We start from the raw sequence: 115,343 nt of genomic DNA, 5'->3' as shown, positions 1-115,343 counted from the left end.
ACGGTTAACCACAGGCAGCGCGCCAGGTAGGCCGAGGCTGCAGGGATCGACGTTGCTATTCGGCTCGGCACCAAAGTGCGCCGAGGAGGAGGAGAACATCTTGGTATTCGTCGAGAGCTCGACGTGAACCTCCATGCCCATTACCGGGTCAAAACGTTCGAGGACCTCATCAAAGTCCATCAAGTCATCAGCGTATGCAGCGGTCATGTTTGTAGAGTCTACTAGCGATGGCCCCGCACGCGTGCCCTAGGGTATAAGTCGTGCCCGGAGTTAACGAACACCCACCGATTCCACCGACGTCAGCACGCGATACGCCAACGTTTCGCGACGCCGCTGACCGCCACCGCGCAGGCGCTACTTTCGACAACGACCTGCAGGAAAGCGCCGACGGAGCCACGGGCTACCACCGCGTGCGCCCCGGATATCCTCCAACCGTCATCGAAGCGCTTACCCGTCTCGCACCGCACCCACAGGTAGTCGCCGATATCGGCGCCGGCACTGGGAAGCTCACCGCCTCGCTTGCCGACGTCTACCGCGATGCCACCCTGCTGGCACTCGATCCCTCCACCGCGATGCGGCAAGCACTGATGCACAATGTGCCAGCGGCGGAATGCCTGGAAGGCACTGCGGAGCGCACGGGACTGGAGCCCAACAGCGTCGATGTAGCAACATGTGCGCAGACATGGCACTGGGTGGACCCGACAGCTGCAGGTAAAGAACTCACTCGGGTGCTACGCGCGGATGGCGTGGCTATGTTGGTGTGGAACACCTTGGATGTTTCCGTACCGTGGGTGCATCGGCTCAGCCGCATAATGCACGCCGGCGACGTGTTGCGTCCCGGCTTCTACCCCGAGGTTGACCCGGAGCTGGAGCTAGTCGATGAGGTGCGTCTGGCCTGGGAGCAGACACTGACCATCGAGGACATCGTGCTGCTGGCACGAACCCGTTCCTATTGGCTTCGTTCCAAGCCCGCCACTCGCGCCAAGGTGGAGGCGAACTTGCATTGGTATCTCCACGAACACTTGGGGCACACATACGAAGAAGGCATCGCCCTTCCCTACCGGTGCGATGCCTTCTATTTTCAAGCTGCCTAAATATTCGAGCTGCCTAGTCGCGCTAGTTACTTTTCTTTCTTCGGCTTAGGGTGAGCCACGCGCTTGAATGCATTCTTAGTCTGTCCGGCAAGCTTCTTCGGCGCAGTGGCTGTGGCCTCGCCTGGGAAGGAGTCCCTCGCGGTCTCGCGAGGATTGTCATCATCGGAGGCTTCCTCGATTTCGGAAAGTTTCTCCAGGCGCTCATTATCCTTTTCTACGATGCGCTCGGCGTCATCCTCGGTGAATTCAACATTATCGTCGCTGACCAGTTCCTCGACGATGTCGTCGCGGACGCTCTCCTGAAGATCGACGTTGGAAATGTTGGAGTTGGCCAAAGCGCGGTCGAGCTTCTTCTGATCGGCGGTGGTGAACTTCTTGTTCGGATGCATCTTCCGGCGTGCGAGCTTCCGGATACGACCGCGGCGCTTCGACTCCTCCATCAGCTTGTTGCGTCCTGCCAGGTACGCACCGCACAGAATCACGATTAGGGCGATACCGACATAGCCTAGTGCCGGGTAAATGGAGCCAACCAGAGCCTTGAACCCAAAGAAACTTAGGCCAAAGCCAATCAGCACGGTCACGATGAATACCAGGCGGAAACGGTGCGGGGTATTGCGTGTTAGGCGGCGGCCCAGCGCGTAGAACATGCCAATGGCCGTGTTAAAAATCATGGCGTAGATGATGATTGCCATCACGGTACCCAGGACCGGGTGGATGTCATTGACGATTGCCAGGGTCGGCATATCTTCGTGGCCAACATCCTTGACCTTGAAGAAGAGGGCAAAGGTCACCAGCGTCAGCAGACCTGCATAGATGCTCCCGCCCATGAGACCACCGATGCCAGCTTCACGCGGATTCAGGTAGCTACCGCCGATGACAATCGACATCGATACGGCCACCATCACACAGAAACCGACATAGTTCAGGGCAGAAATAGACCAGTGTGGCAGCGATGTCGACAGTTCATTGGTGTACTGCGCGGCCTCCGACATCGACGTGTCGGTGGTGAACAAAGTGTAGATACCGGCTCCAAGCAGGAACACGATAATGAATGGAGTGATCATGCCAATCACGCGGCTGACCTTGTCGGCATCCAGCATGCCTACACCCAAAGTCAGGGCAACCATGATGACGGCGCCGATCCACACCTCAAGTCCGAACTGCTGGTTCAAGTTCGCACCGGCACCGGCGAACATGACGAAGCCGGTACAGAACAGCGTGATCATCACGGCGATATCCAAAATCTTCGAAACCCAACTGCGGGTGATTACGTCGAAGACCTCGGAGTGCTCATCAGCCTGCAAGTAGCTGGCAATTGACAGCACTGCCAGGCCACTGGCAATCATCACGACGGAGGCAAGTACCACGCCCCACAAGCCGTTAGTGCCAAATGCCACGAAGTACTGCATCATTTCCTGGCCGGATGCGAATCCGGCACCGACAGTTAGGCCGACAAAGGCCATCGCGATTGTTGTGGCTCTTTTCCACATAACGAGAAAATCCTAAATATAAGTCTATTTTTCAAAAACCGGAACCTTACAAAGCATACTGCCCGAGCTGGTGATTGATACACCAGCTCGGGCAGTATGCCTATTTTGTTACGAAGATGTGCCTAAATGTTTAGCAACGCGTGCTTAACCGACGCGTTTAACCAAACAGCGCAGCAGCTGCGCGGTAACGGCCATCCGGCACAACCTTCAACTCAGCAACCGCATCGTCGATGTCGATACGCTCGATGTTCTCACCGTGCAGAGCGACGATCTTGCCGAAGTCCCCCTCGTGTACTGCTCGGGTGGCGTGGACACCGTAGCGGGTAGCAAGCACGCGGTCGTACGCAGTCGGCGTACCGCCACGCTGAATGTGCCCCAGCACCGTGGTGCGAACGTCGTACCCGGTGCGCTTCTTAATCTCCGCACCAATAACCTGACCAATGCCGTTGAAGGTTTGGTGGCCGAACTGGTCGACACCGCCCTCTTCGTACTCCATGGTGCCCGGCTTCGGGGTGGCGCCCTCAGCGACGACGATAATGCCGTACTTCTCACCCATCTGGAAACGGCGCTCCATCGACTTCACAATCTCGTTGATGTCGAATGGCTTTTCCGGAATGACAATGTGGTGAGCACCGCCGGCCATACCCGCATGCAAAGCGATCCAGCCCACGTGTCGACCCATGACCTCAACAATCATGACGCGCTGGTGGGATTCCGCAGTGGTGTGCAGACGGTCAACCGCGTCGGTGGCAACAGCCACAGCCGTGTCGAAACCGAAGGTGTAGTCCGTACCGTTGACGTCATTATCAATAGTCTTCGGAACACCGACGACCGGCACCCCATTGTCCGAAAGCCACTTGCCGGCCTTCAGCGTACCTTCGCCACCGATTGGGATCAGGGCATCGATGCCCGCATCAGAGAGATTTTCCTTGATGCGGTCGAGGTTAGACATGAGAATGTCCGGATGCACGCGGCCGGTGCCCAGCATCGTGCCGCCACGCAGCAGCATACGGTCAATCCGCTCATCGTCGTAAAGCTGGACCCTACGGTCTTCCATAAGACCAATCCAACCGTCCTCAAAACCGACGACGGTTGAGCCGTACTCGCTCGAGCTGGTACGGACAATTGCACGGATAACGGCATTCAGACCGGGACAATCTCCACCGGAGGTAAGGGTCGCAATTCGCATGATGCCCACCTTAGTCGCGTTAGTCAGTTCGTGCTTGACGGCCTTGGTCGAAACTACTTCTGCAGGTACTCCTGCCCTGGTAGCTCAGACGGTAGCTCCATCTTCGTCGTCACCTCCGACGCCGGCACAAGACCATATTCCTCGAGCGCCTTGCGCACGTACTCTGCGGCATCGACGTTCAGCGGAGACTCCGTCCACAATGCAATCGGCAGGTTAATAAAGCGGTTCTCCTTGACCGCCTCGAGATCCTTCGTTGCCGGATTCGTGCGCAAAACCTTGATTTTCTCTTCGAAGGTCTGACCTGGGTAGTCCACAAGCGCGATGAAGTCAGGATTCATCTCCGCGACATGCTCCCAGGAGGTCGTAGTCCAAGTGTCCTTAATCGACTCGGTCGCATTGATTGCACCGGCCTTTTCCAGGATGCCCTGCGGTGCGCCAAAGGAACCCGAGGTAAATAGTGCTTCACCGACAGAATCAAAGAGGAAGCCCACTGGCTTCTTATCTCCCTTTGGCGCGGCATCCAGGGCTTGCAGTCGGTTATCAATATCTGCAATAACCTTGTCGCCCTCACCGTCGTGTCCGGTCAAGGTAGCGATATTCTTCAAATCAATTTTGACAGCTTCCCACGGATCCACCAGACCACGAGTATGCCCCGGGTCGCCACTGCCTTCCTTGCCCGCCGAGGCTGCGTCACCAGTACGGCAAGATTCCGTCAGGGTGTAGGCACCGATACCGTGCTCGGAAAGCGATTCCGGGGTAATGCCCTTGTCTTCACTAAAGCCATAGCCCCAGCCCGCCAGCATCACATCCGGTTCGGCCGCAATGACCTGCTCCAGATTCGGGTATTCCTTCGCAACTTCTGGCTTCTGCGCAATTGCATCGCCATAAGCTGCGGTCAACACCGGCAGATGCGAGGCCATAGAGCTCACCGCTGTGATCTCATCCGCAGCACCGACAGCCAGCGCCAGCGAAGCAATATTGCCGTCATTAATCAGCAGCTTTTTAGCTACACCCGGGTAGCTGACTTCTTCACCGCAGTTGGTGAGGGTAAGGCCTGACGACGAGGCCTGCGTTCCCTCATCAGAGCCACAGGCGGCGGCTCCGAATGCCAGAGCAGCCACAGCGATACCAGCTGCTGAGGCACGAAGGGGACGTCGGAAAGCATGTGCGTTATTCAAGGGAGTACTCCTAGTTGATGGTGGCAGCATCCAGCTCGCTATCGATTGCGAGGTGGCGGCGGCCAGCGGGGGAATTGAGCTGACAGGATTCAACCTGAAAGATTTGGGCGACAAAGTCGCGGGTAAGCACTTCTGCGGGAATGCCGTCGGCCGCGATACCGCCGTCCGCGACCACGATGACGCGGTCGAAGTGGTTCATCACCAGATCCAAGTCGTGGATCGCGGCAATGACACACGCTCCGCTGGAGCGGGCCAGGCGGAGGACGGATTGTTGATGGCGCACGTCGAGGTGGTTAGTGGGCTCGTCGAGAAGCATGATTGGCGAGTCCTGGGCGATGGCACGCGCCAGACACACGCGACGACGTTGCCCACCCGAGAGTTGCCCACACAGGCGTTGCGCGACCGTTTCCAGACCTACGAGCTCCAGCGCACGGTCGACGTGGGAATTGTCCTCGGCAGTGTTGCCACCAAAAAGGCGCTGGTAGGGCAAGCGCCCCAGGGAGACAAAGTCGCGCACGCGCATTTCGGCGGGTGGAACCTCGTTTTGCGCGACGAAAGCCAAATCGCGGGCGCGGTGCTTCGAGCTGATTGAGCTCATCGATTTGCCGTTAATCTCGACCTCGCCCGTGGCCGGTTTCGTGATTCCACCGAGCGCACGCAGCAACGTGGATTTACCCGCGCCGTTAACACCAATGATGGCGGTCATGGGTTCTGCACCGAAGTTGAGGTTGACTCCGCTGACAATCGTGCGCCCAGCGATATCACAGCGCACATCTTTAGCGGCGAGTACAGATTTTTGTAGAGCGCTCATTTACTCAGCACCTCCGTAGCTGTAGTGCGAGCGGCTCATGAGGTAGAGGAAAAGTGGTGCGCCAACCAATCCCGTGACTACTCCCAGCGGCATTTCCTGGCTTCCGCCCACTACGCGCGCGATGATGTCCACCCAGATGAGAAACAGTCCACCCATGAGGGCAGCAACCGGTAGGACAACGCGGTGCGTGGCCCCTACCAAGATGCGGGTCAAGTGTGGAATCACCAGGCCGACAAACCCGATGCCGCCAGAGACCGCAACGAGCGTGCCAACGAGGACAGCCTGGAGCACAAATACCTGTGTGCGTAGCCGAGAAACATCAATACCTACGGCCGCTGCGGTGCTCTCACCAGTTGCCAGCGCATCCAGATGACGGGCTTTGACCAGGAAAAACAACAGTACTGCGATGAGGACAATGAGCGGGAAGAGCGTCTTCAGCCATGTCGCACCGGCAACAGAGCCCAGCATCCAAAACATCACGGACTGCGCGGCCCTCGGGTCTGGCCCAGCGAAGACCATGAAGCTACTCAGCGCGGAAAACGCAGCGGAGAGCACAACGCCGGAGAGCACCAAACGCAGCGGAGTCAGCCCACCGCCTGCAGTGGCGAAAGCACCGACCGCGAGGGTGGCCATGACTGCACCGAGGAGTGCACCGAATGTCAGCGGCGCGATGGGGCTACCGGAGAAAGCACCAAAGATAATCACCGCGGTCGCACCGGCACCGGCGCCGGCGGAAATACCTAGCAGATATGGGTCTGCCAACGGGTTACGGACCAATGTCTGCATAGCCACACCGGAGACAGCTAGCCCCGCCCCTACAATCGCTGCGAGAATACCCCGGGGAGCGCGGAGCTTCCAGACGATGGTGTCCGAACTGGCGGGCACAGATTCATCGAGCTCAGTGCCGAAGATGTGATGCGAAATGACCTGTGTCGTGGTGGACCAGGTGATATCCGCCGAGCCGAAGACCACCGCAGCGACCAGACTGACGGCAATGGCTATGACAATGACCAGCCCATAGATCCAAGGCATAAATCGTGGTGGGTTTTTAATTCTGACTCTCTCCATGTTTGCGTTCCTGCGCATGCATGAAACTTCCCGTGACACGACAACAACCGCCGCTCTCCCACTTCAGTGAGAAAACGACGGTTGCAGAAAACCGACTAACGCTTATTGAGCGCTTTTATGCAATCGAGCCGCGAACCTTTTCGTAGGCAGCGCCGACCTTGTACAGACGATCGTCACCGTGGCGCGGAGCCATAATCTGCAGGCCTACCGGCAGACCCGTGTCTTCAGCCAGGCCCGACGGCACGGACATGCCACACATGCCGGCCAGGTTGAGCGGCAGAGTACACAGGTCGAACATGTACATGCTCAGCGGGTCGTCAACCTTCTCGCCCAACTTAAACGCAGTGGTCGGAGTGGTCGGCGAGATCAGGACATCTACCTGTTCGAAGGCCCGCTCGAAGTCCTGCTGAATCAGGGTACGGACGCGCTGTGCCTGGATGTAGTAGGCGTCGTAGTAACCGACCGATAGCGCGTAGGTACCAATGATGATGCGTCGCTTAACCTCATCGCCGAAACCAGCGGCACGGGTCATAGCCATGACCTCATCGGCCGAGTGCGAACCGTCATCACCAACACGCTGGCCGTAACGCATGCCGTCGAAACGAGCCAGGTTGGAGCTGACCTCACACGGCAGAATCAGGTAGTACGCGCTCAGTGCGTGGTCGAAGTTCGGGCAATCGACCTCGACCACCTCTGCGCCAGCTTCCTTAAGCTTGTCGACGGCCTCGTGGAAGCTGTCCAGTACGCCGGCCTGGTAACCCTCGGTGCGGTCGAACTGCTTGACGATGCCGACCTTAACCCCCGTGAGGTCACCGGTAGCACCTTCCTTGGCAGCAGCAACCACATCGGCAATCGGCTGCTCCGTGGAAGTCGAGTCATTCTCGTCGTGACCAGCAATGATTTCGTGCAGCAGCGCGGTGTCCAGAACGGTTCGCGCGGTCGGCCCACCCTGATCCAACGAGGAGGCACAAGCGACCAGGCCATAGCGGGATACCGTGCCATAGGTCGGCTTCACACCGACCGTTGCGGTCAGAGCTGCTGGCTGACGAATCGAGCCACCGGTGTCAGTACCGATAGCCAGCGGAGCCATACCGGAGGCCAGCGCCGCGGAAGAGCCACCGCCGGAACCGCCTGCGGTGCGCTCAACATCCCACGGGTTGTGAGTCGGGCCGTAAGCGGAGTTTTCAGTCGACGAGCCCATGGCGAACTCATCCATGTTGGTCTTACCCAGGATTGGGATGCCAGCTGCACGCAGCTTGGCAGTAACCGTTGCGTCGTAAGGGCTCATGTAGCCCTCGAGCATCTTGGAAGCGCAGGTGGTCGGCGCATCGGTGGTAGTGAAGACATCCTTCAGCGCCAGCGGAACACCGGCCAGCGCGGAGGCCGGCTCCTCGCCAGCATCCAGCGACTCATCGACCTTGCGAGCTGCAGCCAGGGCCTCTTCGGCACCGACGTGCAGGAATGCGTGAATGTCCTCATCAATTGCCGCGATACGGTCGAGGAACGCCTGGGTGACCTCTACCGAGGTCAGCTCACGAGCGTGAATCTTCTGTGCGAGCTCGAAAGCGCTCAGCCCCAGAATCGGGTCCTCAGCAACAGCGGCATGCAGATTCGGGTTAGCTGCAGTCATTTCTTCCACGTACTCCTACTCGCCAAGAATCTGGGGAACTTCAAAGCGCTGGCGGTCCTGCGACGGCGCCTGGTCCAGCGCCTGCTCCGCAGTCAGCGTCGGCTTGACGACGTCCTCGCGCATCACACCGGACAGCGAAGAGGGGTGACTCATCGGTTCAACGTCATCCGCAGCCACCTTTTGAACGGCCTGGACGTGGTTAATAATGCCGTCGATCTGACCGGCGAACTCGTCGAGTTCCGCGTCAGTCAGAGCCAGACGGGACAATCGCGCTAGGTGGGCGACCTCATCGCGTGAGATAGCTGGCACGCTAGTACCCCTTTCATTTCTTCGTACGAAGCTAGTGCACAGAAGTTTAGTTGAAACTGATTTTGAACCGCGCGAGCGGGCTGTACTTGCCAACAGTAGTCGTTATCGTTGAGTCGTTGTCCGCAGGGTCTTACATTTCAGGGGTTTACCCTGTAACCTAAATCACTACTTCTATAGTTACACCGCAAGAATCACTCTCAATTATTCGAAAGGTTGTACACACAGCCATGAGTTACCTCCTTCGCATCCAGCTTCCCGACGAACCAGGCGCACTTGGCTACGTCGCGGCTGCCCTGGGCGAAGTAGAAGGTGATATTCGCAGTGTCGACGTCGTAGATTACGGCGCTAATGGCGTTGTTGTCGACGACATCGTGGTTGACCTGCCTATGGGCCTGCTCCCAGACACACTGATTACAGCGGCTCAGTCCATTAGCGGAGTGGAAGTCGATTCAATTAGGCCTTTCTCCGGCTCGGTTGACCGCCGCGGACAGATTGCGCTGCTGGCCAAGTTCTCACAGCACACGAAGAACTTGGATCGTGCCCTCGGAGATGTCGTCGACGGCCTGCCTCAGACTATGACTGCAGGCTGGGCTATCGTCCTCGGCGAACAGAGCGATGGCCGGTGGGTACGTCGCGCTTCCTCTACCGCTGCTCCAGGGGATAACGGCCGGACTCTGCCGGAAGCCCCGATTGACTCGCCACGAAACCTGGATCCGGACGAAGAAACGTGGCTCCCGGAGGACTGGACGGTTATGGACTCCTCCATTGCCGCTACCCCAATGGGCAAGGGTCTGGTTCTCGTTATTGGCCGGCCCGGAGGGCCAGACTTCCTGCCAAGTGAGGTTGAGCACTTGGGACGTATTGGCACGATTGTCGGCGCGATTATCGACTAGCAGCGACTAGTGGGCTGCTCCCTTCTGTGGGCTACTCCCTTCTGCTCGAAGCTCTTACCCTATGGCTCCTCCCCTATGGAGCGCAGTGATTCACGCTTAGCGGTAAAGTCTGGAAATGATACCAGTCAATAAGGAGCTTCTTTGATGTCGAACTTGAGTGACCTCGTCGGATCCCACGTTCGTGCCGAATCCGGCCGTGTCCCCCAGTCGTCCACTGAGATGGAATTCTGGTCCGGTCTGTCACGGGTTGTTGTCGATGACTTAGCGGACAACTGGCAGCGCACCACGGAGGCATACGCTGCTACCCGCCAGCAGCACTACTTCTCCGCCGAGTTCCTCATGGGTCGCGCCCTGCTAAACAACCTGCTCAATGCAGGCCTGGTGGACGAGGCCTCCGCTGCGGTGGAAAAGTACGGCAAGAATCTGACAGACGTGCTCGAGGCCGAACACGACGCCGCTCTCGGTAACGGTGGCCTGGGGCGTCTGGCCGCCTGCTTCCTGGATTCCTGTGCCACGCAGAATCTGCCGGTGACCGGTTATGGCATCCTCTACCGCTACGGTCTGTTCAAGCAGAGCTTTGAAAACGGCTTCCAGGATGAGCACCCGGATCCGTGGATGGAAGAGGGCTATCCCTTCGTCATTCGTCGCGAGGAACTGTCCAAGATTGTCACCTTTGATGACCTGGTCGTGCGCGCTGTTCCATATGACATGCCAATTACCGGCTATGGCACCGATAACGTCGGCACGCTGCGCCTGTGGCACTCGGAGCCAATGCGTGAGTTCGACTATGACGCCTTCAACTCACAGCGTTTCACCGACGCCATTGTCGAACGGGAGCGCGTCCATGACCTATGCCGCGTGCTCTACCCGAATGACTCGACCTATGACGGCAAGGTCCTGCGCGTTCGCCAGCAGTACTTCTTCGTCTCGGCTTCGCTGCAGACGATGATTGATTCTTACATCGAGAATCACGGCGAGGACCTGCGCGATTTCCATAAGTACAACTCCATTCAGCTCAATGACACCCACCCGGTGCTCGCGATCCCAGAGCTGATGCGTCTGCTCCTGGATGAGCACGATATGAGCTGGGACGACGCCTGGAACGTCGTTTCCAACACTTTCGCCTACACCAACCACACCGTTCTGGCAGAAGCGTTGGAGACCTGGGAATACTCCATTTTTGACCGTCTCTTCGGCCGCGTTCTAGAGATCACCCGTGAGATCGACCGCCGGTTCCGCGAAGACCTGGCAGAGCGCGGTTTCGACCAGGGCAAGATTGACTACATGGCGCCGATTTCCCACGGCCGCATCCACATGGCGTGGATCGCCTGCTACGCCGCGTACTCCATCAACGGTGTTGCCGCTCTGCACACGGAAATCATTAAGCGCGAAACGTTGAAGGACTGGCACGATATCTGGCCGGAGCGCTTCAACAACAAGACCAACGGAGTCACCCCGCGCCGCTGGCTCAACCAGTGCAACCCGCGCCTGTCGGCACTGCTGACTCGCCTGTCGGGTTCGGATGCCTGGGTCACCGACCTGGACAAGCTCGCTGAGCTCGAAAAGTTTGCTGACGACGAGGCCGTGTTGCGTGAGATTCTCGACATCAAGCACGAGAACAAGAAGGACTTCGCCACCTGGCTGGAGCACCGTCAGGGTATTTCGGTGAACCCGGACGCCATCTTCGATACCCAGATTAAGCGTCTGCACGAGTACAAGCGCCAGCTTCTCAACGCGCTCTACATCCTGGATCTCTACTACCGCATCAAGGAAGACCCAGCGCTGGACGTGCCACCGCGCGTATTGATCTTCGGTGCCAAGGCCGCCCCAGGCTACGTTCGCGCGAAGGCCATCATTAAGTTCATCAACGCTATCGCGGACAAGGTCAACAACGATCCGGACATGGACGGTCGCCTGCAGGTCGCCTTCGTTGAGAACTACAACGTCACCCCGGCAGAGCACATCATCCCAGCCACCGACGTCTCCGAGCAGATTTCCACTGCCGGTAAGGAGGCTTCGGGTACCTCGAACATGAAGTTCATGATGAACGGCGCACTGACGCTGGGCACCATGGACGGCGCAAACGTCGAAATCGTCGACGCCGCCGGCGAAGAGAACGCCTACATCTTCGGTGCGCTGGAAGAGGAACTGCCGGAGCTGCGCCGCACCTACAGCCCACGTGGCACTTACGAAACGGTGCCGGGGCTCAAGCGCGCTGTCGATTCGCTTGTCGACGGCACTTTTGATGACGGTGGCAGCGGAATGTTCCACGACCTGCACTTCTCGCTGCTAGAGTCCAACGGGTACGAGCCGGCCGATGTCTACTACGTCCTCGGCGACTTCGCTGACTACCGCGAAACCCGTGACCGCATGGCCGAGGACTACCGCGACGAGTTGGCATGGGCCAAGAAGTGCTTCCTGAACATCATCCGTTCGGGCCGCTTCTCCTCCGACCGCACCATCCGCGATTACGCCAATGAGGTCTGGAAGCTGGAAGAGACCAAGATTTAGGCCCCGGCTGGGCTAAGCCCCAGCTAAGCCTGACCAATTTCCAGCAACCGCTTGAACCCATCCTCATCGAGGATGGGCAAGCCCAGTTCCTCGGCCTTTGTGGCCTTAGAGCCGGCGTTTTCGCCAACCACCACGTAGTCGGTCTTCTTCGACACCGACCCCGCGGCCTTACCACCACGGGAGATAATGGCCTCCTTCGCGCTATCGCGTGTGAAGTCCTCCAAAGAGCCGGTGACTACCACGGTCAATCCCTCTAGCACCTGATCTGGGCGATCGGTGACCTCATCGGCCATGCGCACACCCGCAGCTTCCCAGCGCTCGACAACCTCGCGGTGCCAGTCCACCTCGAACCAATCGGCTACGGAATCGCCGATGATCTCGCCGATGCCATCGATAGCCGAAATCTCCTCGCGGCTCGCAGCCCGCAACGCCTCCATCGAGCCGAACTTCTGCGCCAGGGTCCGCGCCACCGTCGGGCCCACATGGCGAATAGACAGACTGACCAATACACGCCACAACTCTTTATCCTTGGCTGCCTCAATATTGGCCAGCAGCTTCTTACCATTGGCATTCAGCGTTTTGCGCGAAGCCGTGGTGTAGACCTCAGTGCCGAGCAAATCTTCCTCGGTGAGGTCGAAGAGGCGGGACTCGTCGTCAAGCACGCCGCGATGAATTAAATCGGCAGCACCCCTCTCCCCCAGGTTTTCGATATCAAATCCGGATCGGGACGCGAGGAATTCAATTCGACGACGCAGCTGACCTGGACAGTAGCGGGTATTGGGGCAACGCCAATCGGCATCGCTGTCCTTTGCCGGAGCCAAACGAGTACCGCACTCGGGGCAGAGAGTCGGGTAAATGTACTTTCGCTCGCTGCCATCTCGGAGATCGGCCACGGGGCCGAGCACCTCTGGAATCACGTCACCGGCCTTGCGGATGGTCACGCGGTCCCCGATGAGCACCCCCTTTCGGTGCACTTCAGAAGGGTTGTGCAGCGTCGCCATCTCGACAGTTGATCCGGCCACGAAAACCGGCTTCATCACGGCATATGGCGTCGCACGACCAGTTCGACCGATGGAGACTCGAATGTCCAGCAGATCCGTCGTGACCTCTTCTGGCGGGTACTTATACGCAATCGCCCAGCGTGGCGCCCGCGAGGTCGCTCCCAGCGCGCGCTGCTCGGAAAGGGAGTCAACCTTGACCACAAGCCCGTCCATCTCGTGGATAGCATCGTGGCGGTGCTCTCCCCAGTACTGCATCTGCTTGACGACGTCGTCCGCGGAATGAACCTGCTTTGTATACGGCGACACGTGGAAACCCCACTCGTCCAAAGCGCGATAGGCCTCGTGTTGGGACTGCGGACGCCATCCCTCGATATGGCCAATTCCATGGCAAATCATGGACAAACGGCGCTTTGCCACTTCTGCAACGTCCTTTTGTCGCAGTGAACCCGCAGCTGCGTTACGCGGGTTCGCGAACGGCTTCTGGCCTGCGTCGACGCGGTCGGCATTGATGCGTTCGAACTCTTCCAACGAGATAAACACTTCACCGCGTACCTCGAGCACGTCGGGGATGTTCTCGCCGCTGATTTCATGCGGAATATCTTCGATGGTGCGCGCATTAGCGGTGACGTTCTCCCCCACGCGGCCGTCTCCGCGGGTGGCCGCCCGGACAAGGCGGCCCTTCTCGTAGACCAGGTCGATTGACAGGCCATCGATCTTCAGCTCAGTCAGGTATGTGCTGGCCGGAGTGCGGGCCAACCAGTCGCGCAGTTCCTGCTCATCGAAAACATTATCCAAGCTGTAGAGGCGTTCGAGATGCTCAACGGGCTCGAACACTTCGCCGTCGGCAGGCGCTTCGACCTGCGCACCGACCTGCTGCGTGGGGCTGTCCGGCACCACCAGATCGGGCCACTGCTCCTCTAAGTGCTGCAATTGACGGAACATCTCGTCGTACTCAGCATCGGAGATAACCGGCTGTGCGGTGTAGTACAGCGCAGCGTTTTCACGAATGCGAGTAGCTAGATTTTGCCAATTCTCCCGGACGTCCGCCGGCGCTGGTTCGGAGGCGGGGGCGCTGGAAAACGAAGACAAATCGGAGGTTGACAGGTCGGAGTTCTCATCGGTCGAGGAAGTCACGTCGCTCATTCTATGTCATTGCCCGGATGCGCCGGTCGAACTGAAATTCTCTTGACCCGTTCCTGTCACGTCAGTGAATCCGTGCTCTCCGCTACAGTTGAGACATGCATAATTTCGATCCGCGACGCATGCTCGCGTTTGATCTGGAGACTACCGGCACGGACCCTCGTACCTGCAAAATCGTCACTTCCGCATTGGTCCGGCTGACGGAGCTGGGCAAAGATTCCACCATCATGCTCGCTGATCCCGGTGTCGAAATTCCGCAAGCTGCGTCTGACGTGCATGGCATCACCACTGAAAAAGCTCGCGCGGAGGGGCGTCCGCATGATGAAGTGCTAGCGGATACCATTGCGGGTCTTCGAGCTGCCTGGCGCGATGGACTGGCGGTGATTGCGTACAACGCTGCCTATGATCTGACAGTGCTGCACTCGCAGGACCCCACCTTTACGGTTGATGGCCTGGTTGTGGATCCCTTTGTGCTCGATCATCACTTTGATCCGGACCGGCATGAAAAGCGCACGCTGACTGATGTCTGTCGCCATTATCAGGTGCGGCTAGACGGGGCACATGATGCCACCGAGGATGCTCTCGCCGCCGCGCGCATCGCATGGGTGATGGCGCGTCACTACCGTGAATTGACCGAAAAATCGGGAGACGAACTCATGGAGCTGCAAGCTGTCGCGTACTACCAGTACAAGAAAAACCTGCAGCGTTGGCTGGCGGACAAAGGCCGCGACGTATCTAACTTCACTTTCGGGTGGCCGACCGACGTTACTGACGCTTAAGGTCGGCTCACCGTACTTGCACACGGAAGGGCTTGTTAGCCACTGCCCACTAGTGTTCGGCTGAGACTATTTCTGCCCGCGGCTGTTCCTTTGCTTCGGCGAGCAACTTGCTCGGCTTTGTCGGCCACAGTGCGTTGTCGCCAATCAGTCGGACAATGGCCGGGACAATGAAGGGGCGGACCACGAAGGTGTCCAGCAAAATACCAAGTGCCAGGCCCAAACCGAACTGGTAGAGCTCACGGATTGGCTGAGTCATCAGCACTGCGAAGGTAGCAGCCAGAATCAGACCTGCCGATGAAACCACACCGCCAGTTCGGGCAACGGCAATCTTCATTGCCTCACGCATATCGTGGTGCTTCAGCTCCTGCCGCAGCCTACTCATCACAAAGATGGTGTAGTCCACCCCCAGCGCAATCAAGAACACCAGAATGTAGGCAGTCACGCGGTTACCAATTCCCTCATCTCCCTGAATATTCAGTGCAATTAGGACGGTTAGCCCCATCGTGGCGACGAACGACAGCAACAGTGTCGCTGCCAAGTACAGCGGCGCTAGTAGGGATTTGAGTAGCACTGCCAACACGATTGCGACGATGGCAATCATCACTGGCACCAGCATCTTGATATCGCGATCGAGGTCGGCGCGGACGTCGCTAAGCTCAGCGGTTTCGCCAGTCGCAGTCACTTCGGTGTCTGCGGAAGCACCAGCCGTCTTCAGTGCATCGCGCACATCATTGCTGATGGGTTCCAGAGCTTCCATGGATTCTGTGATGTATGGATCCTGATTGAGCACAACAGTCATGCGTGCCGTCTCACCGTCATCGGTGACATCACGGGCAGTGACACTAATTCGGGCGATATCCGCAGGATCCTTCTTTGCCACCTCTTCAGCAGCCTGCTGCAGCTGCGGCAAGTCGAGATTCTTCCCTTCGATAAGCAAGGTAGTCGGGGCAATTTCGCCCGCACCAATATCGCGGGCCGCAATCTCCTGCCCTGCCGCAGAGTCGGTGTCCACGCGGAAGCCAGTGAGGAAGTTGAAAGACTCCTTGTAATTCAACGCTCCCAGTGACATCACAATCAACAGTGCCAGACCTGCGGCCAAAACGGCCTTCGGCTTCTTATCGACGGTATTGGCGACCTGCGTCCACATCTTCGAGTCGACCCGCTGGAGTGCCTTGTCATATCCGCCCGGCCAGAATGCAGCCTTGCCCACAGCAATGAACAACGCTGGCAGGAACACGGCAGCGACGATGGCCATTGAGGCCACACCAATAGCGAGGTACGGACCGAAGCCTTGCAACGCTGGCGACTTGGTGAACAGCAGCGCCATCATTGCCAGGATGATGGTGCCTGCGGAGCTAGCGAGAACCTCGCCAGTACGCCCCATTGCATCCACCATGGCAGCATTACGGTTCAGCTCTTGTCCCATTTCTCGCTGGGTAGCCAGTGCTTCACGGTAGCGGGCATTGATAATCAGTGCATAGTCAGTACCGACACCGAAGAGCAACACTGTCATAATCGATGCGGTCTGCGAGCTGATCTCAATGGCACCGGCATCTGCGAGCAACGCGCCGACGTTCTGTGCCAGCCGCATTGCGACGCCCACGGCCAACAGTGGCAGGATTGCGAGTACTGGCGAGCGATAGACCAGCAGCAGAATAACCAGCACCAAAAGAATGGTTCCGAGCATGAGCACTCGGTCACCAGAAGAAAAGACCTTGACGGTATCGGTGACGATGCCCGCTGGGCCAGTGAGGTGCGTTTCCACGTTGCCGTTTTTGTCGGCATTATCAGCGATTGCGGCAATATCCTCGCGCAGTGCATCAATGTCATCGCGGTAGGACTTCTCAGTAGCGTCGCCCACCGTGGGAACAACGATGGTTACAGTCTTTCCATCTTCGCTCCGGGTTCCTTCCGGTGAACCCGGGATGCACTTGCCGTCACGAAGCACCTGGCTTTCCAGGCTGGTACACACGGGACTAATCGGTGCCCGCGTAAAACCGCCATCCCGCTCAGTCAGGTCAGCGAGGACATCGTGCACGGCCTTCTCAGTGGTCTTCGCAGAGTCTGACGTCAACACTACGACGGCAGGAAGAAGATTTGGTTCTGTGGGAAATGCCTCATGGAGACGCTTCTTCGCTTCCACTGACTGCGCAGTTTCCGACGGACCGTCGCCGGAATTCGTCTTTACGTCCTCCACAGAGGGCGCTACTGCTGACAGAAGCCCCACTACCAGCAACGACACGACGATGGTGAGCCACATGCGTCGTTTAGTGCCAAATAAAGCGGCGTTGAATCGCCGATACATGACGCGGGTGTCCTTTCTAGGTGATTATCTGCATTTTCTTGTGGATTGTCTCCAATTCCTGAGATTATGAGAACACCGTGACTTATAAAATCAGGGAAACGAACGCTCCATTTCTTCTCAGAATCCGAGGATTTCGCCATGCCTAGAATTTCTGCGGCCACCGTTGTCGAACACCGTCGACAAGTCAATGAAAAGCTGATGGATGCCGCTAGCAGCCTGCTCGCAAAACAAACACTTAGCGACATCGAGGCACCCCTTAAGGTGGGTGAGATTGCAAAGGAGGCCGGAATTGCTCGGTCCAGTTTTTATCGCTACTACAACACTGTCGATGATCTGGTCGCAGCGCTCGTCCTACGCGACTTCCCCGAATGGAAAGCCACCGTCGCCACTTCCGTGAAAGAGGCAAAGGACCCTATTTCCGCAGCTCGCGCATTCGTCCGCGCCAACATCAGTATGGCCAGCGACTCAAAGCACGCGTGGCGCACCGCTGTCTTTTCCTACCACTTTCACCAAGATGCACAGCGCGAAATCGGTGCGATTCACTCAGAACTGCATGACATTCTCGTCGTGGCAATCACTAAGCTCGACAGCCTCGCCGAATCTCAGGGCTATCTCGTCGCACGCACAATCCAAAACATTGTCAACTCCGCCGTCACTGCCGTAGAGGCACTTTCGCTTAACGACGAACAGTTGGATACCTACATTGCGTGGCATGAAGAGGCCGTGGAAGCGATTTTGGTCTCCGCTACCGCGGGGACTACAAATCCCCCGCAGCGCGACGCATCAACTCAGCTGTCTCCCGACCCGCACGAAGCTGAGCAATAGTTTCATCAACGTCGCTGTGCGCGAATCCCGACACAGGGGCAATGGAGAGCTTGCTTGCACGGTCTTGATGGGAAAAGCCTAATTCCTCCCACAACCGTGCAGCCTGCTCAGCTAATCCACGCGGAGAGCTACCGATGGCCTCTCCGCTAAATTCGTCCCGCTCGGCTACATGCACGGGCACGATGCCAAGCTGCAGCTCTAACCCCTCATCGACCACTGCAGCGACAAAGTCCAGGTTTCGATTCGTCGAGAGTTCGGTATGCGGAATCCACAACCCGGTAACACCGGAGTCTGCGATTGCGCTGAGCTCCACACCCTCAATTCTCTCTACGGCGATTGCGGTCTCAATTCCGTCGTTAAGCAATTCGGACGTGAGACGGCGGTACTCTTCGGCGATCTCACGCGAACCTACAGCTGGGAGATAGCCGTTGATACCAAGCATCATTGAAGGCGCGCGTACTGTCCCGCTGGCAACTGCACTGAGCATCGGCTCAACGAGAAGGACTTCCACCGCACAACCAAAGCGACGTTGCACATCGGCAGCCTGGTCGATGAGGCCAGCAGCCAGAGATTCGGCGAAGTAGGAAACTGCGCCAGGGTCTGTTGCCACTAACCTGCCACCGGCAGTTTCCACGGAAGCTGCCATAGTCCAGGGGCCAGCTGCTACCAGGCGAACCAGCTGAGGCGCCGTTTCCCACAGTTCTTCGCAGGCATCAATGTCACGGGCGAGAAAATCACGTGCCCGGGATTGAAGCCGGCCGGCTCTGTCGGCTATCTTCCAGCTCCGCGCTCCCCTATCCACGTTCAGGTCGGCCATGAGTACAGCCGTGCGGCCAATCAAATCAGCACCGAGGCCGCGCGCAGGAAGTAGCGGCAGCGCTACATGTCCGTCCAAGCATTCACCAATAATGATCTCTGCTGCTGCACGGGGATCGGTACCCGGCATGGGGCCTAAGCCGACAAAAGATGTCACGGAAAACGCGCTCTCCTGAATGAGGAATTAACAAGTAGCAATAATCGTGCCAGAACCGAGCACGTAGTCTCCGGCCGGATCAACGTGATACAGCACCGCCGCCTGGCCTGGAGCGATACCGCGAAGCGGCTCGGAGAGCTTTAGCTCAAAAGCACCACCTCGGCCGGTGAGAGCATCTTCGGGACCGGCCTTCACATCGATTGTGCAGTCCACAGGCTGACCGTGGGCACGTACCTGCACCTGCAGTTTCCCTGCATCTGCCGCTGCCACAACCTCCGAAGGCTCAACCAACCAAATAGCGCGGTCCGCCTGCAGTACATTGACCTTCAGATCTTCGGCCGTGCCAATGGTCACCGTTGCGGTATCCGCATCGATTCCAGTGACATAGCGTGGCTTGCCGTCAGCCATAGGCCCGGGCAGGCCAATGCCTTTGCGCTGGCCGATGGTGAACCCATAAACACCATCGTGCTCAGCGACGGTATCGCCACTCTCCTTATCAACGATAAGGCCTGGCCGACGCCCAATTTTAGCGCCCAGAAAAGCCTGGGTATTCCCATCCGGAATGAAACAAATATCGTAAGAATCTGGTTTATTTGCCGTGCCCAGCCCCATATCGCGCGCTTCTTCGCGGATCTCGGGCTTTTCGGTATCGCCGACCGGGAAAAGGGAGTGGTTGAGTTGCTCACGGTCGAGCACTCCAAGGACGTAGGACTGATCCTTTTTCATATCGCGGCCACGGCGCAACAGACCATCGTCGCCAAGCAAAGCGTAGTGACCAGTTACCACCGCGTCGAAGCCGAGCGCCAGACCGCGTTCCAGCAGAGCTGCGAACTTAATCCGTTCGTTGCAGCGCAGGCAGGGGTTGGGAGTTTCGCCGCGTTCGTATGAGTCATAGAAGTCATCCACGACCTCTTCTTTGAATCGCTCGGAGAAGTCCCATACATAGAACGGAATTCCCAATTCGTCGCATACCCGTCGCGCGTCGCCGGAGTCTTCCAGCGAACAGCAACCCCGGGAGCCAGCGCGAACGGACTGCGGATCCTTCGACAGGGCCAAGTGCACACCCACAACCTCGTGTCCTGCTGCCAATGCGCGAGCAGCTGCGACCGAAGAATCGACGCCACCGCTCATAGCCGCCAAAACACGCATAGTGAATCCTTTCTGTGATTTGTACACCTAGTTTTGCCACTGTTGGAAAGCTCGTGTCACCGTACCATCGTTGAGCGGACCTGTAGTGATCCGCCGTAGTGGCCCCGCGCCCGTGAGACCAAACAACTACTACGCCATGCCGGCCTTGCGTGCTCGCATCACTGTTTCGGGCAGTGCTGCGATAACGGCATTGACATCGTCCTGCGTCGAGGTCCACCCCAGCGTAAAGCGGATGGCAGAACGCGCCTCGGGCTCACTCACGCCCATGGCTGAGAGCACATGAGAAGGACGATTAACGCCTGCACTACATGCCGAACCGGTTGAGCAATCGATACCAGCAGCGTCGAAAAGCATAATGAGGCTATCTGCTTCTGCACCGGGAAAACTGGCATATACGTGACCAGCTAATGCCGGCTGAGTTGTGTGCACGATTGCACCGTCAATGCCGGCAATCGCATGAGTCAGCTGTTCAGTGAGATTCTTAACCCGGTCATGTTCGGCTTGCATGTCAGAGACCGCCGCGCGCAAACCAGCCGCCATCCCCGCTGCCGATGCAACATCCTGGGTACCGGAACGCAATCCGCGCTCCTGGCCACCACCGTTGTTGTGTGGGCGAAGCGTAATGTCGCGACGCACTAACAACGCCCCGATACCGCGAGGTCCACCAAACTTATGGGCTGAGATTGCCATCGTCGCGGCACCCGAAGAATGAAAATCGATAGGCACATGACCAGCGGCCTGCACAGCGTCAATGTGGAAAGGAACCCGCGCTTTTCTAGCGAGCGCTGAAATCTCACTAATCGGTTGTACAGCCCCTGTTTCATTGTTGGCCCACATACACGTGACCAGTGCAGTGGAGTTTCTGTCCAGCGTGGGAAAGGCCTCTAAATCCACTCTGCCAGAGGCATCCACCGGGGCAGGGACAATTCGCGCCCAGTGTTCCTTCTCCAAATGACGACAGGTCTTCAACACAGCGTCGTGTTCAATGGGCGGAACCACAATGTCTGAACCTGTCGCCTTGAAGTACAAGCCGGAAACTGCCAGATTGTCGGCCTCCGTGCCTCCAGAGGTAAAAACTACCTCAATAGGGTCGGCACCAAGCAGCTCCGCAATCTCTTCGCGCGACTCCTCCAGAACTTTCTTAGCAACGCGAGCGGTAGCGTACTGCCCCGAAGGGTTGGCCAAATCTAGGTTATCGACCATCGCTGTGCGTGCTTCTGGACGCAATGGCGTAGTCGCAGCATGATCCACAAAGTGGCGTGGCTTCGCGGAAGACTTCACGTCACTCATTTTACGTGGAACGGCTACATTGCGGTCATTAGACATGCAGGCAGTATAACGCCGGGCACGCCTAAAACTCACTACGCGCCATCACCGAGATCCTCTCACCACATGGCGTGCGATTAGTGGCGAATAATAACCGTCCCATACAAAAACGCTCGGGGCGGGAACAGACGTGGAAATCTGTGCCCACCCCGAGCAGGTCGTTGCTAACCGAGTTGACTCCCGGCTAACAGTCTTAAGGCAAGTGCGTATTACTTCAGGTTCTCGATAGCCTGCGGAACAACGTCGAACAGGTCACCGACGACACCGAAGTCAGCAATCTCGAACAGTGGAGCCTCTTCGTCCTTGTTGACCACAACGATGGTCTTGGAGGTCTGCATACCGGCCTTGTGCTGAATTGCACCGGAGATACCCAGAGCAAGGTAGAGGTCCGGGGAAACGGTCTTACCGGTCTGGCCGACCTGGAACTGACCCGGGTAGTAGCCAGCGTCAACAGCGGCACGGGAAGCACCAACAGCAGCGCCGAGAACGTCTGCCAGCGGCTCCACAACGTTCTTGAAGCCATCCTCGGATGCGACACCGCGGCCACCGGAAACAACCAGCTTAGCCTCGGTCAGCTCCGGACGGTCGCCGCCCTCAGCCGGTGCGAAGGAAACGATCTCGACAGCGTTGTTGCCGATCTCCGGGAATGCAATCTCAGTGACGTCAGCGGAACCGGACTTCTCCTCCGGGTCAACGGAACCCGGGCGCAGAGCGTAGACCGGGGATGCGCCGTAGCCGACACCGTCGACGATGTACTCGCCACCGAAGATGGAGTACTTAACGGAAGCGTCGTCGTTGATGGCAACAACGTCGGACAGCAGACCGGAACCGGTCAGTGCTGCAACGCGGCCAGCGATTTCCTTGCCGGTTGCGGAAGCGGAAACCAGCACCGGAACCTCACGCTCGGAGGCCAGGCCGACGAGAACGTCAACCTCAGGGGTGATCAGGTACTTAGCGGCATCGTCCGACTCAGCAGCGAGAATCTCGCCAGCGCCGTAGGAAGCCAGGGTCTCTGCAAAGCCAGCAGCGGTGCCCGGGGTGCCCACGACAACTGCAGCCGGGGTGCCGAATGCGGAAGCAGCAGTCAGCAGTTCAGCGGTGGTGTTCTTCAGCTCGCCATTTGCGTGCTCGACGAGAACGAGGACGTCGGTCATAGTGATCTTTCTCCTACTTGTATCTCTATTTGTCTTCTATTCGCGTCAAGCGCCTTAGATGAACTTCTGGGCCTTGAGGTACTCGGCCAGCTTGGCGCCGCCGTCTCCCTCATCGTTAATGCGCTCACCAGCGGTCTTAGCAGGCTTCGGAGTGGAGCCAGTGACACCGGTAGCAGCGTTTTCGAGACCAACCTGCTCTGCCTCAGCAGCAACATCGTCCAGGGTCAGCTCGGTGACCGGCTTCTTCTTAGCGGCCATGATGCCCTTGAAGGATGCGAAGCGCGGGCTGTTTGCCTTCTCAGTGACGGAGACGACTGCCGGCAGGGATGCCTTGAGCTGGTAGATGCCGTCTTCAACCTCGCGCTCACCGGTGATGGAGTCACCCTCGATAGCCACAGAGCGCAGGTGAGTCAGAACCGGGAGGTCGCGGTAAACACCGAGGACAGCCGGAACGGAGCCGGTGCCGCCGTCAGTGGAGGCGTTACCGGTGATGATGAGGTCAACATCCTCGAGGGTGTCAATGACGTTGGACAGAGCCCATGCAGTCTGGACTGCGTCAGAGCCCTCAAGTGCGTCGTCCGAAAGAATGACGGCGTCGTCAGCACCCATGGACAGAGCCTTGCGCAGTGCCTCGATGGCACGATCCGGGCCAACAGTTGCGACGGTAACGTTACCGCCGTGCTCTTCCTTCAGCTGCAGGGCAGCCTCAACAGCGTTCTCATTAATCTCGTCGAGAACTGCGTCTGCAGACTCACGATCGAGGACAAACTTGTCATCGGTGAGCTTACGCTCGGACCAGGTGTCCGGAACCTGCTTGACCAGAACCACAATGTTCGGCATTTTTCTGTCGTCCTTACTGGTTGATTACTGGTGAACGTTTATCTGACCTTACTTCGCAAGCCACCTCACAATAAAGTGAACCAGGCCACGCTCTAGGTCGTCTGTGTTGAAGATAACAGAACCTGTCGCCAATGCGAAGGTGATCCAGATAACAATGTCGTTATTTTTTTAAATTTTTTCTCACGCCACGAGCCCACCCCACCCGCTAACATGCCATTTCCGCATGTCAGAGGTTAATAATACGCAACCGATCGCAGTTGTCTCCGTGGTATTCGCCAACAGCAAACACCGATCCCCAACAGGCTACCCCCACCAATTTTCCGTCGTAACGCGGTCCTTAACCGATCTCTCGAGGCTCACAGATAAACGCCGTCGCGCTCCGCCCAATACGCGTGATCACCACTGCCAATGCCCTGGCACCTTTCAGCTTCCACTGCTTGCGCAACACGTCCGGGTTCACGTCCACACCGCGCACGAGAATCTCCGCCGCCCCGCAATCCAACGCCGCCAGCGCCTTGCGAACCTGCTTCAAATTCACTTGCTCAATAACTTCAAACCCGGCAATGCCCTGTGGCAACGCATCACCGCTAAGATGCGCAATCCGTTCATCGAGCTGCCACAGCCCATGTGCCGCCGCAAAATGCCGCACCAGCCCGGCGCGCACGATTGCTCCGTCCGGGTCAATGATGTACCGACCGGCCGCCCGTACGTCGATGTCGTCAGGCATGGTGTCGTCGTATGTCTGCACGTTCACCGCCGACAACTCTAATGGCCTGTGCTTATCGACGGTCTGGACAACCATCGCCGACCGCGTTACGGATTGCCCCTCGGTAACTCTGACCAGCCCCGGCGTATATAGACACGCCTCCTTGACCGCACCGTCGACCGAAGTGACAGCTACTTCCCCGCTCCACTCGCTGAAGTCGAGCCCCGGCGCGCATTTGATAGCTAGTTCTCTATCTGGCCAGGCGGCTATGAGCGCCGACAGTGGCGGAAGCAGGTCCTCCGGGTTGGTGATCCTACGCCCACCAGAACGGCGTGCAGGGTCAGCGACAATGACAGGTGCGTCAAAGGCCGGTTGCAAAGCATCGGCCTGCGCGAAGATGTTCTTGCCGACGTTATGCCGCGCCATGGCCAGCCGTGCAAGGTCGAGATCAGACCCGACAACGGTCAGGCCCTCGTGGTCAATCGCTGCCACTTCAGTACCAATGGAGCAGGTCACATCGGCCACTGCTTCGACACCGAGATGCGAAAGCCTACGAGCGCGAGCCAGCGCGACGACAAAGGGCGTGGCCTGTTGCGCTGCTTCGGAAGAGAAAATCCAGTCCCCTGGCAGTTTGCTGACCGCCGAACGCCGAGCTGTTGCGACTTCAATGACCGCACGACCAAACTCGCCACAGTGTTGGCGTAGATGCGCGGAGTCTGCAATCAGAGACTTTTTAGTAAGCGCGAGTTGGTCGGCCTCATCTAGCCACTCCGGGTGAGCCGCAACAGCGGCCACCTCTGCAGCGGACACGGACACTCGTTATCTCCTTCCAATTAGGGGTTAGCCGATTAGCGGGATTGAGTAGTCGATTAACGGTTCATGCCTTTTCGCAAATGCCCCATGTGGGTGGCAACGGCAAAGTACTCATCCATAAAAGGTTCCCCGAGGAAGTCACTACTGGTGCGTCGCACCGGAGTGTTTCTAGCTGCCTCGAGAGCCTCCGCCACAGTACTGACACCGTCCAAGCGAGTCAGTTGCGCCCAGGTCGGAGGCATGAGGCCAAGTAACCCACGGCGCCATCCATCCAAAATCGTAGTCGGGCGGAACCAACCCGAAGATGACGCCTCAGAGGTGTCACCGTCGGCCCTTTGACCGTCGGGAAGCGCGGCGAGGAAGAAATAGGTGTCGTAGCGAATGGGGTTGGATTCGGGTGTCACCCAGTTAGCCCAAGGACTGACGAGTTCGGCATCGAGCACCAGATTTTCATTGCTAAGGAAATCCGTCAATGACAACTCGTGGGCTTCCAACTGCCGTCGCTGACGGTGGAAGCAGTGGCCATCTGCGACAATCTCACCGCCAGCATCGCGAACCAACAGAGTGCCTGTTTCCTCAAAGGTCTCACGCACGGCCGCACAGGTGAGCGCGTGCGCCCGCGCGCGGTCGACGTTAAAAGCCTGTGCAATCCGCGACTCGGGGTCGGCTTCCGACGGCTCGGTCACGGTCATGCCCTCATTCGCGACAGCGGGGAAATCACGTCGGTCTACTCCACCGCCGGGAAACACGGTCATATTGGCCGCAAAGCGCATTGAGGATACACGTTCTTGAACGTAGACCTCGAGCCCGCAGTGGGTGTCACGGAGCAGCAATACAGTCGCTGCCAGTTTCGGCGACGCGGGCGTATTCGGAGTTTCAGGTGTCGAAACCGCCATGAGCGTCTACTTCTTCCGGTGCTTTCCAGCAGGCCGTGCCCGGCGCGCAAAGTAGCGATCATCGATGCGATCGACGACGATTTCCTGGTGGAAAGCCTTGGTCAGGTTCTCACTGGTCAGGACGTCGTCAATAAGCCCCTGCGCAATGACATTGCCCTCGTCAAGGAGCATCGCATGGGTGAAGCCGTACGGAATCTCTTCCGGGTGGTGCGTAATCATCACCATCGCCGGCGCATCCGGGTCGAGCGCGAGTTCGCCTAAGTAACCGACCAGGTCCTCACGACCGCCCAGGTCGAGCCCAGCGCCCGGCTCGTCGAGAAGCAGCAATTCAGGGTTGACCATCATGGCTCGTGCGATGAGCACGCGCTTTCGCTCTCCCTCACTGAGAGTTCCCCAGGTGCGGTCGGCAAGATGCTCAGCGCCCATGCGCTCGAGAATCTCGGAGAGCTGTTCGAAATCCATCTCTTCATAGGTCTCACGCCAGCGGCCCAAGACGGAGTAACTGGCGGAAATAACAAGGTCCGCGACCTTTTCATCATTGGGTATGCGGTGAGCAATCGACGACGACGTCAAACCGATCATGGTGCGCAAATCACGCATGTCGGTGCGACCAATCTGCTCTCCCATCACATGGGCCACCCCTGAAGACGGGAACTCCTCCGCTGCGGCAATGCGCATTAAAGAAGTCTTGCCTGCACCGTTCGGCCCCATGATGACCCAGCGCTCGTCAAGTTCTACTTGCCAATCCACCGGCCCGACCAGCGTACGGCCACCACGGATGAGGTGTACGTCGCGAAAGTCGATTAACAGATCTTCGTTAAAGTCTTCTTCCAATTCAGCCACACATCCATGGTGCCCTAACTTTGCCCAAATGTGCGCTCGGACATTCTCAACTATCCTCGGTAGAGAGCAAATCGAGTTCACTCGAGATGGCTTTTGCTTCGATTTTCACCTAGCTCGCCGACAATTAGGAGAACGTCTTTTATGACTGGTCGAATCGGTATTGATGACATCCGTCCTCAAATCAACGGTGGTGCAACTCCATCGAAGGCCGTAGTGGGTGAAGTCGTCCCAACCTTCGCCGTCATTTGGCGAGAAGGCCACGACGCGATGAACGCTACGCTCAACGTTAAGGGGCCGAAGGAATCAGCTTTTGCTTCCCGCTCACAGCGCATTCCAATGCACTTTTCTGACCATGATCCAAATCAGGTCAATGCCACCTTCGTCCCAGACGTCCCCGGACTGTGGACCATTCGCATTGATGCCTGGTCAGACCCGATGGCAACATGGCGCAACGCTATCACCAAGAAGTTCGAGGCCGGTCAGAACGAAGCTGAGCTTTCTAATGATCTAGAAATTGGTGCCGCTCTCTTCGACCGCGCCGCCGCTGGTGCCGCTGCTATCCACCGCAACCACCTACGTTCCATCGCCGCAGGTCTGCGCGGCGACGGCGATCTTCGCGCCCGCATCGCAGCCGCGCTTTCCGACGAGACCCGCGCCATTTTGCAGGCGCACCCGGTACGCGACCTTTTGACCCGCGGAAAGACCCGCAAGATCAAGGTTGACCGCCGCGAAGCCCTGTACTCCTCTTGGTACGAGTTCTTCCCCCGTTCTAACGGTGGTTACGGCGAAAACGGCGAGCTGCTGCACGGCACATTCAAGACCTCGGTTGCACAGCTTGATCGCGCACAGCGCATGGGCTTCGACACGGTCTATCTGCCACCGATTCATCCAATCGGTGAAATCAACCGCAAGGGTCGCAACAACACCCTGACCCCGGAACCGGGCGATGTCGGTTCTCCGTGGGCTATCGGCTCCGCAGAAGGTGGCCACGACGCCATCCACCCGAGCCTCGGTGACGAAAAGGACTTCAAGGAGTTCATCAAGGCTGCTAAGGAGCGCGATCTAGAGGTCGCTATCGACCTAGCGCTCCAGTGTGCACCGGACCACCCGTGGGCTAAGGCTCACCCGGAGTGGTTCACTGTGCTTCCGGACGGCACCATTGCCTACGCCGAGAATCCGCCGAAGAAGTACCAGGACATCTACCCGCTGAACTTCGACAACGATGCCAAGGGCCTGTACGCAGAGGTTCTGCGTGTAGTGAAGTTTTGGGTCAAGCGTGGAGTCAAGGTCTTCCGCGTGGACAACCCCCACACCAAGCCGGGCAACTTCTGGGAATGGCTGATTGAAACCGTTCACGAAACCAACCCGGAGGTCATCTTCCTCGCCGAGGCCTTCACTACCCCGGCCCGTCTCTACGGCCTGGCCAAAGCTGGCTTCACTCAGTCCTACATCTACTTCCCGTGGAAGACTACGAAGGAAGAGCTGACCGAATTCGGCGAGGAGATTACCCGCCATGCGGACATCGCTCGCCCATCCCTATGGGTTAATACCCCAGATATTCTGCATGATTTCCTGGTCAAGGGCGGCCGTGGCGCCTTCGCTATCCGCGCCGCGCTAGCTTCAACCCTTTCTCCGCTGTGGGGCATGTACTCCGGCTTCGAGCTGTTTGAAAATGTCCCGGTCAAGGAGGGCTCCGAGGAGTACCTCGACAGCGAGAAGTACCAGCTCCGCAGCCGCGATTACGACCAGGCGCTGGCGACCGGCAACTCGCTGGAACCGTTCATTGCCACGCTGAACAAGATTCGCCGGGAGCACCCGGCTCTGCAGCAGCTGCGCAACCTGCACTTCCACGACATCGACAATGACAACCTGCTGGCTTACTCGAAGCACGATCCGGTCACCGGCGATGCCATCCTCGTTGTTCTCAACCTCGATCCATGGAATGCCCAGGAAGCTACCGTGCACCTCGACATGGATCGCATTGGACTCCGCAACCACGACCGCATGGATGTCACTGACCTGATTACCGGTAACCAGTTCAACTGGGGCAAGGACAACTACGTCCGCCTGGCACCGTGGGAAAACGTCGCGCACATCATCAAGCTGCCGGAAATCGATGTCAAGCTCCGCCACAAGTTGGCTTGGCGCAACGTCCCCGACTACGAGGGCTAAAACGCTTGCTGGGAACTTTCGGGGTTAGTGGGCCGCTGACCTGACCACTGTCGCAACGGTTCGTCGTTAGGCTGGCGGGTGAGCTAGCAGCCCACTGTCCCCTACCTCCCTCTATTTCTTTAGCACTGAACGCAACAACTTCACATTCATCTACCTAGAAACGCTTCGGAAGGACCTTCCATGGGAGCCCACACAGATCCCCGCCTCGCAATTGATTCCGGCGATATGGATCGCCTGCGCTACTGCACCCATCACGATCCGCACAGCATCTACGGCGCACACGTCGTGGACGGTGACACGGTAATTCGCACGAGGGTCTTCGGCGCTCAGGCAGTTACTATCGTCAGCACTCGCGGCGAATTTGAGGCGGAAAACCTGGGCGACGGTTTCTTTACCGCCCTCGTCCCAGGCGGCGATGACTTCGACTACCGCCTGCGTATTACGTGGGACTCCGGCGAAACCGTAGAGCGTGCCGACGGCTACCGTTTCCTCCCCACTATTGGCGCTGGTGACCTGCACCTAATCGGCGAGGGACGTCATGAGGACCTGTGGAAGGTTCTCGGTGCTCACCTTCGCAGTTACGACACCGAGTTGGGTACGGTCGAAGGCACCTCGTTTACTGTCTGGGCTCCGAATGCACGTGGCGTTGCCGTGGTCGGTGACTTCTGCATGTGGAACGGCGCGCAGTACCCGATGCGCTCTATGGGTGGCGCAGGTATCTGGGAACTGTTCATCCCGGGTGTGGGTGAGGGCGATGTCTACAAGTTCGCCATCACGACACCGGAGGGACAGCGCCGCGATAAGGCCGACCCGATGGCGCGTGCGGCTGAGCTACCACCGGCGACCGGCTCGATTGTTACGACCTCCGACTACACCTGGGGAGACCAGGCGTGGATGGAAAAGCGCGCTAACACTGACTGGACCGAAGAGCCTATCTCTATTTACGAGGTCCACTTGGGTTCGTGGAAGCAGGGCCTGAGCTACGAGGTCATGGCGGAGAAGCTGGTGCGCTACGTGGTCGACATGGGCTACACCCATGTGGAATTCATGCCAGTATGTGAGCACCCGTTCACCGGTTCCTGGGGTTATCAGGTTTCCGGCTACTACGCTCCGACCAGCCGCTTCGGCACCCCAGATCAGTTCCGCGGTCTTGTTGATGCCTTCCACGCCGCTGGCATCGGTGTCATCATGGACTGGGTTCCGGGACACTTCCCGAAGGACGAGTTCGCACTTGCCCGCTTCGACGGCACGGCTTGCTACGAGCACCCGGACTGGCGCCGCGGCGAGCAGCGCGACTGGGGCACCTACGTTTTCGACTTCGGCCGCAACGAGGTTCGTAACTTCCTCTACGCCAACGCACTGTACTGGGCGGAAGAGTTCCACATCGACGGGCTGCGCGTCGACGCAGTGGCTTCCATGCTGTACCTGGACTACTCCCGCAATGAAGGCGAGTGGCTGCCGAACCAGTACGGTGGCCGTGAAAACCTCGATGCTGTTCAGTTCCTGCAGGAATTCAACGCCACTGTACACAAGCACAACCCGGGCTTCCTCACCGTGGCCGAAGAATCTACTTCCTGGCCGGGTGTGACCGCACCTACCGAACACGGTGGCTTGGGCTTCTCTATGAAGTGGAACATGGGCTGGATGAATGACACGCTGGAGTACTTCAGCAAGGAGCCGATTTACCGCTCCTACCACCACCATGAGCTCACCTTCGCTATGGTCTACGCTTACTCGGAAGAGTTCATTCTGCCGATTAGCCACGACGAGGTCGTGCACGGCAAGGGCTCGCTGTGGGAGCGCATGCCGGGCGGTGACTGGGACAAGGCCGCAGGCCTACGTACTTTCCTGACCTTCATGTGGGCGCACCCGGGCAAGCAGCTTCTATTCCAGGGTCAGGATCTTGGCCAGAACCACGAGTGGAACCACGATGAGTCCGTGGCTTGGGACAACCTCGAAGGTTGGGGCGGCGAATTCCACCGCGGCATTCAGCTGCTGGTTAAGGACATCAACGCCATCTACAAGGAAAACCCGGCGTTCTACACCCAGGATGACCGCCCAGAGGGATTCCAGTGGATTAACGCGGATGATTCCACAAACAATGTTGTGTCCTTTGTCCGTTATGGCACCGATGGCTCGGTCGTCGCCTGCGTCTATAATCTGTCGGGAACCACGCAGGAAATCTACAAGATTGGCGTACCGCGAGGTGGTCAATGGACGGAGATTCTGAACACAAATGCATCACGTTACGAGGGTTCCGGCTACGGTGAAAACGGTACGGTAACCGCGGTCGAGCACGGTTGGAACGGCCAGGCTCACTCGATTGATTTGGTGCTGCCGGCCAACACCGCCGTTTGGCTGAAGTGGCAGGGCTAATCCCGAATCCGCCCGAATAGAAGACAATCGCATAGGAATTGCCCGTGTTGCACGGTTTTCAGTGACCTGAGTTTCGGCCTGAAAACCTGACACACGGGCAATTTTGTTTTGGGGAGCGTATCCAGGTCCTATCCTCGGAACGGATTGAACCAGTCAGGTTCCAAAGATTCGTTGTAATTCGCAGAATCTGAATCATCGGTGTACGCGGATCCATCCATGCTGTCGGTTCCGATGCGATCCGGAATGCCGTCGCCATCCTCATCCGCGCTCCACGTCGCAGCCTGCTTGGCAGTCAGTGGCTTTCCATCCTCACCAAGGCGATTGTAATCCGGCAGAAGCGGGGCGATTTGGGAACCCAGCTGGCCGAGCAGGCCGTCGGTAAGCTCATTGAGCGGCACCCCATCAAAGCGCGTCGTAATTGCGTAAGCGATGGGTCCGGCCGCAGTGTATAAAATGCCGTGATCATTAACGCCCTCGGCAGTGTCACCGGTCTTCTGTACCGCGGATCCGACGTACATCACAAACTTCTGCGAACCACCGTAAGTGAGGTAGGTCAATGCAGTTTGTGCCGTGTCCTTGGTAATGAAGTTGTGCTTTGAGGTGCCATCGGCCACTTCCTGGAGACGTGCCATGAACAGCGCAGCCTGAGAGGGAGTAAACCAGGACCGATCACCGCTGGGATTGGGGATGTTGAACTTGTTGCCCAGGTGGTAGCGCTTGTCATCAACACCGGCTTCCTTGATGGTTTTATTGACCTCGTCGAAACCACCGACAGCGTCAATCAACCCATTCGCCGCGGTGTTGTCCGAATACCGCATCACGTATTGCAACAACCCGTCGAGCGTGTATTGACCAGGACCAATCACGCTTCCGCCAACACCGTTGTCCCAATCGACCGTCACCGTCTTGTCTAGGTCATCGCCAAATTTCTTCAGCCCAGTAACCACCAACGGAGCCTTAATGGTCGATGCGGAGTACTCCTTCGTGTCCTCGCCTACCGACGCCGTGAGCCCCTTGTACGGACCGTCAATGACGCGCAAATAGGCGCCCAATTCAATGCCATAGTTGTCGGAGAAATTTTTAGCCGCGGTATCGAGGGCGTCCTGGGCATCAGGCCAGGCGACTTCCTCGGAAGCATCCCAACCGTTATCTGAAGCTTTTGGCTTTGCGGCAGCAGAGGTGGCCTTGGCCCCGGTGGCGTTTGAGCCATCGATGGTGCACCCCACCAACAGAGTCGAGGCCGAAAGCGCAACAAGGACCGAGGCGGAAGTAGCGCGAAGGGCTTTGGGGCGAAGTCGCATGCAAAACTCCTGGCTGCAGAAAACTGAAGACCGAAGGCGCCTAGCACAGTATGAACTGTCTGAGGTGAACAGGCGGATGAAAGGCAGTGGTAACTGCTGTAAACCACTATGAACTGTTGGAAGATTACCACCTTCCGAAAAATCTCGTTGCACTGGGGCGCAACTTTTGTGCAACAATGGATTAAATATAGACATGATTTAAAAAGTCAATGTCCAACGGTGCACCCAGGCAGTTGAGCTGCATATTTGATGCTTAATGCTTTAACGATGCCTCGTTCGAGACCGCTACTAGAAGTAGCGCACGGCACCGAAAATCGGAGGAAGTGAATCGCAATGGAGGAAAAGGTACATCGCTTGATGGACCGCATGCAGATTCGCCATGCCCATATGCGCAACACCTGGTATGGGCCGGTACTCTCCCCGGTTCTTCTCGTCGCAGGCTTCGCACTGCTCATTGTTGGCATTATCATTTTGCCAACTCCTGCTCCCGGATGGCTCTGCATCTTTGTTGCACTGGGAATTCTCTCGTTGGTGCACCCACCGACACGTCGCCTGAACATCTGGTTGGCAGCAAAATTGGACGCCTTTTACGCCTGGTATGCGGAGCGTCATGTGGCAATGAAAGCAACGCTTTTCCTGTTGCTGATGGCGTTTATGGCCGCTGTAATGGGCAGCGTCTACTACTTCATGGCTCCGGATGACTGGCCGTACACCGACGCTTCAAGCTAGGAGCCTGCGCTTTCAAGGCTCCTAGTACAGTGCTCCTAGTACAGTGCGCTAGCCATCCTCCGGCGCGCATCCAATGCCACTGGATCTGTGGTATCGAATAGCACAAGCAGCTCTAGTAGACGCGACTTGATGGTCTCACGGTCATCGCCAAACACCTGCGGGAGCAACTTCAACAAACGATCGAGCGCCTTCGCCGGGTCGTCGACAAGCATCGTGACATCCGCGGCATCGAGGGCGAGCGCGACGTCTTTCGGCGCTGCGTCGGCTTTTGCAATTGGATCTGCGCTGCGATCGATGTTGGCAGCGCGGGCGAAGAAGGACACATTCGCGTGAGCACGCTTCAGACCCTGATTTGCGGGCTCGGACTGCAGCATAGCGTCATACAGCTCCAACGCCCCGTCGAAATTGCCCTCCTCGAGCAACTCTTCGGCCTGCTCCAAACGCGGGTCATCGGTGGGTACGGGATTGCCGAAGAAGTCAGTCGGTTCGGGAGCCTCCGGCTCGCTGCCCTCCCCAGCCATACGAGTTCCCGCCGGCAACCCCTTGAGACGCCCCCGAGTGGCCTCCATAACCTGCGCCAGCCACTGCTCCAGCCAATCCCTGGTTTTCTCGCCTACAAACATGCCAATGGGACTGCCCATAGCCACGGCCGTGACTGTCGGCACTGCCTGCACACCGAATGCCTGGGCCAGCTGCGGATGCTCCTCAGCATCCGCCCACGCCAGAATCCAGTTCAAATTGGCCTCACGGGCCATGCCTTCTAGCTCAGCCCGAAGACGCAGCGAATCAGCTGCTCCCGCCATGCCGATTAAGACAATTACCGGTACCTGCTCCGAGCGCAGCACGACTTCTGCCTCAAGGGTCTGCGGGACAATCTCAACTACAGGAGGAAGCCCATCTCCCTGATCACTGGTTGCGCGCTCGATCTCCTCTCGGCGCTTACGTTCGGCTTCGGCGCGCTGGTGGAGCTGCTCCAAATCAACCGTGCCGGGAGGTGGTGGCGGAGTCGAGCACTCGCGGTGACCGTGTGCTCCATGCGAGTGACCATGCGAATGGCCATGTGCGTGACCATGTCCAGCTGGCATCGTAAAAGGGTTCCTCTCCAGTGTCGTCGTAAAGCCTATGTAAAGACCTATGTAGAGCCTACGTGTCCAAGCCGAACAAGAGACTAGTCGGTAGCTTTTAGCGCATCCTCCACCGCATCTACTTTCGCTCGCAGCTGCCCGGTGTACCCGTTGCGAATGTCCGCTTTGATGACGAGAGAAGTGCGCGGGCTGACACGGCTGACTGCTTCCGTGGCTCGCTTAACCACGTCCATCACCTCATCCCATTCGCCTTCAACAAGGGTGAACATGGCGTTAGTTTCGTTGGGCAGGCCAGATTCGCGCACAACACGTACGGCTTCAGCAACGGCCTCAGCCATTCCCTGTTCAGGATCGGAGAAAGTGGGGGCAACAGAAAATGCGACAATCATGGCGCCGATAATAGCGAGTACTCTGGAAACTATGAGTGAGACACAGATTCCCGTTCCCCATAAGTACGTAGTCGCTGTTGATCACGTCGGCGTCGCAGTCCCAGATTTTGATGCCGCTATTGAGTGGTACCGCGCAAACCTGGGGTTCATCAACTACCACGATGAGGTCAATGAAGAGCAGGGGGTCCACGAGGCCATGGTCGGCCCGGCCGACAAGGTTGAAGGTGGCACTCTGGTTCAGATTCTCGCGCCGCTGAATGACCAGTCCACCATTGCAAAGTACCTGGACAAGAAGGGGCCGGGAATCCAGCAGTACGCAGTTCGCGTCACTGATCTGGAGGCTCTGATGGCACATCTGAAGGAGCAGGGCACCCGCGTGCTCTACCCGGAGCCGAAGATTGGCACCGCAGGTTCGCGCATCAACTTCATCCACCCGAAGGATGCCGGTGGCGTCCTGCTGGAGCTCGTTGAGCCGGCAAAGTAAATCTATCCCCAGCGGCGCGTGATAGTGCGGTGAGCTCTGTTGCGCCAGCAGTTAGTGTGCCAATGGCGCCGGTCATCGGCGCCGGCACCATAATCCTGTGGCCATGCCACGATGTGCGAAGTCCCAGGCATGATTTCCTGGTCGCACCCCGGACAGCGATAAACCTTATTGGACTGGCCAGCGCTGATGTTACGCACCGCAAAGTCCACGTCCTGCCAACCGGCAGGCCCGGATTCAGTGCGGGTGTTTTGAAAAGAACTGCCAAACGCGGGCAGGCTGCCGCGATTCTGGCCTTGGTTATTACGCCTGCCGCGTTGATTACCCCGTTGATTGCCGCGCCGCTTGTGGTTTCGCCTAGGCATGGCTAAAACAACCGCAATTCGTTGGACTCCAGGCCACGCAGCGCGTCGTAATCCACGGTCACACAGCGAATACCACGGTCCTCTGCCAGAGTCTTGGCCTGTGGCTTAATCTCCTGGGCAGCAAAAATCCCCTCCACCGGTGCCAGCAGCTCATCGCGGTTCAGCATCTCCAAGTAACGGGTTAGCTGCTCAACACCATCGATACCACCCCGGCGCTTAACCTCCACTGCTACAGTGGCTCCGTTTTCATCGCGGCCAAGCAGATCCACCGGCCCAATCGCGGTTGGGTATTCGCGCCGAATCAGGGTGTAGCCCTCGCCAAAAGTTGTGAACTGATCTGCAAGCAGCTCCTGTAGATGCGCTTCTACACCATCCTTCTCCAGGCCGGGATCCTCTCCCAGCTCGTAGGTGCTATCAGCTAACACCTTGCCGATAGTGATACGAAGCTGCTCGCCCTTCTTGTTCTCAACGACCCAAAGCTTTTCACCAGTGTCCTCACCCGACTCGTCGAGAATATCCTTCTCCGTCAGCGTACACGGCGGTGTCATCCAATTCAGGGGCTTATATGCACGGTCGTCGGTATGCACAGAGACAGACCCGTCAGCTTTCACCAACAGCAAGCGCGGAGCATGAGGCAGATGGGCATTCAAGCGACCGACATAGTCGACGGTGCATTCAGCAATCACAAGGCGCATTCCCCTACCCTAACGTGACTGCCGCGCGGGAGAAAACAATACCCGCTAGAGGCTTCGCAATAACCTGCCGTCGCAGCCTAGTACTGACTTCCCCGGCCGCGGTTATAAGCCGAACGAAAACGTCGCTCAATATCTGTAGGAAACTCACGAGTCTGGCGTGACGACGGCTTCGACTCCACCCACGCCACCAGCGCGGTGTCCGAGGACGAGTCCACGGCAAACTCCCATTCGGTATTTTTCCCCGATTTAATCCTGACTACCCGAAGCCCGGGCGCGAAAAAACCCGCCTCGATGTCAGTCGGATTTCGGCGATCCACAATAGTGACATCGTGACGGGCAAATTCGGCATCACAGCCAGGACGCAGCGAACGTAGCTTATACATCTTCAACGTCGACTCTGAATAAACCATGACTCCATGGCGCCAGTGACTGCCATCACCGGCAGGAAGACGGCGAGCGATAACAGGGGTACCTTTTGCATGCAGGCTAGCAAAACGCCACAGGGCAAGCGCCCCGCCGACGATTAACATCGCACCGATAATCATGAGCATGATTGACATCATGGTTACGCTTGAAAACACTATCTGCCAGCCTCGCATCCGGGTGAATAGACGACGAACCTTGGTCCAAAAGCGCATTAGAGGCTTTTTACAAACCCTACCCGATTGTTGCACTGACATGAAAAATAACTAAGAAAAACGGGGCGGGGAGCTTGCAAGATTTCTCTTGCGAGCTCCCCGCCCCGTTTAAAGAAGCAGGAAGAATACGGTCGTGCGACCGGATGTTCAGGCGAACAGACTACTTGGTGGAAGCGCGACGAGCCGCGCGAACCTCCGACTCAGCCTGTGCCTTTACTGCAGGGTCATCCGAAGTCAGGTTGGACTCGGCCTCGGAGAGGTTAACCTCGTCAGCCCAGATTGCCTTATCCGCGAGGATCGAAACCTTCGAGGTAGACACGGAAATGAACCCACCCTGTACCGAAGCGACAAGAACCTTGCCGTCTGCGGTCTTGATGGTCACCGTACCGTTGTTGACCAGCTGGCCAAGCAACGGCTGGTGTCCGGGCAGCACGCCGATCTCACCCTCGGTGGTCTGAGCAGAGACCAAAGTGGCCTTACCCTTCCAGAGCGGTCGCTCAACAGCAACCAGTTCAGCGGTGATTTCAGCCATGAGGATGCCCCTTACTTCTTCTGCATTTCAGCGTACTTCTTCTCGACATCGTCGAGGCCACCCAGGCCGTCGAAGGCCATCTCCGGGTAGTTGTCGAAGTCACCCTTGCAGATGCGGTCGAAGGCAACAATGGTGTCCTTCAGCGGGACGTACGAACCAGGCAGACCCGTGAACTTCTCAGCAACGAAGAAGTTCTGACCCAAGAATCGCTGGATACGACGTGCACGCTGCACGGTCACCTTGTCCTCCTCAGACAGCTCGTCCATACCGAGGATGGCGATGATGTCCTGGAGTTCCTTGTTCTTCTGCAGGATGTTAATAACCTGCTGGGCAACGCGGTAGTGCTCCTCGCCGACGATCGACGGCTCGAGGATACGAGAAGTCGAAGTCAGCGGGTTCACTGCCGGGTAAATACCCTTCGATGCAATTGAGCGGTCGAGCTCGGTGGTTGCATCGAGGTGGGCGAAGGTCGTTGCCGGAGCCGGGTCGGTGTAGTCATCGGCAGGCACGTAGACGGCCTGCAGAGAGGTAATCGAACGGCCCTTGGTGGACGTAATGCGCTCCTGCAGAACACCCATCTCGTCAGCCAGGGTCGGCTGGTAGCCCACGGCGGAAGGCATACGACCCAGCAGGGTCGAAACCTCAGAACCGGCCTGGGTGAAACGGAAGATGTTGTCAATGAAGAGCAGCACGTCCTGGTGCTGAACATCGCGGAAGTACTCTGCCATGGTCAGACCCGACAGCGCGACGCGCATACGGACTCCCGGAGGCTCGTCCATCTGGCCGAAGACGAGGGCGGTGTCCTGGAGAACGCCCATCTCTTCCATTTCCAGGAAGAGGTCGGTGCCCTCACGGGTACGCTCACCAACACCGGCGAAGACCGAAGTACCGGAGAACTCGCGTGCAATACGCGTAATCATCTCCTGGATCAGAACGGTCTTACCGACACCGGCACCGCCGAACAGACCAATCTTGCCGCCCTTAACGTACGGGGTCAGCAGGTCGATGACCTTAATACCGGTTTCGAGAATCTCGGTCTTACCCTCGAGCTGGTCGAAGGCCGGCGGCTCACGGTGGATGCCCCACTGCTCACCATCGCGACCCAGGCCCGGCTCGTCCAGGCAGTCGCCCATTGCGTTAAAGACGTGACCCTTGACGACGTCACCAACCGGAACCGAAATCGGCTTACCGGTGTCCTTGACCTCTGCACCGCGGACCAGGCCGTCGGTCGGAGCCATAGCAATGGTACGAACCATGTTGTCACCGAGGTGCTGTGCAGTCTCGAGGACAATGGTCTTGGCGACCGAAGGAAGGGAAACTTCCACGGTCAGCGCGTTGTAAAGTGCCGGCAGTTCGTTACGCGGGAACTCCACGTCGACGACGGCACCGATGACACGCACAACACGGCCCACAGCCGTGGTGGTGTTCTGCTCACTTAGAGCTGTGCTCATATCTAGTCACTTTCTCCGCTGTCGTCGAGCGCACCGGCGCCACCGACGATTTCTGTGATTTCCTGGGTAATCTGTGCCTGACGTGCCTGGTTAGCAACACGCGAGAGGTCCTTGACCAGCTCGGTAGCGTTGTCCGTCGCAGACTTCATAGCGTTACGACGGGCAGCGGACTCAGAGGCAGCGGCCTCGAGCATCACTGCGAACAGGGTGCGGGACACGTACTGCGGCAGAAGCTCTGCCAACAGGGTGTCTGCATCAGGCTCGAATTCATAGTCCGGATTGAGGTCATCTGATCCATCGGACAGCATGTCCTCGCCCTGAGCAATCTCGACATCCTCGTACACAGGCTCAATCGGGAGCATCTGGTGTGCACGCGGAATCTGAGAAAGCATGGACACGAATTCCGTGTAGACAACGTGGACCTGGTCAAAGCCCTGAACGGCCTCGCCGTTGGTGCCACGCAGGCCTTCGCGGTACTTGGCAGTGCCCTCGGCCGTAGCGTTGAAACCATCAATGAGGTGACGACGCACGTCGTGGGTTGCGGCGTAGTCCGGATCCTGGGAGAAGCCCTCCCACGTACCGGCGAGCTCGACACCACGGAAGTCGTAGTAGTCGGTGCCCTTACGGCCAGTCACGTAGAGAACGACCTCATGTCCCTGCTCTTCCAGAGCGGTACGCAGCTCTGCAGCTTTCTTCAGGACGTTGTGGTTGTAGCCGCCACACATGCCGCGGTCACTGGTAACAACCAGGACTGCAACACGCTGGTTACCCTCACGCTCTACGAGCATCGGGTGATCCAACGACGAAGCCGATGCGAGACGTCCGATGACCTTCTCGATTTCGTCGGCGTACGGCTGGGAGTCTGCCACGCGACGCTGCGCCTTGGTAATGCGCGAGGTTGCGATAAGCTCCTGGGCCTTGGTGATCTTCTTGGTCGAGTTCACCGACTTGATTCGGGCTCGAAGTTCACGAAGATTCGCCATGTCCTATTCCCTCCCTTCAATTGCGAAAACGGTCATTGAATAGCTCAACCTGCCTAGTTCTGGGCAGTCTTGCGGGAGACCGTAATCTGCTGCTTCTTGAGCTCGTCCTCGTCGAGTGCCTCGACCGGGGCCTCGGAAGCCAGCGGTGCGCCCTCAGAAGTCTGGAAGGACTTCTTGAAGTTAGCGGTAGCGGACTTCAGAGCAGCCTTGGACTCGTCAGAGAAGGCAACGCCGCCGTCAATCTGCTCGAAGACTGCAGGCTGAGTGTCCTGCAGGTGCTCAAGCAGCTCGGACTCGAAGCGACGGACATCCTCAACCGGGACATCGTCGAATTCGCCCTCACCAGCGAGGTAGATGGAGGTCATCTGGTACTCGACCGGCTGCGGGTGGTTTTCCTTCTGCTTCAGCAGCTCAACCAGACGCTGACCGCGCTCCAGCTGACGCTTGGAGGCATCGTCCAGGTCGGAAGCGAACATTGCGAATGCTTCCAGGTCGCGGTAGGACGCGAGGTCCAGACGCAGGTTACCGGAAACCTTCTTCATGCCCTTGGTCTGTGCGGCACCACCAACACGGGAAACCGACACACCGACGTTAATAGCCGGGCGGACACCCTGGTTGAACAGGTCGGACTCGAGGAAGACCTGGCCGTCGGTAATGGAAATGACGTTGGTCGGAATGAAGGCCGACACGTCGTTTGCCTTGGTCTCGATGATCGGCAGTGCGGTCAGCGAGCCTGCACCCATGTCGTCGGAGAGCTTCGCAGCACGCTCCAGCAGACGGGAGTGGAGGTAGAAGACGTCACCCGGGTAAGCTTCGCGTCCCGGCGGGCGACGCAGCAGCAGCGAGATGGCACGGTAGGCCTCTGCCTGCTTAGTCAGATCATCGTAGATGACCAGGACGTGCTTGCCCTGGTACATCCAGTGCTGACCCAGTGCGGCGCCTGCGAATGGTGCAAGCCACTTGAAGCCTGCGGCATCCGACGCCGGGGCAGCAACGATGGTGGTGTACTCGAGTGCGCCCTGCTCCTCGAGGGTCTGACGCACACCAGCAATAGTGGAGCCCTTCTGACCGATAGCAACGTAGATGCATCGCACCTGCTTGCTCGGGTCACCGGACTCCCAGTTAGCCTTCTGGTTCAAAATGGTGTCCAGGCAGACCGCGGTCTTACCGGTCTTACGGTCACCAATGATCAGCTGACGCTGACCACGACCAATTGGGGTCATTGCGTCGATGGCCTTAATACCAGTAGCCATCGGCTCTTCAACCGGCTGACGCTGCAGCACGGTCGGTGCCTGCAGCTCGAGGACGCGGTCCTCTTCAGCCTCAATGTCGCCCAGGCCGTCAATCGGCTGGCCCAGGGGGTTAATTACGCGACCGAGGAACTTGTCCCCGACCGGAATCGAAAGGACGTCACCCGTCCGCTTTACCTCGTCACCCTCTTTAAGCGACTCGAAGTTACCCAGCACCACAACGCCGACCTTGTCGGTGTCGAGGTTCTGAGCGACGCCAATAACGCCGCCCGGGAACTCCAGAAGCTCATTCGTCATGACCGACGGCATTCCCGAAACCTGGGCGATACCATCAGCTGCACTGATAACAACGCCAACCTCCTCGCGGGAGGCCTCCGGGGAGTAGCTCGAGGTGTAGTTCGCAATCGCGCTACGGATCTCGTCGGAGGAGATCGTCAGCTCCGCCATGTTCTTCCTGCTCTCGGTAATATTCTTCCAGTGATTAATCGTCTAAACCATCCGTCAGCCGAGGCCGACGCGCAGCTTCTCAAGCTTTGTTGAAAGGCTACCGTCGATGACCTCGTCGCCAACCCGGATGACCAGTCCACCGAGAATCGACTTATCGATCACGGTGTGGATGGACATCGCCTTGCCGTAGACTCGGCCGAGCTTGTCCGCCAGTGCTCGCTCTTGCTCGTCAGAGACGGCCGTGGCACTGGTCACGCGAGCGACGACGTGGTTCCGCAGGCCGGCGGCTAGCCGGGACAGGGAGTCAATGTCGTCCGCGGGGCGCTTGGATGGGCGACCAACAGCCTGCAGTGCCAGGGTCTCGGTCACGGAAGTGACCTTGCCGTACAGCACAGAGGCGAGGAGCCCACGCTTGGCTTCGGGGGTTGCGGCCTTGTCGGCCAGCAGCTGTTCAAGCTGCGACTGCTCAGCCAGGATGTGTCCCAGTTGGAACAGCTCAGACTCAACAGTCTCAAGCTGTCCCTGGCCTTCGGCAGAGCGAAGGAGGGCGCGACGGCCCAGCTCTACCAAACCCTCACGCATTTCACGCGGGGTGGACCATACCTGCGCGGCAGCATCCACGACGAGGTTAAGAGTCGTCTCAGATACCTTGCCCGCGAACAGGCTCCGGACAAGGCCGGAACGCTGTTCCGCAGTCGCCGAGGTGTCGGCGACAGCGACACGCAGGCCGCGGTCGGAGTCCAGGACCTCGACGATGTCGAAAAGCTCGGAACCAGTCTGAGCAGCCTGAGCAACAGCAACATTGTCGCCACCGATAGCGGCGTCCAGTCGCTGGCTAAGGGCTGCCAGGGATTCGCGGCTTGCTGCGTGCATGTCGCCTACTTTCCGGCCGGGGCCACGGTGTCAAGGTTGGACAAGAAGTTGTCAATCGTCGACGAGTTACGAACGTCGTCGGAGAGCTGCTCGCCCAGAAGGCGCTCAGCCAGATTGATGGAGTTCTGGCCCATTTCCTTGCGCAGCTCTGCGACTACCTGCTCACGCTGGGCAGCGAGCTGCTTTTCACCGGACTCGATGATTCGTGCGCTCTCGTCATTGGCCTTAGTCGTAGCGTCTGCAATGATGCGCTGACCCTGTGCACGGGCTTCGTCGCGAATCTTTGCTGCTTCAGTACGGGCCTCTGCGAGCTGACTGTTGTACTTTTCCAGAGCGGCCTTCGCCTCGGCCTGTGCAGCCTCAGCGCGCTCAATGCCGCCCTCAATCCGGTCCTCCCGCTCGGTCAGGACCTCCTGGAACTTCGGAAGAACGAGCTTCCAGAAGAGAACCAGGATAACTACCAGCGGGACAACGGACCAGACGATGTCATAGGTCTTTGGCAGCAACGGGTCAACGGACTCTCCCATCGGGAGGTCACCCGCCGCTAGCAAAAAGGTGAAATCTGTCATGGTTTACGTGTTCTCCGCTTGAAGGTCCGGACTTAGAAAACGAAGCCTGCGACCAGGCCGATCAGGGCGAGAGCCTCAGTGAAGGCGATACCCAGGAACATGGTGGTACGCAGCTGGCCGGCCATCTCTGGCTGGCGTGCCATACCCTCAACGGTCTTGCCGGCGACGATACCGATACCGAGGCCCGGGCCCAGGGTGGACAGACCGTAACCGATGGTCTTCAGGCCAGCGTTGGTGTCGACAGCCTGGACAGCGTCCTGGGCGGAGAGGATGACGTCGTTCATTATGAACCGTTCCCTTTCTTAAAGGATGGCCCCGGAATAAAGATTGTTCTAAGTAGGCCCGGGGCTTTGTGGGTCAAGTGGGTCTTGCTATTAAATTGGCGAGGCCTTGTTGCCGAATGTGCGGCCTCATTAGTTATGGGTTAGTGCTCGTCTGCGTGCAGCGACAGTTCGATGTAGACGGCGCTCAGCAGGGCAAAGATGTATGCCTGCAGGAAAATCACCAGCATCTCGAACAGCGTGAATGCTACCGCAGCGACAAGGGTTAACCCGGACAGGGCGGTCCAACCATTCAGCTGCCAGAAGAAGAAGTTCGTGGCACCGAAAAGCAGGACTAGAACCATGTGGCCCGCCAGCATGTTGGCCATCAGACGGATGGTCAGCGTAACTGGGCGAAGAACGAAGTTGGAGAAAATCTCGATCGGCACCACGATGAGGTGGAGTACCGGTGGCAAGTTCGGAATAACAACTGCCGACTTCACAAACTTGAAGAAGCCCATCTTCTTCGAGCCTGCGTAAATGAAGGCAACGTATGCGAACAGGGCCAGAACCAGTGGCATACCGATTCGGGCATTCGGCGAAATATTGAGGCCAGGAATAATAGCCGCAATATTCATCGAGATAACAAGGAAGAAGATGGTGGCCAGAACCGGAAGGAAACGACGCCCCTCCTTCTTACCCAGAATCTCCTCCGCGATGTGGATGCGGACGAAGTCCAGCATCAACTCCGCAACGTTCTGCAGACCAGTCGGCACGAGCTTCGGACGACGCATTGCGACGACGAAGAACACGGCGACGATCACGGCCATCAAAAGACGAACAATCATCAGACGGTCCATGGCGTACCAGTCGCCACTGCCACCTAAAATGAAGTCGCCAAATTGTTCACCCGGGAAATACTCCTCCTGCAAGTTGGGTGAGTGAAATTCACCCCGCATCTCGGCAAGTGTTGTAACGCTCAGCGTTCTCTCCCGTGATTGGGCCGCTAGAACTATTGTCAAGCGGTGCGAAGGACGTCATTTAACGTGTCGCGCCGCGGATTCCATTCGCTCATCAGCACGGCGCTCACGGGGACCGTACCTGTGGAAATGATAGTTATTTCGATACAGGCCGTCTTACCCGAAACTCAGGATAACAGTTCTGACTCATTTTCCCCACCCGGTACACCCCCGTGTTTCCGACCCCGAAACCAACAAAGAGGCCGACGCCCCCTGTGGGTTTCGGCCTCTATTTGTGGCATCTTCTGCACAAACTCGGCAATATGCTTATTACCTGCGGTTTTAGAAGCGCGTTACAGCCTCTCAGCAGGTCAACAAGTTATTAACGAGCTATTCGTCCTTCATTGGTTGCACATAAGTGAGGTTAGATTGCGACATTCCCCACACTTCTGCGCCCAGCGTCACCATCAGCGTAAGTACAACAGTGACGAAGAAAGTCATGTTGTCATAAAACTCAAGATTTCTAATAACGACCAAGACACCAATTAGTACCACAATCTTCAACAGCCAGCCCCCCAGCACAACAGCGAGCGTGACAGACGGGGAAGTTCGAGCAGTAAAGAGGATGCCTAGAACGGTAAGCAATACGAAGGTTCCGCTAATGCCCGCGCCAAGGAGTACGCCCCAAACGCCGGGCATACCGTTTTTTCCACCCCAGACCAGCAACGAAAGCACGGTAATCACAGCGAGCGCAATTGCGCCCGAGCGAGCAGCAGCCAGCAGCGGTCGCCGCGAATCGTCGTATTTAGACTCGGGCTCCGGAGTTGTTTTTTCAGTCACGGTCGAAGATTGTACCTTCTGCGTCCACGCCGACGTCCCATAACCTGCCGGCCCCCACTTCCCCTTCTGGGACGCGCTCCGCTTGAACGGTCGTCGGCAAGCGCATTGCGACGGCGGAGGGTGAAGATAACCGCGACAATGAGCAGGAACCCGAAGGTGAGAGCAACGAATTCGAAGGGGAAAACGGTGGTGGCAACGGCGGCGTACGCGACGACCGACACCCATAGGTAGAGCACCAATACCACGCGGCGATGACTGTGTCCCATCGACAGTAGGCGGTGGTGAATATGCATTTTGTCCGGCGAGAAGGGTGACTTGCCCTGGCTAACGCGGCGAACAACAGCCAGCAGCAAGTCGAGCATTGGCACACTAATTGCGGCGATGACGACCACAATCGGCGAAATCAGCGCGATGACGTCGGCAGTGCCGTACATGGAGGGTGCGATGCGTCCTGACGCCGACACCGATGCCGCTGCGAGCAGCAGTCCAATCATCATGGCGCCGGAATCGCCCATAAAGATACGTGCGGGTTCGAAGTTGTGCGGCAAGAAGCCCAGGCAAGCGCCAAGGAGACACGCGGAAATCATCGCGGGCGGATAGGCGGAGACGGTGCCGCCCTGGTCGTGAAGCATGACCATCGAATAGACAAGGATCGCCGCCGCGGCAATCATGCCGAGCCCCGCCGCAAGTCCATCGATGCCGTCAACAAAGTTGAAGGCATTAATCAGCGCCACAGTAAAGAGAACAGTCAAGACTGTGGACATGATTGGGTCGAGAATAAGTGTGGCACCACCGCTAAATGGGATATAGAGCAAATACCAGTTGACACCCATAAATGACATCAAAAGTGCCGCCGCAACCTGCCCTATAAGTTTAGTGATGGCATCTAGGTCAAAGAGATCATCCCAAATACCGACAATCAGCAATAGCGACGCAGCCGCCACAACTGCCCTCATATCTGGAGTCATGGGCGGAAAACCACGGGTGAGAGCCGGCATCACCGAGGCAAGGGCGATAGCTGCGACCACCCCGGAGTACATCGCCACGCCTCCGAGCCTGGGCTTCGGAATATCGTGGACATCGCGCGTGCGGGGCGCATCCAACCAGCCCGAGCGGACCAGTACATAACGCACTACTCCAGTGAGCAAATAACTGACAGCAGCAGAAACTAAAACGAGCATGGCGAGCTCGCGGATGGGCACACCTGCCCCACCCGACTGGGCTGCCAATAAGCTCATGTCCGCCACTAGGTACTACTCACCCACACAATCGCTGCAGATACTAAACAGGAAAGACTTTAGGTAGCCAAGATTACTGCCCCAGCAGTCGCTCGGGCGTCGTACTCAAAACCTCGGCAACCGCCGCAGCCGACACAGCGCCTTCGCGCAGAATCCTCGGCACCGGAGTCGAGATATCGACAATCGTCGATGGGGTGCCAATCGTGGCTTCGCCGCCGTCGACGTAGACAGCCGCTTCCCCACCGAGCATCTGCTTGGCACGCACGGCATTGGTGGCCGGTGCCTGGCCGGAGATATTCGCGCTGGATACCGCCATCGGACCGGTTCGGCGCAGAATCTCGATGGCGATTGGGTGCAGCGGCATGCGCAGCATGACCGTACCCGCGGTATCACCAAGGTTCCACGGCAAGCTCGGCGCCTGGTTCACAACCAGCGAAAGGCCACCCGGCCAGAAAGCCTCCACCAGCGTGCGAGCAGCTGGTGAGTATTCGCGGACGAGCCCCTCAATCGTGCTCCAGGAACCCACCAGCACCGGCACCGGCATATCTGGGCCGCGGTGTTTAGCACGCAGCAAGGAGGCAACGGCCTGGTTATCAAAGGCATCGCAGCCAAGGCCGTAGACGGTATCAGTCGGCATTACGACCAGCCGTCCTGCCTTCACAGCATCTACTGCTGCTGCAATTGCGCGTTCGCGGTTTTCATCTGTGCTGCAGTCCATAATCCTGCTCATCAGATTTTTGCTCCTGCTTCAAAGTTTGCTTTTAAGATCAATTCTTGCGTCCCACCGTAAAACGATCACGGCCTGCAAAGTCACGGCGGACCTCTACATCAGCGTAATCCCAGGTTTCCTTCAGCAGTGAACTGACATCACTGCCCGAAGAGTCATCGTGCTCAATGCCGATGACTCCACCCGGCCGCACCAGCGCATCCACTAGGTTAATCATAGGTCGAATGACATCTAGCCCATCGTCGCCGCCAAAGACCGCAGAGTGCGGATCAGCTCTCACCTCGGGGTCAACCTCCGTGTCTTCGGGCACATATGGAGGGTTGGACACAACAATGTCGGTCTCGCCTACCCAATCTGCGAGCTCACCGCCATCATCAATCAGCTGAACATCCGTGACATCGCCAGCAACTAGGTGCACACGTCCATTACCGTACGTCTCGATGTTCTTCGCAGCCCACGTCCGTGCCCGCTCAGAGAGCTCTACAGCCACCACGTCCGCTTCGGATACGGCGTCGGCAATCGCCAACGCCAGCGCCCCAGATCCGGTACACAGGTCAACGATTTTCGGCTTGACGACGCCACTTGCGACCAGTTCACGGGCTCGATCGATTGCCCACTGCGCAAGCAGTTCCGTCTCTGGCCGGGGCACAAAAACACCGGGCCCAACCTGTAGTTCCAGGCTCATCACCGGCGCTGTACCGATGATGTGCTGCAGTGGCTCACGAGCCACTCTGCGGGCCAGCATCTCTGCCAAATGCTTGCGACCGGCCTCATCGGTGTACGGTTCGTCTCCGCGGAAGATGATGTCTGCCGGTCCCGCATTGACTGCGGCTGCAAATAGCGCCCGTGCGTCGGCATCCGGAGAAGCCAGCGCCGCGTCGTCAAGCGTGCGACGCGCATAGCGAAACAGCTCGCCGAGAGTACGGACGGAATCCGGTAACGTCGGCGAGCTATTTTCTGCGGGCGTGGGACTACTCGGCTTCAAGACGCTCAGCGCGCTCCGCGTCGTGGAGGGCCTTGAGCAGGTCATCCATGTCGCCGCCCAGCACCGAGTCCAGGTTATGAGCCTTGTAACCGATGCGATGATCGGATACGCGGTTCTCCGGGAAGTTATAAGTGCGGATGCGCTCGGAGCGATCCATGTTGCGCACCTGAGACTTACGCTGGTCAGAGGCGGCCTCGGCGATCTCCTCCTCCTTCATCTGCTGCAGTCGAGCAGCAAGGACCTGCATAGCGCGGGCCTTGTTCTGAATCTGAGAGCGTTCCTTCTGACAGGTAACAACCAAACCAGTCGGCAGGTGCGTCAGACGAACCGCGGAGTCCGTGGTGTTAACACCCTGACCGCCCTTACCGGAGGAGCGGTAGACGTCGACACGCAGATCCTTCTCATCAATCTGGATGTCTTCGACCTCGTCGGGCTCCGGGTAAACCAGAACACCAGCGGCGGACGTCTGAATACGGCCCTGCGATTCGGTGACCGGCACGCGCTGCACGCGGTGGACGCCACCTTCAAACTTGAACACGCTCCACGCACCGTCGCGGGACGGAGTCTTAGCTCGGATGGACATAGTCATGTCCTTCACACCGCCGAGATCGGACTCGGACAGGCCGAGGATCTCGGTGGTAAAGCCGTGCTTTTCGGCATAGCGCTGGTACATGCGAGCGAGCTCACCTGCGAAGAGAGCCGCCTCCTCACCGCCGGCACCGGACTTGAGCTCCATCACGATGTCATCGCTGTCGTGCGGATCGCGCGGAGCCAGCAGGTCAGCGAGCTTCTCCTCAAGTTCTTCGGCCTCAACAGCGAGACGTTCAGCCTCAGCTGCGAACTCGGAGTCCTCGTAGGCCATCTCGCGCGCTGCCTCCAGGTCATCCTGGACTTCAGTCAGCTTCTTGTGAGTCTGAATGACCGGCTGCAACTCATTGAAGCGCTTGCCGACCTTACGGGCAGCCTTCGGGTCGTTGTGAAGTTCGGGGTCAGCCAGCTGAGCCTCGAGCCCGTGGTATTCAGAGAGGATGTCGTCAACTGCGGAAACCTGATTAGCCATTGAATATTCCTTCAGATTGTGATGGGTGAAATGCTGGTCAGTGCTGTGGTTTTCAATGGAGCGGTACCGTGGCACCGCCCCTTGTGGCTAACCCCAGCTAAAGCATGTCGTCCACATCAACGTCGGCGGCCATTGGCGCAGAAGAAGCCACCTGCATCAGGAATTCCTTGTTATTTCGGGTCTTCTTCAGCTGCTTAATCAGCAGGTCGATAGCAGCCTGCGACTCCAGCGCGGAGAGGATGCGACGCAGCTTGTGCATAATGCGCGCCTCCTCGGTGCTGAGCAGCAGCTCATCCTTACGAGTACCCGACGGGTTGACATCCACTGCCGGGAACACGCGGCGCTCGGAGATTTTACGGTCGAGCTTCAGCTCAGCGTTACCGGTGCCCTTGAACTCCTCGAAGATAACGGTGTCACCTGCGGAACCGGTCTCCACCATCGCGGTGGCGATGATGGTGAGGCTGCCACCTTCTTCGATGTTTCGAGCAGCACCCAAGAAGCGCTTCGGTGGGTACAGAGCGTTGGAGTCGACACCACCGGAGAGGATTCGTCCCGATGCCGGCGAAGAGTTGTTGTACGCACGTCCAAGGCGGGTAATGGAGTCCAGCAGTACGACGACGTCCTGCCCCTGTTCCACCAGACGCTTTGCGCGCTCGATAGCCAACTCGGCCACTGCTGTGTGATCTGACGGCGGGCGATCGAAGGTGGAGGCAATGACCTCGCCACGGACACTGCGCTGCATGTCGGTGACTTCCTCCGGGCGCTCGTCGACAAGCACGACCATCATGTAGCACTCGGGGTTGTTAGTCGCGATAGCGTTCGCGATGTTCTGCAGAATCGTGGTCTTACCAGCCTTTGGCGGCGAAACGATGAGCGCACGCTGCCCCTTACCAATCGGCATAATCAGGTCGATGACGCGAGTGGTGAGGATCTTCTGCTCGGTCTCCAGACGCAGACGACGGTTCGGGTACAGCGGAGTGAGCTTAGCGAAGTTCGGGCGCTGCTTTGCCTGCTCCGGATCGAGGCCGTTTACGGTTTCGACCTTGACCAACGGATTGTACTTGCGGCGATTACGGCCGTTGCCATGAGTGACCTGGCCCGAGCCATTCTCCCGCGGCATGCGGACTTGACCGGTGACGGCATCGCCCTTGCGCAGGCCGTATTTACGAACCATTTGCGCGGACACCAGCACATCGTTAGAGCCCGGCAGGTAACCGGACGTGCGCACGAATGCGGTCTTGTTGTCTAGCACATCGACGATGCCCGCCACCGGCTGGAGAACGTCATCCTCGCGGATCTCGTCCTGACCGCCGTGTCCCCCACCGTTGTTATCGCGTCCGCGACGGTCGCGGCGATTGCGACGGTTACGGCGGTTACGGTTGCCACGACCTTCATCGTCATGGTTGTTGCGGTCGTTATTTCGATTGTTGTTGCGACCACGACGGTTGTTGCGATTGCCACGACCGTCATCGTCGTTGTCACGGTCGTGGTTGTTGCGATCGTTGCGGTTATTGCGGTCGTTGCGATCACCGCGATCATTGCGGTTGTCTCGCTCGTCGCGATTGTCGTTACGTTCACCGCGGTTCTTACCGCTACCGGAATCGTTGCGGTTATCGTCGCGGCTTTCGTCCTGATTTTCCTGCTCGCGCTGACGAGCACGGTTACGACGATTTCGACGCTGCTGAGAGCGGGACATCTCGTCGCGACCATCCGCGTTGGCGTCGTCACGCTTGTCGTTGCCCTTGTCGCTCTTGTCGGCGCTCTTGCTGGAATCCCTGTCCGCGCTTTCCGACGGCGATTCCTTGGCATCCTTCACCTTGGAGCCGGTATCCGCAGCCCCAGCCGCAGCCTTCTTCGCGCGGGATTTCCGAGCAGGCGCGGAACCAGCAGCCGGGGCACCATTCTTGATGGCCTCAATCAGCTCATGCTTGCGCATGGCGGAGATGCCGCGAATGCCCTTGCTGGAAGCGATTTCACGCAGTTCTGCCATTCGGAGGGCCGCAAGATTCTCTGGGCCGCCTGCCGTGGCAGTGGTGTCCGTATCGGTCACGGATGTCCTTTCATCGACCTTCCCTGCAGTCACTCTCTACAGGGGCTATGTCATTGACACTTTTTCGTTCTTACTGCCCGCCAACGCGTGTGCTCCGCCGTCGAACCTTTACCACGGGCGGAAAATATCCGCAGCGGGCGGGAAATTATCGAAAAAGTCAGGCAAAAGGCCTCGACGTTGAAACTAAACCGAGGCATCTTGCCTACATTATTTCCGCATCTCAAACCCGAGCGTCCGGGTTGAAGATAGTTAGGAAATTTTAGGTCCACAGCACCGCAAGACTATGTAGTCGCACTACTGATTTATGTGTTTTCAATGTCACGTTGCACCATCGCGTTGTGTGAGCAACAGCGAAGGTCAACGGCATGCGGAGTACATGAAGAAGTACGTATCTAACCGCGTATCGAAAACGACCTATTGCCCAAGGATAGTCACCAAATAGTCAGGTAGCAACACTAGTTCTCACCTGCGTTTCGCTAGGTCGCGCGGCTGCGAGTCGGTACTGTAGAGCTCATGCGCAGTACGATGCCTCATATTCCTCTCAATATCGCTCAGATTGTGGAATACGGTCGCACCATTCACGGTCGGACTCCGGTGACCTCCTGGAACAGTGACGGACCCGAGACCACCACTTTTGCCGCCATCGCCGCGCGCGCAAGTGCGCTCGCACATGCACTTCGCGATGAGCTCGGTATCGACGGCGACCAACGCATCGCTACCCTGATGTACAACTGCACCGAACACTTCGAGGTCTTCCTCGGCGTTGCCTCCATGGGCGCAGTATTCCAGCCGCTGAACAAGCAGCTCATGCCGGATCAGATTGTGCACATTGTCAATCACGCCGATGACCAGGTCATTATCGCGGACCAGACCGAGATTGAACTGCTCGCCGAAGTTCTTCCGTACTGCCCGCGCGTCCGCGCTGTCATCATTATCGGTATCGGAGATCTGTCCGACGTGGCCGAGCATCTGCCAGATGGCATCCCGTGGTACTCCTACGAATCACTCATCGACGGGCGCCCTAGCCGCTTCGACTGGCCTGAGCTCGACGAAAACTCCGGCGCAGCCATGTGCTACTCGACGGGTACCGAGGGCGCACCTAAAGGTGTCGTCTACAGCCACCGCTCGCTGTACTTGCACAGCCTGAATATGCGCACCACTGACTCCTTTGCAATTTCGCACGGAAACCCGTGGCTGTGCTGTGTGCCCATTTATCACGTCCTGTCCTGGGGCGTGCCGCTGGCCTCTTTCATGTGCGGGGCATCGCTGATTTTCCCCGGCGCGGACCTCTCCGCGCCGCGTCTGGCAGAAATCATCGAAACCTCAATGCCGCGCGTAGCTCAGGGCGTGCCGACGCTGTGGATTAACCTCATGGCGCACTACCTCAGCAATCCTCCGAAACGCATGAGTCTGCAGGAGATTTTCTCGGGCGGGTCCCCTGTTCCACCTGCGCTGATTCGACTATGGGAAGAGCGTTACGGTGTCGACGTCATCCACTTCTGGGGTATGACCGAGACTTCGCCTATCGGTACCGTGGCACGCCCTCCGTACGGCGCCTCCGGTGAGGCCCGCGAACGATACCGTGTCAGCCAAGGGCGTTTCCCGGACCTCATGCAATTCCGCATTGTTGATGACAACGACCGCGTGCTCGACCTGCATGACCGCAACCAGGGGGAGCTGCAGGTGCGCGGCAACACGGTCACCGGAGGCTACTACAGCTCTCCGGAGGCTCAAGCTGGAGGCACCGCTCACTTCTTCCGCGGTGCGGAGGTCGACGAGGCTAGCGAACAGTTCACCGAGGACGGCTGGCTACGCACTGGCGATGTCGGCTCGATTACGCACGACGGCTACCTGACTATTCATGATCGTGCTCGCGATGTCATTCGCTCTGGTGGCGAGTGGATCTACTCCGCCCAGCTGGAGAACTTCGTAATGGAAAGCACACAGGTACTCGAGTGCGCGATTATCGGCATGCCAGATAAAAAGTGGGGTGAGCGCCCGCTGGCCATTACGGTGCTGATGCCGGAAGTTGAACCAAGCAAGGAGACCGCTGAAATGCTCCGCGATGAGCTGCGGCCAAAGCTGCCGAAGTGGATGCTGCCGGAGTACTGGGCCTTCGTGGACTCAATCGATAAGACCTCAGTGGGCAAGTTCGACAAGAAAGACCTGCGCTCGCACTTGAGCGCAGGTCAGTACAGCATCGTGAAGTTGAAGGGGCCGGGCGAAAAGTAGGTGGCAGGCTAAGCCACCGACTCGGCAGCTGTCCGCAGTAACGGCTTAGCCGTCGACCACGACCTTAACCGGCTCGCCGATTCCCAGCTCCATGACCTTGATGCCAGCCTCGCGGGCATCATCCAAGATTTTCTCATCCACTGCAGTAGTTCCCAGAACCATACAGGTCGGGCCAGCGCCCGAGAGGAATGCCGCGTAGCCACGGTTGCGCAGGCGGTTGACCCACTCTGCGGTCACCGGCAGCACGTCGGAGCGGTACGGCTGGTGCAGGCGATCTCGCGTTCCCTCCCACAGCAGTTCCGGGTGGGACTGCAGCGCTGCGGTCATAACAGCAGTACGGGAGACATTGAAACGAGCGTCGACATGCGAAACATCGCTCGGCAGCACCTGACGGACCGCATTCGTGGAGGCGTGAAATGCCGGTACGAGTGCAGTCGCCTGAATGGATTCATGCACCGGAATGCTCACTGCTCGGTACTGAGGTGCGGTGCGACCATCGACAGGCTTGTCAGTCCAGCTGACCACTGCTCCGCCGAGGACGGATGCGCCAGCGTTATCCGGGTGGCCCTCGAAGACCGAGGATTCCTGGATTACCTGGTCGTCGGTAAGCGGGAAGCCGGCCAGACCGTTAGCTGCAGCGACACCAGCGACGGCGGCTGCTGCGGAAGAGCCCAGGCCGCGCGACTGCGGAATGGTGTTATGGCAAATAACCTTCAGCCCCGGCGCCTCGACACCTGCGGCGCGAAGGCCCGCGCGAATCGCGCGCACTACCAGATTAGACTCGTTGCGCGGCAGGTCGACTTCGCCCTCACCGTGAATCTCAACGACGACACCCGATTCGATGACCTCGACCTCGACAATATCGTAGAGCGCGACGGCCAACCCCAGGGTGTCGAAGCCCGGGCCCAAGTTCGCTGACGAACCTGCAACCGTGACAGTGACCTTCTGCCCCGGGAAAAGCTCCTGTGCCATTTAGATATCCATTCCTTCGATACGAATGACGTTGTTGACGGCCAAAACCGCGTCGTTGGCGCGCAATTCGTCGACCGTTGCTTCCAAATCCTTCTCCAGCGCCTTGTGAGTCACGATGACCAGGCGAGCACCGTTGGCGCCCTCTTCCTGGCGGACGGTGCGCAGAGAGATGTTGTGATCAGAGAAGGTGCGAGCGACATCGGCAAGTACTCCGACGCGATCGTCGACGTGCAGGTCGATGTGGTAGCGGGTGCGAACGTCACCGAAGTCGAGGATCGGCAGGTTAGCGTAGGTGGAATCCCCCGGTGCGCGACCACCGTGGACAATGTTGCGAGCGGCGGCAACAAGGTCACCGAGCACTGCGGAGGCTGTCGGGTTACCACCGGCGCCGTTGCCGTAGAACATCAGGCGACCAGCGGCCTCGGCCTCAATGAATACAGCGTTGAAAGACTCACGCACAGTTGCCAGCGGGTGACGACGTGGAATCAGCGCTGGGTACACGCGGGCGGAAATGGACTCCTTGCCATTCTCGTCCGTGACCCGCTCACAGGTAGCCAGCAGCTTAATGGTGCAGTCTGCGCTCTTGGCGGCTGCGATGTCATCAGCGGTGATCTCGGTAATGCCCTCGCAGTGAACGTCATCAGCAGTCACACGGGTGTGGAATGCCAGGCTGGCCAGAATAGCTGCCTTGGAAGCGGCATCGTGGCCCTCGACGTCTGCAGTCGGGTCGGCCTCGGCATAACCCAGGCGGGTGGCCTCTGCCAGCATCTCGTCGTAGTCCGCACCGGTGGAGTCCATCGCATCAAGGATGAAGTTAGTGGTGCCGTTGACAATGCCCATGACCGTATTGACAGTGTCACCGGCCAGCGAACGGCGCAGCGGGCCGACGACCGGAATAGCTGCAGCCACAGCAGCCTCAAAGAAAAGGTCGACGCCTGAGGAATCGGCAGCCTCAGAGAGCTCCTCGCCGTGAGCTGCGACAAGTGCCTTATTGGCCGTCACGACCGACTTGCCCGCACGCAGTGCCTCCAGCACAACGCGACGTGGGTAATCAATGCCACCGATGACCTCGACTACCAGGTCAACGTCATCGCGCTGGACCAGCGAAAAAGCATCGTCGGTAAGAAGATCCTGATCCACATTCGGACGCGGCTTGGTCTTGTCGCTCACAGCAATACCAACGACCTCGACCGGGCCGCCGATGCGGCGCTCGAAGTCCTCAGCCTTCTCGTTGAGCAGGCGGTAAACCTCAGTACCGACTGTGCCAAGACCTAAAATAGCGACACCAACCTTGTGGCCCTCGCCCTTTCCAGGATTATTCGTTGCGGCAGTCATCGTGGCGTTTCACACTCCAGGCTTAGTAAGTCTTGTACGGTTTCTCGTCTTAATATTTGGGTCACTTGACCATCGCATACCGACACTACTGGTGGTCGCGTCAGCATGTTGTAGCGGCTGGCCATTGCGTAACAGTATGCCCCAGTAGCAGCCAGCGCGAACAGATCACCCTCAACAATGTCGTCCGGGTAGTTCGCGTCATTAATCAGAATGTCTCCCGATTCACAGTGCTTTCCGACGACACGGGTGGGAATCCTGGAACCTGATACTTCGCGATTAACGACGCGACCATCATAGTTCGAGCCGTAAAGCGCCGGACGAATATTGTCGCTCATTCCACCATCGACCGATACATAACGACGGGTCATGCCTTCATCGATGGTCACATCCTTCAAAGTGCCCACTTCGTACACCGTGACCATGGACGGGCCAACGATGGCACGGCCTGGTTCAACAGCCACTGTCGGAGTTTCAATACCGATACGCTGCGCAAGCTTGTCCACAGCAGTGAGGATCTCGTCGGCAAGCGGAGCAACGTCAAGGGGCTGCTCGCCTGCGGTGTATGCAATACCGAAACCGCCACCGAGGTCAAGGGTGTTGAAGTGTTTCGAGATTTCAGTGCCGTGGCGTTCGACGAGCTTTTCCACCAGCGAGAACACGCGCTCGGCCGCGAGAATGAAACCGTCGGAATCGACGATCTGGGAGCCGATGTGACAGTGCAGACCAATCAGGCGCAGATTGTCGTCCTCTTCTACGAGGTTGGCAGCTTCCAGCGCCGAACCGGACGCGAGGGAAAAGCCGAACTTCTGATCCTCGTGCGCGGTAGCGATGAACTCGTGGGTGTGTGCTTCCACACCGGGCTTCACGCGGACGAGCACGTCCTGCACCACGCCTGCTTCAGCCGCCACCTGGGACAGGCGACGCAGCTCCGAACGGGAGTCAAGCACAATCTTGCCGACGCCAGCGGAGATAGCATCGCGCAGCTCTGCGGTGGACTTGTTATTGCCGTGGAAGGTCATGTCCTTGGCTGGGAAGCCCGCAGCAAGAGCGATAGCCATCTCGTTGCCCGAGGCGACATCGAGATGCAGCCCCTCCTCCATTACCCAGCGGGCAATGGTCTTCGACAGGAAAGCCTTGGACGCGTAGTGGACATTCTCCGCGCCGCGGAAGGCCTTGGCCATCGAGCGGCAGCGGGAGCGGAAGTCCTGCTCATCGACGACAAAAACCGGAGTGCCAAATTCTTTGGCAATGTCGACCAGGCTCACGCCGCCAATTTCCACTGAACCGGGATTCTCTTCGTCATCACCCCGACGACGGGCGGTAATTGGCCAGACATGCGCTGGTAGTTCATTAAATTGGGTGGAATCGGGCCGGGTGTAGCCACCCAGCTCGAAACCATTGCCGTCGATAGGCACGAAACAGCTCTCTTTCTCCGTTACCCGGGCGGAGCAACGGGGTGTAGTTTTACGGGCGCGTTCGACTACATGCGCTCAGGTGCGGTAACACCGAGCAGCTGCAGAGCATTGGCCAGCGTCTGGCGGGTAGCCTCAGCCAGGCCGAGACGAGCACGGTGCAGCTCGGATACCTCTTCGTCGGCCTTAGGCAGAATCTGGCAGGTGTCGTAGAAGCGGTGGAAGACACCGGCGAGCTGCTCAGCGTAACGGGCAATACGGTGTGGTTCCCGCAGGTCAGCAGCGGACTTGATGATCGCCGGAAATTCGCCGATAGTGCGGATGAGCTCACCTTCACGGTCCTCTACCAGCAGGGAGAAGTCGGCATCTTCGCTAGTCACACCAGCCTCTTCGGCACGGCGGCCGATTGAGCACAGACGAGCGTGGCCGTACTGGACGTAGTAGACCGGGTTATCGCTGGACTGCGAAGCCCACAGCCCCAGGTCAATATCCAGGCTGGAGTCCACGGAGGAACGGATTAGCGAGTAGCGAGCAGCATCGACACCGATTGCCTCAACCAGGTCGTCCAAGGTCACTACTGTGCCCGCGCGCTTGGACATCCGGACAGCCTTGCCGTCGCGAAGCAAGTTGACCATCTGGCCGATGAGCACCTCGACGCCGTCTGCGTTGTAGCCGAGCGCGGCAGCGGCGGCACGCAGACGTGCGATGTAGCCGTGGTGATCGGCACCCAGCATGTAAATGCACAGGTTGTGGCCGCGGTCGAACTTGTTCTTAACGTATGCGATGTCACCCGCAATGTAGGCTGCATCGCCGTCGGACTTGATGACCACGCGGTCCTTGTCGTCACCGTAATCGGTGGACTTCAGCCACCACGCGCCGTCAGCTTCGTAGAGTTTGCCGTTTTCCTTCAGGGAGTTGACAGCTGCTTCCACCTGACCGGACTCGAACAGCGAATTTTCGTGGAAGTAAACATCGAAATCAGTGCCGAACTCGTGCAGAGACTCCTTGATGTGCTCGAACATCATGTCCACACCGATGGCGCGGAAGTGCTCCTGGACCTCCTCCTCAGAGCCCTCGAGTGCCTGCGGGTTCTTCTCCAGCACAGCAGCAGCAATGTCCTGGATGTACTCTCCGCCGTAGCCATCCTCCGGGGTCGGCTGGTTCCGGGCGGCGGCAACCAGGGAGTCGGAGAAGCGGTCAATCTGGCGACCGTGGTCATTGAAGTAGTACTCGCGGGTGACCTTGGCGCCCGTGGCGGACAGGACACGACCGAGAGCGTCACCGACTGCTGCCCAGCGGGTACCACCCAGGTGGATCGGCCCGGTCGGATTTGCGGAGACAAACTCCAGGTTCACGTCGAGGTTGGAGTTGAAGTCGGCATGACCCCACTTCTCCCCCGCTGCCAAGACGTCCTCGACGATCTTGCCCTGGGCATCGGAGGCCAGGCGGATGTTAATAAAGCCCGGGCCTGCGATGGTTGCTTCATCAATACCTTCAGAAGCGCCGAGTGCTGTGGCAATTTCAGTTGCCAAGTCACGCGGCACCATACCGACACGCTTGCCCAGCTGCATGGCGATATTGGTTGCATAGTCGCCGTGCTCAGGGTTACGCGGACGCTCGACGGTCGGGTTTTCCGGCACGATAGAGACATCGGCATCGTGGGAAGTCAAAACCTCGACGGTGACTTTTCGGACTAGTACAGCAAGATCAGCAGGATTCACGATTGCCTATCCTATTAGGTCAATCGCAGTCGTGGAAACATCAGCCGCCAAAAGATTCATTTGAGGGGCATCTGCAGGTCGTGGAGTCCGACTGCAACTAGCCATTTTCACGATCCAGGCGAATTTGCGTTGAGAACAGATTTAATCCGGGCCTAGGCGTAGCATTCAGGTAGGAAATTATTGCCTTATCCTCAACCCATTTTGGAGCGACCGTGAAAGTAGCACTTTTCGCGACCTGCATCGGGGACATGATGTTTCCGGATGCAGTGAGTGCGACAGCCAGAGTCCTCACGCGGCTCGGATGTGATGTGGTCTTTCCGCCACAGCAAACCTGTTGTGGCCAGATGCACGTCAACACCGGGTACCAGAAGGAAATCCTTCCTCAGCTAGACACCTACGCTGATGCTTTTGCGGATTCCTCGATTGACTACGTTGTCGCCCCGTCCGGTTCCTGCGCCGGCGCCGTTCGCCACCAGCATCCGATGATCGCGGGCCGCTACGGTACCCGTGCCCAAACCCATGCGGCACAGGCCTGCGCGAACAAGACGCTGGATCTCTCCGAGTTCATCACCGATGTCGCTGGTGTGACTGACGTCGGTGCTTACTTCCCCCACTCAGTGACCTACCACTCCACCTGCCACAGCTTGCGGGTGCTCAAAGTGGGTGACCGTCCGTGGCGGCTACTCAGTGCAGTCGATGGAATAGATTTGCGCGAGCTGCCCGGCGCGGCGGAGTGCTGCGGTTTCGGCGGCACCTTCTCGGTGAAGAATGCGGAGACTTCCGCTGCAATGGTTGCCGACAAGACAGCCAATATCCGCGCTACGGAAGCGGAGTTCGTCACCGCTGGCGATGCCTCCTGCTTGCTCAATATCGGTGGTGCGCTGCGTCGCCAGGACTCTGGCGTGCATGCCATCCATATGGCCGAGATTCTGGCCTCCACCAAGGAGACCCCGTTTGATGTGCACAACCGTCAAGAAGCTTCCCTGCGAGGTGAGCAGTAATGGTCGCAATTAACGTCGGCATGCCAGCCCTTCCTCCACGCGCGCCGCACAACGTCGGGCATCTGCGCGGTACGCGCGGGTTCACGGCCGCGGCGCACGAGGAACTCAAGAACACTCGCATGCGCGAAAATGTCGGTCATGCCACGCGTTCGATTCGTAAGAAGCGCGCGCATGTCGTAGCGGAGAAGAATGACTGGGAGCAGCTGCGGCTCGCGGGCAGCCACATTAAGCGCGATGTGATGGCGCGTCTGCCAGAACTGCTGGAGCAGTTCGAAGAGTCAGTGACAAATGCCGGCGGTCACGTCCACTGGGCGCGGGATGCCGCCGAAGCAAACCGCATCATTACGGATTTGGTGAAAGAGACCGGCGAAGAAAAGGTCGTCAAGATTAAGTCGATGGCCACGCAGGAAATCGGCTTGAACGAAGCGCTTGCCGACGCCGGCATCACCGCCCGCGAAACCGACCTGGCGGAACTCATCGTTCAGCTTGCCGACGACATGCCGAGCCACATCCTGGTTCCTGCTATCCATCGCAATCGCGAGGATATCCGCGAGATCTTCCTCAATGGAATCCCCGGAGTCGACCCGGATTTGAAAGCCAATCCAGCCGATCTGGCCGAGGCATCCCGTACGTTCCTGCGCGAGCAGTTTATGGAGGCCAAGGTTGCGATTTCCGGCGCCAACTTCGGTGTGGCCGAAACCGGTACGGTGGCCGTCGTCGAGTCAGAGGGCAATGGCCGCATGTGTCTCACGCTGCCGGAAACACTGATTTCGGTGATGGGTATTGAGAAGCTGCTTCCCACCTTCCGGGACTTGGAAGTCTTCTTGCAGCTGCTGCCACGGTCGTCGACAGGCGAGCGTATGAATCCCTACACCTCCCTGTGGACGGGAACCACGGATGGCGACGGCCCGAAGAATTTCCACATTGTGTTGCTGGACAATGGGCGCTCGGCCACCCTTGCAGATCCGATTGGGCGTGAAGCGCTGAAGTGCATCCGCTGCTCGGCATGCCTGAATATCTGCCCGGTGTACGAGCACGTGGGCGGGCACGCTTACGGTTCGGTCTACCCGGGTCCGATTGGTGCAATTTTGTCCCCACAGCTCACCGGCATGGACTCCTACGATGATCCGAATGCCTCCCTGCCCTATGCATCCTCGCTGTGTGGAGCTTGCTTTGAGGTCTGCCCGGTGCGAATTGACATCCCCGCGGCGCTGCTGGAGCTGCGACACCGTAAGGTCACGGAGCACCGCCCGCCGGTGGAGGGCAAGCTCTTTGCCACGCTCGGGTTCATCATGGGCAATCAGAAGCTGTGGGACATGAGCGCTAAGATGACCTCCCTCGCCCGCGTACTCGGGTTGAAGGACGGCGAGATTCACACCCTGCCACTTTTCCTCAGCGGGTGGTCGGATGTGCGTGATACTCCGATTCCGCCGAAGAAGCCGTTCCGCTCACTGTGGGGTTCGGAGGATTTCTCGGCGCAGCTGTCTCGTGAATCGGCAAATCAGGTTCCGACGAAGATTAATGGGCTGTCGGATGACAACAAGCAGCCCGACACGTCCGGCAAGGAGGCCTAGCGATGTCCCATTCCTCAGCATCCGCGAACATTGCCAAAAGCGAAATCCTCGAGCGTATCCGCAATGCTCAGAAGATCGCCTTCGAAGGCCGTGACTTGGCCTCTGACGCAGGCATCGTCACCGGCGAGCCCGGTACACATTTCAACATCCCCCGCGATTACGAACGCTCCTCCGACCTGACGGCCAAGGAGATCATTTCGCTTGCCGACGAACGCATCGCCGATTACAAAGCCGATGTGCGCCGCTGTGGGAGCTCGGCAACTGAAATCAATGAAGCTGTGAAGAAGGCAATTGCTGATGTCGGGGCTTCATTGATTGGTATTCCCGAAGGCCTAGACCGCGAGTGGGTTGCGGGGTTGGAGTCTGGTGGGGGTAAGGCCACCACCGAGATTCGCGTCGATACAGGTTTCACCGCCGAAGAGCTGGACGAGCTCGACGCGATTGTCACCAGCTCTGCTGTTACCTGCGCCGAGACCGGCACCATTTTTCTGGACGGTTCGGCCACTTCTGGCCGCCGCGCGCTGACCTTGGTGCCGGATATTCACATCTGCGTTGTGCCGGCTTCCACAGTTGTCTACGGCATCCCGGAGGCAATTTCCCGCCTACGCGAGAGTGATCCCACCGCTCCCATCACCATGATTTCGGGACCTTCTGCAACCTCGGACATCGAGCTTGCCCGAGTCGAAGGTGTCCATGGGCCACGCACGCTGATTGTGATTATTGCTGGCCAGTAGCACCAAGGTGAATTGTCATGGGCGACTCGAATTCCTCCGCCAGGCTGTTCCGCTGGAAGAACGGTAACTAAACGTTTCCGCTAGGTGGCCGCTAAAACAAAAATCCCTCAAGCAACCAGGAAAAACCTAATCACTTGAGGGATAGAACGTGCCCCCGAGAGGAGTCGAACCTCCGACCTTCGGTACCGGAAACCGGCGCTCTATCCACTGAGCTACGGGGGCGTGTGGCACAAGTACAACAAGTGCAACGAGAAAAGATGTTACCACTTGGCTGGGGCGATTAGCGAAATGCCCCCGCGCCCCAGCCAAATCTCCACTACGCGGCTTCAGAAACCTGGTCTTCCTCAATAGGACACACCACGGGCACGCCCTCGTCATCGAGTACGCGGGCTCGAATTCCATAGACGCGGGCCAAAAGGTCCGGAGTGAGAACGTCAACAGGACTCCCCTGGGCAACCACGTGGCCGTCGTGAAGCATGACAAGCTCATCGCAGTAGCGGGCGGCGAGATTCAGATCGTGGATTGCGACGAGTGCCAAGGAGCTCCGTGAGGCGACCTCCGCGCGGACGAGCTTTAGGAGTTCCACTTGGTGACGCAGGTCGAGGGCGGAGGTGGGTTCGTCGAGAAGCATGACCTCGGGATCGCGAACAAACATCTGCGCGACCGCGACGAGCTGCCGCTGACCGCCGGAGAGCTCGCCGACGAAGCGGTCGGCGAGGTGCTCAATGCCGACCTTTCGGAGAGCCGCTGCCGTGTGCTCAATCTCGGAGCCGCGCACGCGCAGTCGCCCGGCGCGCCGCCCAGAGACCAGTACCGATTCGAATGCGGTCAGCGAGGCGCTAGCCGGCAGATCCTGCGGCACGTAGCCGACGACATCGCGCAGTTCGGAGCCGACGACCCGCTCATTGTCACGGGTCAGCACAATCTCCCCGGCCATTGGCTTTCGAATCCCCGCCAGCGTGGTCATCAGTGTGGACTTGCCCGCAGCGTTTGGCCCGAGCAAACCCGTCACCGTACCTGGCTTCAGCGTGCGTATTGACGCCCCGCGCAGCACCTTTCGCTTGCCATAGCCTGCAACTACGTCATTGACATCGAGAAATACGCCCATTAGTTCCACACCGTCCTCTTACGCAGAAAAACCAAGCCGACAAAGAATGGGACACCGACGATTGCGGTAATGATGCCAATCGGCACTGCCACACCCGGCACCACCGTGATGGATACCGCATGAGCTGCCGCAAGCAGCGCCGCGCCTGCCGCCATCGATGCCGGGGCAAAGAAGCGCTGTTCTTCACCGACGAGCATGCGTGCAATGTGTGGGCCGACCAGTCCGATGAAGCCGATGATGCCGGCGAAAGCCACTGCGGTTGCTGCCAGCAGCGAGGCTACAATCAGCGTCGCAATGCGCAGCCTATCCACATTGATGCCCACGGCTTTTGCTCGGGCATCGCCAAGCCGCAACACCGTCAGCGCCCACGCATAGCGGATAGTGAACGGAATAGCGATTAGCAGCGCCGCCGCAATGATGCCGTTGGCCACCCAGTTCGCGCGCTGTAGCGAGCCCATCGTCCAGAACACAATCTGCTGGAGCGCCTCGGTAGTCGCGCGGTATTGCAACAGCGCCAACAGCGCTTGGAATAGAAACACCAGACCAATGCCGAGCAGAATCATCGATTCCTTACCCGAGCCGCGCCAAACCGACGCCGCCGCCACAATCCCCACAGCGACGACGGATGATACCCAGGCCACGGCCGCCAGGTTGAACTGCGCATGCGGAATAATCACCCAGCCCAGCACAATCGATGCCGCCCCACCGAACGCCGCTGCAGCCGAGATACCGAGCGTAAACGGCTCCGCCAGAGGGTTATCGAGGATTGTCTGCATCTGTGCACCGGCAAGCGACAGTGCTGCGCCAATCAGCACTGCCATCACCGATGCAGGCAGACGCAGCTTCCACAGCACCGTACGAGTGGTTTCGTCCACATCATTCGGGCTCACGATGCCACGGACGACGTCCCCCACGCTCAGTGCCATTGGCCCCACAATCGTCGCCACCACAAACGCACACACGGCCAGACCCACCAGCACCGCAATGATGGCGATCTTCCGTGCCGAGCGTCGTCGGTACTGTCGCGCAGAGTCGTAGGTCGTGCTTGACGACGGACACTCGTGCTGTTCGGTGGCGGGCTGCGACTCTTGACCTCCACTGCCGTTGGTGGAGGTGGACTCGCGGGGTTCGTCGTCAAGCCCTGACGCAGGAGCGTGCAGATTGGTGTAAGTCATCGGATTCCTTCTTCGATGGTGGAAGATGGGTTACTTGGTCGGCTCCAGCGCGGTGAAGAAGGTGCCGCTGAGTTCGAAGGGCAAGTAGTCCTTGTGGAACTCGGCGAAATCAGCGACCGGGTCGAGGTCAGCGAACTCCTCTGGGTGAATCCACTTGGCGAATTGCTCGAGGGCGAAGACGTTGTACGGCGAGTCGTAGAACTGGTGGAAGGCGGCGTACAGATCGCCCTTCTTCGGCGCGGTTAGGGTGTCAAAGCCCGGCGTCTTCAGCAGGCCTTCCAGAGTGCGCTGTGCGGTCTCTGGGGTGGCGGTGTAGCCGAGTTCGACGTGTGGCAGCACTTCCGGCTTCTTCGGATCGAGCGCCCAAGAACCACCGGTGGCGATGATCTTCTCCGGCTGGACGGACAGGACCTTCTCTGCGGTCACGTCGCCCGATTCGGTGTCGAGGAGGCTGTCTCCGAGATTCTCACCGCCGGCTGCTGTGACAAGATCACCGAGATTGGACTTGTTGACGGTCGAGCAGCAATCCTTGAGACCGGCTGCTCGCCAGACGAAGGTCTTTGGCTTGTCTTCGAGCTTGGCGGCACGTTCGGTAATCTCGTTGACGCGCTTAGTGTAGAAGTCGGTGAACTTCTTGGCATTGTCCTGCTCATCGACGATCTGGCCGAGGAGCTCGACGGACTTGGCGGTATTCTCCAGGGGCTTTTGCCGGAAGTCGGTGAATACGTACTTCAGACCTGCCTGATCGAGCTTGGTGAGGAAACCGGATTGCTCCGCGGCCTTCTTGTGGTCAAGGGTCATGACGACCACGTCTGGGTCGTGGGAGATGAGGTTTTCAACTGTGACATCGCCCTTGGCGATATTGCCGATGGTCGGCATGTCTTTCAGCTCGGGGTTCGTCTCGAAAAGCTTGGTTTCAAACGACGGTGCGCCCGAATGCAAATCGCTGCCCATGGCGACAACGTGGTCACCCGGGTTTTCTTGGTCAAGCATCGCGGTGACAAACATGGCGCGGCCTTCACCGAGCACGACTCGTTCTGGCTGCTTGTCGAAGGTCACAGTGCGACCTGCGACATCAGTGACAGTGAGTTCTCCTTTGTTGTCGGCAGCCTCGTTCGACTCTGCGTCCGCACCGCATGCTGTAGCGACGAAGCTCAGCGCTGCACACCCGATTGCGGCCAGAGTTTTGGTCTTTGGCGCGGTTTTAGCCTTGGCGAAAATATTGACTCTCATGCGTTTCAGTTTCTGCCTTGTTTATTTCTGCGTAATTTTTGGTACTTAGGGTGCACAAAGAGAAGTGAACAGTCACCCCTTTGCTTTAGGCACGCCTTACCTTACAGCTTGAAACGTAGAGAAAAAAGCGCCCTGCTAGTGGTTGTTTTACTAGCAGGGCGTGGAAGTCTTACTTCCTTTCGAGAACCGACTGGAAGCACCTCAGCATCACTTCGCGGTCTTCATTAGCAAGTGGTGAAATAACTTCCTGGCGAACAGTGTCTACATAATCCGGCGCCGCCTCGGCAAACACGTGCCGACCAACGCCTGTTAAGACGACGACATAATCCGAGTCCGGGTCTTCGCCGTGGTCTTCGGTGTGAATAAATCCGCGCTTTTCCAACCTGTTGGTATGCAGCAGCGCGCGGGGATGGTTCCACTTCAGTCGATCACAAATCTTGTCAACATGCAGAATCCCATCCTCTACCTCATGCAGAGCGATGAGCAGGGTAAAGTCCGCGAACGTCAGCCCGGTTCGAGTGCGTAGGCTTCGCTCGATATTGCGCTCTACCTCGCGAAAAGCAGCTACCATCGACTGCCAAAAGAGCTGTTCATCATCACTCAGCCATTCAAATGAGTTCATACTGCTCTAGGCTAATGGTGAGAGCCTCGTAGCGGAGACAAATGGAAAACACTCACAAAAAACTTTTGGCTACTCTGCTTGTCCGTCGACTGAATCGGTGACCGTAGCATTGGCGGTCTCTGCAATCTTATCGAGCACAGCGGAAATCCCCTGATAGTCGATATTTTCACCGAGCACATCAAACAAAACATGGCGCACAAGTTTCACATGGTTCGGCGCCGCCTTCTCAATCACAGTTCGACCGTGTTCAGTAAGCGTGACATCGATACCACGGTTATCGCAGGCGCAGCGTTCCTTAGTTACTAGCCCGCGTCGCTCCATACGAGTAATTTGGTGCGACATTCGGCTGCGGTCCCATTCCAGGGATTCACACAGGGTGCGCATGCGCACTACATTGTCTTCAGCCTCGGAGAGAACAACCAGAACCGAAAAATCTGCAGTGGAAATATCGAGAGAATCTTGCAGCTGAAGATCGATTGACCTGTCAACGGCCCGTTTAGCGTTCAGAATTGAGCGCCATAACCGCTGCTCTTCATCACTTAACCACGGAACATCTTGCATATGTACAGAGCCTACTATCTTGAAACCAAATCCTGAATTATCATAAACTCCGCTCCTGTCACACGATCAAAGCGGGCTTCATCGCACGTCAGGACTAATACCTGCATATCGCGCCCCGCTTTGGCAAGAGCATTATTCATCCGCCGCAAACGGTGTTCGTCTGAATAACCTAATGCATCATCAATAATCACCGGAGCGCCTTGCCCGCCCTCCATGACACCGGCAGCGGCCAAGCGCAGTAGAATGTCCAGCTGCTCCTGCGCTCCACCAGATAGCTCATCGACATCGAACTTGCCATCGGCATTGGACCGTGACTCAACCTGCAAGTCCTCATTCATCGTGAACTGAGTTCCCGCACCGAAAACACCGCCACCGTACTCTTCGAGCTTGCGGAGCAAGGGGTCAGCCAGCGCATTCCGCGATGCCGCGCGTGCCTGTGTCATTACCTCTATGAGAGTCTTGGCGGCAGCTGCACGTCGACGCATTGAATTCCGATCTCGCTGTGTTCGCTCCACTACTCCCTCAGCAGCTGCCAGTTTCTCATTCGCGCTGTCGAAATAGTCCAAGTGCACCCGAATCTCTTGCCGACGCTTTTCCAGCTCAGCCAGGCGATTCTCAACTGCATCCCGTCGCTGCTTAGCGCCCGCGAGCGATGCTTCCACGTCGTCGGCATCCCGCTGCGCTAGTTCCTTCTGGGCCGCAGCCAGTTGCTCTTCTGCCGCCTCATAGTCCTTGCCTCGGTTTTCCACCGCAGCAAAGATCTCGGCATCCGAGGCTTTTTCTCGCGTCGCCGTGAGCGAATCTTCGCGGACCTTCAGGACGGACCGAGCCCCTTCAAGCTCGCTGCTGGCCTTCGTATAGTTGGCGTATGCAGGACGCTTCTCCAGCTTCGACAAGCGCATATCAGCACTGTCGCGCTCCGACTCGGCATCCCTACGCCCCACTGCAGCTTCTTCCAGCCGGGACTTTGCCGATACCAGGTCAATCTCCGTCGGCGCTTCCTCGCCCGCAAGTTCCCGATACCGCTCGCCGTGTAATCGTGCTTCTTCCTTCGCATCGTCCAACTCTGCTGTGAGCTGGTGATACTCCACACCGTCGGACACCGCAGTTATGGATGTCTCCACCTGGAATTTTGCTTTTTCCGCTTCACGACGTCGTGTGTGTGCCTTTTGTGCTTCCGCGACAGAATCAGCGCCTGCCGCCTCAAGCTGTTCTTTGAGCGATGTCTCTGCTTTTTCTAGCTTGCGCTGCTGCGAATCTGAGCCGTCTCCGGGCTGGATAGCAACCGTGACGTCGCCGACTTCGATGGCCAATGGCTTAGTAACCGCACGTTGAACTGTCTCAGCCTCCGGAGCTAGCCCCACTTTCTCGCCGTCGACCGTGACCTCCTGCGCACTGCTAGCCGAGAGCTGCATACTCGGGCTCGATGCCTCCAGCACAGCGGTGGCTGTTGCAACTTCGCGTTCGCAGGTCAACAGTTTTTCCATTACCTCTTCGGTAACGGAATTCCGAGTAATTATCTCCTTGTGCTCTGCCAATTGCGCGCGGAGCGCATCGAGTTTCTCCACTCGCTTCGACAGGGCTTCAACCAAACCGCGCTTCTCTCCCAATGCAACTTCAGCTGCGGCCAGTTCTTCTGCCTTTCGAGCTTCGCGGTACGTGTTTACAACCGCATCGCGATCTTCCTGCGCCTTCTTTAAAGCTGCGACCTCCTTATCGAACGCTTCCTTAAATTCAGCAACTTTCTTCTCTGCGGCAGAATGCTGATCCTTGGCTTCTTGTGCCTGCTGAATGAAAGCTTCGCGCTCTTGCTGAGCCTGTTTAGCTAAGTCCAGCTGCTGCTTCGCCGCTGCAGAGACCTCCTGTGCCTGGGAGACGGCAACCCTGAATTTTTCGAGTTCTTCTAGTGCCTGGCCCCAGTGCTCGACTTCGTTTTGGGCTTCTGGCAACGATGCCCGCTGCGTTTGCTGGCTTTCTTCATTACGAGCAGCTTCCTCATTGAGCGCTTCGAATTCCCGGACCTTTTTCGCCGCTTCGTCGCGCACCTGCTGGGCTTCGGCCAGCTCCTTGTCTACGTCGGTAAGCTGCTTGCGCTCTTTGCCATTTTTTTGGAAATAGTTGCCGTATTCGGCTTCAACGGCTTCAAAAAGGCCTACCTCTTCTGCGGTTTCCGCGCGCTGCCCCGATGCCGACTGCAGTGCGCTAGTGACCTGTGCATAACCGCCCAAGGAGAGGGTCTTTTGTGCTTGCCCCTGTTCAGCAACGAAAACCTGCCACAGGTTCTTGGTATCTGCATTGTGCATTCGGGCGGCCAGCCACTCCTCCGCCTGGTCATCTTTGAGAACCTCGGCTGTCGGAGAGTGGACGGTGACGATTGTGCCGGTGTCCTTGGTGCTACCAAAGATCTTGTCCAGCGTAAATTCGTAGCCGTCAAGCTCCAGCCGGAGCTTAACCTGCGGCTTTTCCTGGCTGGAGTGACTGTTCAGACTAAGCGCTTCGCTTGACTTGGACTTCCATTTTGTCGTCAGTGCAACGTGAATAGCTTTGGCGATTGTCGTCTTACCCGACTCGTTTTCACCGGAAATCACTACCACGCCACGCTCGGCGAGCCCTGTGATTGAGAGTGAATCAATCGCACGTACATTGTGTAATTCGATGTCGTGAAAACGCATGATCTATTCCTTCTCTCCGGCTAGGCGGGCCAGCAAGCGAAGCGCATCAGCTGCTGCGGTGGTTTCAGATTCTGATAGGGGGCTACCACTCTCGGTTCGCCCTTTACTCAAGACCGTTAGTTTTTCTGCAGCTATGAGCGGATAGCCGGTGAGATTGAGATTAGAGATATCCCCTTCGGACGGAACCACCGTTAAATCGGAGCCACTTTCCCGGCGATAAAGTGCAGCGAAAAGCTGTTGGTACTGCTCAAGTCGGTTTTCAAAGGTAGTCGACTCTGACAGTGTCACGGTTCCTCGCAATGAATACTTCACCGCTGTGTCTGTCTTCGCCTCGATACCGTCCAGTTCAGCAAAGAACTCATCGAGGTCTTCCGCGCCAGTGATATCCATGTCGATGGCATGAAAAGCCCACTGCCCCACTCGGTGGGAGGCCACGGTGACTGAGCCTTTTTCGGGGTCGTCCTCTGCGATGTCGACGACTAGCGCATTGCCGGAATCCCGTTCTTTGTCGTCATACGCTGTGGTTTCGTGTGCGCCGGAGAAATAAACTCTGCCAGCATGGTCAAGTTGGCTCGTGGAGTGGGAATCCCCCAGCGCCACATAGTGCAACGCCCCACGGTCAATAGCCTGTTCCAAGCTGGTCAAATCAATGGTGGCTCCCGCATCAGCACCAAAGCCTTCTACTTGGCCGTGTGCGACCATCACTCGGATTCCATCGGCCGGCTCAAGCTCCGTGGCTATTTCCGCCACGATGTCGTCTGCCGAATACTTGCCGCGTACTGGCACACCGATGAGTTCCACCCCGTCACGGATGGAAATGGGCTGGCTGTCGCGAATTACGTAAACTCCTCGGTCTTCCAAAGATTCGAAAGCGCTACGTCGATAAATGGAAGAAGCATCAAGCGCATCATGGTTGCCGGGCAGGAGATACACCGGCACGGGTAGCTTGGCTATTCGCTCAAGAGCCCGCAAGAACACCTTGTCCGGCAGTGTATTGGAATCGAACACGTCTCCAGCGACGACGATGAACTCAGCGCCCTCGCTGGTCGCCAACTCACCGATGCGGTCGATGGCGTTGAGGCGACTTTCGTGGAACCTAGCTTGGGCTTCACCGCCATCGAGCTCTAGGAACCACCGAGTCATTCCCAGTTGCCAATCTGAGGTGTGAATGAATTTCATGACTAGTGCTCCTTTTGTCCCAGGCTCAGCGATTCCTGCAGATGTTGCCAACAATCTTCCAAATCGGCGACTGCACGAATGGTCTCTCTCGAAATTACGCAGGTTGGCTGCAATGCTTCATGCAGCAAACTACGGTCGGTAACTGTTAGTGGGTCAATAACCTCGAGCGAAGGAACACTGACTCGTTCCAAATCATTGCCCCAGTAGTCGGCTTCGACTGCGAAAAGCTCAGCAACCTTTTTCTGCTCGTTGTCACCGCCATCTTTTCCACCAGCGCCATCCGAGTTCTGGGCGGTTTTATTGGGATCTTCCCGAACCGCACCGCCAAGTCCGAGGCGCTTTGGCGCAGTCCGGTTTCGCAGCTGTGTTAGTTCCTGAAGCCGGCGTTGCAATTCGCGCTGCGGATAATCGCGCAGCTGCAGTAGCGACAGCGGATCGCGGTCGATATCAGCGACAAGTTGAGCGGCAACTGCAACTGTGTGCTTACACACAGGTGCCGGGTCCGGGCAGGTGCATTCGCTGTAAATGTGCTCTTCACCATCGCACAACAGCATTTCCATCTGCTCATACGGCAACTCGCCGTGCTCAAACTCTGTGAAGGCCGACGGATTGTTCACCAACCACCGCAGTACATCGTCAGTTTGTTTCTGCTCCCGCCGTGGGAACCGAATAAAGACTGAGAATGGTTCCGGCTGGCTGCCCTGCACTTCCCCGATGATGTAACCATCCGCGATTCGAAGCCCGAGCACATTGCCGTCGAACCTGTACTTCTCGCCTCTGTGAACACGACCCGAATCGGCGCCACGGATGATGAACTCCCACACCCACCGGGCAAAAGTAGTACGGGGCTCGACCGCCACACGCGCTGAGGTTCCACGTCGCTGCTGCCCGGTAAATGCACCAGCCCAGTCCTGGGTGGCCAGGAGCTTTTCAATCGTCGAGCTGGTTGCTGGCGCGCTTCGCGCCGTAGTCCTTTTACGACCGCGCTTTCCAGAGGGGCCCTTGCCAAACTCGGCAAAGATGACATTGTCGCCCCATGTCACGTCTCCGTCACCGGCCATTAGTACCACCTCTTCTGGACTCTAAACGGTGTCACATTGTTGGGAATCGAATCGTCATCCGAGGTTGCGGAATCCGATGCCGTGGCCTCTGGGTTCACCCCATCGGTCACCGTCCCACCGGACTTTGACTCCGCTGCGTCCATCGATTCACGCAGTGACTGAATCTTGTCCTTGTCCAATTGCCACAGAGACCGCAAACGGTGAAAATCCATCTCCGTCAGCTTGGTTTCGCCAGCACGCACAACTGCATCGGCCAATTCTGCTTTTTCAAAAATCAGCTCGTCGATGCGTTCTTCAAGCGTTCCAACACTGACCAGCTTGTGCACGTGCACGTCTTTACGCTGACCGATGCGGTAGGAACGGTCCGTGGCCTGGTTTTCAACCGCTGGATTCCACCACCTGTCAATGTGAATGACGTGGTTGGCAGCAACCAGGTTGATGCCGACACCCGCTGCGAGAGTCGATAGCAAAATGATTGGCGGACCGTCCGGGGCATTAAACTCTGCCACTACTTTCTCGCGCTGTCCCGGAGTCATTGCCCCCTGAATAAACGGAATGTCCACGCCCAAGCGCTTGCTGAAATGAGGGGCAAGCATCTTGCCAAACTCCACGAACTGCGTGAACACAAGCGCGCGTTCACCGTTTTGCACAATCTCATCGACGAGCTCTTCCAACCGTGCGACCTTGCCCGAGCGATGCTGCCCATGATTGAGCAGCCCCGAGCCGTCGTGCTGGTAGTGCGCTGGGTGGTTGCAAATCTGCTTCAACTTCATGATGCCGCCGAGGATGATGCTCTTTCGCCCGAAGCTGCCAGAACGATTCCGCTTCGAGCGCTTGAGCTTGTCCTCGATATCCTTCACGGCCTCCTGATACAAGAAAGCCTGCTCCGTCGTGAGAGGAACCATCTCCACCTGCTCATTCTTCTTGGGCAGGTCCGGCGCGATAGCTGGATCCGACTTGAGTCGGCGCAGGATAAAAGGTGCTGTAATCGACTGTAATTGCAGCAGCATTTCCGCATTCCCATCACGCTCGATGGGAATCGCAAACTTGTTGCGAAATGCATTCGCTGAGCCCAGCATGCCTGGATTACAGAAATCCATGATGGTGCGCAGTTCGCCCAAGTCATTTTCCACCGGAGTACCAGTCATGGCGATGTTGTGTCGCGAGCCCAGGCTCCGCAGCGCTCTGGATACCTGTGCGTTGGGGTTCTTAATTGCCTGTGCTTCGTCAGCAATCACATGATCCCACTGCACTTGGGCGAGTTCGTTCACATCTCGGGTAGCAACACCATAGGTCGTCACAACAACATCGTGTTTTCCGATAAATTCTTGTAGTTCTCCACCATGAGGGCGGTTTGAACCATGCAGCAGCCCAACCTTAAGCTCTGGAGTGAACTTTGCCGCTTCTGCTGCCCAGTTGCGCAACACACCTGTCGGAACCACCAGCAGCGAAGTCTTGTGCTCTTGAGCCGTAGCATCTGCTTTCCGACGGCAGCGCTCATACTCCAACAGCGCCAGAATTTGCACAGTCTTACCGAGCCCCATGTCATCAGCGAGAATGACACCAAAGCCGCGGTTGGACATATCCGCCAGCCACTCCACACCGCGCTGTTGATACTCCCGCAGCTCACCGACAAAACTCGGTGGCACCTCGACCGACTCTGCGAGGGGCGTGGAACCGTCTGAGTACTTCGACACCAACGCCTTGAGCCAAGAGGGATCCCTGGGGGCGACTGGCACTGCTGCTGGAGCTTGCGACTCCAAGCCACCGTCGAAGACCAGCTCTTTCAGGGTGGCTTGCCCCTTACCGGTTTCCTCCCCGGCCTTGGTCTGCTCCACCAAAAACTTCAGGGCTTCCCTAGCTACCTCTGGGTTCGCGTGCACCCAATGGTCTCGCAGATGCACTAGCCCCGTACTCGATGCAGCGAGCTCACGCATTTCCGCTTCCGTCAGTACGGCATCCCCCACGGCCAGCTTCCACTCGTAATCAACCAGTTGGTCAAATCCGAGTTTCGGTTCCGAACGGCGCCCAGCAGGCCCCGTCGGATCTAACTGGACGACTTCAGTGTGCAACTGCAGGGTAGTCTCCACTGACTTCCAGTTCGGCGGCAGCATCACATCGATATCAACCTTTGCCAGCTGCGAGATGCCATCAGTCATAAGCTCTATCAGCTGCTCTGAGGTCAGCAGCAGATCCAAGCCCGGGTGTCCCGCTGCTTTCGCATATTTGAGCGTTGGGAATGCCTCCTGTGCCGCCAATAGCTGCGGGCGAAGCAGCGACAGCACGGACCGGCGACACATGTCTGGATTCAGGCGCTCCGGAGCTGCGACGCCGATGCGGTAGTACATCCGCAATGGCCATAGAGTCTCATGTTCCACCGCAGCTGAACGAGGATTGAAGCGAGTTACTGAGCCGCCTTCTTCATCCGCTCGATTCCGCAACTCCAACAGCTGCGGAAGATCCACATCCGGCAAGTCTTCCAGCTGGCCTTCAAAACCAACAGGTTCCTGCACCATTAGCTGCAGACGAACATCCTCACCATCGGCCGACAGCCTCCACTTTGCCAGTGACTGCGCCACCCCCGGCGTCGCACGCCCCAGGGACTGAGACTGCAACAACGACCGCACGAAACTCTGCCGCTGTTCTGCCGGTTCATCCAGATCGGCCAGAAGCGCGTTGGTGACCCAATGAAACATCCGATTGATGAAATCCTCAGCCACCGTGGCGCCTCCGTTATCAATCAATACCGGTGGTGTACGAGAAATGACCTGACTCTGCCAAGCAATCTCACTCAGCCCCTCCGACATCCGCCACGTCGGCCACCACTCATTGTCCTCCCATGTCAGCGCCACCAATGCCCGCCCAGAGCGTGCGAAAGCATCCAATCCCTGTACAGCATCCACAAAGAACCGAAGATCCGGCGCCATCGCCGCCGAGGAAACTTCCTCCTGCAATTGCACCAGTGCCGTCACCGCAGCCCATGGCGGGAACACCCATGTGGGTACCGCTTTCTCTACTGCCCGCCCCTTCGGTGTGCGCAGTTTTAGCGTCAGTTGCGCTCGACTCCCCTGGTCCAGCACTGCAAAAAGCCGACGCTGATGCGCCGGGACTTCCAGCAAATCCACGTCCGCAATAATCCGGTGCCCCTCTGGCCGCTCCACCCATAGGTGAAGACCCGAATCATCTTTCCAGACCGCGTGCAGCAGCAACGGCACCGCTGACTTAGCAACTTGGTCCATTACTTCCTCCCCACTGCTTGCTCAGTCATCGCCTGCTCAGTCATCACCGTCTAATCACCCGGCGACTTCGCCACCAGATATTTGTTCAATGAAGATTCTGCCACGCACCCCGGATCAGCTTTTCCACCACACCACAATATTAGCACGCATGTTCGAATTATGTATCTTGCAAAAATTACTCCCCTTCTGCCCAAATACCCCTTTTCCCAGGTAATTTGTCGCACTTAACCGATTTTTAAAAGCTTTTTCAACGCTTCTTATCTTGCAATGCAGCGCATCACATGAAAACGTCGTATAGGCCACAAGAATTAAAAATGTGTGACTCGTGCAATAGTTCTGCCATGGTTCGCATGTGCCAGTAGGCTCCGATGACTGTCGAAGATAGTCCGGAAGCTGAAGCTGTGTTGAATCGCGAACCGCAGGTTCCACCGTGGACGTCGGCCACTTTTTGGCTCGATGCTGCCGCGTCGCTGTGAACGTCGTCAAGCAGACTTGATTAAGCGAAATTGAGTTGTGCGCCGAAAATGCTTTTTGGTGCGCTAGGTAGTGCGCGAGTCCGACTGTACGATTAATAAATAATGAGGAGTTGCCCTGTGGACCAACACACATGGTTCATCATCGCACTAGTCATTTATCTGCTGTTGATGGTCTACATCGGTTGGACCGGATGGAAAAAGACTGCAGAGTATGACGAATACATGATTGGCGGCCGCGGCCTACATCCGTTCGTCGCGGCACTGTCAGCGGGTGCATCGGACATGTCCGGCTGGCTGCTGATGGGTCTGCCCGGCGCGATTTACCTTTCGGGTCTGAACCAGACCTGGATTGCAATCGGCCTGGTCGCAGGCGCATGGCTGAACTGGAAGTTCACCGCACCACGCCTGCGTAGTTACACCAAGATTGCTCGTAACTCGATTACCGTGCCGTCGTTCCTGGAGAATCGTCTGCACGATACGTCGAAGGTGCTGCGCGTTGCCGCAGGCCTGATTATTTTGCTGTTCTTCACCTTCTACGTCTCCTCGGGCATGGTGGCAGGTGGCCGTTACTGGGAGTCGACGTTCGGTGGCAACTACCTCGTCGGCATGCTGTTGGTAGCGGCTATCACTGTCGCGTACACCCTGTTCGGTGGCTTCCTGGCGGTGTCTTACACAGACACGGTGCAGGGCATCATTATGTTCATCGCACTGCTGGCGGTTCCGACTGTCGGCATCATCTACCTAATCAACAATGGCAACTCCGCCTCGGACATCTTCAGCTTTGCTGCTAACAACCCCTACCCGGGCAGCGAGGGACAGCCGGTTGAGGCCTTCTTCGATCCGTTCGCTGGCATTCCGCTAATCACGATTATCGGTCTGCTCGGCTGGGGTCTGGGCTACTTCGGCCAGCCGCACATTATCGTTCGCTTCATGGCTCTGCGTAGTGCAAAGGACGCAACCGAGGGCCGCCGCTGGGGCGTTGGCTGGCAGGCACTGTGCATGCTCGGCTCCGTCCTCGTGGCGCTGACCGCAACTGTTTTCTTCGCTACGAACCCAGATGCTTCGGTCACTGATGCGTCTTCCTACGAGACTATCTTCCTGGACATGACCCGCATCCTGTTCCACCCGCTGATTGCAGGCCTGATTCTGACTGCAGTACTGGCAGCAATCATGTCCACCATTTCCTCGCAGCTGCTGGTGTCTTCCTCCGCGCTAATCGAGGACCTGTTCAAGGCAACGGTCAACAAGTCCCTGCGTCCGAAGACCTACATGGCTCTCTCCCGCGTCGCCGTCGCGCTGATCGCCATCATCGCCGCAATCATCGCTGCTAACCCGAACAGCTCCATTCTGGATCTGGTTGGCTTCGCGTGGGCTGGCTTCGGCTCGGCATTCGGCCCGGTGCTGCTGGCCGCCCTCTACTGGTCGCGCCTGAACACGCCAGGTGCTGCTGCCGGCATGATCACCGGTGCGGTTGTCTCCTTCGCATGGGGCATGAGCTCGCTCAGCGACACTCTCTACGAGATCGTCCCGGGCTTCGCCGCTGCAACTGTCGTGATGATCATCGTCACGCTGGCCACGAAGGAACCGAATGAGAAGATCAAGGAAGAGTTCGACCACGCAGCAAAGCAGGCTCTGGTCTAACGCTTCGATCTAAGCTTGGCCTCCGCTAGCCCCACAGGCTAGCCCCGGCGCATACCTACAAGGGAACCGAAAAAGTATTTTTCGCGCCCAACTAGGTATGCGCCCTTTTTTATTTGCCATCCTAGCCGCCGTCTTGACCGCCGCCTTTGTCTCATCCTTTGCACTTACGCGAGTTCTCGTCACATCCTCCCCCGCTGGGCCGGACGCGGAAGCCGTCGTCAAGCAACTGCGCACTGTGCGCGTCGTCGCAGGCCGCCCCACCGTCACCGGGTACAAGCGCGAGCGCTTCGACGTCTGGGCAGGTTCTGCCGATTGCAATACACGCCATAAAGTGTTGGCGGCGTGGTTCGGGGGCTCTGTATGTTCGCTTGACGACGACTCCCTGCGCGAAATCCCCGACCCTTACACGGGTGACCCGGTGGGGGCGCATGAGGTCGATATCGACCACATTTATCCGTTGGCAGCGGCGTGGGATTTCGGAGCCTACACCTGGGATGCCGAGCGGCGTCGGCGATTTGGCAACGATATCGAGACCAACCTCGTGCCTACGCGAAGCGCAGTCAACCGGGATAAAGGCGATGCCAGCCCGGCCGAATGGCTTCCTGCGGATACGAAGGCGTGTGGCTATTCGCAGCGTTACTTAGCGGTGGCCATTAAATGGGACCTGCCCGTATCTTCGGCAGACTGGACGGCGCTGGCAGCTGCGTGTGGTATCCCCGCGGGGAAAGGCACGAAATAGAGAAAAAGGTGCGAGCACGTTAAGTTAAGGACTGGTCTTAATAAGGAAATATCCAGGCCACTCCTCGCTTGAACGCGAGGCCTACATTCAGTCGTGGAAAGGTAATACGTGCAAAACGTAGTTCTTATGGTTCACGTCCTAGCGGCAATTCTGCTGCTTGGACCGGTGACTGTCGCAATTTCGATGTTCCCGAAGCTCGCGCTTGCAGCCCGCGGCGGAGAGGCTGGAACGGTCGGCTCCGCGCGCACCATGCACGCCATTTCGCGCACCTACGGCATGTGGTCGCTGCTCGTGCCGCTGCTCGGCTTCGGTGTCATGTTCACCGATGTGTCGGCCTACATGAAGTCCGGGGCAATGCACGCCGCAATCCTGCTGGCGATCATCGCCTGGGCACTGCTGTTCTTCCTGATTATTCCGCGTCAGCGTCTGATGATGGCCGGCCTCGGCATCGCTGACGAAGACGAGGATGTCAACGACCCGGAGTTCATCGAACGTCGCAAGAAGGCTGACGAGCTCGACTGGGACAAGCAGAAGGGCCAGCTGGCCATGTTCTCCGGCATCTTCTCCCTGCTGTGGGTTGTCGCCGGCATCCTGATGTTCTTCATCTAGAGCACACGCTCAGACACAATAAAACTGCCGGTGCGCCTGTACGTTTCGGCCCGACTTTTAGGGCTGGGAAGTACATGCGCACCGGCAGTTTTTTTATTTTCTAGGTCAGCGCCACGGACGGTGGTCGCCTGCCCAACAGGTCTAGCGGCGTCCGCCTCGGTAACCACCGCGGCGGTCATCCCGGTCACCACGGTAGCCACTGCGACCGCGTCCGCCACCGCGACGATCGCCACGTTCATCGCGACCGCGACCACGACCGCCGAAACCGTCACCGTCATCGAAGTTTCCACGGTAGCTACCCCGGCCACGTCCGCCACCACGGCGGTCATCGCGGCCACGACCACCACGGTATCCTCCGCGACCGCGGCCGCCATCACGACGATCGCCACGGTAGCCACCACGGCCACCTCGGTAGTCATCGCTGTCGTCGACCGAGGTGCCGTCGTCAAGCTTCAGCCCAATGAGCTGGCCGGAAATGCGGGTATCGGAGAGGTTGTTGATGACTTCTTGCGGCAGGTTGGCCGGCAGTTCGACCAAGGTGTGGTCGCCACGGATGTCGATGTGTCCGAAGTCCTTGGAGGACAGGCCGCCCTCGTTGGCGATGGCGCCCACGATGGCACCCGGGCGAACGTGCTGGCGACGACCGACGCTGATGCGGTAGGTTGCGGTGCCCTCGCGTTCGAATTCGACCAGGTCAGCGCGCTTGTCCTGACCTCGCTCACCACGGGAGCGACCATCGCGGCCACGATTGCGGTCGCGGTCGAAACGATCACGGTCACGATTATTACGACGGCCACGCGGTGGCTCCTTCATCAGGAAGTCGCCCGACTGTGCCTGCGCAGCGATAGCAGCGGCGATATCAACCAGCGGGGTGTCGTGCTCTTCTGCGTACTCCTCGATGAGCTCGCGGAAGACCGGAACCTGCGAATCAGCAAGCGCCTCAGTCAAGTCATCAGCGAACTTCTGCTTGCGAGAGTCGTTGACCTCATCGACGGTCGGCAGCTTCATCTCGTGCAGCTGCGACTTGGTTGCACGCTCAATCGAGCGCAGCAGGCGCCCCTCACGCGGAGTGACAAACAGCAGCGCCTCACCGGAGCGGCCAGCGCGACCGGTACGACCAATGCGGTGGACGTAGGACTCAGTGTCGTGCGGAATGTCGTAGTTGACCACGTGGGAAATGCGGTCAACGTCCAGGCCGCGAGCAGCAACATCGGTTGCCACCAGGATGTCCAGGCGACCGTCCTTGAGCTGATCAATCGTGCGCTCACGCAGAGTCTGCGGGATGTCGCCGTTGATGGCGGCAGCGGAGAATCCGCGGGCACGCAGCTTCTCGGCGAGCTCCTCGGTCTCGTGCTTGGTACGCACGAACATGATCATCGCTTCAAATTCCTCGACCTCGAGGATGCGGGTCAGCGCGTCCAGCTTGTTGCGGTGGCTGACCATCAGGAAGCGCTGGCGAATATTGTCCGCAGTGCGAGTCTGGGACTTGACGGTGATCTCTTCCGGCTCCGTCAGGTACTGCTTGGACAGGCGACGAATCGAAGCCGGCATGGTAGCCGAGAACAGTGCGACCTGCTTGTCATCCGGAGTGTCGGCAAGAATGCGCTCGACATCCTCCTGGAAGCCCATCTGCAGCATCTCATCGGCCTCGTCCAGTACCAGGAAGCGCAGGTCGGAGATGTCCAACGAGCCCTTTTCCAGGTGGTCGATGACACGACCCGGCGTGCCGACGATAATCTGTGCACCTCGACGTAAACCCGACAGCTGCACTCCGTAGGACTGACCACCGTAGATTGGCAGGACCTGAATCTTGCCCAGGTGATCAGCAAACGACTGGAAGGAATCCGCAACCTGCAGTGCCAGCTCACGGGTCGGAGCGAGCACCAGCGCCTGCGGTGCGCGGACGGAGCGATCAATGCGAGCCAGAATCGGCAGCGCGAACGCCGCGGTCTTACCGGTACCAGTCTGAGCCAGGCCGACGACGTCGCGGCCGCTCATCAGAGTCGGGATAGTTGCAGCCTGAATTGGGGACGGAGTCTCAAACCCAACCTTGCGAACTGCATTGACAATGTCATCGGGCAGCTCAAGCTCATCGAAGCCGACGGTGTCGTCGTCGTTGTCGTCTTTGTTCTTTTCGGCCTTCTTCTCGGCCTCGGCAGTCTTTTCTACCTTCTCGGTCTTTTCCTCAGCGGCCTTCTCTTCGACCACCGGTGCTTCCTCGGCCACTACATCCTCGGCCTTCACAATTGCGTCCTCGCGCTGGTTTTCGCGCTGATCCTCACGGTTTTCCTCGACGCTGCCATTCATTTCATTATTAGCCATTTGGGGCTCTTCCTGGGCCTTTTTGCCCGCACACTCAATATTCAACAGTTGATTACTCACAGTTGGGTCGCACATACATGACCCGCCCAATTTACGTTCTAGTTTTCAGTGCTCTCACGTCGGAATTGCGATGACATCGCTTCTCTTGCACATACTTCGAAAAATTGCGCCCAAACCCAATTCAGCTTTTACTTCCGAGGAGGGGCGCCCATCATGCACTATGCACTCTCAAGCGTTTCACCAGCGAATTTATACCGCTGCCAGATTCTCTGCGACATTGTCGTCAGGATTTCACACCGACTGCCCAGACTACGCCACCGTCGGTCAAAAAACCATTTCCCGTCAGCAAGGTCACAACACAAGGTGGTCGATTTCTTGGATGAGGCCCGGCGCTGGGGCCGTCGTCAAGCGAGCACATTGCACCCACTTCGGGGCGCCTATTTTGCAATTTGCCGGGGTGAGGTGGCTAACATTTTCCCTACACGTTTGTACACATATCAGCTATTTTCCGCCGTGGAACACCCACCGTTCGGCGGATTTTTGCAATTTCGCAACGTATAAACCCAAGGTCGCTAGAGAATGTCCAGCAATAACAACGCACCAGAAACGCAGCCGTCTTCGCCCCGGCAGTCCCCGCTAAAACCACATTCTCCCAAGGAGATTTCTGGGAATGGCGAGCAGGAAAATAAGGCACCGTCGAAGCTCTCGGCGATGATTGAGGTTCTCGGATTTCCGGGCTTTATTTTGGCGGGTTCGGCGCTGGCATTCTTCTTCCCCGCCCCGTTTACTCCGCTGACGGACTACATCACGTACTTCCTGATGATCATCATGTTCGCGATGGGCCTCACCCTGACCATTCCGGACTTTAAGCAGGTCGCTAAGCGCCCGTTGGCGATTCTCTTCGGCGTCATTGCGCAGTTTGTCATCATGCCGCTGCTAGCAATTGCCGTGGCTAAAGCTCTCGGACTCAATCCGGCACTCGCCGTCGGCCTGCTGATGCTGGGCTCCGTCCCAGGCGGCACCTCATCGAACGTTATCGCTTACCTGGCACGCGGTGATGTCGCGCTGTCCGTCGCTATGACCAGCGTGTCGACGCTGGTCTCGCCGATTATGACGCCGTTTCTCATGCTCGTGCTTGCCGACGCGCACACGGAGGTCGACGGCCTCGGGATGGCATGGAGCCTCTGCCAGACAGTCCTCCTGCCTGTGGTTGGTGGCCTGATCATTCGCTTTGTGGCCGACTCGTTTATCAATAAAATCCTGCCGATTCTGCCATGGATTTCCATCCTCGGTATCGGCGGCGTGGTCTTCGGTGCCGTGGCCAAGAACGCAGAGAGCCTGGCGAACATTGGCCTGATTGTGTTTGTGGCTGTGATTATCCACAACGTCTTGGGTTACGTACTCGGCTTCTTTGCAGGCCAGCTGGTGGGGATGCCGACTTCGGGCAAGCGCACGGTGGCCGTGGAGGTCGGCACGCAATCCGCGGGTCTGTCCTCCGGTATGGCGGCGAAGTTCTTTACCCCAGAGGCCGCGCTTCCGGGTGCGGTGGCCGCGGTGGTGCACAACATTACTGGCGCTATCTATGTGGCTATTTGCCGAAAGTTGGATGAAGAAAAGGAAGCTAGCAAATCCGCTTCTGCTTAAGCTGTTTTCGCTTCGGCTTCTTTGGCTCCGCTGTTCGATGAGTGGGCTGGTAGAGTCTCGCGCCCGAAGATCCAGCCCACCATTGCGACCAGAGAAATGACACCGCAAACAAAGAAACCGGCCTTGAATCCTGCGGCATCCACGATTGCGCCGACAATCAGCGGGCCGGAGATTGCTCCGAAGTCCTGAGCCATTTGGAAATTGGCGAGCACCTTTCCACCTTGGCGGTTGGCGCCGATGACGTCGGCAAGCACGGCCTGCTGCGATGGATTAATCATGCCAGCGCCAAAGCCCGCAAGGACGGAGAGAATCAGTAGCGGAATGGCGCCGCTGCTAAATCCGATAGCGCCCGTGAACACGCCGTTGATAAATAACCCCGTGATGAGCAGAGGGCGACGGCCGATGCGGTCGGACAAACGACCGGAAAACTGCAGCGCGGTAACATTGCCGAGTGCGAAGGCCGTCAGCGCGAAACCAGCTGTGGCAGTGGCAGCTACTGCCCCATCGCTGCCCGGTTCTGGGGCGCCGACATGGGAAAACGTTGCTGCGGCGAACAGCGGGACAATCGCGACGCGCACGCCGAAGTTCGACCAACCGTTGGCGAAGGCTCCGACTAGTGCGCTTCGGTATGCCGAGTCCCGGATTGCCTCGGAGAACTTCAGCACAGGGGTCGTGCGCTTGGGCACTACGTGGCGAAGGTGCTCCGCACTCAGCGACATGCCGACCACAATCGTTGCCACAATCAGCGCGCCACCGTAGATGAAAAACGGCACCCGCATGCCCCATGCGCCCATCGCAGCACCAATAATTGGGCCAAAGACATTGCCCAACAGGAAGGCTGTGCCGTAGGCGGCCGAGCTCTTACCGCGGATCTCCGGCGGTGAAATCCGCACAATCAGCCCCATTGCCGAGACCGTGAACATCGTCGAACCGATGCCGCCGAGTGCACGAAACGCCAGCAGTTGCCAATAAGTCTGCGCAATACCGACGAGCAAAGTCGAGAGCGCGACAATGCTGATGCCGGTCAGGTACGTGCGTCGATATCCGAGCTTCTCTACCAGTGAGCCCGATGCCGGCGCGAAGATTAGCCGAAAAATGGAGAACGAACTGACCACGAAGCTGGCCGCGAACACACCCACATCGAAGCTGCGTGCGTACTGCGGAAGAATCGGAGCAATCAGCCCGAAGCCCAGCGCAATGATGAACGCGGCGCTGACCAGAATCCAGATCTCTCGCGGAATCGGCTGTTTAGTTCGGTCTAATTCACTCGACTGAGGACCCAGACCTTGTGACTCGCTTCCCACCTCCGATGCAATAGCTGGCTGAGATTCGCACTTTGCTTTACGACGAAGCAGGTCGCGCGAACGGGAAGCTGACAAGGTAACGGTCCTTTCTTGCTCAGTTGACCGATTTCAATAAAAGACTCGACTCTTATACAGCTATGACCTCTTGAATCGGCACCTGTGCTGTGTTTTTATTTAGTGCATTTGAAATCGAAGTTCCCAATGCTCTTGCCACAGGAGGCGGAAATGCATTTCCGACCTGTCTCCAGGCAGCAGTTTTCTTTCCAGAAATTTTCCACTCCGGTGGAAAACCTTGAATTAGAGCTCCCATAGCAACTGTAAGCCGTGGAGGTTGATCCACTGGATCGTCAGCGGCAGGCGGATACTCCGCGATTGACGACCCCTTAACCCCTAGCTTGGCCCATGCTTCTCTTGCACGCGAAGGACCAACATCTGGGCCACCATGCTTCTTAGATCCGCCAACGAGAGTCGGCGCAATTTTATTCGCACGAGCTGCCCAACTTTCCGCTCCTGGCCACCCCTGCGAAGCCATCTCCGCATAAAGCGTTTCACCTACTGTCGGGGCTTCACCTTGCGGTTCAGGCCAGTGGAAAAATGGAGCATACTCCTGTTTCACAGCTACCAACACAAAACGAGGACGGAGTTGCGGAACACCGTGTTCCGAAGCATAAATTAATCGCCAATGTGGTTCATATCCAAGACGATAGAGTTCGTTAAGAACGGACTCTCGGTAATTCTTAAACCGTGGTTGCGACAACCCCTTCACGTTCTCCAAGAGCACTGCTTTCGGGTCGGCCAAAGCAATAATCTCAAGCGCTTTTGGGAAAAGATCTCGCTCGTCATCAGCCCCGAGCTGCTTTCCGGCAATTGAAAACGGTGGGCAAGGCACACCCCCAGCCACTAGATCTACGCCTTTGAAATCCGCTCCGTTTAAGTTGAGGACATCGTCCTCGCGAACATTCCAACGCTGTTTTGCTGCAACGAGATCGTTGTCCCTATTCAAACGCAGCGTATTACAGGCATCTCGGTCGTTCTCTACTGTGCATACATGATAGAAACCGGCTTGCTCAAGCCCCAAAGCTTGGCCACCAGCACCGGCGCAAATCTCTAGCGATGTGAATCCACTCATCTCTAACGCCACCTCCTACATCGCCAACCAATGGTTCTTCGAACTGGAAGCTACCCGATGCTCAGGATCCACCACGAGACATAATTCGAACATCCATTCGATACCGTGCTTAATAACGCTTTCTACCCTACTACCCCGACTGATTTTACGGTCAACAAACCCGATCAGAATGAAATAGGTGCCTGTACCACCGGGTCAGTGCTCGTAGCTACTCGCCAAGACTGACCGTCAATTTCCACAGCGCCCCGCCCCCGATGAGAATCAGTAACCGACACAACTCTCAGCGCAATCAACTCATCGGAACGCAGTTTCACACCAGCCAACTGCTCCGCGATTTCCATCTGCCGCATATACTTTCCGGTTAAGATAATTATGCCCTCAGCTGCCAGAGCTGTACGCGCACCACCATTGCCACGCACACGCTTCATGTAGTCGCGCTGTTTCGCCACCGTTGCAATATCTTCTCGATTGATGACCAATCCGAGCGCCTGCCGGAAAAACTCGTTAACTCGCTTTTGCCCAGATCGATTGGCGAAGATCTTCTCACGAGCACTTTCCGGCAAATGAAGCAATCGATTTATGGGCAGCGGAGCGTCATCAAAGATCCAATCAATTCCAGATCGAGCTGACCGAGTAAACGTCCGCTTCCGATCACGATTCCCACCTTTCGTCAATTTGTCCGACGAAGCTCGCTCAACACAAACACTGAAACAGGAATCCTCATCAGAGGAATGCAGTCCAATAATAATCTCGTTTTCGGCTTCTACCGGGATCATCCACGACCCCTTATTCATGGAAAACTTGCAGTCTACGTCGATTCCAGCGATCCGATAATCAAGATGTTTCTGTATGCCGTCATCGATGATCTCCGCAAACTCATGACGGATAGCGATTTCGATCAATGTTCCAAAATGGGTCTTCTCAGTCTTGTAAAGCTGTTCCCAGCGGTAACGTCCTGTTTTCTGGCCGTTATATAGCAAGTAATAGGTTTCCCTAAAAACCTTTGCAAACCGATCCCCTTCTGGATCCGCATCACGAATTAGTGCCTTGACCTTTTCGACCTCCGAATCGGCAGCACTGGTTATCTTTTGCATAGTTAAGGACCTTAAGCCACAAACCCCCTACCCCGCCACCATGGCGGAATAGGGGGTTAAACGGAGCGTCGTAAAGCGAACGCCCTATCTACGAGACTGCGGTGACCTGATTAGAACAGGCTCGGCAGGTTCGCCTGCGAGGAAATGCTGTCGGCTGCCTGTGTTGCCTGAGCGGTCGCACCAGACAGCTCCGGGATCGGCAGCTCCGGGAGAGCTGGGCTCTCCGAGATGATGTCAGCAATTTCCGGTGGGACCTCAACGCCCTCTGGGAGCAGCTCGCCAATCGGCCCCAGATCCGGCTCTTCCTGCGGGACGTGCTGGTTGGTGTACTGGACGTCCTCGTCAATCGTGCGGAACTCAGACTGCGGTTCAGTGGAAGTCTCTACCTTGAAGCGCTCGTTAACCTGGCCGTCTGGGATGTCGTACTGCTCTTCAAGAGCAACGTCAATCGGCTGGAAGCGGCTCAGCGGGCCAATACCCATGGAGTTAACGCCGATGGCCTCGCGAGTCTCTGGGTTGTAGGCGTTTCCGCCCGAATCGCCGTGGTCAATCGGAGCGATGGCCCAGACACCGTTGCGGACACGGAAGACCTGGAAGCCGCAACCGCGGCCAGTACGGGAACCGTCAGTGCACACGGGCTCACCGAAGTTGTCGACGGAGATCTCCATCGGGTCGAGAGTGCGCTTGTCCTCGATACCGACGATTTGAACCGGCTCGCCATGGACGTTGCCGAACTCATCCACAGAGTGGGACATAGAGGTGGTCTTGATGTCGTCCTGAACCTCAATGATGCCGTAGTCACCGCTATTGAAGAGCTCGTTGAAGAACTCCGGCATAGTGGTGTTTTCGTCGAAGTCGCTCTCTTCCGGCATGACATCGGTGCCCATGTAGTCCTTGTTGACCAGCTTGTCGCCATCCTTGGTTGGGATGAAGAACTGGCCGGTGACCTCTTCACCAGTATCCAGATCCTTCGCCACAACACAGTGACCGGCAGTCATGATGACACGATGCGAAACGCCATTCTGATCCACAACGGTGCCAGGAACTCCCAGAGAACACATCGGGGACTGAACATGACGTCCGTCGATGTTCTTGCTGCTCGGGAACGGCATTCGCAACGGCGAGCCCGGGCCGATGACAACATCCGAGTTTGCCGGTGCAGCCTCAGCTACCGCGATTCCGGGCACAAAGCCACCTACAGCTACCGACAGTGCAGCCGTGAGTGTGGCGACCTTCTTCGAACTGGCCATAGTGTGCGCTACTCCATTTCTGTACAGAAAACTTGTCCCACTCAGTGTATTAGGGACACCTTTACAAAGCTCTCCAAAAATGAAACCTAGGGTGAAATTCTCAGTCGAGGAACCGGTGATTCGCCTTCATTTCACACTCATTAGACATCAAAAAGTTTGCTCAACAGCAATGCAAGAGCCAGAACCATCCGCCTTGGATGATTCTGGCTCTCTTAACGGTTCGGGGGTGATTTTTGTCAGATTCTCAGACTGGTGCTAGCTCTCAAAGCTTGGAAGCTGAATTTCTGCCAACTGAGGCGACTCAGACAGATGTGACAATTGTGGTAATTGGGGCGATTGTGGCAGCTCAGGGACTTGCGGTAACTGTGGCAGCTGGTCCACGAGATCGACTAGCTGCGGTACAGAACCTTCCTGTGAATCCTGCGAATCCTGCGCCCGGGCATACTCCTGATCCGCCGCCATATCCTCGTTGAGGGTGCGATAGGTGGAGTCGCGCTGAGCCGTGGAATCCGATACCTCAAAGTGGTCGTTTACTTGACCGTCGGGAATACCGTAGGCCTCCTGGATGGCAATATCCGCGGGCATCACACGCGAGACCGGACCGAAGGTCATCGAATTCACGCCAATAACTTCATTTGTGGTCGGGTCGTAGGCATTTCCGCCAGAGTCACCGTGATCAACGCCAATACCAACCGTCCAGATGCCGTTTCGAGCTCGGAATACCTGATATCCACAGGCTCGTCCGGTGCGCATACCGTCCTTGCAGATAGGCTTGCCAAGATTATCGAAGGAGACTTCGCCACGCGGCAGGTCTTCATTGTCCTGAATGCCAGTCATCACTACCGGCTCCCCGTAGCTCTGACCATTTTCATCAATGGAGTAACTTGCACCGGTAGTCTCTACGTCCGGATCCAGGTTGATTATTCCGTAGTCCGCGCCATTAAAGCCTGCCGGCAACGACTCCAGTCCGGCATCTTCCTGCGGCAATTCCCAACGATGGGCACCTGCGGTACCAATGCGCTTATCACCTTCAGTGGTTGGCACATACACCTCACCAGTGACGATTGGCAGACCTATATCCGGAGCATCATTCAGGCAGTGCCCTGCGGTTAACATGACCCGATGCTTCTCCCCGTTGCGGTCCGTCACCGTCCCCGGAACACCCGCCGAACACATCGGCGAGTTGATATTTCGATACCCATCCCACGGACTTCCCTCCATGGGGGTTCGAATCGGGTCACCCGGACCAACCACGACAGCATGTGCAGCGACCGGGGCCACCAAGGACAAAAGTGCTGCGAAAGCCGCTACCGCCAGTCGACTTCTTGCGTGCTTCATTGAGACGAATCTTTCAAATGTTTAGTTTTCCTTTAGGGCCACCACTCACACTAATCCACCACCCCACCCCCAGAAATAGTGTTTTCTCAGACTCTTGGGCTTTTACAAAAGTCGTTATCGAATCGTTTCCACAACCCCACGCGTCCCTGCAATAACACCAGACACCTAGCCAATTGACTACCCCCACTTGGGTAGCCCACTGATGCTAATCTTATTTCGCACACGCGTTCTATACGTTCGAAAATATGAGTCCGGGGTGTTCGATAATTTGTGAGCCATGAGTACAACAAACGAGTTTCCCATTCACCGTCGCCTAGCCCTTCCCCCGCTATCCGCTACCTACCGTGCAGAATGTTTCGAAGACCTCGCCCTCATCCGCACAATCCTCTGCCACCCCACCATCGGCCGTAGGCATTCGCCCGGCGCGCTGGATCACTCCTTCTCGCTTTCCGACGGGCCTGTGGTCACCGTCCGAGCGTCACGGATAGCGCTTCCTCGCGCACTGGTCTCTCAGCTTGCCGACGTGCACGCGGAATACTTCGTCCTGAAGGATGAGCCCATGTTCATGTACTCCGTTTCCGTCAAGGTGGAATCCTCATCGGAGGTAGTCCTCCGCGGAATTGGCGGTTCGAATCGGACACGGGAAGAAAACCGCCGACGCACTCGGGCTGTAGCCGAGGCTCTCCATCGTGCGCAGGACTGCAGCAAGATACACGAAAACGGCACTGACCTCGCACTCCCCGGGCGCCGTTATAGTTGGATCGGCACCAGGGACGCGCGGCCACTGCCGTGTCCTAGCGAGCTCTTTTCTTCTCGCTCATCAGCGGCTTAGCACTAGTCACAGCACTGCCGCAGTATAGCTACTCGCTGTCGTCGCCTTCTTCGTCGTCCTCGTCGTCATAGTCGCCATCGTCGTAGAGGTCATCATCGTCCTCGTCGTCATCATCCTCGTCCAAGGAGGCAACGTGATCAGAGTAGATGTACTCTGCATACCCGTCATCGACGGGTGCCAGCTGATCTTCCCATTCCTCTGCGCGGTCTACTACGAGCGCAAGGACATCCATCAGCTTGTCAAAGTCCTTGAAGGTGCCCAGTGTCAGAACCTCATTGCGCAAGGTCTGGATATCAGAGTAGAGGTCAGCGAACATCTTGCGACGGTCATCATCGGTGAGAACCGTTTCGGTGTCCGAGTCCCAGAACTCCGCGATGGCCTGGTCGACGATGTCGTCCAAGTTCGCGTCCTGGGAGATGAAGCGGACGTGTGCGCTGGGCTCGTTGTTGTGGGCAGTTACCAAAACCTGCACCAACGAGGAGGTACCAACTTCGGAGGTAACCAGAGTTGCCTCTTCGGGGTCCTGTTCAAACTCCAGGTCAGCAATGCGGTCATCGTCGCCATCGAGCAGAGTGCGAAGCAGGCCAACAACCTGGTCAGTAGCTACATGGTGAACGACTGCTGCGACGGCGTCTTCGACGGAGAATACAGCGGAGACCAGAACAGCTTCGAACTCGTCGTCCTCATCATCCACATCGGCAGCGGCTACGTAAACTTCGGCAGCCGGGATGTCCTCATCAATGGTGACGAACTGAACCTCCAGGTCAGAGGTAATGGGAACGAAGAGGGTGTCATCGTTGACACGACTTTCAATGCCCTCGCGGTCCAGTGCCGCAGCAATCTGCTCGAAAAAGCTCATGGGTGGAATCCTCCCTTGAAAGATAATTGGCCTCTACCCGCAGCCAATCGTAGCGACAAACGCGCAATCATGGGGCGGCTCATGCCCCCCGACAATTGTTGCGAAAGATCACGCCGGCAGTGCGCGTGCTACATCAAAGCCGCCAACGCGGCCGGTTGAGGGGCAGGCCGCCAGCTGTCGATTCTCGAAAACAGAGCGCTCAGTAGCGTGCCCAGAGCTGATGGCGTTCCTCACGCGAACGTTTCGGACACGAGACACACAGATCGGCGTCTGGGCTGTGATAAATCATGCAGCAAGTAGCTCTCTCCAGGTGAGTAACTACATCGAAGTCCGGTTCTTCTCCCGATTCAGCAGCGGCTTCATCCCAGGGGCGCACCTCGCCTCCACAGGAATCCATGAAACGAGGAAGAGGGACCTTATGTACTCGCTGTATTCCCTCAACGACATGTTTGCCAATAAGCGCTCCGCGCCAGGGCTCCATCAGCTCATTACCGGCGGATATTGCGGCATTAGCTACGGCATCGGCAGCCACGGCCCAAAGAGGAGCAGGCTTGATTTCCCCGACTTCTCCAACAACCTGAGCCAACGGCTCCAAGAAATGGGCCAGTGCTTCGCCGGAATCCTTCAGCTCATCCGCATCCTCAGCAGAAATGCTTTCAAACTGTTGAGCTTGGAACCCGACCCAATAGTCATCTCGGAGAAATGTGAACCAAGAAGACCACTGCCACACTGGAACTCGATCGGAAACCAACACGCATGCCAGCGATGGCCCTACCAATGCTCCGCACATGGACCACCACCACAACTGGGCCTGGAAACGGGTATCCACCTCAACCTCGGGCATGGGAAACAGCCTTCTCCCGGCCTCAATTCCGGCGGCTACCGCTTCGGTAGAAAGGTGCCACTCCGCAGCGCCGTCGTGAGGCATGACATCTGCGGAAAACCGAGGAAAGTCCGCCAAAAGCTGGGAGTACTCGGGAGCCAATGCGGCACCCCGCATGACATCGTTCACCAGTCTCACCCTTCTATCCGCTGTGGTAGTCGCCGTACACCTGTCTATTTTTCCACCGACTACGGAATTTCCCCACAGCTCAGTAGTGTTTATATGGGCATATGGCTCTCAACGGACCCGTTTAGGAGGTCTACTACTTTGTTCCAAAAGACGAAGAAGGATTCAACTCGCACAGTAACTGATGCAGTGAACTCAACCCCCGAAGCAATCGAACGTGATGCCGGAAAACTGGGAACTCTTCTTATCCAAACCCTGGATAAGACCATGAGCTGGCAGTCATCTGCCATCACCGGGTACGTCAGTTCCTTGCACAAGCGCAAAAAAGATGAAACTCCGGCGCAGGTACAGGAACGTATTGATTCCCACTACCTGAACCTGGTCACCGGCACCGGTGGTGCAGCTGGCGGCAGCGCGGTTCTTCCCGGCGTCGGCATGATTACGGGCTTGGCTGCAGTTACCGGTGAATCGCTGCTGTTCCTGGAAGCATCCGCCTGGTACACACTGGCCTCAGCAACCCTGCGCGATATTGACATCACCGATCCACAACGCCGTCGCACGCTCATTCTTGCGGCCATGAGTGGTTCTGAGGGGACAGCTATTATGGCTTCTCTGCTTGGCGAGGAATCGCTGCGGAAGCAGACCAAAACTTCCGTAAATTCTCTACTGCCACGGCTTGGTGTTCCGCAGCTGGGTGCAGCAAACCGTCTGCTAATTCGCGAGGCACGCAAGCGCTTGATGAAGAACGCTCGTCTGGCCATCATCGGTAAGATTTTGCCATTTGGAATTGGCGCCGTGGTTGGAGCCTCCGCAAACCGCAAGCTCGGTGGCATTCTTATCAGCTCCACTCGCGCATCTCTGGGCCCACTTCCCCAGGATTGGTCGGACTTTGAACGAAAGCTACCGGTTAAATCCAACACCTCTGAAGATTCGAAGAAGGACTCAAAGTCATCGAGGTTCTCTATTCCCTCGGCGCTGAAGTGGCCGAAGAAAAAGAAGAATAAGTAGTTCCTCTTACCCCGATTACCCTTCAGCGACGTTTTTCAATGGAAGAGCGGTACCCACCATGGCCCAGAGCAAACCCCTCAGAACCTCTCCCATGAAGTTCTTGTGGAAACAGTCTCTTCACAGGCCACTACCGCTCTATGGTGTCGTTGTTGCAGCGCTAATCGTTGTCGGGGTGGAGTCCGTACTTCCGCTTCTCACTAGAGATGCCATTGATGTGGCAACGGGCTCTTCCGATGGCGGTGTCCCCGCGCGCTTGCTGCCTTCCCTAACTCCCCTGCAGGCAGTCATTTCCGTATTTCTGGCCATCGCGTTAGTACGCTTCATCGCCCAGGTGGGGCGCAGATTCTTCTCCGGCAAACTCTCCATTGATGTTCAGCACGACCTGCGACTAAAAATCCTTCGCTCCCTACAAAACCTCGATGGTCCAGCACAAGACCGAGTCAACACCGGCCAGGTTGTGTCCCGGTCAATTTCCGACCTCCAGGCAGTGTCCGGACTACTGGCGATGTTGCCGTTGACGCTGGGGTCCGTCGTCAAGCTGTTCATCACTATCGGCATCATGCTCGCCCTCTCGCTGCCCCTGACACTGGTTGGCCTCGCCGTGGTGCCAGCGATTGTCTACATTGCAGTGAATTCGCGTGACAAACTCCATGCCGCAACCTGGGCTGCCCAACAGCAAGCAGGCGAGATTGCCGGACAAGTCGAGGAAACCGTTTCCGGCATCCGTGTTGTCAAGGCGTTTGCGCAGGGTGACAACGAAGTTGCGAAGATGGAGCGTAACTCGTCTCTGCTCTATTCCCTCCGCCTGCGAGCGGCAAAACTCAGCGCTCGATTCCAACCGGCGCTGCAGTCGTTGCCGCAACTGTCCCTCGTCGGAAATATCGCGGTCGGTGGCTGGCTAGCGATTCACGGACACATCACCCTAGGCACGTTCGTAGCTTTTGCCACGTATCTCACCAGCCTGACTGCCCTGTCGCGTCTGGTCTCCAACATGGTCATCTCGATACAGCTGACGTCGGCAAGCATCGACCGCATTTCCGATGTCATCGACGCCCGACCAGACAACCCCGAATCCACCGACGCGCTTCCTCTCCCCGACGGCCCCGTTGGCATCAGCTTCAACCACGTCACCCACAGCCGTGGCGGACGCACGCTTATCGACGATGTCTCATTCTCCGTCGCGCCAGGGGCGACCTTAGCGTTGATTGGCCCACCGGGGTCCGGAAAGACTATCGCCACGGAGTTACTCGGCCGTCACTATCTGCCGGATTCGGGAACTATCACTATCGATGCGCCCAGCCACGGCACATCCACAGATACCGCGCGCATTCTCTCCAGCGACGTATATGACGCTATTACTGTCGTTCCGGACACTCCTTATCTATTTGCGGGCACGTTGCGTGAGAACATCGCATTCGCCAATCCCGCGGCGTCCCAGGAAGAGATTATCGCCGCAGCGACCGCCGCCCAGGTCAACTTCGTCGACGACCTGCCTCAGGGGTGGGACACAGCCATCGGCGAGCGCGGGCATAATCTCTCCGGCGGACAAGCTCAACGCGTGGCATTAGCACGGGCATTCCTCGCCCGTCCTCGAATTTTGGTTCTCGATGACGCAACCTCAGCAATCGACGCTGCAACTGAGTTGGAAATCTTCAACGCGCTGACCTCACAGCTGGCGGATACGACTATCGTCATCGTGGCGCATCGATCTTCCACTCTCGAGCAGGCGGACCACATCGCCATTTTCGAAGACGGTGCCGTCACCGGCATTGGAACCAAGGCCGAACTGATTACTTCTCATCCGCGCTTCACCGAGCTGATGGACATCGACCAGAGTGCCTACCCCGAAATCGAAAACCTCGTTCTCGACCCCATCGACAGTGAGGACCCCAGCCCCGAGGAACTCTGGCCCGACGAATCCGCACCAACCTCCGACGACTCCACGTCAGACACCTCTGCGCGGCTTCCCAGAGGCGCCACTTCTCAAATGACCCGCGGGGTTGGCCGAGCCGGAGGCGGTCCAGGTGGACCCGGTGGCCCTGGTGGTCCCGGTGGCCGCGGCGGCGGGCGCGGCGGCGGGCGTGGCGGCATGGGGGCGGCTCTCGCCAATGCCCCTGCGACGCCAGAGCTTCTCGAGCGTGTGCGAAACCTCCCACCCGCTAGCGAAAAACCGCGTGTACCAGCTCGAGCACTCGACAACTCCGAGCCTTTTTCTCTGCGCCGGCTGCTCTCCTACGTCCGCGGCCTATTTATAAGCGTCATTGCGCTGCTCGCCCTCATTGCCGTTGCCGATCTCGCGTTCCCCATGCTCGTGCGCTACGCCATTGACCACGGCATCCGTGAGCACAATGAAGCCGTGTTGTGGGCCTGCGCCGCAGGCGGTTTGGCGACAGTCCTCATCAGCTGGATTGCCGTAGCCACAAATGCTGTTATTACTGCGCGCACTGGTGAGCGGCTGCTCTATGCCCTGCGTGTGCGCTGCTACCGCCACCTGCAGTCGCTTGGCATTAACTACTTCGAGGCCAATCGCTCGGGTGCCATCATGACGAGGATGACAACCGACATCGACGCGCTGTCCTCGTTCCTACAAACGGGATTGGCAGAGGGCGCGATTGCCACGTTCACTCTGCTCGGTGTCTCAGTGCTGTTGCTTGCCACACAGGTGTCACTCGCCGCGGTGGCGTTGGCGACGCTTCCCATCATTGTGGCGGCCACCCTGGTATTCCGCCGAATCTCCTCACGCCTATACAAGGCTGCACGCGAGCAACTTTCCTTGGTCAACGCTGATTTCCAGGAGACCATTGGTGGGCTTCGCGAGATTCAGATGTACCACCGCGTCGCCGATATCGAATCTTCCTTTGCCGAGGGATCCGATAAGTACCGCGCAATTCGTCAGCGAGCACAGCTGGCCGTGGCCTTATTCTTCCCCGGCATCAACTTCGTCTCTGAGTTGGCAACAGCTGCGGTGTTGGCTGTCGGCGCCCAACAGGTTGCTGCGGGAACTACGACACCCGGCGTACTCGTCGCCTTCACGCTGTACCTGGGAATGCTCTTTGGCCCGATTCAGCAGCTGTCCCATGTTTTCGACGGCTACCAGCAGGCGAAGGTCGGTCTCAATCGCATTGGTGACCTCCTACAGACCGCCCCCATGTCAGATCACGGCACTACTGACGTCGCGTCCCGTGCAGCTGCCGGCGACCTGCGCTTAGACAAGGTGACTTTCTCCTACCCCGCCACCAACTCTGAGCACGAACGCCCGCAGGTCCTCGATGCTCTCGATTTGCAGATTCCTGCCGGAGAAACAGTCGCAATTGTCGGATCCACCGGTGCCGGAAAATCAACAATCATTAAGTTGTTTGCCCGTTTTTACGATCCAGTTGACGGTGTGGTGCGAGCCTCTGAAACTGACATCCGCGACTTCCCTCTTAACGATTGGCGACGCACCCTCGGCTATGTTCCCCAAGAATCACACCTATTTTCGGGGACAGTAGCAACAAACATTTCCTACGGTCTGCCGGACAGCAGTCATGCTGAAATTCAGCAAGCCGCGAAGAATGTCGGTGCTCTCAGCACCATTGCCAGCCTGCCCGGCGGCTTCCACCACCCCGTCGGCCCAGATGGCCGAGGACTCTCCTCCGGACAGCGTCAACTCATCGCACTCGCTCGTGCCGAAATGATGCGTCCTGAACTGCTGCTTCTCGACGAGGCCACCGCGACACTCGACCCTGCAACTGAGTCGGCAATCCACGAAGCCACTGACCGTGCGTCGCGTCAACGCTCGGCAATTATTGTGGCCCACCGCCTGGCTACGGCAGCTCGGGCCAATCGGATTTTGGTACTTGACCACGGACGTATTGTCGAGGACGGCTCCCATGAAGAGCTTCTCGCGGCGGGTGGCCAATACGCAGAGCTCTGGAGCAAGTACCATATGGGGAGCGCGACGGTGTAGTAATTCAGAATTTTCGTTATCCTTGAATGACACTTTGACGCTTGCGCTCATTAGAATAAACGTGAGTTAGTAAAACTAAGACGAAAAGAGGCGAGTACCTGCCGTGAGCAGCGACATGAGCTTCGGCCAGAACGAATGGCTGGTCGACGAGATGTACCAGCAATTCCAGAAGGATCCACAATCTGTGGGTCAGGAATGGCGCGAATTCTTCGCAACCCACACCCCGTCCCAAAAGGACGGGGACCTTTCCAACATGGCAAAGCCAGCAGCAGCCACGAAGGAGGAAGCTAAGGCAACCGGACGTCGTGAGTCCAAGGGGGTCGAACCAACCAAGACCCCGAACAAGCCGGCGTCTCCGAAGCCGAAGAAGTCCCCGATGGATGCAGCAGCCAAGGTTTCGGCTGTTGAATCCGGCGAGGAGCCTCTGAAGGGCGTCGCACGGGCTATCGCTAAGAACATGGATGTCTCCCTGGAGATGCCGACTGCTACGTCGGTTCGCGATATGCCGGCCCGTCTGATGTTTGAAAACCGCACCCTGGTTAACAATCATCTGGCACGCGCCCGCGGCGGCAAGATTTCCTTCACCCACATCATTGGTTACGCCATGGTGAAGGCTGTCATGCTCCACCCGGATATGAACAACAACTACAAGGTGGTTGACGGCAAGCCAGTTCTGGTTACCCCGGAACACATTAACCTCGGCCTGGCCATTGATATGCCAGCTAAGGATGGCTCTCGTTCTCTCGTAGTTGCCGCTATCCGTGAGTGTGAGACCCTGACCTTCAAGCAGTTCGTCGACGCCTACGAGGACATCGTCGTTCGTGCTCGCCACGGCAAGCTGACCGGTAAGGACTTCCAGGGTGTCACCATTTCCCTGACCAACCCGGGCGGCATTGGCACTCGTCACTCCGTCCCGCGCCTGACCAAGGGCCAGGGCGCGATTATCGGTGTCGGTTCCATGGATTACCCGGCTGAGTTCGCTGGTGCTTCCGCTGACCGTCTGGCAGAGATGGGCATCGGCAAGCTGGTGACCATCACCTCTACTTACGATCACCGCATTATCCAGGGTGCAGAGTCCGGCGAGTTCCTGCGTACGATGAGCAACCTGCTTGTCGACGACAAGTTCTGGGATCACATCTTCCAGACCATGCGCGTCCCGTACACCCCAATCCGTTGGGCACAGGACCTGCCGAACACGGGTATCGACAAGAACACCCGCGTTATGCGTCTGATTGAGGCCTACCGCTCCCGCGGTCACCTGTTGGCTGACATCGACCCGCTGCGTTCTGACCAGCCGAATACTTCCGCTCCGAACCACGCTGACCTCGATATCGAGGAGCACGGTCTGACCCTGTGGGATCTGGACCGCACCTTCAACGTCGGTGGTTTCGGCGGCAAGGAGACGATGACGCTGCGCGAGGTGCTTTCTCGCCTGCGCAACGCATACTGCCTCAAGGTCGGTTCCGAGTACGCTCACATTCTCGACCGCGAAGAGCGCGAGTGGCTGGAAGAGCGCCTTGAGGGCGGCCAGCCGAAGCCGTCCCACGCTGAGCAGAAGTACATCCTGCAGAAGCTGAACGCCGCCGAGGCATTCGAGAACTTCCTGCAGACCAAGTACGTCGGACAGAAGCGCTTCTCCCTTGAGGGCGCAGAGTCGCTGATTCCGCTGATGGACTCCGCCATCGATACCGCTGCTGGTGCTGACCTCGATGAGGTCGTCATCGGTATGCCACACCGCGGTCGACTGAACGTGCTCGCAAACATCGTCGGCAAGCCACTGCGCCAGATCTTCACCGAGTTCGAAGGCAACATCGACCCGGCACAGGTCGGCGGTTCTGGTGACGTCAAGTACCACCTGGGCACTACTGGCCGTCACATCCAGATGTTCGGCGAAGGCGAGATCGACGTCACCCTGACTGCGAACCCGTCCCACCTCGAAGCCGTCAACCCGGTCGTTGAGGGTCTTGCTCGTGCACGCCAGGACAAGATCAACAAGGGCGAAGAGGGCTACTCCGTCATGCCGCTGCTGCTGCACGGTGACGCTTCCTTCGCCGGCCTGGGCATTGTCCAGGAGACCCTGAACCTCATGTCCCTGCGTGGTTACAAGGTCGGCGGTACCGTCCACATCGTGGTGAACAACCAGATTGGCTTCACCACTTCACCGGACTCCGGTCGCTCCTCCTACTACGCAACCGACATCGCCAAGGCCTACGGCTGCCCGGTCTTCCACGTCAACGGTGACGACCCGGAGGCTGTCGTCTGGGTCGGCCAGCTGGCTGTTGAGTACCGTAACCGCTACGGCAAGGACGTCTTCATCGACCTGGTCTGCTACCGCAAGCGCGGCCACAACGAGGCCGATGACCCGTCCATGACTCAGCCGCTGATGTACAAGATCATCGACGAGAAGGAAAGCGTTCGCGCTCAGTACACCGAGGACCTCATCGGTCGCGGTGATATCTCCGAGGAAGAGTACGAAGCAGTACGCCGAGACTTCCACGACCAGATGGAAGCGGTCTTCAACGAGGTCCGCGCAGCTCAGGACGCGAAGCCGGGTGAGCAGCACGGTATTGCAGGCTCCCAGCCGCTGCCGCACGGTCTGGAAACCGGCATTGACAAGGCAGAGATTGTCGAGATTGGTCAGTCCTACGTCAACCTCCCTGAGGGCTTCAAGATTCACCCACGTGTTGCGCCGGTCGCTAAGAAGCGCGCGGAGATGACTCAGGAAGGTGGCATCGACTGGGGTATGGCCGAGCTGCTGGCAATCGGCTCCTTCACCGGTGCTGGCATCGACGTCCGCTTCGCAGGTGAGGATGTCCGCCGCGGTACCTTTACCTCCCGTCACGCAGTTCTGATTGACTCCGAGGACGGTTCGGAATACAACCCGATCGATGCCTACGGTAAGTCCAAGAACGGTGGCCGCTTCATGATCTACAACTCGGCCCTGACCGAGTACGCAGGCATGGGCTTCGAGTACGGCTACACCCTGGGCAACCCGGATGCAGCAGTGTTCTGGGAGGCACAGTTCGGTGACTTCGCCAACGGTGCTCAGACCACCATTGACCAGTACGTTTCCTCCGGTGAGGCCAAGTGGGGTCAGACCTCCAAGCTGATTCTGCTGCTGCCGCACGGCTACGAGGGCATGGGCCCGGACCACTCTTCGGCACGTATCGAGCGCTTCCTGCAGCTCGCAGCCGAGGGTTCCTACACCGTTGCTCAGCCGTCCGAGCCGGCTAACTACTTCCACCTGCTGCGTCGCCACGTCCTGTCCGACCTGCACCGTCCGCTGGTTGTGTTCTCTCCGAAGTCGATGCTGCGCAACAAGATGGCAGCGTCCGCTGTCGAGGACTTCACTAACCCGAACAAGTTCCGCTCGGTCATCGATGACCCGAACTTCGAGTCCAAGGACAAGTCCGGCATCAAGACCCTGCTGCTCTGCTCCGGCAAGATCTACTGGGAGCTGGAGAAGAAGCGCAAGAAGGACAAGCGCGACGACATCGCAATCGCTCGCCTGGAGATGCTGCACCCGTTGCCGCACAACCGTCTCCGCGACCTCTTCGAGTCTTACCCGGATCTTGAGGAAGTCCGCTGGGTCCAGGATGAGCCGGCTAACCAGGGCCCATGGCCATTCCTGGCTCTGAACCTCCCAGAGGCTCTGCCGGATATGCCGAAGCTGACTCGCGTTTCCCGCCGTGCGCAGTCCTCCACCGCAACTGGTGTGGCCAAGGTCCACCAGATTGAGGAGAAGGCACTGCTGGAAGAGGCCCTCAAGTAGGTCTCACCGGCTGGTTTTCACTGGCTGGCGTGTAAACGCTAAGGGGCTCCAACCACTCGGTTGGAGCCCCTTAGTCGTTGTCTAGCAATTGTCAGACGCACAGTAGATAAAGGTTAATAGACAAAATGCGTGACCGGTCGGCGTGTCACCGGGCCGGCACCATTTGCTACTTAGCCCTCAATGCGAGTTACTGACTGCGTTTATGACAAAAATGACCTGAAAAATGGCATGAAAGTGCCATAAACTCACACAGTTTCACATTTGCAGCCCGCATTCATGGGTTAATCAACACACATGGGGACAGCCAAGAGCAGCCAACAGCGGATACGCGTCAGATACCGCCGCAACTAGCCCCCGCCGCCCCGGCTACGCCTTATCCAGCCACTCCTGAGCGACCAACTCAGGACTGGCGCCACCAGCCACAGCCCGGGTCATCAGCTTTAAATCCTCGGTGCTCAAAGAACCAGCAATCTCATTGAGCACTCGGACTCGATCGTTCCGGTCCAACGCTGGCTTGACGTAGAACGGCACAAGCCATTGCGGCAAGTCAGCCCCAGCATTGTCAGCTGACACATCTGCGCAGCCCTGTGCCATGCCCGCATCGGTGGCCATAACTTCACCCGGCAACGACCGCGAAAATGCGTCGTAAACACGGTCTCGCCACTCGCCGCTGAACTGCTTGTCCGGGGTGGAGTCATCGGCGTACTCCTCAGCCAGCGAAGCCGCGGACGCGGAATCGCTCAGGCCGAGCAGCTCACCTGTGCAGCCGAAGGAGACCAGGACCGCTTCATTGCGTACGGCCCGCAACCGGTCATCAGCATCGCGAATGCCTACGACCTCCGCTTGCCGCCCTATCCTCTCAAAGCTTTGCGCATACAGATACGCAAGAGCTGCCTGCTCGGGGTTGCGTAGGTCTGCCCCGACAGTCACTACCGCCTCCTGTTCGGGAGGAACGGGCATCTGCGGATCCAAATCAGAACATGCGGCAAGACCGAACCCCGCTGCCCCAGCGACCAATGCCAGGGCGCTAAAAGTGCACGCAGTAGCCTTGGAGCTCCCCTTGCACCCCATTGAGCGGATGCGAAAGTGGAACCCGGCGTTCGCACGTCTAAAATCAATCATCGACACCAGCGTAACCTACGAACGGATTGTGAGGTCACCCAGAATGGGCGATGAGAAAAGCCGCAACAACAGCGCTTCGTCAAAGGCTCGCAATCCGCGAACTAACTCGGTCAGTAAAAGCCAAACGCCGTCGGCCACAGCAAAACCCGGCAAAACTGCTCGGGCAACGAATGCAGCTAAATCCGCAGCAATGTCAGCTGTCTCGAAGGTGACGCGCACCAACGGATCGTCGTCAAGCGTGGGAGAAACGCAGTCGGAGGCGGTGCGCGATGCCCTGCGCGATTGCGGCGTCTACATCGGCGGCAAGCGTTTGCCGGGCACCTACGACCACTTCTCCGGTCTGTCCGAGGTGCGTAATTTTGGCGAGGGCTTCACGTGGCTGTCGCTATCGCGCCCCAACGCGACACAGATGGACGCCATCGCTGAGCTTTACGGGCTCGATGAGCTGACGGTGGAGGACGCACTGACTAACCGCCAGCGCCCCAAGATTGAGATCCACGATGATCACGTGGTTTTTGTGATTCGCTCGATTCACTACTCCCCGGAAGGTCTCGCGGACGACGAAAATGAAATCATTCGCTCTGGCCAGCTGATGATTGTTATCGGCCAGGAGTACGTCATTACCATTCGCATGGGCATGCCGAGCTCGGATATGCAGCGCATTAGCGCACGCGTGGAGAACACCACCGACGCCATCGACTACGGTCCCGCGGGCGTGCTGTGGGCGCTGACGGACAACCTCGTCGATGCGTACCTGCGCATTGCGTTGCAGCTGGAAGATCGCGTGGAGATTATGGAAGATGCCGTCTTCGAGCCGAATTTGGTGTCGGATATTGAGGACATTTACATCCTCAAACGAGAGATTCTGGAGATGCGCCACGCAATCGATCCGCTGACGCCGGCGCTGCGCTCCCTGATGAATCTGCGAGAAGACATCATGCCTAAGGACGTCAGCCGTTATCTTTCCGATGTTCTCGACCACCAGCTCGCCGCGGCGGACCTCGTAGCCGGACTCGACGAACGCCTCTCCTCCCTCATCGACGCCGCCGCAGTGAAGATCCAGCTGCAGCAGAACCAGGACATGCGTACTATCTCGGCATACGCGGCTATTCTCGCCGTGCCAACCGCCCTGGCCGGTATCTACGGCATGAACTTCGACCGCATGCCCGAACTGCACTGGGAGTACGGGTACTTCATCGTCCTCGCCATCATGTTCGCCATTGTGGCGTTTTTGGTGTGGCTCCTGCGCCGCAACAAGTGGCTGTAGTTTCCGCTTCTGGCAGGCAACGCTTTACGACGAGTACAACAACCTACCCGCGGTTCCCACCGAGAGCCCGCTGCGCCAACAGGTCGCGGGCGCGCTCGGCATTGCGGGGATTGCACAAGACGTCGTAGCGACGAGCAACAATCTCCGTGGTGGTGGAGAAATCCCGCTTGCCGTTTTGCATGGCGTATGGGACTGCGGCCAGCACGATGCCAAAGATGGCGCCCATCCCGAGGCCAACAATCAACGGGCTAACCCAATCTTCCTGGAAAAGCCCCAGAATCAGGCCGAAGAACAGGCCCATCCATAGGCCGTACAGCGCGCCACCACCGAGCACTTTCGGCCAGGTCAACCGACCTACGACGCGCTCCACCTGCATCAGGTCAACGCCGACGATGGTGAGGTCGGAAACCGGGAACTCATCGCGATCGCTGAGCGAATCCACCGCGGCCTGGGCATCGGCGTAGTTGGTGAAGCTACCCACCGGCCACCCCTCGGGCACCTGCCGCTGAGGCAACCGGGACTTCATGCTCCGCTCCCGGCCGCTCCCCCAGCCGCTGTTCGCTTCCCCATTTGCCATCGGTACTTTCACCGTTCCCTTGCAGTTGTTGTCACAGCAATTGGTGACTCAGTTGCTGAAAATATTGCTAAAACTATCGCTAAAAAGCGTTCTATCAAGGACAACGCCTGACAGTTTCCAATTGTTCCACCGTCTGGCCCGCCACCAGTTCCACTGCCACCGCGCTTGTCGGAAGGGTTGGGCGCTGTAACCGTCGTAAAGCGGAAAACTGCTGATTTTGTCAGTAGTTCTTTGTCTTACGGGGTCTCACGATAAGATTCACTACATAATGTCTACGATTACTGAAGCTGAAGTTCGCACCGCCCTGGCGCAGGTCGAAGATCCTGAGGTACGTCGCCCGATTACCGAGATTGGCATGGTCAAGTCCATCTCGGTGGCGGACAACAACGACGTGGCCGTGGAGATTTACCTCACCATCGCCGGTTGCCCCATGAAAAACACCATCATCGAGCGCACCGAAGACGCGCTCAACGGTCTCGAGGGCGTTGGCAACGTCACCGTCACCACCGATGTGATGAATGACGAGCAGCGCCGCGAGTTCCGCAACGCCGTCCGCGGTACCGCCTCCGAGCCGGTGATCCCATTCGCCCAGCCGGACTCCCGCACCCGCGTGTTCGCCGTCGCCTCCGGTAAGGGTGGCGTTGGTAAGTCCTCTGTGACCGTGAACCTCGCCGCTGCGCTGGCCGCGAAGGGCCTGTCTGTCGGTGTCCTCGATGCCGACGTCTACGGACACTCCATCCCGCACATGATGGGCTCCGAGGAAAAGCCGCACCAGGTCGACGACATGATTATGCCCCCGCAGGCGCACGGCGTGTCACTGATTTCGATCGGACACTTCGTCGACGACAACGCACCGGTTGTCTGGCGTGGGCCAATGCTGCACCGCGCTATCCAGCAGTTCCTCGCGGACGTGTTCTGGGGCGACTTGGACGTCCTGCTATTCGACCTACCTCCGGGAACCGGCGACATCGCCATCTCCGTGGCGCAGCTCGTGCCGAACGCTGAGCTGCTGATTGTTACTACCCCGCAGATGGCCGCCGCCGAAGTTGCCGAGCGCGCCGGCACCATTTCGCTGCAGACCCGCCAGCGGATCGCCGGTGTCATTGAGAACATGAGCTGGATGGAAATGCCCGACGGCTCCAAGATGGAGGTCTTCGGCACAGGCGGCGGCGAGACCGTTGCCCGTCGTCTTACCCAGATCACCGGCGGTAAGGTCGAGCTGCTCGGCCAGGTGCCGCTGGACACCGAGCTCCGCGAGGGCGGCGACAAGGGCACCCCGATTGTCCTATCCAAGCCGGATTCGGGCGCGGGCGAGGCCCTGAACGCTATCGCCGACAAGCTGGTTGTTCGTCGCGAGTCGCTCGCAGGCAAGTCGCTAGGCTTGGGCGTGACGCCGAAGTAGTCCTTCGCTTTACGACGATCATAGCGACGCCCCCTCCCCGGTATTTTCAGTGCCGGGAAGGGGGCCTTTGCTCATTGTGGCTGCAGTGTCTGGGGCGTATGTGGTTTGGGTGTTTTCGGCGGTGTAGGTGTTTTCGGCGGTCCGGGGTTTGCGGGCGGTGCTGGTGGTGTTTTCGGCGGTGCTGGTGGCGCATCCGCCGAAGCGGCTGCGTGCACTTACTGACTAGGTTTATGACAGTTTCATGGCAAAATTTGTGCTCAAAGTGTCATAAACCTAGTCAGTAACTTGCGATCGGGAACGGTTTGCAACCTCTATAGGTTGTCGTCGTCGACCCAGGCCTGCACCCCACGGGGCTGCTGAGGTTGTTGCGGCTGCTGTGGTGATTGCTGTGCCTGCTGTTGGCGGGCCTGGGCAACTGGATCCTGCCACGTTCCTGGCTGCTGGGCGGGCTGCTGGGCGGGCTGCTGAGCCGACTGAGGGACCGGCTGCTGCGACGGAGCCGGCTGCACTGGCTGGCTCATGTTGGGCTGCTGGTACTGCTGGCCTGCGGCACCAGTTGCTCCAGCCGCACCAGCTACTCCAGAGGATCCACCGGCTCCGGCAGCTCCGGCTGCACCCGTTCCGCCGCCACCCGCTGCGGGCTTACCGGAGAGCATGTCCAGGTAGGTGTCATCGCCGTCGAAAAGCGTCCTGGTGATGGCGGTCTTCGGGTTGAGACGACGGAGATCGTTAAGCTCCTGCAGCGGCTTGCGAAGATCGTCGAAGTCTTCACCGAACTCATCCGAGAGGTTATCGCGTGCATCATTGATTGCGGTGCGCGCAGCCAGAAGCAATGCGCGGACGTCCTCAATTACCTTCGGCAACCGCTCAGGTCCAATGAGAATTAGTCCGAGGATAAAGAGGACGAGAATCTCGCCCCAGCCAACATTAGAAAACACGTTATACCACCTTAGTTACAGTGCACCTCGCATGCAGCATTGCGCGGCCAAATCCGCCAAATCCCACGAAACCAGCCAACCCCAGGCAAGTCCAAGCAAAACCAGCGCCACCCTACTCCGGCGTGATCTTTGCCTCCAGCTCGGCTCCATGGCGAACGATCTTCAATACCGCCTCATTACCAGCGCCAACAGTCCACAGCGCCACCGTGAGCTCATCTGCGGACGATACCGCGCGGTCTCCCACAGCCGTAATCACGTCGCCTTCCTGCAGGTCTTCCCGATCAGCGACACCTCCCGGCAGGATGCTGGCAATCTCGGCACCAGTCAGTGCGCCATTGGAAACCGTGCGCGCTGTCACGCCGATCCCCGGATAAACCGGCTTCTCACCGGCAATGAGCTGCTCAGCGATGGCAACGGCTGAATTGATCGGGATCGCAAAGCCCAACCCCTGTGAGCCACCCGAGCTACTGAAAATCACTGTATTAATACCAATAATGGCACCTCGGATATCCACCAGCGGACCACCCGAGTTACCCGGGTTAATCGAAGCATCGGTCTGAATCGCATCAGCGTAGCCGTCCGTGTCGGTCCCCTCAGCGGCCAGGCGCACCGGGCGATTAAGCGCCGAGACAATGCCCGAAGTCACCGTTCCGCCCAGCCCCTGCGGCGAGCCCATCGCAATCACTGTGTCACCGACCGCAACCGCATTGGAATCACCAAGCTGCGCCACGGTCAGCCCCGCAACATCTTCGACCTTAATTACGGCAAGGTCGGTCTTCGGGTCGCGGCCAATAATCTTGGCCGGTACCTCTTTCAGCTTGCCACCGTCCCAAAACGTTACCGAGACCTGCATATCCTGCCGGTCCGCCACCGCCGAAACGACATGGTTATTCGTCAAAATATGACCGCCACCATCAATGACAAACCCCGAGCCCACGCCCGAAACCTCACCGGCACTGACCGCAATCGACACCACCGCGGGACGAAGAGTCTCCGCCACCTTGCCGATTTCGGTCAAATCGCCGTTGCCCGGCCGCCCCTCGATCTGCTGCAGCTCCACACGCTGATAGTCCGAGCGGAAAGTCTTGCCAGCCCAACCGCCAACAAAGCCACCAACACCGCCAATCAGCAGCACCACAGCCGACGACGCCGCAATCACACGCCACGGCACCTCACGGCCAAAAATCACTTCCCGCGCGCTGACGCGGGGGGCCATCTTCGGGCGAGGTTTCTTCTTCGCTTCGGGTTTGCGGGCCGGACGCCCCGTCGTCATGCGTGACGACGAATCCTGCCACGGCGAATACTCTTGGGCGGTGGCACTGGTGTCGTCGTCAAGCTTATGCCCTGGCGCACGCTGTAGCCCACCAGTTGCGGCGGCACGATCGGCGTCCGGGGCAAACGCGGAATCATCGAAAGCGCGATGTTTGCCCACTAGTGACTACCACCTTTACGAAAACCGCGAACAATCTGCTCCAACGCAGCGCTCAGCGACTCCGGCGGACGGTGCGCGAGATGCCGCGCCGACCTATGGGTCTCTGAGTCCTCGCAGCTGCCTGCGAAATCAGCAATACGAGCGCGCAGCTCAGCTGGAATGTGCAAGGCCGCGCTATCACGCAGACGCTTGGCTGCCTGCCGCTGCTTCGCGACCTCCCGGCGACATTCCGGGCATGCCATCAGGTGCGCCTGCGCACGTCGCTCAGCTACGACCGACAACTCGCCGTCAACAAAAGCGGCAATTGCCTCGGTACCGAGATGCTCCGTTGACAAAAAACGCTTGTCATCGCCCTGCTGAATCACAGACTGCAGCACCTCCAGAAATCGCACCTATTTAACTAGCCCCACAATAGCCGCTCCCACGGATTGAGTGCGGGAAAACTAGCCTGCGGTGACCGACTCCGGCAGCTCCTGCCGGTGCCTCTCCAGACGCTCCAACGTCGCCCGCAAGCTGGAACGTGCCCGGTGAATGCGCGAACGCACGGTGCCCATCTTGAGCCCAAGGGTGTTAGCAATTTCCTCGTAGGTCAGCCCCACCACATCACAGAGGACAACCACCGCGCGATAGTCCGGCTGCAGCTCAGCCAGCGCGATTTCCAAATCAGGATCGAGCATCGCATCATCGACGGCCTGCTCCGGCGTCTTCAGCGTGCCCGGGACGCGGTCGTAGTTCTCCGGCAACGCCTCCATCCGGATCACCTGCCGATGCCGGACCATATCCAAAAACAGGTTAGTGGTAATCCGATGCAGCCAGCCTTCAAAAGTGCCGGGACGGTATGACTTCAGCGAGCGGAACACACGCATGAATGTCTCCTGCGTCAGGTCTTCCGCGTCCTGCTGGTTACCAGTCAACCGATATGCGAGCCCGTAAACACTATCCGCGTGGGCTTGGACAAGTTCCGACCACGACGGCATCTCTCCCACACCTGCGTCAAAAGCTGCGGTGCCGGACAGTTGCTCAGTTGCGTCAGCGGACGGGGCGTCCTCGCGGCTGGCGCCTGCGCTGACTCGTTCGGACTTGACTCGTTCGGGCATGAGGTTCAGTGTTCCTTACCAACCTTAGGTTTGTAGTGACCTTACCCTGAAAATAGTTTGAGAGTCCAGACAAATTTGAGGCTTGTTTACCCACCTAGTCCGGCACTGACCGGCGCGCCCCGCTGCCCTGCTCGGAGTTTTTTCCTACGCTATAGAGCGTGTCCGAAACGAGTTCTTCTGCTACCCCGCTATCCGCACGTGACGCTATTGCACAGCATGTCAACAACACGACCGTAGTCTCCGAGGCCCTTGAAAGCGCCCGAGAGAGCGCTCGCGAATACGGAGTTGCCGTCCCCGATACGATGACCGGCGCCGCTTTGACCTCGCTCATGGCCCTGACCAGTGCCCGCCGCGACGGTCACCCCGCCGCTGTCATCGCATCGCCTGCAGCAGGCGTAGTCGGTTTGCACCTGGCCGCCGGTCTCGGCGATGACGGCGTTCTCACCTGCATCGACCCTGAGCTCGAGCACCAGTCTCTGGCAAAGTCCGCTTTCCGAGCCGCAGGCATCCGCCCCAACCGACAGCGCTTCCTGCCCTCGCAGCCACTGGAGGTCATGGATCGTCTGGCAGCCGACTCCTACGACTTGGTCTACTTGGACGTCGCCCCGGCAATCCTCCGCGCCGCACAGGAAAAGGCCTGGCCGCTGCTTCGCTCCGGTGGCGCGCTCGTCCTGACCGGCGCGCTCCTCGACGGCACTGTTGCTGACTCGTCACGCACTGACCGTGACACCGTCGCTGCCCGCGAAGCCGACGAATACATGCTCCAGCTTGACGACGCTTACGTGATGCGCCTCCCCCTAGCAGCCGGAACCACTGTGCTGGTGAAGAAGTAGTTTTCTACTGTTGGCCGACTGGCTGGCGGCCTCTGGCCAATGCGAGTTACTGACTGCATTTATGGCTGGCGGCGGCGGGCCGAGCCGAGTTACTGACTGCGTTTATGACAAAAATGGCTCGGAAAATAGCCTGAAAGTGTCATAAACTCACACAGTTTCACATTTGCAGCCCGTACCCCCACGTGCAGCCCACATTTTTGGAGTTGCCGGTTTTGGGGCTAGGTAGCAAAAGGGTTAAAAGAAAGAAGGCACGTACCCCACGGTACGTGCCTTCTTGCAGCCTGAGCCGGCTTTGACAGGCTAGATAACCTTGCCCTTACCGACGGCCACAACGCCACCAGCGCTGACCTTGAAGCGCTCTGCGTCCTTCTCCGGATCGACACCAATGATGGCGCCGTCGGAGACAACAACGTTCTTATCCAAGATCGCATGACGAACCACTGCTCCGCGGCCGACGCGCACACCTGGGAAGAGAACCGAGCCCTCCACCGTCGCGCCATCCTCGACCACGACGTTGGTGCTAATCACCGAGTTGCGAACTGTGCCACCAGAGACAATCGAACCGGCACCCACCATGGAAGCCTGAGCAATACCACCCTGGACGAACTTCGCCGGAGGCAGGTTCTCCTCCGAGAAGGTGTGGATTGGCCACTTCTTGTTGTAGAGGTTAAACACCGGGTGGACGGAAATCAGGTCCATATTGGCCTCGTAGAAGGCATCGATGGTACCGACGTCACGCCAGTAGCCCTTATCACGTTCGGTCTCACCCGGAACGTAGCTGTCCTTGAAGTCCCAGACGAAGGCCTCGCCCTCCTCTACCAACATCGGAATGATGTCTCCGCCCATGTCATGGTCGGAGTTTTCATCTTCCGAGTCACGCTTAATTGCGTCGATAAGCGCGGAGGTAGTGAAGATGTAGTTACCCATCGACGCGAACGTCGAGTCCGGGTCATCCGGGGTGCCAGGCGGATCAGCCGGCTTCTCCAGGAACTCGGTGATTCGGTTGTTGTCATCCGCATCGATGACACCGAATGCGCTGGCCTCGGAGCGTGGGACACGGATACCAGCAACGGTAACGCCAGCGCCAGACTCGATGTGGGCCTCCAGCATCTGCTGCGGGTCCATACGGTAGACGTGGTCGGCACCGAAGACGATGACGTACTCCGGATCCTCGTCATAAACCAAATTCAGCGACTGCAGAATCGCGTCAGCCGAACCGGTGAACCAGCGCTTACCCAGACGCTGCTGAGCCGGCACCGGAGTGACGTACTGGCCGGTGATGCCGGACAGCTGCCACGCCTGCGAAATGTGACGGTCGAGCGAGTGGGACTTGTACTGGGTCAGCACACAGATCTTCAGGAAACCTGCGTTGACCAGGTTCGACAGCACGAAGTCGATAAGCCGATAGCTACCGCCGAACGGCACGGCGGGCTTAGCGCGGTCTTCCGTCAGCGGGAAGAGACGCTTGCCTTCGCCACCGGCAAGGACAATGGACAAAACATGTGGTTGACTCCTCACACCAACCAACCTATATGCGATTTACGTTCCTCGCTGCCAGCCTCCCCTCCCCACTACCCACACCCAGGCATACCAAGCGACGGAAATTGTCAAATCTGGTTACGCTGGAACTATGCGTGTTGCCATGATGACCAAGGAATACCCTCCGGAGATTTACGGCGGAGCAGGTGTTCACGTAACTGAACTGACTCGTTTCATGCGCGGCCTCGACGGCGTTGACGTCGATGTGCACTGCATGGGTGCTCCTCGCGATGAGGCGGATGTATATGTCCACGGCGTTGACCCGGAGCTGAAGGATGCCAACGCCTCGATTAAAACGCTGTCCACGGGTTTGCGCATGGCTGATGCCGCTGCGGCAACCGACATTGATGTCGTCCACTCTCACACCTGGTACTCAGGCCTGGGTGGCCATCTCACCGGTCTGCTCAAGGGCATTCCACACGTGGCTACCGCGCACTCGTTGGAGCCGCACCGCCCATGGAAGCGCGAGCAGCTCGGCGGCGGTTACGACGTTTCCAGCTGGTCCGAGCGCAATGCTATGGAGTACGCAGACGCTGTCATTGCTGTCTCCGCGCGTATGAAGGACGCCATCCTGGACGCCTACCCGCGTATCTCCCCCGACAAGGTCCACGTTGTCCTGAACGGTATCGACACCGAGCTGTGGTACCCACGCCCGACATGGGAAGAGTCCAAGGAACAGAACGGCTGGTCTGTCCTGGAGGAGCTCGGCGTTGACCCGTCTCGTCCGATGGTTGCGTTCGTCGGCCGCATCACCCGTCAGAAGGGTGTCGCTCACCTGGTCAAGGCCGCATCGCTTTTCGACGACGGTGTGCAGCTCGTTCTGTGCGCCGGCGCTCCGGACACCCCGGAAATCGCGAAGGAGACTGAGCAGCTCGTTCACGATCTCCAGGAGAAGCGCGATGGCATTTTCTGGGTGCAGGACATGCTGCCGAAGGAGAAGATCCAGGAGATCCTGACGGCCGCAGATTCCTTCGTCTGCCCATCGATCTACGAGCCGCTGGGCATCGTCAACCTCGAGGCTATGGCCTGTGGTACCGCCGTTGTCGCCTCTGATGTCGGCGGTATTCCGGAGGTTGTCGTCGATGGTGAAACCGGCACTTTAGTTCACTACGACGAGTCCGATCCGGAGGGCTTCGAACGAGGCATCGCTGCCGCTGTCAACAACATGGTCGCCGACCGTGACCGCGCTGCCAAGGTTGGCCAGGCGGGTAAGAAGCGCGCTGAGGAAGTGTTTAGCTGGGAGAACATCGCCAAGCAGACCGTCGACGTCTACAAGTCTTTGATGTAACAGGCTGATTGCCGCGCACCGTTTCTATGCCGCGACTGCGCACCGCACGGAGTCTCCTCATAAGGCCCATCGCTTCCAAAGAGGAAGCGATGGGCCTTTTTAGCCTTTTTACTAACCCCGTTCAGGACATTCACTTATGCGTTTGCCCACTTTTCTGAACCTAATTTGAGTTTTGGATGAATTTATCATTACTGGTCAATAGCATATTGAGTATGAGATTCACTAAGAAGGTGGCAGCAGTTGGTGCCACCATTGCCATAGCGCTAGCGGGTGCAGTACCGCATCAGGCGCTCGCTACAGAAGTAGCACCATCCCCTAGTACCGCTACCATCACCGAGCGTGGTCCCCTGGGACAGTCCGGCCGCTGGTTTACCGACGGTGATGGCCGAGCTTTCCTCACTCAGGGGTCGAACATCGTCTACAAGCACGATCCCTACACCCCCGAGGCCGGAGGCTTTAACGAGGACGACGCTGACTGGCTCGTGCAGCAGGGCTTCGACTCCATGCGAGTCGGCATTATCTGGAAAGCAGTAGAGCCAGAGCCCGGCGAGTACGACGACGAATACCTGGATTCCATTGCCCGCACCATTTCCATGCTCACTGAGCGTGGAATCGCGGTCTTGGTTGATGCCCACCAGGACATGTACAACGAGAAGTTTGAAGGCGAATTTGCCCCGGATTGGGCTGTCATTGACGACGGCGTTCCCAGCCTTCTGAAGGTTGGCTTCCCAACTAACCAGGCCCTCAATATCGGCCTCATTAGGGCATACGACAACTTCCTAAATAACCGCGAAGGACCGGGTGGCGTTGGGCTGCAGGAGCGTTACGCAGCCATGTGGGGCCATGTCGCAGAACGCCTTGGCGGCATGCCTGGACTGATGGGCTACGACATCATAAATGAACCGTGGCCAGGTTCGGCATACCCACTGTGCTACCTAGCTCTGGGCGACTGCGGTCCGGCTAAGGCAAAGCTCGATGAACTGCACCAGAAGGCTGCAGATCAGATCGTCGCCAAGGATGCAGACGCAATTGTCCACTACGAGCCCTACTCCATGTGGAACACTGGATTGAACACCGATCCGGCCGCCCCACAGGTTCCTGAAACCGCAGGTACGGCCCTCAGCTGGCATGTCTACTGCACCACTAACGCCCTGTTCAACACCTACACGGGTTGCGACTTCTTCGATGGCCGCGTCTTCGACAATGCAGAAATCGTCTCATCCGGTAACGGCTCGGCCACACTGCTTTCCGAGTTCGGCGCCACCGACGATGCCGATACCCTCAATGGCGTAATTTCGCTTGCCCGCCGCCACATGGTCGGCTGGCAGTACTGGTCCTACTGCGGATGCAACGACCCGACGACGCAGAACCAGAAGGAACAGGGCATGGTCTTCGACCCGACTGTTCCAGGACCTGTAGGTGCCGATGCCTTCAACCGCGACAAGATGACCATCCTCGCCGCTCCACACCTGCGGGCAGTCGCGGGCACCCCGCAGGCTACTGACTGGAACCGCGACACCCGAGTCTACGAGGCCAGCTGGAACAATAGCCGCGTCGATGGCACCGGATCTTTCGCACCTGGTTCCACCAGCGAGCTCGTTGTGCCCTCGATCAACTTCCCGAATGGGTTCACAGTGAATGTCGAAGGCGGTCACGCCACTGTCGCTGCCGATGGCCAGACCGTTCATATCGTCTCCACTGCTGACCAAGTGACAGTCACCATCCAGCCGAAGTAGAACCAACCGCTCGATTCACCAAATCGCGCCCTGTGGATTTTTCCGCAGGGCGTTTTTCTTGCCACGATTTCCTTACCCACAAGCCGACCGGACATCCAACAGACGACCCGCCCCAGCTTGGGCTACAAATATCGCGAATATAATAGCTTCCATGACCACTCACGAGAATTTTCCAACGGTCCGACACACAATTTTCCAAAACTCACTGATGTCCGCACTGCTCGATGGCATCTACGACGGCGAGATGACCATTGGCGAAATCCTTGGTCATGGAAACTTCGGCATCGGTACCTTCGACGGCCTCGATGGCGAAATGGTAATCCTCGACGGGGTCTGCTGGCAGGTGCGTCACGACGGCTCCGCAACCCGGGCCACCATGGATCAGCGCAGCCCCTACACGGTGGTGACCAACTTCGTCCCGCACACGGTGATGGATGCGCCGGAAAACCTGACTCGCAAGGAAATTAGCCCCATCATCGATTCCCTGGTGCCGAGCCAAAACTTTATGTACGCACTGCGGATTACCGGCGAATTTGAGTGGGTGAAGACTCGAACCGTCGTAAAGCAGGAAAAGCCGTACCAGAAGATGGTTGATGCGACGGAAGAAGACGCCTCGGTTGATTTTGAGAACCTGCAGGGCACGATTGCGGGCTTCCGCACGCCGGTCTATGAGAAGGGAATTTCGGTGCCCGGCTGTCACGTGCACTTCCTCGCGGAAGGCGGCACCGGCGGCGGGCATGTGCTGGACTTTAAGCTGCGCTCGGGCACTATCGAGTTGTGCCCGGGCACCGACCTGCAACTTCGCCTTCCGCTAACGGCGGAATTCTCGGATGCTGATCTGGATCCGGATGACCTGGATGAACAGATTCACAAAACCGAGGTCAAGGAGTAGGCGCTAGTCGCCCGGGCGCCCCAGACGGGTGACATAGGCACGGGCGGTGACGTGCATCTCTGCAGGTAGCGCTGCAATACGTTCCTGCAGCACCTCCGGGTGGATATGGCGTGCCGACGGGCTCATACCGATCTGAGCGGCAATTGCACTCTGGTTGAGGTTCATACCGAACTCCACCAGCTCCGGGTCACCAACAGGCACGAGGTGCCCCTCTGCCTGGGAAATCATGCGCTCGACCTTGCCGCGTTCGACATCGATGATGCCCAGCGGCTCACGAAGCTCGCCCAGGTGACCAGTAGTGGCAGTCAGAACCACGACCTGGCCGCCCGGCTTGAGCACGCGAGCGAACTCCTCCGCGTTGCGAGGTGCGAAGACAACCGTAAGCGCATCGATGGAGCCATCACGCAGCGGCAAACGCGCCCACGCATCGGCCACGACCGCACCGAGCCGCGGGTGACTCTTGGCCAGGTGCTTAGCGGCCGGCACGGACACGTCAATGCCTACGCCACGGGAATTGGGAATACTGTCCAGCGTGTGTGCGAGGTAGTAACCAGTGCCCGCACCGACTTCGCAGATGACTGGGCTGGCGGCCTCGGACACATTGGCGTCGTCAAGCACGTCCTGGACGTTGCCTGTAACTGCCTCAACGAATGGAGCATAGTGGCCACCAGAGAGGAACTCCTCTCGAGCGGTAATCATCTTGGCGTCATCGCCGGTGTAGCGCAGACCAGCCCCACCGGCGAGCGTAACGTAACCCTGGCGGGCGACATCATAGCTATGTCCGGATTCGGACTTCAGAGTCATTCGTTCGGCATCACCAAACTTCAAATCAGTGCCATCGATGGGGTCAGCAAGCACATCAATGATGTCAGCTAGCACGTCGGTCACTCCTCAAACTGAGCTAGAAAAATAATTTTCACTATCTTAGCCCGTGTCGAGCTCAGCCAAGTAACTCCAATGCGAGTTACTGACTGCATTTATGACAAAAATGGTCCGAAAAACGGCTGGTAGGGTCAGGCGGTCATTGCATCATGGA

The 115,343-nt window shown here is 58.1% G+C and carries 93 protein-coding genes and 1 tRNA gene (1 of these 94 running past the window's edge); 27 read left to right on the top strand and 67 right to left on the bottom strand.

Going from position 1 to position 115,343, the window contains the following annotated elements:
* On the bottom strand, positions 1–207 hold the beginning of the coding sequence (gene gatB / locus HMPREF3042_RS06715; protein ID WP_070856622.1) for an Asp-tRNA(Asn)/Glu-tRNA(Gln) amidotransferase subunit GatB. Its footprint begins 1,302 nt before the window's first position; the window shows 207 of its 1,509 coding nt (coding positions 1–207); it begins with the start codon at positions 205–207; its stop codon lies off the left edge, out of view.
* Between the two features lie 53 nt (positions 208–260).
* On the opposite strand from gatB, the gene HMPREF3042_RS06710 reads away from it, so the two are divergent.
* Positions 261–1,094 (top strand): class I SAM-dependent methyltransferase, encoded by an 834-nt coding sequence (locus HMPREF3042_RS06710; RefSeq protein WP_069358814.1) that lies wholly within the window; start codon positions 261–263, stop codon positions 1,092–1,094.
* A gap of 26 nt (positions 1,095–1,120) precedes the next feature.
* Here HMPREF3042_RS06710 and HMPREF3042_RS06705 read toward each other — a convergent pair whose 3' ends face one another.
* From HMPREF3042_RS06705 to gatC, 7 genes are all read right to left on the bottom strand, one after another.
* Positions 1,121–2,584, bottom strand: coding sequence for a hypothetical protein (locus HMPREF3042_RS06705; RefSeq protein WP_069358815.1), 1,464 nt, complete (start codon positions 2,582–2,584; stop codon positions 1,121–1,123).
* A 157-nt stretch (positions 2,585–2,741) separates the two neighbouring features.
* Complete coding sequence (locus tag HMPREF3042_RS06700; protein WP_038628534.1) at positions 2,742–3,773, bottom strand: ATP-dependent 6-phosphofructokinase; 1,032 nt, start codon at positions 3,771–3,773, stop codon at positions 2,742–2,744.
* 53 nt (positions 3,774–3,826) lie between these two features.
* On the bottom strand, positions 3,827–4,951 hold the full coding sequence (locus tag HMPREF3042_RS06695; RefSeq protein WP_070429321.1) for an ABC transporter substrate-binding protein: 1,125 nt from the start codon (positions 4,949–4,951) through the stop codon (positions 3,827–3,829).
* A 10-nt stretch (positions 4,952–4,961) separates the two neighbouring features.
* On the bottom strand, positions 4,962–5,762 hold the full coding sequence (locus tag HMPREF3042_RS06690) for an ABC transporter ATP-binding protein (RefSeq protein ID WP_049194082.1): 801 nt from the start codon (positions 5,760–5,762) through the stop codon (positions 4,962–4,964).
* Positions 5,763–6,830 (bottom strand): FecCD family ABC transporter permease, encoded by a 1,068-nt coding sequence (locus HMPREF3042_RS06685; protein WP_083327436.1) that lies wholly within the window; start codon positions 6,828–6,830, stop codon positions 5,763–5,765. It lies immediately after the preceding gene.
* 115 nt (positions 6,831–6,945) lie between these two features.
* Positions 6,946–8,460, bottom strand: coding sequence for an Asp-tRNA(Asn)/Glu-tRNA(Gln) amidotransferase subunit GatA (gene gatA, locus HMPREF3042_RS06680; RefSeq protein WP_049181171.1), 1,515 nt, complete (start codon positions 8,458–8,460; stop codon positions 6,946–6,948).
* 15 nt (positions 8,461–8,475) lie between these two features.
* On the bottom strand, positions 8,476–8,769 hold the full coding sequence (gene gatC / locus HMPREF3042_RS06675) for an Asp-tRNA(Asn)/Glu-tRNA(Gln) amidotransferase subunit GatC (RefSeq protein ID WP_005509328.1): 294 nt from the start codon (positions 8,767–8,769) through the stop codon (positions 8,476–8,478).
* 227 nt (positions 8,770–8,996) lie between these two features.
* On the opposite strand from gatC, the gene HMPREF3042_RS06670 reads away from it, so the two are divergent.
* Together HMPREF3042_RS06670 and HMPREF3042_RS06665 are read left to right on the top strand one after the other, a co-directional pair.
* Complete coding sequence (locus HMPREF3042_RS06670; RefSeq protein ID WP_070856620.1) at positions 8,997–9,662, top strand: ACT domain-containing protein; 666 nt, start codon at positions 8,997–8,999, stop codon at positions 9,660–9,662.
* Positions 9,663–9,806: 144 nt separating this feature from the next.
* Positions 9,807–12,173, top strand: a complete 2,367-nt coding sequence (locus HMPREF3042_RS06665; protein ID WP_070856619.1) for a glycogen/starch/alpha-glucan phosphorylase — start codon at positions 9,807–9,809, stop codon at positions 12,171–12,173.
* Between the two features lie 23 nt (positions 12,174–12,196).
* On the opposite strand, the gene ligA is transcribed toward HMPREF3042_RS06665, so the two are convergent.
* A complete protein-coding gene (gene ligA, locus HMPREF3042_RS06660; protein WP_141764790.1) occupies positions 12,197–14,317 on the bottom strand; it encodes an NAD-dependent DNA ligase LigA in 2,121 nt (706 codons plus the stop codon).
* 95 nt (positions 14,318–14,412) lie between these two features.
* Between ligA and HMPREF3042_RS06655 the strand changes: the two genes are divergently transcribed.
* Positions 14,413–15,093 (top strand): 3'-5' exonuclease, encoded by a 681-nt coding sequence (locus tag HMPREF3042_RS06655; RefSeq protein WP_070856618.1) that lies wholly within the window; start codon positions 14,413–14,415, stop codon positions 15,091–15,093.
* 49 nt (positions 15,094–15,142) lie between these two features.
* Here HMPREF3042_RS06655 and HMPREF3042_RS06650 read toward each other — a convergent pair whose 3' ends face one another.
* Positions 15,143–17,353, bottom strand: a complete 2,211-nt coding sequence (locus HMPREF3042_RS06650; protein ID WP_246822354.1) for an MMPL family transporter — start codon at positions 17,351–17,353, stop codon at positions 15,143–15,145.
* Positions 17,354–17,536: 183 nt separating this feature from the next.
* Here HMPREF3042_RS06650 and HMPREF3042_RS06645 point away from each other — a divergent pair, with 183 nt between their 5' ends.
* Positions 17,537–18,223 carry a TetR/AcrR family transcriptional regulator gene (locus HMPREF3042_RS06645; RefSeq protein ID WP_083327435.1) on the top strand — a complete coding sequence of 229 codons (687 nt, stop codon included), beginning with the start codon at positions 17,537–17,539 and terminating at the stop codon, positions 18,221–18,223.
* Here HMPREF3042_RS06645 and HMPREF3042_RS06640 read toward each other — a convergent pair.
* The 8 genes from HMPREF3042_RS06640 to HMPREF3042_RS06605 all read right to left on the bottom strand — a co-directional run bounded on the left by HMPREF3042_RS06640 (position 18,156) and on the right by HMPREF3042_RS06605 (position 26,923).
* Complete coding sequence (locus HMPREF3042_RS06640; RefSeq protein ID WP_070856615.1) at positions 18,156–19,196, bottom strand: uroporphyrinogen decarboxylase/cobalamine-independent methonine synthase family protein; 1,041 nt, start codon at positions 19,194–19,196, stop codon at positions 18,156–18,158. The genes HMPREF3042_RS06645 and HMPREF3042_RS06640 overlap by 68 nt on opposite strands.
* A gap of 27 nt (positions 19,197–19,223) precedes the next feature.
* A complete protein-coding gene (mnmA, locus tag HMPREF3042_RS06635; protein WP_070856614.1) occupies positions 19,224–20,345 on the bottom strand; it encodes a tRNA 2-thiouridine(34) synthase MnmA in 1,122 nt (373 codons plus the stop codon).
* Between the two features lie 129 nt (positions 20,346–20,474).
* The gene (locus tag HMPREF3042_RS06630; protein ID WP_070856747.1) at positions 20,475–21,635 is read right to left on the bottom strand and encodes a cysteine desulfurase family protein; all 1,161 of its coding nucleotides are present in this window, start codon (positions 21,633–21,635) and stop codon (positions 20,475–20,477) included.
* 245 nt (positions 21,636–21,880) lie between these two features.
* Positions 21,881–22,825 carry an electron transfer flavoprotein subunit alpha/FixB family protein gene (locus HMPREF3042_RS06625; RefSeq protein WP_038628515.1) on the bottom strand — a complete coding sequence of 315 codons (945 nt, stop codon included), beginning with the start codon at positions 22,823–22,825 and terminating at the stop codon, positions 21,881–21,883.
* Positions 22,826–22,879: 54 nt separating this feature from the next.
* Positions 22,880–23,665, bottom strand: a complete 786-nt coding sequence (locus tag HMPREF3042_RS06620) for an electron transfer flavoprotein subunit beta/FixA family protein (RefSeq protein ID WP_070856613.1) — start codon at positions 23,663–23,665, stop codon at positions 22,880–22,882.
* Positions 23,666–24,002: 337 nt separating this feature from the next.
* Positions 24,003–25,187 (bottom strand): THUMP-like domain-containing protein, encoded by a 1,185-nt coding sequence (locus HMPREF3042_RS06615; RefSeq protein ID WP_070856612.1) that lies wholly within the window; start codon positions 25,185–25,187, stop codon positions 24,003–24,005.
* Positions 25,188–25,240: 53 nt separating this feature from the next.
* The gene (locus tag HMPREF3042_RS06610) at positions 25,241–26,080 is read right to left on the bottom strand and encodes an NUDIX hydrolase (RefSeq protein WP_070856611.1); all 840 of its coding nucleotides are present in this window, start codon (positions 26,078–26,080) and stop codon (positions 25,241–25,243) included.
* Between the two features lie 6 nt (positions 26,081–26,086).
* On the bottom strand, positions 26,087–26,923 hold the full coding sequence (locus HMPREF3042_RS06605; RefSeq protein ID WP_038628508.1) for an ABC transporter ATP-binding protein: 837 nt from the start codon (positions 26,921–26,923) through the stop codon (positions 26,087–26,089).
* A gap of 141 nt (positions 26,924–27,064) precedes the next feature.
* Here HMPREF3042_RS06605 and HMPREF3042_RS06600 point away from each other — a divergent pair, with 141 nt between their 5' ends.
* Positions 27,065–29,095, top strand: coding sequence for an alpha-1,4-glucan--maltose-1-phosphate maltosyltransferase (locus HMPREF3042_RS06600; RefSeq protein WP_070856610.1), 2,031 nt, complete (start codon positions 27,065–27,067; stop codon positions 29,093–29,095).
* Positions 29,096–29,275: 180 nt separating this feature from the next.
* A complete protein-coding gene (gene glgB / locus HMPREF3042_RS06595) occupies positions 29,276–31,471 on the top strand; it encodes a 1,4-alpha-glucan branching protein GlgB (RefSeq protein WP_070856609.1) in 2,196 nt (731 codons plus the stop codon).
* A 128-nt stretch (positions 31,472–31,599) separates the two neighbouring features.
* On the opposite strand, the gene HMPREF3042_RS06590 is transcribed toward glgB, so the two are convergent.
* Positions 31,600–32,772: a serine hydrolase gene (locus HMPREF3042_RS06590; protein WP_070856608.1), complete on the bottom strand. Its 1,173-nt coding sequence runs from the start codon at positions 32,770–32,772 to the stop codon at positions 31,600–31,602.
* Positions 32,773–33,105: 333 nt separating this feature from the next.
* Between HMPREF3042_RS06590 and HMPREF3042_RS06585 the strand changes: the two genes are divergently transcribed.
* A complete protein-coding gene (locus tag HMPREF3042_RS06585; RefSeq protein WP_048735265.1) occupies positions 33,106–33,501 on the top strand; it encodes a TIGR02611 family protein in 396 nt (131 codons plus the stop codon).
* 35 nt (positions 33,502–33,536) lie between these two features.
* On the opposite strand, the gene HMPREF3042_RS06580 is transcribed toward HMPREF3042_RS06585, so the two are convergent.
* Both HMPREF3042_RS06580 and HMPREF3042_RS06575 read right to left on the bottom strand, forming a co-directional pair.
* Positions 33,537–34,586, bottom strand: a complete 1,050-nt coding sequence (locus HMPREF3042_RS06580; RefSeq protein ID WP_070856607.1) for a co-chaperone YbbN — start codon at positions 34,584–34,586, stop codon at positions 33,537–33,539.
* A gap of 83 nt (positions 34,587–34,669) precedes the next feature.
* Positions 34,670–34,975, bottom strand: a complete 306-nt coding sequence (locus HMPREF3042_RS06575) for a thiamine-binding protein (protein ID WP_038628488.1) — start codon at positions 34,973–34,975, stop codon at positions 34,670–34,672.
* 31 nt (positions 34,976–35,006) lie between these two features.
* Between HMPREF3042_RS06575 and mce the strand changes: the two genes are divergently transcribed.
* The gene (mce, locus tag HMPREF3042_RS06570; RefSeq protein ID WP_005509354.1) at positions 35,007–35,459 is read left to right on the top strand and encodes a methylmalonyl-CoA epimerase; all 453 of its coding nucleotides are present in this window, start codon (positions 35,007–35,009) and stop codon (positions 35,457–35,459) included.
* A gap of 364 nt (positions 35,460–35,823) precedes the next feature.
* Here mce and nucS read toward each other — a convergent pair whose 3' ends face one another.
* From nucS to rho, 16 genes are all read right to left on the bottom strand, one after another.
* Positions 35,824–36,516 (bottom strand): endonuclease NucS, encoded by a 693-nt coding sequence (nucS, locus tag HMPREF3042_RS06560; protein WP_070856605.1) that lies wholly within the window; start codon positions 36,514–36,516, stop codon positions 35,824–35,826.
* A 77-nt stretch (positions 36,517–36,593) separates the two neighbouring features.
* Positions 36,594–37,097 (bottom strand): DUF2550 domain-containing protein, encoded by a 504-nt coding sequence (locus HMPREF3042_RS06555; RefSeq protein WP_048735383.1) that lies wholly within the window; start codon positions 37,095–37,097, stop codon positions 36,594–36,596.
* Between the two features lie 217 nt (positions 37,098–37,314).
* A complete protein-coding gene (locus HMPREF3042_RS06550) occupies positions 37,315–37,686 on the bottom strand; it encodes a F0F1 ATP synthase subunit epsilon (protein ID WP_038628479.1) in 372 nt (123 codons plus the stop codon).
* Between the two features lie 11 nt (positions 37,687–37,697).
* Positions 37,698–39,137, bottom strand: a complete 1,440-nt coding sequence (gene atpD / locus HMPREF3042_RS06545; protein WP_038628477.1) for a F0F1 ATP synthase subunit beta — start codon at positions 39,135–39,137, stop codon at positions 37,698–37,700.
* 2 nt (positions 39,138–39,139) lie between these two features.
* Positions 39,140–40,120, bottom strand: a complete 981-nt coding sequence (locus tag HMPREF3042_RS06540) for a F0F1 ATP synthase subunit gamma (RefSeq protein WP_048735250.1) — start codon at positions 40,118–40,120, stop codon at positions 39,140–39,142.
* A 53-nt stretch (positions 40,121–40,173) separates the two neighbouring features.
* Positions 40,174–41,817 carry a F0F1 ATP synthase subunit alpha gene (gene atpA / locus HMPREF3042_RS06535; protein WP_048735247.1) on the bottom strand — a complete coding sequence of 548 codons (1,644 nt, stop codon included), beginning with the start codon at positions 41,815–41,817 and terminating at the stop codon, positions 40,174–40,176.
* Between the two features lie 54 nt (positions 41,818–41,871).
* Positions 41,872–42,690 (bottom strand): F0F1 ATP synthase subunit delta, encoded by an 819-nt coding sequence (locus HMPREF3042_RS06530; protein ID WP_048735245.1) that lies wholly within the window; start codon positions 42,688–42,690, stop codon positions 41,872–41,874.
* Positions 42,691–42,695: 5 nt separating this feature from the next.
* Entirely contained in the window at positions 42,696–43,259 is a 564-nt protein-coding gene (locus HMPREF3042_RS06525) for a F0F1 ATP synthase subunit B (RefSeq protein WP_038628467.1), read from the bottom strand.
* 32 nt (positions 43,260–43,291) lie between these two features.
* Entirely contained in the window at positions 43,292–43,543 is a 252-nt protein-coding gene (locus HMPREF3042_RS06520; RefSeq protein ID WP_016422456.1) for an ATP synthase F0 subunit C, read from the bottom strand.
* Between the two features lie 140 nt (positions 43,544–43,683).
* Positions 43,684–44,478: a F0F1 ATP synthase subunit A gene (gene atpB / locus HMPREF3042_RS06515; RefSeq protein ID WP_016422455.1), complete on the bottom strand. Its 795-nt coding sequence runs from the start codon at positions 44,476–44,478 to the stop codon at positions 43,684–43,686.
* A 390-nt stretch (positions 44,479–44,868) separates the two neighbouring features.
* On the bottom strand, positions 44,869–45,318 hold the full coding sequence (locus tag HMPREF3042_RS06510) for a Cg1360 family ATP-synthase-associated protein (protein WP_038628464.1): 450 nt from the start codon (positions 45,316–45,318) through the stop codon (positions 44,869–44,871).
* Positions 45,315–46,556: an MraY family glycosyltransferase gene (locus HMPREF3042_RS06505; RefSeq protein WP_038629508.1), complete on the bottom strand. Its 1,242-nt coding sequence runs from the start codon at positions 46,554–46,556 to the stop codon at positions 45,315–45,317. Before HMPREF3042_RS06505 ends, HMPREF3042_RS06510 begins: the two co-directional genes overlap by 4 nt.
* A gap of 73 nt (positions 46,557–46,629) precedes the next feature.
* Positions 46,630–47,286: an L-threonylcarbamoyladenylate synthase gene (locus HMPREF3042_RS06500; protein ID WP_038628463.1), complete on the bottom strand. Its 657-nt coding sequence runs from the start codon at positions 47,284–47,286 to the stop codon at positions 46,630–46,632.
* 37 nt (positions 47,287–47,323) lie between these two features.
* Positions 47,324–48,268 (bottom strand): peptide chain release factor N(5)-glutamine methyltransferase, encoded by a 945-nt coding sequence (prmC, locus tag HMPREF3042_RS06495; RefSeq protein ID WP_070856604.1) that lies wholly within the window; start codon positions 48,266–48,268, stop codon positions 47,324–47,326.
* On the bottom strand, positions 48,255–49,328 hold the full coding sequence (gene prfA / locus HMPREF3042_RS06490; RefSeq protein ID WP_016422451.1) for a peptide chain release factor 1: 1,074 nt from the start codon (positions 49,326–49,328) through the stop codon (positions 48,255–48,257). Before prfA ends, prmC begins: the two co-directional genes overlap by 14 nt.
* 97 nt (positions 49,329–49,425) lie before the next feature.
* Entirely contained in the window at positions 49,426–51,378 is a 1,953-nt protein-coding gene (gene rho / locus HMPREF3042_RS06485) for a transcription termination factor Rho (RefSeq protein ID WP_070856603.1), read from the bottom strand.
* A 513-nt stretch (positions 51,379–51,891) separates the two neighbouring features.
* Here rho and HMPREF3042_RS06480 point away from each other — a divergent pair.
* Entirely contained in the window at positions 51,892–53,610 is a 1,719-nt protein-coding gene (locus tag HMPREF3042_RS06480) for a long-chain fatty-acid--CoA ligase (protein ID WP_070856602.1), read from the top strand.
* A 45-nt stretch (positions 53,611–53,655) separates the two neighbouring features.
* Here HMPREF3042_RS06480 and thrB read toward each other — a convergent pair whose 3' ends face one another.
* From thrB to argS, 4 genes are all read right to left on the bottom strand, one after another.
* Positions 53,656–54,582: a homoserine kinase gene (thrB, locus tag HMPREF3042_RS06475; RefSeq protein WP_005509404.1), complete on the bottom strand. Its 927-nt coding sequence runs from the start codon at positions 54,580–54,582 to the stop codon at positions 53,656–53,658.
* Positions 54,583–55,917, bottom strand: a complete 1,335-nt coding sequence (locus tag HMPREF3042_RS06470; protein WP_070605086.1) for a homoserine dehydrogenase — start codon at positions 55,915–55,917, stop codon at positions 54,583–54,585.
* Positions 55,914–57,332, bottom strand: a complete 1,419-nt coding sequence (gene lysA / locus HMPREF3042_RS06465) for a diaminopimelate decarboxylase (protein ID WP_070856601.1) — start codon at positions 57,330–57,332, stop codon at positions 55,914–55,916. The genes HMPREF3042_RS06470 and lysA overlap by 4 nt, the downstream gene beginning before the upstream one ends.
* Before the next feature lie 65 nt (positions 57,333–57,397).
* A complete protein-coding gene (gene argS / locus HMPREF3042_RS06460) occupies positions 57,398–58,999 on the bottom strand; it encodes an arginine--tRNA ligase (protein ID WP_222866829.1) in 1,602 nt (533 codons plus the stop codon).
* Between the two features lie 263 nt (positions 59,000–59,262).
* Here argS and HMPREF3042_RS06455 point away from each other — a divergent pair, with 263 nt between their 5' ends.
* The 3 genes from HMPREF3042_RS06455 to HMPREF3042_RS06445 are packed head-to-tail and all read left to right on the top strand — an operon-like array spanning position 59,263 to position 62,359.
* The gene (locus HMPREF3042_RS06455) at positions 59,263–60,051 is read left to right on the top strand and encodes a (Fe-S)-binding protein (protein ID WP_048735215.1); all 789 of its coding nucleotides are present in this window, start codon (positions 59,263–59,265) and stop codon (positions 60,049–60,051) included.
* Positions 60,051–61,625, top strand: a complete 1,575-nt coding sequence (locus HMPREF3042_RS06450; RefSeq protein ID WP_070856600.1) for a LutB/LldF family L-lactate oxidation iron-sulfur protein — start codon at positions 60,051–60,053, stop codon at positions 61,623–61,625. Before HMPREF3042_RS06455 ends, HMPREF3042_RS06450 begins: the two co-directional genes overlap by 1 nt.
* Before the next feature lie 2 nt (positions 61,626–61,627).
* On the top strand, positions 61,628–62,359 hold the full coding sequence (locus tag HMPREF3042_RS06445; RefSeq protein ID WP_070856599.1) for a LutC/YkgG family protein: 732 nt from the start codon (positions 61,628–61,630) through the stop codon (positions 62,357–62,359).
* A 149-nt stretch (positions 62,360–62,508) separates the two neighbouring features.
* Here HMPREF3042_RS06445 and HMPREF3042_RS06440 read toward each other — a convergent pair.
* From HMPREF3042_RS06440 to HMPREF3042_RS06395, 10 genes are all read right to left on the bottom strand, one after another.
* Positions 62,509–62,581: transfer RNA gene (locus tag HMPREF3042_RS06440), tRNA-Arg, on the bottom strand.
* 94 nt (positions 62,582–62,675) lie between these two features.
* Complete coding sequence (locus HMPREF3042_RS06435) at positions 62,676–63,467, bottom strand: ABC transporter ATP-binding protein (RefSeq protein WP_070856598.1); 792 nt, start codon at positions 63,465–63,467, stop codon at positions 62,676–62,678.
* A complete protein-coding gene (locus tag HMPREF3042_RS06430) occupies positions 63,467–64,642 on the bottom strand; it encodes a FecCD family ABC transporter permease (RefSeq protein WP_070856597.1) in 1,176 nt (391 codons plus the stop codon). Before HMPREF3042_RS06430 ends, HMPREF3042_RS06435 begins: the two co-directional genes overlap by 1 nt.
* A gap of 30 nt (positions 64,643–64,672) precedes the next feature.
* Positions 64,673–65,875 carry an ABC transporter substrate-binding protein gene (locus HMPREF3042_RS06425; RefSeq protein ID WP_070856596.1) on the bottom strand — a complete coding sequence of 401 codons (1,203 nt, stop codon included), beginning with the start codon at positions 65,873–65,875 and terminating at the stop codon, positions 64,673–64,675.
* A gap of 169 nt (positions 65,876–66,044) precedes the next feature.
* Complete coding sequence (locus tag HMPREF3042_RS06420) at positions 66,045–66,497, bottom strand: MarR family winged helix-turn-helix transcriptional regulator (protein WP_070437896.1); 453 nt, start codon at positions 66,495–66,497, stop codon at positions 66,045–66,047.
* Positions 66,498–66,566: 69 nt separating this feature from the next.
* Positions 66,567–67,058 carry a MarR family winged helix-turn-helix transcriptional regulator gene (locus HMPREF3042_RS06415; protein ID WP_038628431.1) on the bottom strand — a complete coding sequence of 164 codons (492 nt, stop codon included), beginning with the start codon at positions 67,056–67,058 and terminating at the stop codon, positions 66,567–66,569.
* A gap of 14 nt (positions 67,059–67,072) precedes the next feature.
* Positions 67,073–69,730 (bottom strand): ATP-binding protein, encoded by a 2,658-nt coding sequence (locus tag HMPREF3042_RS06410; protein ID WP_070856595.1) that lies wholly within the window; start codon positions 69,728–69,730, stop codon positions 67,073–67,075.
* Positions 69,731–69,733: 3 nt separating this feature from the next.
* Positions 69,734–70,909: a metallophosphoesterase family protein gene (locus HMPREF3042_RS06405; RefSeq protein ID WP_070856594.1), complete on the bottom strand. Its 1,176-nt coding sequence runs from the start codon at positions 70,907–70,909 to the stop codon at positions 69,734–69,736.
* A gap of 2 nt (positions 70,910–70,911) precedes the next feature.
* Positions 70,912–71,970, bottom strand: coding sequence for a hypothetical protein (locus HMPREF3042_RS06400; protein ID WP_070856593.1), 1,059 nt, complete (start codon positions 71,968–71,970; stop codon positions 70,912–70,914).
* The gene (locus tag HMPREF3042_RS06395; protein ID WP_070856592.1) at positions 71,970–75,209 is read right to left on the bottom strand and encodes a DEAD/DEAH box helicase; all 3,240 of its coding nucleotides are present in this window, start codon (positions 75,207–75,209) and stop codon (positions 71,970–71,972) included. The genes HMPREF3042_RS06400 and HMPREF3042_RS06395 overlap by 1 nt, the downstream gene beginning before the upstream one ends.
* A gap of 593 nt (positions 75,210–75,802) precedes the next feature.
* Here HMPREF3042_RS06395 and putP point away from each other — a divergent pair.
* From putP to HMPREF3042_RS06380, 3 genes are all read left to right on the top strand, one after another.
* A complete protein-coding gene (gene putP, locus HMPREF3042_RS06390; RefSeq protein ID WP_070827410.1) occupies positions 75,803–77,326 on the top strand; it encodes a sodium/proline symporter PutP in 1,524 nt (507 codons plus the stop codon).
* Positions 77,327–77,459: 133 nt separating this feature from the next.
* Entirely contained in the window at positions 77,460–78,065 is a 606-nt protein-coding gene (locus tag HMPREF3042_RS06385) for an HNH endonuclease family protein (RefSeq protein WP_246822352.1), read from the top strand.
* Positions 78,066–78,173: 108 nt separating this feature from the next.
* Positions 78,174–78,674 carry a DUF2269 domain-containing protein gene (locus HMPREF3042_RS06380; RefSeq protein ID WP_070856590.1) on the top strand — a complete coding sequence of 167 codons (501 nt, stop codon included), beginning with the start codon at positions 78,174–78,176 and terminating at the stop codon, positions 78,672–78,674.
* 141 nt (positions 78,675–78,815) lie between these two features.
* Here the strand turns inward: HMPREF3042_RS06380 and HMPREF3042_RS06375 are convergent, their stop codons facing one another.
* Complete coding sequence (locus HMPREF3042_RS06375; RefSeq protein ID WP_083327434.1) at positions 78,816–80,996, bottom strand: DEAD/DEAH box helicase; 2,181 nt, start codon at positions 80,994–80,996, stop codon at positions 78,816–78,818.
* 711 nt (positions 80,997–81,707) lie between these two features.
* Between HMPREF3042_RS06375 and HMPREF3042_RS06370 the strand changes: the two genes are divergently transcribed.
* The gene (locus HMPREF3042_RS06370; protein WP_070601564.1) at positions 81,708–82,640 is read left to right on the top strand and encodes a bile acid:sodium symporter family protein; all 933 of its coding nucleotides are present in this window, start codon (positions 81,708–81,710) and stop codon (positions 82,638–82,640) included.
* On the opposite strand, the gene HMPREF3042_RS06365 is transcribed toward HMPREF3042_RS06370, so the two are convergent.
* From HMPREF3042_RS06365 to HMPREF3042_RS06345, 5 genes are all read right to left on the bottom strand, one after another.
* Positions 82,637–84,019, bottom strand: coding sequence for an MFS transporter (locus HMPREF3042_RS06365; RefSeq protein WP_070601565.1), 1,383 nt, complete (start codon positions 84,017–84,019; stop codon positions 82,637–82,639). The two genes, HMPREF3042_RS06370 and HMPREF3042_RS06365, sit on opposite strands and share 4 nt — an antisense overlap.
* Positions 84,020–84,071: 52 nt before the next feature.
* Positions 84,072–85,073, bottom strand: coding sequence for a DNA cytosine methyltransferase (locus HMPREF3042_RS10650; protein ID WP_005509735.1), 1,002 nt, complete (start codon positions 85,071–85,073; stop codon positions 84,072–84,074).
* Positions 85,074–85,237: 164 nt separating this feature from the next.
* On the bottom strand, positions 85,238–86,167 hold the full coding sequence (locus HMPREF3042_RS06355) for a NaeI family type II restriction endonuclease (RefSeq protein WP_070601566.1): 930 nt from the start codon (positions 86,165–86,167) through the stop codon (positions 85,238–85,240).
* A gap of 110 nt (positions 86,168–86,277) precedes the next feature.
* Positions 86,278–87,417 carry a trypsin-like serine protease gene (locus HMPREF3042_RS06350; protein WP_070549626.1) on the bottom strand — a complete coding sequence of 380 codons (1,140 nt, stop codon included), beginning with the start codon at positions 87,415–87,417 and terminating at the stop codon, positions 86,278–86,280.
* A 255-nt stretch (positions 87,418–87,672) separates the two neighbouring features.
* Positions 87,673–88,755 (bottom strand): chymotrypsin family serine protease, encoded by a 1,083-nt coding sequence (locus HMPREF3042_RS06345; protein ID WP_246816316.1) that lies wholly within the window; start codon positions 88,753–88,755, stop codon positions 87,673–87,675.
* Positions 88,756–89,032: 277 nt separating this feature from the next.
* Here HMPREF3042_RS06345 and HMPREF3042_RS10645 point away from each other — a divergent pair, with 277 nt between their 5' ends.
* Complete coding sequence (locus HMPREF3042_RS10645; RefSeq protein ID WP_070603706.1) at positions 89,033–89,587, top strand: hypothetical protein; 555 nt, start codon at positions 89,033–89,035, stop codon at positions 89,585–89,587.
* Between the two features lie 28 nt (positions 89,588–89,615).
* Here the strand turns inward: HMPREF3042_RS10645 and HMPREF3042_RS06340 are convergent, their stop codons facing one another.
* Entirely contained in the window at positions 89,616–90,446 is an 831-nt protein-coding gene (locus HMPREF3042_RS06340) for a hypothetical protein (protein ID WP_070856588.1), read from the bottom strand.
* A 199-nt stretch (positions 90,447–90,645) separates the two neighbouring features.
* Positions 90,646–91,458 carry a (2Fe-2S)-binding protein gene (locus HMPREF3042_RS06335; protein ID WP_070601568.1) on the bottom strand — a complete coding sequence of 271 codons (813 nt, stop codon included), beginning with the start codon at positions 91,456–91,458 and terminating at the stop codon, positions 90,646–90,648.
* A gap of 186 nt (positions 91,459–91,644) precedes the next feature.
* Between HMPREF3042_RS06335 and HMPREF3042_RS06330 the strand changes: the two genes are divergently transcribed.
* The 3 genes from HMPREF3042_RS06330 (at position 91,645) to HMPREF3042_RS06320 (ending at position 100,184) form a co-directional block, all read left to right on the top strand.
* A complete protein-coding gene (locus HMPREF3042_RS06330) occupies positions 91,645–92,463 on the top strand; it encodes a hypothetical protein (RefSeq protein ID WP_246816318.1) in 819 nt (272 codons plus the stop codon).
* A gap of 91 nt (positions 92,464–92,554) precedes the next feature.
* A complete protein-coding gene (locus HMPREF3042_RS06325; RefSeq protein ID WP_168168132.1) occupies positions 92,555–96,412 on the top strand; it encodes an ABC transporter ATP-binding protein in 3,858 nt (1,285 codons plus the stop codon).
* A 103-nt stretch (positions 96,413–96,515) separates the two neighbouring features.
* The gene (locus HMPREF3042_RS06320) at positions 96,516–100,184 is read left to right on the top strand and encodes a multifunctional oxoglutarate decarboxylase/oxoglutarate dehydrogenase thiamine pyrophosphate-binding subunit/dihydrolipoyllysine-residue succinyltransferase subunit (protein ID WP_070601571.1); all 3,669 of its coding nucleotides are present in this window, start codon (positions 96,516–96,518) and stop codon (positions 100,182–100,184) included.
* 366 nt (positions 100,185–100,550) lie between these two features.
* On the opposite strand, the gene HMPREF3042_RS06315 is transcribed toward HMPREF3042_RS06320, so the two are convergent.
* Positions 100,551–101,306: a type 2 periplasmic-binding domain-containing protein gene (locus HMPREF3042_RS06315; protein WP_070601572.1), complete on the bottom strand. Its 756-nt coding sequence runs from the start codon at positions 101,304–101,306 to the stop codon at positions 100,551–100,553.
* A gap of 190 nt (positions 101,307–101,496) precedes the next feature.
* Between HMPREF3042_RS06315 and HMPREF3042_RS06310 the strand changes: the two genes are divergently transcribed.
* Positions 101,497–102,573: a magnesium and cobalt transport protein CorA gene (locus tag HMPREF3042_RS06310; RefSeq protein ID WP_224786570.1), complete on the top strand. Its 1,077-nt coding sequence runs from the start codon at positions 101,497–101,499 to the stop codon at positions 102,571–102,573.
* Between the two features lie 43 nt (positions 102,574–102,616).
* On the opposite strand, the gene HMPREF3042_RS06305 is transcribed toward HMPREF3042_RS06310, so the two are convergent.
* Entirely contained in the window at positions 102,617–103,099 is a 483-nt protein-coding gene (locus HMPREF3042_RS06305) for a YflT domain-containing protein (RefSeq protein WP_038628373.1), read from the bottom strand.
* Positions 103,100–103,418: 319 nt separating this feature from the next.
* Here HMPREF3042_RS06305 and HMPREF3042_RS06295 point away from each other — a divergent pair, with 319 nt between their 5' ends.
* Complete coding sequence (locus HMPREF3042_RS06295; RefSeq protein ID WP_070601573.1) at positions 103,419–104,552, top strand: Mrp/NBP35 family ATP-binding protein; 1,134 nt, start codon at positions 103,419–103,421, stop codon at positions 104,550–104,552.
* Between the two features lie 311 nt (positions 104,553–104,863).
* On the opposite strand, the gene tatB is transcribed toward HMPREF3042_RS06295, so the two are convergent.
* The 4 genes from tatB to sigE all read right to left on the bottom strand — a co-directional run bounded on the left by tatB (position 104,864) and on the right by sigE (position 108,019).
* On the bottom strand, positions 104,864–105,490 hold the full coding sequence (tatB, locus tag HMPREF3042_RS11140; protein WP_070856586.1) for a Sec-independent protein translocase protein TatB: 627 nt from the start codon (positions 105,488–105,490) through the stop codon (positions 104,864–104,866).
* 112 nt (positions 105,491–105,602) lie between these two features.
* Complete coding sequence (locus HMPREF3042_RS06285; RefSeq protein WP_070856585.1) at positions 105,603–106,922, bottom strand: S1C family serine protease; 1,320 nt, start codon at positions 106,920–106,922, stop codon at positions 105,603–105,605.
* Positions 106,922–107,314, bottom strand: a complete 393-nt coding sequence (locus tag HMPREF3042_RS06280) for an anti-sigma factor family protein (RefSeq protein WP_246822351.1) — start codon at positions 107,312–107,314, stop codon at positions 106,922–106,924. Before HMPREF3042_RS06280 ends, HMPREF3042_RS06285 begins: the two co-directional genes overlap by 1 nt.
* 51 nt (positions 107,315–107,365) lie before the next feature.
* Positions 107,366–108,019: an RNA polymerase sigma factor SigE gene (gene sigE, locus HMPREF3042_RS06275; protein WP_070601626.1), complete on the bottom strand. Its 654-nt coding sequence runs from the start codon at positions 108,017–108,019 to the stop codon at positions 107,366–107,368.
* Positions 108,020–108,177: 158 nt separating this feature from the next.
* On the opposite strand from sigE, the gene HMPREF3042_RS06270 reads away from it, so the two are divergent.
* On the top strand, positions 108,178–108,852 hold the full coding sequence (locus HMPREF3042_RS06270; protein ID WP_049193703.1) for an O-methyltransferase: 675 nt from the start codon (positions 108,178–108,180) through the stop codon (positions 108,850–108,852).
* Positions 108,853–109,152: 300 nt separating this feature from the next.
* Here the strand turns inward: HMPREF3042_RS06270 and glgC are convergent, their stop codons facing one another.
* A complete protein-coding gene (glgC, locus tag HMPREF3042_RS06265; RefSeq protein ID WP_038628357.1) occupies positions 109,153–110,370 on the bottom strand; it encodes a glucose-1-phosphate adenylyltransferase in 1,218 nt (405 codons plus the stop codon).
* Positions 110,371–110,482: 112 nt separating this feature from the next.
* Between glgC and glgA the strand changes: the two genes are divergently transcribed.
* The 3 genes from glgA (at position 110,483) to budA (ending at position 114,307) form a co-directional block, all read left to right on the top strand.
* Positions 110,483–111,679, top strand: coding sequence for a glycogen synthase (gene glgA, locus HMPREF3042_RS06260; RefSeq protein ID WP_070856584.1), 1,197 nt, complete (start codon positions 110,483–110,485; stop codon positions 111,677–111,679).
* Between the two features lie 212 nt (positions 111,680–111,891).
* Complete coding sequence (locus HMPREF3042_RS06255) at positions 111,892–113,415, top strand: glycoside hydrolase family 5 protein (protein WP_070856583.1); 1,524 nt, start codon at positions 111,892–111,894, stop codon at positions 113,413–113,415.
* A gap of 151 nt (positions 113,416–113,566) precedes the next feature.
* Positions 113,567–114,307: an acetolactate decarboxylase gene (budA, locus tag HMPREF3042_RS06250; protein ID WP_070856582.1), complete on the top strand. Its 741-nt coding sequence runs from the start codon at positions 113,567–113,569 to the stop codon at positions 114,305–114,307.
* Between the two features lie 3 nt (positions 114,308–114,310).
* Here the strand turns inward: budA and HMPREF3042_RS06245 are convergent, their stop codons facing one another.
* Complete coding sequence (locus tag HMPREF3042_RS06245; protein ID WP_038629489.1) at positions 114,311–115,186, bottom strand: methyltransferase domain-containing protein; 876 nt, start codon at positions 115,184–115,186, stop codon at positions 114,311–114,313.
* Between the last annotated feature and the right edge of the window lie 157 nt (positions 115,187–115,343).

The sequence above is a fragment of the Corynebacterium sp. HMSC074C05 genome (assembly GCF_001838325.1).
Taxonomy (GTDB): Bacteria; Actinomycetota; Actinomycetes; order Mycobacteriales; family Mycobacteriaceae; genus Corynebacterium; species Corynebacterium amycolatum.
This window is presented reverse-complemented; position numbering and strand designations above follow the sequence as displayed.

What these genes read in the sequence shown, in the direction of transcription:
- HMPREF3042_RS06705 (WP_069358815.1), bottom strand. Translation starts at nt 2,584, where the DNA reads ATGTGGAAAAGAGCCACAACAATCGCGATGGCCTTTGTCGGCCTAACT.
- HMPREF3042_RS06700 (WP_038628534.1), bottom strand. Translation starts at nt 3,773, where the DNA reads ATGCGAATTGCGACCCTTACCTCCGGTGGAGATTGTCCCGGTCTGAAT.
- HMPREF3042_RS06690 (WP_049194082.1), bottom strand. Translation starts at nt 5,762, where the DNA reads ATGAGCGCTCTACAAAAATCTGTACTCGCCGCTAAAGATGTGCGCTGT.
- HMPREF3042_RS06685 (WP_083327436.1), bottom strand. Translation starts at nt 6,830, where the DNA reads ATGGAGAGAGTCAGAATTAAAAACCCACCACGATTTATGCCTTGGATC.
- gatA (WP_049181171.1), bottom strand. Translation starts at nt 8,460, where the DNA reads ATGACTGCAGCTAACCCGAATCTGCATGCCGCTGTTGCTGAGGACCCG.
- HMPREF3042_RS06670 (WP_070856620.1), top strand. Translation starts at nt 8,997, where the DNA reads ATGAGTTACCTCCTTCGCATCCAGCTTCCCGACGAACCAGGCGCACTT.
- HMPREF3042_RS06665 (WP_070856619.1), top strand. Translation starts at nt 9,807, where the DNA reads ATGTCGAACTTGAGTGACCTCGTCGGATCCCACGTTCGTGCCGAATCC.
- ligA (WP_141764790.1), bottom strand. Translation starts at nt 14,317, where the DNA reads ATGAGCGACGTGACTTCCTCGACCGATGAGAACTCCGACCTGTCAACC.
- HMPREF3042_RS06655 (WP_070856618.1), top strand. Translation starts at nt 14,413, where the DNA reads ATGCATAATTTCGATCCGCGACGCATGCTCGCGTTTGATCTGGAGACT.
- HMPREF3042_RS06650 (WP_246822354.1), bottom strand. Translation starts at nt 17,353, where the DNA reads ATGTGGCTCACCATCGTCGTGTCGTTGCTGGTAGTGGGGCTTCTGTCA.
- HMPREF3042_RS06645 (WP_083327435.1), top strand. Translation starts at nt 17,537, where the DNA reads ATGCCTAGAATTTCTGCGGCCACCGTTGTCGAACACCGTCGACAAGTC.
- mnmA (WP_070856614.1), bottom strand. Translation starts at nt 20,345, where the DNA reads ATGCGTGTTTTGGCGGCTATGAGCGGTGGCGTCGATTCTTCGGTCGCA.
- HMPREF3042_RS06630 (WP_070856747.1), bottom strand. Translation starts at nt 21,635, where the DNA reads ATGAGTGACGTGAAGTCTTCCGCGAAGCCACGCCACTTTGTGGATCAT.
- HMPREF3042_RS06625 (WP_038628515.1), bottom strand. Translation starts at nt 22,825, where the DNA reads ATGACCGACGTCCTCGTTCTCGTCGAGCACGCAAATGGCGAGCTGAAG.
- HMPREF3042_RS06620 (WP_070856613.1), bottom strand. Translation starts at nt 23,665, where the DNA reads ATGCCGAACATTGTGGTTCTGGTCAAGCAGGTTCCGGACACCTGGTCC.
- HMPREF3042_RS06610 (WP_070856611.1), bottom strand. Translation starts at nt 26,080, where the DNA reads ATGGCGGTTTCGACACCTGAAACTCCGAATACGCCCGCGTCGCCGAAA.
- HMPREF3042_RS06600 (WP_070856610.1), top strand. Translation starts at nt 27,065, where the DNA reads ATGACTGGTCGAATCGGTATTGATGACATCCGTCCTCAAATCAACGGT.
- glgB (WP_070856609.1), top strand. Translation starts at nt 29,276, where the DNA reads ATGGGAGCCCACACAGATCCCCGCCTCGCAATTGATTCCGGCGATATG.
- HMPREF3042_RS06590 (WP_070856608.1), bottom strand. Translation starts at nt 32,772, where the DNA reads ATGCGACTTCGCCCCAAAGCCCTTCGCGCTACTTCCGCCTCGGTCCTT.
- HMPREF3042_RS06585 (WP_048735265.1), top strand. Translation starts at nt 33,106, where the DNA reads ATGGAGGAAAAGGTACATCGCTTGATGGACCGCATGCAGATTCGCCAT.
- HMPREF3042_RS06580 (WP_070856607.1), bottom strand. Translation starts at nt 34,586, where the DNA reads ATGCCAGCTGGACATGGTCACGCACATGGCCATTCGCATGGTCACTCG.
- HMPREF3042_RS06575 (WP_038628488.1), bottom strand. Translation starts at nt 34,975, where the DNA reads ATGATTGTCGCATTTTCTGTTGCCCCCACTTTCTCCGATCCTGAACAG.
- mce (WP_005509354.1), top strand. Translation starts at nt 35,007, where the DNA reads ATGAGTGAGACACAGATTCCCGTTCCCCATAAGTACGTAGTCGCTGTT.
- nucS (WP_070856605.1), bottom strand. Translation starts at nt 36,516, where the DNA reads ATGCGCCTTGTGATTGCTGAATGCACCGTCGACTATGTCGGTCGCTTG.
- HMPREF3042_RS06550 (WP_038628479.1), bottom strand. Translation starts at nt 37,686, where the DNA reads ATGGCTGAAATCACCGCTGAACTGGTTGCTGTTGAGCGACCGCTCTGG.
- atpD (WP_038628477.1), bottom strand. Translation starts at nt 39,137, where the DNA reads ATGAGCACAGCTCTAAGTGAGCAGAACACCACCACGGCTGTGGGCCGT.
- HMPREF3042_RS06540 (WP_048735250.1), bottom strand. Translation starts at nt 40,120, where the DNA reads ATGGCGAATCTTCGTGAACTTCGAGCCCGAATCAAGTCGGTGAACTCG.
- atpA (WP_048735247.1), bottom strand. Translation starts at nt 41,817, where the DNA reads ATGGCGGAGCTGACGATCTCCTCCGACGAGATCCGTAGCGCGATTGCG.
- HMPREF3042_RS06530 (WP_048735245.1), bottom strand. Translation starts at nt 42,690, where the DNA reads ATGCACGCAGCAAGCCGCGAATCCCTGGCAGCCCTTAGCCAGCGACTG.
- HMPREF3042_RS06525 (WP_038628467.1), bottom strand. Translation starts at nt 43,259, where the DNA reads ATGACAGATTTCACCTTTTTGCTAGCGGCGGGTGACCTCCCGATGGGA.
- HMPREF3042_RS06520 (WP_016422456.1), bottom strand. Translation starts at nt 43,543, where the DNA reads ATGAACGACGTCATCCTCTCCGCCCAGGACGCTGTCCAGGCTGTCGAC.
- atpB (WP_016422455.1), bottom strand. Translation starts at nt 44,478, where the DNA reads ATGCGGGGTGAATTTCACTCACCCAACTTGCAGGAGGAGTATTTCCCG.
- HMPREF3042_RS06505 (WP_038629508.1), bottom strand. Translation starts at nt 46,556, where the DNA reads ATGAGCTTATTGGCAGCCCAGTCGGGTGGGGCAGGTGTGCCCATCCGC.
- HMPREF3042_RS06500 (WP_038628463.1), bottom strand. Translation starts at nt 47,286, where the DNA reads ATGAGCAGGATTATGGACTGCAGCACAGATGAAAACCGCGAACGCGCA.
- prfA (WP_016422451.1), bottom strand. Translation starts at nt 49,328, where the DNA reads ATGGCTAATCAGGTTTCCGCAGTTGACGACATCCTCTCTGAATACCAC.
- HMPREF3042_RS06480 (WP_070856602.1), top strand. Translation starts at nt 51,892, where the DNA reads ATGCGCAGTACGATGCCTCATATTCCTCTCAATATCGCTCAGATTGTG.
- thrB (WP_005509404.1), bottom strand. Translation starts at nt 54,582, where the DNA reads ATGGCACAGGAGCTTTTCCCGGGGCAGAAGGTCACTGTCACGGTTGCA.
- HMPREF3042_RS06470 (WP_070605086.1), bottom strand. Translation starts at nt 55,917, where the DNA reads ATGACTGCCGCAACGAATAATCCTGGAAAGGGCGAGGGCCACAAGGTT.
- HMPREF3042_RS06450 (WP_070856600.1), top strand. Translation starts at nt 60,051, where the DNA reads ATGGTCGCAATTAACGTCGGCATGCCAGCCCTTCCTCCACGCGCGCCG.
- HMPREF3042_RS06445 (WP_070856599.1), top strand. Translation starts at nt 61,628, where the DNA reads ATGTCCCATTCCTCAGCATCCGCGAACATTGCCAAAAGCGAAATCCTC.
- HMPREF3042_RS06435 (WP_070856598.1), bottom strand. Translation starts at nt 63,467, where the DNA reads ATGGGCGTATTTCTCGATGTCAATGACGTAGTTGCAGGCTATGGCAAG.
- HMPREF3042_RS06430 (WP_070856597.1), bottom strand. Translation starts at nt 64,642, where the DNA reads ATGACTTACACCAATCTGCACGCTCCTGCGTCAGGGCTTGACGACGAA.
- HMPREF3042_RS06425 (WP_070856596.1), bottom strand. Translation starts at nt 65,875, where the DNA reads ATGAGAGTCAATATTTTCGCCAAGGCTAAAACCGCGCCAAAGACCAAA.
- HMPREF3042_RS06420 (WP_070437896.1), bottom strand. Translation starts at nt 66,497, where the DNA reads ATGAACTCATTTGAATGGCTGAGTGATGATGAACAGCTCTTTTGGCAG.
- HMPREF3042_RS06415 (WP_038628431.1), bottom strand. Translation starts at nt 67,058, where the DNA reads ATGCAAGATGTTCCGTGGTTAAGTGATGAAGAGCAGCGGTTATGGCGC.
- HMPREF3042_RS06410 (WP_070856595.1), bottom strand. Translation starts at nt 69,730, where the DNA reads ATGCGTTTTCACGACATCGAATTACACAATGTACGTGCGATTGATTCA.
- HMPREF3042_RS06405 (WP_070856594.1), bottom strand. Translation starts at nt 70,909, where the DNA reads ATGAAATTCATTCACACCTCAGATTGGCAACTGGGAATGACTCGGTGG.
- HMPREF3042_RS06400 (WP_070856593.1), bottom strand. Translation starts at nt 71,970, where the DNA reads ATGGCCGGTGACGGAGACGTGACATGGGGCGACAATGTCATCTTTGCC.
- HMPREF3042_RS06395 (WP_070856592.1), bottom strand. Translation starts at nt 75,209, where the DNA reads ATGGACCAAGTTGCTAAGTCAGCGGTGCCGTTGCTGCTGCACGCGGTC.
- HMPREF3042_RS06375 (WP_083327434.1), bottom strand. Translation starts at nt 80,996, where the DNA reads ATGGCTAATAATGAAATGAATGGCAGCGTCGAGGAAAACCGTGAGGAT.
- HMPREF3042_RS06370 (WP_070601564.1), top strand. Translation starts at nt 81,708, where the DNA reads ATGATTGAGGTTCTCGGATTTCCGGGCTTTATTTTGGCGGGTTCGGCG.
- HMPREF3042_RS10650 (WP_005509735.1), bottom strand. Translation starts at nt 85,073, where the DNA reads ATGAGTGGATTCACATCGCTAGAGATTTGCGCCGGTGCTGGTGGCCAA.
- HMPREF3042_RS06355 (WP_070601566.1), bottom strand. Translation starts at nt 86,167, where the DNA reads ATGCAAAAGATAACCAGTGCTGCCGATTCGGAGGTCGAAAAGGTCAAG.
- HMPREF3042_RS06350 (WP_070549626.1), bottom strand. Translation starts at nt 87,417, where the DNA reads ATGGCCAGTTCGAAGAAGGTCGCCACACTCACGGCTGCACTGTCGGTA.
- HMPREF3042_RS06345 (WP_246816316.1), bottom strand. Translation starts at nt 88,755, where the DNA reads ATGAAGCACGCAAGAAGTCGACTGGCGGTAGCGGCTTTCGCAGCACTT.
- HMPREF3042_RS10645 (WP_070603706.1), top strand. Translation starts at nt 89,033, where the DNA reads ATGAGTACAACAAACGAGTTTCCCATTCACCGTCGCCTAGCCCTTCCC.
- HMPREF3042_RS06340 (WP_070856588.1), bottom strand. Translation starts at nt 90,446, where the DNA reads ATGAGCTTTTTCGAGCAGATTGCTGCGGCACTGGACCGCGAGGGCATT.
- HMPREF3042_RS06325 (WP_168168132.1), top strand. Translation starts at nt 92,555, where the DNA reads ATGAAGTTCTTGTGGAAACAGTCTCTTCACAGGCCACTACCGCTCTAT.
- HMPREF3042_RS06315 (WP_070601572.1), bottom strand. Translation starts at nt 101,306, where the DNA reads ATGATTGATTTTAGACGTGCGAACGCCGGGTTCCACTTTCGCATCCGC.
- HMPREF3042_RS06310 (WP_224786570.1), top strand. Translation starts at nt 101,497, where the DNA reads ATGTCAGCTGTCTCGAAGGTGACGCGCACCAACGGATCGTCGTCAAGC.
- HMPREF3042_RS06305 (WP_038628373.1), bottom strand. Translation starts at nt 103,099, where the DNA reads ATGAAGTCCCGGTTGCCTCAGCGGCAGGTGCCCGAGGGGTGGCCGGTG.
- HMPREF3042_RS06295 (WP_070601573.1), top strand. Translation starts at nt 103,419, where the DNA reads ATGTCTACGATTACTGAAGCTGAAGTTCGCACCGCCCTGGCGCAGGTC.
- sigE (WP_070601626.1), bottom strand. Translation starts at nt 108,019, where the DNA reads ATGCCCGAACGAGTCAAGTCCGAACGAGTCAGCGCAGGCGCCAGCCGC.
- glgA (WP_070856584.1), top strand. Translation starts at nt 110,483, where the DNA reads ATGCGTGTTGCCATGATGACCAAGGAATACCCTCCGGAGATTTACGGC.
- HMPREF3042_RS06255 (WP_070856583.1), top strand. Translation starts at nt 111,892, where the DNA reads ATGAGATTCACTAAGAAGGTGGCAGCAGTTGGTGCCACCATTGCCATA.
- budA (WP_070856582.1), top strand. Translation starts at nt 113,567, where the DNA reads ATGACCACTCACGAGAATTTTCCAACGGTCCGACACACAATTTTCCAA.